The 115,343-nt window shown below is 56.3% G+C and carries 95 protein-coding genes, 5 tRNA genes, 5 rRNA genes and 2 riboswitches (2 of these 107 running past the window's edge); of the genes, 45 read left to right on the top strand and 60 right to left on the bottom strand.

From position 1 onward, the window contains the following. On the bottom strand, positions 1-2,279 hold the 5' portion of the coding sequence (gene bamA, locus OHJ17_RS23760) for an outer membrane protein assembly factor BamA (RefSeq protein WP_032433763.1). 145 nt of this gene lie to the left of the window's left edge; only the first 2,279 of its 2,424 coding nucleotides appear in the window; its start codon is at positions 2,277-2,279; its stop codon lies beyond the left edge, outside the window. A 21-nt stretch (positions 2,280-2,300) separates the two neighbouring features. On the opposite strand from bamA, the gene OHJ17_RS23765 reads away from it, so the two are divergent. From OHJ17_RS23765 to OHJ17_RS23775, 3 genes are all read left to right on the top strand, one after another. Then, positions 2,301-2,531 carry a potassium:proton antiporter gene (locus tag OHJ17_RS23765; RefSeq protein ID WP_032417717.1) on the top strand — a complete coding sequence of 77 codons (231 nt, stop codon included), beginning with the start codon at positions 2,301-2,303 and terminating at the stop codon, positions 2,529-2,531. 373 nt (positions 2,532-2,904) lie between these two features. After that, positions 2,905-4,665: a tannase/feruloyl esterase family alpha/beta hydrolase gene (locus tag OHJ17_RS23770; protein WP_032433762.1), complete on the top strand. Its 1,761-nt coding sequence runs from the start codon at positions 2,905-2,907 to the stop codon at positions 4,663-4,665. A gap of 33 nt (positions 4,666-4,698) precedes the next feature. Then, positions 4,699-5,067, top strand: a complete 369-nt coding sequence (locus OHJ17_RS23775) for a helix-turn-helix transcriptional regulator (protein WP_032433761.1) — start codon at positions 4,699-4,701, stop codon at positions 5,065-5,067. Positions 5,068-5,330: 263 nt separating this feature from the next. Here OHJ17_RS23775 and OHJ17_RS23780 read toward each other — a convergent pair whose 3' ends face one another. After that, the gene (locus OHJ17_RS23780) at positions 5,331-7,589 is read right to left on the bottom strand and encodes a TonB-dependent siderophore receptor (RefSeq protein ID WP_004177845.1); all 2,259 of its coding nucleotides are present in this window, start codon (positions 7,587-7,589) and stop codon (positions 5,331-5,333) included. A gap of 587 nt (positions 7,590-8,176) precedes the next feature. Between OHJ17_RS23780 and OHJ17_RS23785 the strand changes: the two genes are divergently transcribed. Beyond that, entirely contained in the window at positions 8,177-9,757 is a 1,581-nt protein-coding gene (locus OHJ17_RS23785; RefSeq protein ID WP_032433760.1) for an MltF family protein, read from the top strand. Between the two features lie 124 nt (positions 9,758-9,881). Here the strand turns inward: OHJ17_RS23785 and ssb1 are convergent, their stop codons facing one another. Continuing rightward, positions 9,882-10,406, bottom strand: coding sequence for a single-stranded DNA-binding protein SSB1 (ssb1, locus tag OHJ17_RS23790; RefSeq protein WP_004151744.1), 525 nt, complete (start codon positions 10,404-10,406; stop codon positions 9,882-9,884). Positions 10,407-10,657: 251 nt separating this feature from the next. Between ssb1 and uvrA the strand changes: the two genes are divergently transcribed. After that, the gene (gene uvrA / locus OHJ17_RS23795; protein WP_004146620.1) at positions 10,658-13,483 is read left to right on the top strand and encodes an excinuclease ABC subunit UvrA; all 2,826 of its coding nucleotides are present in this window, start codon (positions 10,658-10,660) and stop codon (positions 13,481-13,483) included. Here the strand turns inward: uvrA and OHJ17_RS23800 are convergent, their stop codons facing one another. The 6 genes from OHJ17_RS23800 to dnaB all read right to left on the bottom strand — a co-directional run bounded on the left by OHJ17_RS23800 (position 13,484) and on the right by dnaB (position 19,192). Then, the gene (locus OHJ17_RS23800; RefSeq protein WP_002884953.1) at positions 13,484-13,840 is read right to left on the bottom strand and encodes an MmcQ/YjbR family DNA-binding protein; all 357 of its coding nucleotides are present in this window, start codon (positions 13,838-13,840) and stop codon (positions 13,484-13,486) included. 3 nt (positions 13,841-13,843) lie between these two features. Next, on the bottom strand, positions 13,844-14,260 hold the full coding sequence (locus tag OHJ17_RS23805; protein ID WP_002884951.1) for a secondary thiamine-phosphate synthase enzyme YjbQ: 417 nt from the start codon (positions 14,258-14,260) through the stop codon (positions 13,844-13,846). Between the two features lie 130 nt (positions 14,261-14,390). After that, positions 14,391-15,104 carry an acid phosphatase AphA gene (gene aphA, locus OHJ17_RS23810; RefSeq protein ID WP_004151745.1) on the bottom strand — a complete coding sequence of 238 codons (714 nt, stop codon included), beginning with the start codon at positions 15,102-15,104 and terminating at the stop codon, positions 14,391-14,393. Between the two features lie 191 nt (positions 15,105-15,295). Then, entirely contained in the window at positions 15,296-16,489 is a 1,194-nt protein-coding gene (gene tyrB, locus OHJ17_RS23815; protein WP_002884946.1) for an aromatic amino acid transaminase, read from the bottom strand. A 176-nt stretch (positions 16,490-16,665) separates the two neighbouring features. Then, complete coding sequence (gene alr / locus OHJ17_RS23820) at positions 16,666-17,745, bottom strand: alanine racemase (RefSeq protein ID WP_002884943.1); 1,080 nt, start codon at positions 17,743-17,745, stop codon at positions 16,666-16,668. Between the two features lie 31 nt (positions 17,746-17,776). Further along, positions 17,777-19,192: a replicative DNA helicase gene (gene dnaB / locus OHJ17_RS23825; protein ID WP_002884942.1), complete on the bottom strand. Its 1,416-nt coding sequence runs from the start codon at positions 19,190-19,192 to the stop codon at positions 17,777-17,779. 169 nt (positions 19,193-19,361) lie between these two features. On the opposite strand from dnaB, the gene OHJ17_RS23830 reads away from it, so the two are divergent. Beyond that, the gene (locus OHJ17_RS23830; RefSeq protein WP_002884941.1) at positions 19,362-20,345 is read left to right on the top strand and encodes a quinone oxidoreductase; all 984 of its coding nucleotides are present in this window, start codon (positions 19,362-19,364) and stop codon (positions 20,343-20,345) included. A 182-nt stretch (positions 20,346-20,527) separates the two neighbouring features. Here OHJ17_RS23830 and pspG read toward each other — a convergent pair whose 3' ends face one another. The 3 genes from pspG to OHJ17_RS23845 all read right to left on the bottom strand — a co-directional run bounded on the left by pspG (position 20,528) and on the right by OHJ17_RS23845 (position 22,497). Beyond that, positions 20,528-20,770 (bottom strand): envelope stress response protein PspG, encoded by a 243-nt coding sequence (gene pspG, locus OHJ17_RS23835; protein ID WP_009484997.1) that lies wholly within the window; start codon positions 20,768-20,770, stop codon positions 20,528-20,530. Between the two features lie 139 nt (positions 20,771-20,909). Continuing rightward, positions 20,910-21,908, bottom strand: coding sequence for a tRNA dihydrouridine(20/20a) synthase DusA (gene dusA, locus OHJ17_RS23840; protein WP_025368550.1), 999 nt, complete (start codon positions 21,906-21,908; stop codon positions 20,910-20,912). Between the two features lie 100 nt (positions 21,909-22,008). Next, the gene (locus OHJ17_RS23845; RefSeq protein WP_002884935.1) at positions 22,009-22,497 is read right to left on the bottom strand and encodes a cupin domain-containing protein; all 489 of its coding nucleotides are present in this window, start codon (positions 22,495-22,497) and stop codon (positions 22,009-22,011) included. Between the two features lie 249 nt (positions 22,498-22,746). Between OHJ17_RS23845 and zur the strand changes: the two genes are divergently transcribed. After that, positions 22,747-23,262 (top strand): zinc uptake transcriptional repressor Zur, encoded by a 516-nt coding sequence (gene zur / locus OHJ17_RS23850; protein WP_002884931.1) that lies wholly within the window; start codon positions 22,747-22,749, stop codon positions 23,260-23,262. 95 nt (positions 23,263-23,357) lie between these two features. On the opposite strand, the gene OHJ17_RS23855 is transcribed toward zur, so the two are convergent. After that, the gene (locus tag OHJ17_RS23855; RefSeq protein WP_004151747.1) at positions 23,358-23,567 is read right to left on the bottom strand and encodes a CsbD family protein; all 210 of its coding nucleotides are present in this window, start codon (positions 23,565-23,567) and stop codon (positions 23,358-23,360) included. Positions 23,568-23,632: 65 nt separating this feature from the next. Between OHJ17_RS23855 and OHJ17_RS23860 the strand changes: the two genes are divergently transcribed. After that, positions 23,633-23,782, top strand: a complete 150-nt coding sequence (locus tag OHJ17_RS23860; protein ID WP_004219133.1) for a hypothetical protein — start codon at positions 23,633-23,635, stop codon at positions 23,780-23,782. A gap of 19 nt (positions 23,783-23,801) precedes the next feature. Here the strand turns inward: OHJ17_RS23860 and dinF are convergent, their stop codons facing one another. From dinF to OHJ17_RS23875, 3 genes are all read right to left on the bottom strand, one after another. Continuing rightward, positions 23,802-25,118: an MATE family efflux transporter DinF gene (gene dinF / locus OHJ17_RS23865; protein WP_004151748.1), complete on the bottom strand. Its 1,317-nt coding sequence runs from the start codon at positions 25,116-25,118 to the stop codon at positions 23,802-23,804. 69 nt (positions 25,119-25,187) lie between these two features. Beyond that, the gene (gene lexA, locus OHJ17_RS23870; RefSeq protein WP_002884822.1) at positions 25,188-25,796 is read right to left on the bottom strand and encodes a transcriptional repressor LexA; all 609 of its coding nucleotides are present in this window, start codon (positions 25,794-25,796) and stop codon (positions 25,188-25,190) included. A 122-nt stretch (positions 25,797-25,918) separates the two neighbouring features. Next, positions 25,919-26,287 (bottom strand): diacylglycerol kinase, encoded by a 369-nt coding sequence (locus OHJ17_RS23875; protein ID WP_002884819.1) that lies wholly within the window; start codon positions 26,285-26,287, stop codon positions 25,919-25,921. A 128-nt stretch (positions 26,288-26,415) separates the two neighbouring features. Here OHJ17_RS23875 and plsB point away from each other — a divergent pair, with 128 nt between their 5' ends. After that, positions 26,416-28,839: a glycerol-3-phosphate 1-O-acyltransferase PlsB gene (gene plsB / locus OHJ17_RS23880; protein ID WP_004178269.1), complete on the top strand. Its 2,424-nt coding sequence runs from the start codon at positions 26,416-26,418 to the stop codon at positions 28,837-28,839. Positions 28,840-28,887: 48 nt separating this feature from the next. Here plsB and ubiA read toward each other — a convergent pair whose 3' ends face one another. The 5 genes from ubiA to malK all read right to left on the bottom strand — a co-directional run bounded on the left by ubiA (position 28,888) and on the right by malK (position 33,972). Then, positions 28,888-29,754, bottom strand: coding sequence for a 4-hydroxybenzoate octaprenyltransferase (gene ubiA / locus OHJ17_RS23885; protein WP_032433759.1), 867 nt, complete (start codon positions 29,752-29,754; stop codon positions 28,888-28,890). Positions 29,755-29,766: 12 nt separating this feature from the next. After that, positions 29,767-30,264: a chorismate lyase gene (ubiC, locus tag OHJ17_RS23890; RefSeq protein ID WP_002884807.1), complete on the bottom strand. Its 498-nt coding sequence runs from the start codon at positions 30,262-30,264 to the stop codon at positions 29,767-29,769. A 187-nt stretch (positions 30,265-30,451) separates the two neighbouring features. Continuing rightward, entirely contained in the window at positions 30,452-31,375 is a 924-nt protein-coding gene (gene malM, locus OHJ17_RS23895) for a maltose operon protein MalM (protein WP_004151749.1), read from the bottom strand. Positions 31,376-31,489: 114 nt separating this feature from the next. Further along, positions 31,490-32,779: a maltoporin gene (locus OHJ17_RS23900; protein WP_002884747.1), complete on the bottom strand. Its 1,290-nt coding sequence runs from the start codon at positions 32,777-32,779 to the stop codon at positions 31,490-31,492. Positions 32,780-32,862: 83 nt separating this feature from the next. After that, positions 32,863-33,972, bottom strand: coding sequence for a maltose/maltodextrin ABC transporter ATP-binding protein MalK (gene malK / locus OHJ17_RS23905; RefSeq protein WP_002884743.1), 1,110 nt, complete (start codon positions 33,970-33,972; stop codon positions 32,863-32,865). A gap of 370 nt (positions 33,973-34,342) precedes the next feature. On the opposite strand from malK, the gene malE reads away from it, so the two are divergent. The 3 genes from malE to malG all read left to right on the top strand — a co-directional run bounded on the left by malE (position 34,343) and on the right by malG (position 38,100). Then, positions 34,343-35,533, top strand: a complete 1,191-nt coding sequence (gene malE, locus OHJ17_RS23910; RefSeq protein WP_002884740.1) for a maltose/maltodextrin ABC transporter substrate-binding protein MalE — start codon at positions 34,343-34,345, stop codon at positions 35,531-35,533. Positions 35,534-35,650: 117 nt separating this feature from the next. Then, complete coding sequence (malF, locus tag OHJ17_RS23915) at positions 35,651-37,195, top strand: maltose ABC transporter permease MalF (RefSeq protein ID WP_002884726.1); 1,545 nt, start codon at positions 35,651-35,653, stop codon at positions 37,193-37,195. 14 nt (positions 37,196-37,209) lie between these two features. Then, positions 37,210-38,100 carry a maltose ABC transporter permease MalG gene (gene malG / locus OHJ17_RS23920; RefSeq protein ID WP_002884725.1) on the top strand — a complete coding sequence of 297 codons (891 nt, stop codon included), beginning with the start codon at positions 37,210-37,212 and terminating at the stop codon, positions 38,098-38,100. 191 nt (positions 38,101-38,291) lie between these two features. Here the strand turns inward: malG and psiE are convergent, their stop codons facing one another. Next, positions 38,292-38,702, bottom strand: a complete 411-nt coding sequence (psiE, locus tag OHJ17_RS23925; RefSeq protein ID WP_002884721.1) for a phosphate-starvation-inducible protein PsiE — start codon at positions 38,700-38,702, stop codon at positions 38,292-38,294. A 373-nt stretch (positions 38,703-39,075) separates the two neighbouring features. Here psiE and OHJ17_RS23930 point away from each other — a divergent pair, with 373 nt between their 5' ends. From OHJ17_RS23930 to OHJ17_RS23955, 6 genes are all read left to right on the top strand, one after another. Next, entirely contained in the window at positions 39,076-40,353 is a 1,278-nt protein-coding gene (locus OHJ17_RS23930; RefSeq protein WP_032433758.1) for an L-cysteine desulfidase family protein, read from the top strand. Positions 40,354-40,436: 83 nt separating this feature from the next. Beyond that, complete coding sequence (locus OHJ17_RS23935; RefSeq protein ID WP_004177854.1) at positions 40,437-41,177, top strand: AzlC family ABC transporter permease; 741 nt, start codon at positions 40,437-40,439, stop codon at positions 41,175-41,177. Continuing rightward, positions 41,170-41,490: an AzlD domain-containing protein gene (locus OHJ17_RS23940; RefSeq protein WP_004177855.1), complete on the top strand. Its 321-nt coding sequence runs from the start codon at positions 41,170-41,172 to the stop codon at positions 41,488-41,490. Before OHJ17_RS23935 ends, OHJ17_RS23940 begins: the two co-directional genes overlap by 8 nt. A gap of 20 nt (positions 41,491-41,510) precedes the next feature. Next, positions 41,511-41,891, top strand: coding sequence for a Rid family detoxifying hydrolase (locus OHJ17_RS23945; protein ID WP_032433757.1), 381 nt, complete (start codon positions 41,511-41,513; stop codon positions 41,889-41,891). A gap of 107 nt (positions 41,892-41,998) precedes the next feature. Then, positions 41,999-42,508 (top strand): GNAT family N-acetyltransferase, encoded by a 510-nt coding sequence (locus OHJ17_RS23950; RefSeq protein ID WP_004177856.1) that lies wholly within the window; start codon positions 41,999-42,001, stop codon positions 42,506-42,508. Positions 42,509-42,516: 8 nt separating this feature from the next. Continuing rightward, complete coding sequence (locus OHJ17_RS23955; protein ID WP_004177857.1) at positions 42,517-42,972, top strand: acyltransferase; 456 nt, start codon at positions 42,517-42,519, stop codon at positions 42,970-42,972. Between the two features lie 50 nt (positions 42,973-43,022). Here OHJ17_RS23955 and pgi read toward each other — a convergent pair whose 3' ends face one another. Next, positions 43,023-44,672 (bottom strand): glucose-6-phosphate isomerase, encoded by a 1,650-nt coding sequence (pgi, locus tag OHJ17_RS23960; RefSeq protein WP_002884631.1) that lies wholly within the window; start codon positions 44,670-44,672, stop codon positions 43,023-43,025. 349 nt (positions 44,673-45,021) lie between these two features. Further along, positions 45,022-45,257, top strand: a riboswitch (Lysine riboswitch). A 179-nt stretch (positions 45,258-45,436) separates the two neighbouring features. Here pgi and lysC point away from each other — a divergent pair. From lysC to OHJ17_RS23975, 3 genes are all read left to right on the top strand, one after another. Further along, entirely contained in the window at positions 45,437-46,786 is a 1,350-nt protein-coding gene (gene lysC / locus OHJ17_RS23965; RefSeq protein ID WP_004146591.1) for a lysine-sensitive aspartokinase 3, read from the top strand. 138 nt (positions 46,787-46,924) lie between these two features. Then, entirely contained in the window at positions 46,925-47,854 is a 930-nt protein-coding gene (gene panS, locus OHJ17_RS23970) for a ketopantoate/pantoate/pantothenate transporter PanS (RefSeq protein WP_002884627.1), read from the top strand. A gap of 116 nt (positions 47,855-47,970) precedes the next feature. After that, positions 47,971-48,243 (top strand): YjbD family protein, encoded by a 273-nt coding sequence (locus tag OHJ17_RS23975; RefSeq protein WP_002884625.1) that lies wholly within the window; start codon positions 47,971-47,973, stop codon positions 48,241-48,243. Here OHJ17_RS23975 and rluF read toward each other — a convergent pair. Next, positions 48,240-49,115 carry a 23S rRNA pseudouridine(2604) synthase RluF gene (gene rluF / locus OHJ17_RS23980; RefSeq protein WP_002884619.1) on the bottom strand — a complete coding sequence of 292 codons (876 nt, stop codon included), beginning with the start codon at positions 49,113-49,115 and terminating at the stop codon, positions 48,240-48,242. The two genes, OHJ17_RS23975 and rluF, sit on opposite strands and share 4 nt — an antisense overlap. A gap of 349 nt (positions 49,116-49,464) precedes the next feature. Here rluF and OHJ17_RS23985 point away from each other — a divergent pair, with 349 nt between their 5' ends. The 8 genes from OHJ17_RS23985 (at position 49,465) to OHJ17_RS24020 (ending at position 56,006) form a co-directional block, all read left to right on the top strand. Then, on the top strand, positions 49,465-50,412 hold the full coding sequence (locus OHJ17_RS23985) for a sugar-binding transcriptional regulator (protein WP_002884616.1): 948 nt from the start codon (positions 49,465-49,467) through the stop codon (positions 50,410-50,412). A gap of 70 nt (positions 50,413-50,482) precedes the next feature. Next, positions 50,483-51,286: an SDR family oxidoreductase gene (locus OHJ17_RS23990; protein ID WP_032433756.1), complete on the top strand. Its 804-nt coding sequence runs from the start codon at positions 50,483-50,485 to the stop codon at positions 51,284-51,286. 9 nt (positions 51,287-51,295) lie between these two features. Then, positions 51,296-51,703 carry a PTS sugar transporter subunit IIA gene (locus OHJ17_RS23995; RefSeq protein ID WP_002884611.1) on the top strand — a complete coding sequence of 136 codons (408 nt, stop codon included), beginning with the start codon at positions 51,296-51,298 and terminating at the stop codon, positions 51,701-51,703. Continuing rightward, complete coding sequence (locus OHJ17_RS24000; protein ID WP_004151751.1) at positions 51,703-52,197, top strand: mannose/fructose/sorbose PTS transporter subunit IIB; 495 nt, start codon at positions 51,703-51,705, stop codon at positions 52,195-52,197. The genes OHJ17_RS23995 and OHJ17_RS24000 overlap by 1 nt, the downstream gene beginning before the upstream one ends. Before the next feature lie 65 nt (positions 52,198-52,262). Beyond that, positions 52,263-53,063: a PTS mannose/fructose/sorbose transporter subunit IIC gene (locus OHJ17_RS24005; protein WP_032433754.1), complete on the top strand. Its 801-nt coding sequence runs from the start codon at positions 52,263-52,265 to the stop codon at positions 53,061-53,063. 11 nt (positions 53,064-53,074) lie between these two features. Beyond that, the gene (locus tag OHJ17_RS24010; protein WP_002884590.1) at positions 53,075-53,899 is read left to right on the top strand and encodes a PTS system mannose/fructose/sorbose family transporter subunit IID; all 825 of its coding nucleotides are present in this window, start codon (positions 53,075-53,077) and stop codon (positions 53,897-53,899) included. Between the two features lie 72 nt (positions 53,900-53,971). Next, a complete protein-coding gene (gene sorE, locus OHJ17_RS24015; RefSeq protein WP_002884587.1) occupies positions 53,972-55,204 on the top strand; it encodes an L-sorbose 1-phosphate reductase in 1,233 nt (410 codons plus the stop codon). Then, positions 55,197-56,006: a shikimate 5-dehydrogenase gene (locus tag OHJ17_RS24020; protein ID WP_004221827.1), complete on the top strand. Its 810-nt coding sequence runs from the start codon at positions 55,197-55,199 to the stop codon at positions 56,004-56,006. Before sorE ends, OHJ17_RS24020 begins: the two co-directional genes overlap by 8 nt. 87 nt (positions 56,007-56,093) lie before the next feature. Here the strand turns inward: OHJ17_RS24020 and OHJ17_RS24025 are convergent, their stop codons facing one another. Together OHJ17_RS24025 and metH are read right to left on the bottom strand one after the other, a co-directional pair. Further along, positions 56,094-57,725 (bottom strand): Na/Pi cotransporter family protein, encoded by a 1,632-nt coding sequence (locus OHJ17_RS24025; protein ID WP_004177864.1) that lies wholly within the window; start codon positions 57,723-57,725, stop codon positions 56,094-56,096. 129 nt (positions 57,726-57,854) lie between these two features. Continuing rightward, positions 57,855-61,538: a methionine synthase gene (gene metH, locus OHJ17_RS24030; protein WP_004151753.1), complete on the bottom strand. Its 3,684-nt coding sequence runs from the start codon at positions 61,536-61,538 to the stop codon at positions 57,855-57,857. 194 nt (positions 61,539-61,732) lie between these two features. Here metH and iclR point away from each other — a divergent pair, with 194 nt between their 5' ends. Beyond that, positions 61,733-62,563 carry a glyoxylate bypass operon transcriptional repressor IclR gene (gene iclR / locus OHJ17_RS24035; RefSeq protein ID WP_002884578.1) on the top strand — a complete coding sequence of 277 codons (831 nt, stop codon included), beginning with the start codon at positions 61,733-61,735 and terminating at the stop codon, positions 62,561-62,563. A 50-nt stretch (positions 62,564-62,613) separates the two neighbouring features. Here iclR and aceK read toward each other — a convergent pair whose 3' ends face one another. From aceK to metA, 4 genes are all read right to left on the bottom strand, one after another. Then, positions 62,614-64,398 carry a bifunctional isocitrate dehydrogenase kinase/phosphatase gene (gene aceK, locus OHJ17_RS24040; protein WP_002884575.1) on the bottom strand — a complete coding sequence of 595 codons (1,785 nt, stop codon included), beginning with the start codon at positions 64,396-64,398 and terminating at the stop codon, positions 62,614-62,616. A gap of 102 nt (positions 64,399-64,500) precedes the next feature. Beyond that, on the bottom strand, positions 64,501-65,805 hold the full coding sequence (gene aceA / locus OHJ17_RS24045; RefSeq protein ID WP_032433902.1) for an isocitrate lyase: 1,305 nt from the start codon (positions 65,803-65,805) through the stop codon (positions 64,501-64,503). A gap of 79 nt (positions 65,806-65,884) precedes the next feature. Beyond that, on the bottom strand, positions 65,885-67,486 hold the full coding sequence (gene aceB / locus OHJ17_RS24050) for a malate synthase A (protein WP_002884559.1): 1,602 nt from the start codon (positions 67,484-67,486) through the stop codon (positions 65,885-65,887). A 260-nt stretch (positions 67,487-67,746) separates the two neighbouring features. Next, on the bottom strand, positions 67,747-68,676 hold the full coding sequence (gene metA / locus OHJ17_RS24055; RefSeq protein WP_004146576.1) for a homoserine O-acetyltransferase MetA: 930 nt from the start codon (positions 68,674-68,676) through the stop codon (positions 67,747-67,749). Between the two features lie 156 nt (positions 68,677-68,832). On the opposite strand from metA, the gene OHJ17_RS24060 reads away from it, so the two are divergent. Next, entirely contained in the window at positions 68,833-69,294 is a 462-nt protein-coding gene (locus OHJ17_RS24060; RefSeq protein ID WP_004178258.1) for an acetyltransferase, read from the top strand. A gap of 330 nt (positions 69,295-69,624) precedes the next feature. On the opposite strand, the gene rrf (OHJ17_RS24065) is transcribed toward OHJ17_RS24060, so the two are convergent. The 4 genes from rrf (OHJ17_RS24065) to OHJ17_RS24080 form a co-directional block, all read right to left on the bottom strand. Then, positions 69,625-69,740: ribosomal RNA gene (gene rrf / locus OHJ17_RS24065) — 5S ribosomal RNA — on the bottom strand. 96 nt (positions 69,741-69,836) lie between these two features. Then, positions 69,837-72,738 (bottom strand): 23S ribosomal RNA (locus OHJ17_RS24070). A gap of 190 nt (positions 72,739-72,928) precedes the next feature. Beyond that, positions 72,929-73,004, bottom strand: a tRNA-Glu gene (locus OHJ17_RS24075). Between the two features lie 85 nt (positions 73,005-73,089). Beyond that, positions 73,090-74,629: ribosomal RNA gene (locus OHJ17_RS24080) — 16S ribosomal RNA — on the bottom strand. Together the 16S, 23S and 5S rRNA genes with 1 tRNA gene alongside form the textbook arrangement of a ribosomal RNA operon. Before the next feature lie 628 nt (positions 74,630-75,257). Between OHJ17_RS24080 and purH the strand changes: the two genes are divergently transcribed. Beyond that, positions 75,258-76,847: a bifunctional phosphoribosylaminoimidazolecarboxamide formyltransferase/IMP cyclohydrolase gene (gene purH, locus OHJ17_RS24085; protein ID WP_032433752.1), complete on the top strand. Its 1,590-nt coding sequence runs from the start codon at positions 75,258-75,260 to the stop codon at positions 76,845-76,847. 15 nt (positions 76,848-76,862) lie between these two features. Further along, a complete protein-coding gene (gene purD, locus OHJ17_RS24090; protein ID WP_002884357.1) occupies positions 76,863-78,158 on the top strand; it encodes a phosphoribosylamine--glycine ligase in 1,296 nt (431 codons plus the stop codon). Here the strand turns inward: purD and zraR are convergent. Then, positions 78,148-79,479: a sigma-54-dependent response regulator transcription factor ZraR gene (gene zraR / locus OHJ17_RS24095; protein ID WP_032433750.1), complete on the bottom strand. Its 1,332-nt coding sequence runs from the start codon at positions 79,477-79,479 to the stop codon at positions 78,148-78,150. The two genes, purD and zraR, sit on opposite strands and share 11 nt — an antisense overlap. Further along, on the bottom strand, positions 79,466-80,860 hold the full coding sequence (zraS, locus tag OHJ17_RS24100) for a two-component system sensor histidine kinase ZraS (protein WP_002884349.1): 1,395 nt from the start codon (positions 80,858-80,860) through the stop codon (positions 79,466-79,468). Before zraS ends, zraR begins: the two co-directional genes overlap by 14 nt. A 259-nt stretch (positions 80,861-81,119) precedes the next feature. Between zraS and zraP the strand changes: the two genes are divergently transcribed. Then, positions 81,120-81,557, top strand: coding sequence for a zinc resistance sensor/chaperone ZraP (gene zraP / locus OHJ17_RS24105; protein ID WP_002884346.1), 438 nt, complete (start codon positions 81,120-81,122; stop codon positions 81,555-81,557). Between the two features lie 3 nt (positions 81,558-81,560). On the opposite strand, the gene OHJ17_RS24110 is transcribed toward zraP, so the two are convergent. The 6 genes from OHJ17_RS24110 to nudC form a co-directional block, all read right to left on the bottom strand. After that, positions 81,561-82,256 carry a DUF1481 domain-containing protein gene (locus OHJ17_RS24110; protein ID WP_002884344.1) on the bottom strand — a complete coding sequence of 232 codons (696 nt, stop codon included), beginning with the start codon at positions 82,254-82,256 and terminating at the stop codon, positions 81,561-81,563. 12 nt (positions 82,257-82,268) lie between these two features. Further along, positions 82,269-82,541: a nucleoid-associated protein HU-alpha gene (gene hupA, locus OHJ17_RS24115; protein WP_002884342.1), complete on the bottom strand. Its 273-nt coding sequence runs from the start codon at positions 82,539-82,541 to the stop codon at positions 82,269-82,271. Between the two features lie 186 nt (positions 82,542-82,727). After that, positions 82,728-83,318, bottom strand: a complete 591-nt coding sequence (locus OHJ17_RS24120; RefSeq protein WP_002884331.1) for a YjaG family protein — start codon at positions 83,316-83,318, stop codon at positions 82,728-82,730. A 42-nt stretch (positions 83,319-83,360) separates the two neighbouring features. Then, positions 83,361-84,032, bottom strand: coding sequence for a deoxyribonuclease V (gene nfi, locus OHJ17_RS24125; RefSeq protein WP_004152311.1), 672 nt, complete (start codon positions 84,030-84,032; stop codon positions 83,361-83,363). 12 nt (positions 84,033-84,044) lie between these two features. Then, entirely contained in the window at positions 84,045-85,109 is a 1,065-nt protein-coding gene (hemE, locus tag OHJ17_RS24130; protein ID WP_004178235.1) for a uroporphyrinogen decarboxylase, read from the bottom strand. A 40-nt stretch (positions 85,110-85,149) separates the two neighbouring features. Continuing rightward, positions 85,150-85,923, bottom strand: coding sequence for an NAD(+) diphosphatase (gene nudC, locus OHJ17_RS24135; protein WP_002884327.1), 774 nt, complete (start codon positions 85,921-85,923; stop codon positions 85,150-85,152). A 93-nt stretch (positions 85,924-86,016) separates the two neighbouring features. Here nudC and OHJ17_RS24140 point away from each other — a divergent pair, with 93 nt between their 5' ends. From OHJ17_RS24140 to OHJ17_RS24185, 10 genes are all read left to right on the top strand, one after another. Beyond that, positions 86,017-86,514 carry an Rsd/AlgQ family anti-sigma factor gene (locus OHJ17_RS24140; RefSeq protein ID WP_002884324.1) on the top strand — a complete coding sequence of 166 codons (498 nt, stop codon included), beginning with the start codon at positions 86,017-86,019 and terminating at the stop codon, positions 86,512-86,514. 52 nt (positions 86,515-86,566) lie between these two features. Then, a riboswitch (TPP riboswitch) is annotated at positions 86,567-86,691 on the top strand. Positions 86,692-86,776: 85 nt separating this feature from the next. Next, on the top strand, positions 86,777-88,672 hold the full coding sequence (gene thiC, locus OHJ17_RS24145) for a phosphomethylpyrimidine synthase ThiC (RefSeq protein ID WP_004178230.1): 1,896 nt from the start codon (positions 86,777-86,779) through the stop codon (positions 88,670-88,672). Then, the gene (gene thiE / locus OHJ17_RS24150) at positions 88,672-89,307 is read left to right on the top strand and encodes a thiamine phosphate synthase (RefSeq protein WP_004152310.1); all 636 of its coding nucleotides are present in this window, start codon (positions 88,672-88,674) and stop codon (positions 89,305-89,307) included. The genes thiC and thiE overlap by 1 nt, the downstream gene beginning before the upstream one ends. Beyond that, the gene (gene thiF, locus OHJ17_RS24155) at positions 89,300-90,055 is read left to right on the top strand and encodes a thiazole biosynthesis adenylyltransferase ThiF (RefSeq protein ID WP_004177871.1); all 756 of its coding nucleotides are present in this window, start codon (positions 89,300-89,302) and stop codon (positions 90,053-90,055) included. Before thiE ends, thiF begins: the two co-directional genes overlap by 8 nt. Beyond that, a complete protein-coding gene (gene thiS / locus OHJ17_RS24160) occupies positions 90,039-90,239 on the top strand; it encodes a sulfur carrier protein ThiS (protein WP_002884183.1) in 201 nt (66 codons plus the stop codon). The genes thiF and thiS overlap by 17 nt, the downstream gene beginning before the upstream one ends. Position 90,240: 1 nt before the next feature. Further along, a complete protein-coding gene (thiG, locus tag OHJ17_RS24165; protein WP_032424342.1) occupies positions 90,241-91,011 on the top strand; it encodes a thiazole synthase in 771 nt (256 codons plus the stop codon). Further along, a complete protein-coding gene (gene thiH, locus OHJ17_RS24170) occupies positions 91,008-92,141 on the top strand; it encodes a 2-iminoacetate synthase ThiH (protein ID WP_004177872.1) in 1,134 nt (377 codons plus the stop codon). The genes thiG and thiH overlap by 4 nt, the downstream gene beginning before the upstream one ends. Before the next feature lie 316 nt (positions 92,142-92,457). Beyond that, entirely contained in the window at positions 92,458-93,990 is a 1,533-nt protein-coding gene (locus OHJ17_RS24175) for a sensor domain-containing diguanylate cyclase (protein WP_004171439.1), read from the top strand. 217 nt (positions 93,991-94,207) lie between these two features. Continuing rightward, positions 94,208-94,468, top strand: a complete 261-nt coding sequence (locus OHJ17_RS24180; RefSeq protein WP_004198931.1) for a PTS sugar transporter subunit IIB — start codon at positions 94,208-94,210, stop codon at positions 94,466-94,468. Between the two features lie 3 nt (positions 94,469-94,471). Then, the gene (locus OHJ17_RS24185; RefSeq protein WP_004212847.1) at positions 94,472-94,789 is read left to right on the top strand and encodes a PTS lactose/cellobiose transporter subunit IIA; all 318 of its coding nucleotides are present in this window, start codon (positions 94,472-94,474) and stop codon (positions 94,787-94,789) included. Between the two features lie 42 nt (positions 94,790-94,831). On the opposite strand, the gene OHJ17_RS24190 is transcribed toward OHJ17_RS24185, so the two are convergent. From OHJ17_RS24190 to OHJ17_RS24255, 14 genes are all read right to left on the bottom strand, one after another. Beyond that, positions 94,832-96,172, bottom strand: coding sequence for an anaerobic C4-dicarboxylate transporter (locus tag OHJ17_RS24190; RefSeq protein WP_032433747.1), 1,341 nt, complete (start codon positions 96,170-96,172; stop codon positions 94,832-94,834). A 400-nt stretch (positions 96,173-96,572) separates the two neighbouring features. Further along, positions 96,573-100,796 (bottom strand): DNA-directed RNA polymerase subunit beta', encoded by a 4,224-nt coding sequence (gene rpoC, locus OHJ17_RS24195; protein ID WP_002884146.1) that lies wholly within the window; start codon positions 100,794-100,796, stop codon positions 96,573-96,575. Positions 100,797-100,872: 76 nt separating this feature from the next. Continuing rightward, on the bottom strand, positions 100,873-104,901 hold the full coding sequence (gene rpoB / locus OHJ17_RS24200; protein ID WP_004901914.1) for a DNA-directed RNA polymerase subunit beta: 4,029 nt from the start codon (positions 104,899-104,901) through the stop codon (positions 100,873-100,875). 324 nt (positions 104,902-105,225) lie between these two features. Next, entirely contained in the window at positions 105,226-105,591 is a 366-nt protein-coding gene (gene rplL / locus OHJ17_RS24205) for a 50S ribosomal protein L7/L12 (protein ID WP_002884142.1), read from the bottom strand. A gap of 66 nt (positions 105,592-105,657) precedes the next feature. Next, a complete protein-coding gene (rplJ, locus tag OHJ17_RS24210) occupies positions 105,658-106,155 on the bottom strand; it encodes a 50S ribosomal protein L10 (protein ID WP_001207203.1) in 498 nt (165 codons plus the stop codon). A 347-nt stretch (positions 106,156-106,502) separates the two neighbouring features. Next, positions 106,503-107,207, bottom strand: a complete 705-nt coding sequence (gene rplA, locus OHJ17_RS24215) for a 50S ribosomal protein L1 (RefSeq protein WP_002884036.1) — start codon at positions 107,205-107,207, stop codon at positions 106,503-106,505. Between the two features lie 3 nt (positions 107,208-107,210). Then, positions 107,211-107,639: a 50S ribosomal protein L11 gene (gene rplK / locus OHJ17_RS24220; protein ID WP_002884034.1), complete on the bottom strand. Its 429-nt coding sequence runs from the start codon at positions 107,637-107,639 to the stop codon at positions 107,211-107,213. 156 nt (positions 107,640-107,795) lie between these two features. Continuing rightward, complete coding sequence (gene nusG, locus OHJ17_RS24225) at positions 107,796-108,341, bottom strand: transcription termination/antitermination protein NusG (protein ID WP_001287521.1); 546 nt, start codon at positions 108,339-108,341, stop codon at positions 107,796-107,798. Position 108,342: 1 nt separating this feature from the next. Continuing rightward, positions 108,343-108,726: a preprotein translocase subunit SecE gene (gene secE, locus OHJ17_RS24230; protein ID WP_002883772.1), complete on the bottom strand. Its 384-nt coding sequence runs from the start codon at positions 108,724-108,726 to the stop codon at positions 108,343-108,345. Between the two features lie 336 nt (positions 108,727-109,062). Continuing rightward, positions 109,063-110,247 (bottom strand): elongation factor Tu, encoded by a 1,185-nt coding sequence (tuf, locus tag OHJ17_RS24235; protein ID WP_004174069.1) that lies wholly within the window; start codon positions 110,245-110,247, stop codon positions 109,063-109,065. Positions 110,248-110,362: 115 nt separating this feature from the next. Next, positions 110,363-110,438, bottom strand: a tRNA-Thr gene (locus tag OHJ17_RS24240). Between the two features lie 5 nt (positions 110,439-110,443). Continuing rightward, positions 110,444-110,518 (bottom strand) — tRNA-Gly (locus OHJ17_RS24245). 115 nt (positions 110,519-110,633) lie between these two features. After that, positions 110,634-110,718: transfer RNA gene (locus OHJ17_RS24250), tRNA-Tyr, on the bottom strand. Positions 110,719-110,728: 10 nt separating this feature from the next. After that, positions 110,729-110,804 (bottom strand) — tRNA-Thr (locus OHJ17_RS24255). Positions 110,805-111,232: 428 nt separating this feature from the next. Between OHJ17_RS24255 and coaA the strand changes: the two genes are divergently transcribed. Next, positions 111,233-112,183 (top strand): type I pantothenate kinase, encoded by a 951-nt coding sequence (coaA, locus tag OHJ17_RS24260; RefSeq protein WP_002883524.1) that lies wholly within the window; start codon positions 111,233-111,235, stop codon positions 112,181-112,183. 25 nt (positions 112,184-112,208) lie between these two features. On the opposite strand, the gene birA is transcribed toward coaA, so the two are convergent. From birA to OHJ17_RS24280, 4 genes are all read right to left on the bottom strand, one after another. Beyond that, positions 112,209-113,171 (bottom strand): bifunctional biotin--[acetyl-CoA-carboxylase] ligase/biotin operon repressor BirA, encoded by a 963-nt coding sequence (gene birA / locus OHJ17_RS24265; protein WP_032433745.1) that lies wholly within the window; start codon positions 113,169-113,171, stop codon positions 112,209-112,211. Beyond that, entirely contained in the window at positions 113,168-114,196 is a 1,029-nt protein-coding gene (murB, locus tag OHJ17_RS24270) for a UDP-N-acetylmuramate dehydrogenase (protein ID WP_004177874.1), read from the bottom strand. The genes birA and murB overlap by 4 nt, the downstream gene beginning before the upstream one ends. Positions 114,197-114,446: 250 nt before the next feature. Next, positions 114,447-114,562: ribosomal RNA gene (gene rrf / locus OHJ17_RS24275) — 5S ribosomal RNA — on the bottom strand. Positions 114,563-114,658: 96 nt separating this feature from the next. Further along, positions 114,659-115,343 (bottom strand): 23S ribosomal RNA (locus tag OHJ17_RS24280); it runs 2,217 nt beyond the window's last position.

The following is a 115,343-nucleotide window of genomic DNA, read 5'->3' on the forward strand; positions in this document are numbered from 1 at the left end:
GGATCGCCGTAGTCAGGGATCCCTGCCGCCAGCGTCTGCGCGGTGTTGTGCCAGGATGTACTCCAGACCGTCCCCGCGTCAACAAACAGCGAGGTTCGCAGACTATCGGCGTACTTATCATTCACAAAGGGGGTTGGAATGATAAATTCGCTGTTCAGCACCGCCATGGCATTCCCGCCGACCGCATCAGACGAGGCGTCCAGCGGGCAGGCGCTATAGCTGCTTTCGCTACCGTTACAGCGGTAATAGGCCGCTTTAGGCCCAATGGTGTTAGAAGAAAATCCGCGCACTGACGACGAACCGCCAGCGTAAAAGTTATCGTAGAACGGCACACTTTTGCCGTCTAACCCGCCGGCATAGCCTGCGCGCAGGCGTTCCATCCAGACCCAGCGCTTGTTCTCGCTCAGCGGCAGATACTGGGCGGTGTCAAAAGAGAGTTTGTAGTAGCTATTATCCGAACCGGGGAGCGTCACTTTACCGCTCAGGCTGCTCTTGTTTCCCGCACGCGGGAAGAAGCCGCGATCGAGATCGTTGTAGCCCCATCCAAGACTCACAAAATAATCGTTGGCGCTATATTTTGCGCCGCTGTCGCCATCTTTCGTCATCACGCTGGGCTCGATTCCCCGAGAGCTGAGGTAGCGCCAGGTCGTCAGCTCCGGATCCATATTGGTCAGGCGATTATGGACATAATCCAGTCCCAGGTTCAGGGAGTTATTTTCGCTAATGGGAAACCCTAGCGTACTACCTAAACCATAGCTCTGCTGGTTATAGCTCCCGGCATCCGCATCAGAAGCATCATAGCTGTTATAAAAAATCTTTCCGCCCAGGCTGATGCCATCTACGGTAAACCACGGGTTCGTCGCCCCCAGTTCAAGATAAGACTGGTAGCTGTTGCGCGTCCCATTGAAGCTAACGCTATTACCCGTTCCCAGCCAGTTATCCTGCGTCACGCCAAGCTGATAGCTCACGCCGCTGTCCGTACCAAATCCCAGGCCCACATTGAATGAGCCGGTGTTGCGCTCCTTCACCTTGTAGACCACATCGACCTGATCCGCCGTTCCATTGACCGGAACGATCTGCTGTTCAACGTTCTCAAAAAAACCCGTTCGATCAAGACGTACCTTCCCTTGATCGACTTTTTCGTTGTTGAGCCACGCCCCTTCCATTTGGCGCATTTCACGACGCAGCACCGCGTCCCGGGAGGTGTCGTTACCGGAAAAGCGGATCTGGCGTACCGAGTAGCGGCGGCCCGCGTTGACCTGAATATGCAGCACCACGCGGTGATGCGCATCATCGATTTCCGGCGTGGACGTCACCTGCGGCCAGGCATAACCATACTTACCAAAGTGCTTTTTGATCTCATTTTCAACCGTGGTGACTTGCGCCCCGCTATACCATGCCCCCGCCAGCGGCTGGGCAAGCGCCTCGATCTCCGGCCCATGCTGAGCCAGATCGCCTGTCACCTGAGTTCGGTCGACCCGATAACGTTCGCCTTCATTGAGGGCGATAGTGATATACAGGGATTTTTTATCTGGCGTCATACTGACCTGCGTGGACTCGATAGCAAAGCGCGCATAGCCGCGATCGAGATAAAAACTGCGCAGCGTTTCCAGATCGGCTTCCAGCTTCTGCTTCTGGTATTTTTTATCGGCTACCACGTTCCACCACGGCACATTATCACGTAGCTGAAGCTGGTCCAGGAGCGTCTCTTCCCGAAACGCCTGATTACCGATAATGTTTATTTGTGCGATTTTCGCCGAGATGCCTTCCTGAAAAACGAACGTTAAGTCAACGCGATTACGCGGTAACGGGGTCACCACCGCGTGAACCTGCGCACTGTATTTCCCCGCGCTGTAATAGAAATCCTGCAACCCCTTTTCTATTTCGCTAAGCGAATTTCGATCCAGTGCACTACCTGCAGAAATACCGGACGCGGTGAGATTTTCCTTTAGCGCATCATCCTTCACTGCCTTATTCCCGGAAAAACTGACGCTGGCAATAGTGGGCCGTTCCTTAACCTGCACCACCAGCGTTTTCCCATCGCGCAGGATCTGCACATTTTCGAAATTGCCGCTCGCATACAGCGCGCGCACTGCCTCGCTGACATCTTCTGGCGTCACCGCATCTCCCGCGTGCAATGGCATACTTAATAGCGCCGCCCCGACGGTCACGCGCTGTAGCCCTTCAAAACGGATATCATCAACTTGATATGATGTTGCGGCATATAACGTTAAAGGGGCGATCAATAGTCCGCTGATGATATGAGTCTTTTTTAACATGAATGTGTCGTCTACGAGATAATGAGCAATAGCAGTGTTCTGCTGGCGTTGAGCTTATTTGTTCAGGATGCATCTCTAAAATATGCGACAGAAAATAACCTGAGCGAGGCGCAGAATTACATGCAATTATGGCGACAAAATGGAGAAAAAATGGATGTTAAAGCATCTTTAAAAATATATTTAATGATGGAACTTTTTCTGAAGCGCATGGTTCTAATGGCCAACACCAGTACTATATTTAGATTTTCCTGAACGTTTTATTAATAAAAAGCCCCCTTTCTTATTAATGGAAAGGGGGAAGGATCTCGTTAGGAATGATGCTCTCTGGGATCACCAGGAACAGGGAGAAAAATAACCTGCAACCCAGCAGATTTAATGAAGAGAAATTGAATAAATTATGCAACTGATATCACAACATTCTACCCCGAATTCACCGCCAGACGCCGTTGGCAAACATCTCCATATTTTCCTCAAAATAGCAGAATACAGTAGGGTCGCCTTATCAAGGCATCAAGGAAAGTCTATCGTTATCTACAATAGCCAAGCAGTGGCGCCTCGCCAGGGAAGGTGAGGCATAGGTTTCGCCATCCTGCCGCCTCCCATCATCAGCCACAGGGAACTGCGTATGACACGCTTACTCAAGACAATCTTGCCCATCATCCTCTGCGCCCTCTTCGGGTTATCGTTCGCTTCACCCACACAGGCTGTCGCCAGTCTGCCGATCGTTCTTCCCGCGCTGACATGCGATGCGCTAAGCGCTACCGACTTCAGCGCGGCCGTTGGCGCAAAGGTCACTATCAATCACACTGAAATGCAGACCTCCGCGCAGGGAAGCTGGTGCAAGGTGAGCGCCACTATCGCCCCAGAGATTGGCGTGCAGATTGCCCTGCCGACTCAACGCTGGAGTCAACGTTTTTTGCAGGTCGGCTGTGGCGGACTGTGCGGGAGTATTAACCTGAGTCTGTCGAATGCCAGCGGCTGCCTGCCGGCAATGAACGGCGAGTTTGTGGTGGCAGCAACCGATATGGGGCACCATGGCAGTATGATGGATGCGTCATGGGCCGAAGATCCGCAAAAGCGCATCGATTTTGCCTGGCGCGCCAACCACCTGACCGCCGTGCTGGCCAAAGCGGTGATGCAGACGCTTTACCGCCAGCCGCCAAAGTATGCCTACTTTATGGGCTGCTCAGACGGCGGTCGCGAAGCATTGATGGAAGCGCAGCGCTTTCCGCAGGATTTTGACGGTATCAGCGCTGGCGCGCCAGCGGCCTTTTTCCAGTTTCAGAACTCCTTCTTCCACGGCTGGAATGTGGCCGCCAATCAGCGCCCGGACGGTACCGCTATCCTGCTGAAAAATCGCCTTCCTCTGATTCACCAGGCCGTGCTGGCTCACTGCCCGACGCTTTCCGGCGTGCAGGATGGTATCCTGCAAAATCCGTATGCCTGTCAGTTCTCTGAGTCATGGCTCCCCCGCTGTCCTGCCGATGCTTGGGATCGTTCTACCTGCCTGACGCAGGAAGAGATCGAGGTGGTGAAAAAGCTCTACCGCGGGGCTTACGACAGCCACGGCGCCCAGTTCGTCGCGGGCGGTCTGCCGCTGGGTTCCGAGCTACGCTGGCCGGTGCCCGAGACGCCGACCGGCCACTCAATGTCGGAAATGATGGTACTACCGGCTCTGCAATCCGTGCTCCTGCCAGGAGAAAAACAGAAGATCCAATCGATGCGGGATTTCCCGCTTAACCAGCAGAATTTTGACGCCGTCGCCCAACTGGCGCCGCTCTATAACGCGGCAAATACTAATCTTCATGCCTATCAACAGCGCGGCGGCAAGCTTATCCTCTGGCACGGTCTGGCCGATGACTCCGTCAGTCCGGCCTTTTCTATCGCCTATTATCGCGGCGTAGAAGCAGAGATGGGCCATGCCGCAACGGATACCTTCCTGCGGTTATTCCTGCTGCCTGGGGTAGCCCATTGCGGTAATGGCGAAGGTTACGATCAAATTGATCTCCTTACCCCGCTGATGCGCTGGACCGAGGAAGGCATCGCGCCGCAGGAGATCATGGCCGGCAAACGGGCAACAGCCGCTGCCGACCTGCCGCCGATGACAGAAAAACCAGATGCGCAAACGCAGTTTCACGGCGTGCAGAAAGTCAGTCAGCCTTACGCTGACGCCGCTCCAGCGGTTATCGCGACTCGTCCGGTGTATCCCTTCCCGGCCATTGCCCGTTATAACGGGCGCGGCGACGTGAATGACGGCGAAAATTATCATGCAGAGCAAACATCCGCCTTTGGTCATCTGCAGCTGGCAAAACCTGCCAGCGACTATATTGGCCCTGATAATCAAAAAAATTATCAGGTTCGCCACGGCACACTCACTGTTCAATAAACCCCAGGGCTCCTCATTGAGGAGCCCTGCGTTATGGGATTGGCCGCAATTATGCGTAGCAAAACGCTCCAGCAATCGGTATTAAGCGACCTGCTCTTGTGGATCGATAATAATCTGGATAAGAAACTGACCGTCGACGATCTGAGCGATATCTCTGGTTATTCCCCCTGGCATTTGTTTCGGCTCTTCCGTCATTATTTTGATCGTTCGCCAATGGAATATATCCGCCAGCAGCGCATGTCGCTGTGTTGCCGTTTATTACTGACAACGCCTAGTTACCGAATCGTCGATATTTGTATGATGGTCGGTTATGACGATCTCAGTGCGTTTAATCGTACCTTCAAAAAATATCATGCGCTCACGCCCACTCAGTATCGCTATCAGATCACGCGGCAAAAATAAGGAGGTCCCCCTCCTCCGCATCGCTGCGGTTGGGAATGGAAGGGGGACAGGGGATATTACAGAAGGGAAATAGCAGGATGCTATTATCGAACCCGGTCGGGATCAACGACCTTGCGCGACGGAAATCAGTATAAAAGGATATGTTGAGCTAATAATGTAGAGGGCGTGAAGATTTTGTCACGATTTATAACCGCCTCCTCCGCTCTCATCTGAAATAAAAAAACCGGGTCGCGTTGCACCCGGTTTACTCCTCATCAGGATCATCAGAAATGAGTATTAACGCTCATAAAGAAGGTCCGCCCCGATTCGTTATAGGTCTCGGCACCCGCGCCATACAGATAAGCTCCCGTCGTCGCGTTGCCGGTCGTTTGCGCATTCCCTGCCCGGTAGTGGCGGATATCAAACAGGTTATCTATCCCGCTGGTGAAGCTCAGATTTTTGTTCACATCCCAGGTCGCACTGAGGCCGACAATGCTGTATGGGCTGACTTCGTTTAGTTCGCTGCCGCTGACCGCCTCGCCCTTATAATTAAAGCGTTTTGGTTTCTGTCGACCATACCAGGTAAAGGTGCTCTGCAGGGAGAGATCTTCACGAACCTGCCAGCTCAAAGTCGAGTTCAGGGTAAACTGCGGGATCACTGACAGCCGGTCGCCGGTCGTCTTATTCTTGCTCTGCAGCATCCAGGTCAGGTTATTGCTCCAGTTAACCGCCTCCCCCACCGGCAGATTCAGCGTTCCTTCCAGGCCTTCCACTAACGCCTTTGGTACGTTTTCCCACTGATAGATATTGGTGGTGCCGTTGCTGGCGGTACCCACCGCCGCATACCCTGACTCAATCTTATTGTGATAGTCGTTACGGAACCAGGTGATCCCCGCCTGATAGCCATCATGCTTGTACTCAAGACCAATCTCTTTATTAACGCTGGTCTCCGCTTTCAGATCGCTATTCCCCATCAGGTAGCAGGCGGAACTACTGGCGTAACAGCCTTGACCGTTGCTGTAGAGAATATAGTTCGGGTTCAACTGGTAGAGGTTAGGCGCCTTGTAAGCGCGGGCAATGCCCAGCTTCAGCGTCCAGTCGTCCGTCAGCTCCTGAGACAGGTTCAGTGAGGGGCTCCAGTTATTGCCGACGATGCTGTGGTGATCGAAGCGCAGAGCGGGTGTCAGCATGGTGCTGTCCGTTAGCGCCATATTATCTTCGGTAAACAGCGAGAAGATCTCGGCGCTGGAGTACGGGCTACGACCGGTAGCCGATACGCCATCGATAGTGCCATAAGAGAGCGCCTGGGTTGTCGATACGCCATCTTTCATCCGCTGCTGATTCCATTCTGTCCCCAGCGTCAGATTCTGATCGACCCCCAGCGTAAACGGAATATTCACTTCACTATGTAGCAGGACATCGGCCAGATCGATATCTGAAAACTCGCTACTGGAGAAGATCCCTTCCGTACCGCCCGCCAGCCCTTCATCCATTCGCGAGTTACGGGTGTGTTCGTACTGGGCATAGCTGTTGCTGGTCACGCCATTATCCCAGCCGCCGGTCCATGTTACGCCGTAAGTTTGCCGGTAGAGACGGTTGGTCTCTTTCCCGTACATACTCTTCACCAGCGTACTGGTATTGGTGTTTTGCGTGTCGCCGGCATAGAGATTACCCTGGCGGCTGTAACCGGCCTCAAACTCCAGGGCCTGCATCGGGGCAAACTCCCAGCGCAGCTTACTGTGAATATCTTTGTTCACCACCCCTTCACGTCCGGCGGGATAAGAACCGGCGTAGGAACCGGTACGTTCCGCTTCATGCCCGGCGTTAATATCCTGTGCATCGGCCTGGGTTTTACTCAGATTACCCCAGAGATTGAAGCTGACACTGTCCGACAGCGGACCATTGAGGCTAAAGTTAGTACGTTTCGTCGCCCCTTCTTTACGGTGCTGCGGAGCATTCATATAGGTATTCCACGACCCGTGCCATTCTCGCGTGGTCGGTTTGGTCACGATGTTGACGACCCCGCCCATCGCGCCATTACCATAGCGCGCCGCCGCCGGGCCGCGGATCACATCGATATGATCGATCATCTCCGCTGGCACCCAACTGGTATCGCCGCGGGAGTCACGATCGCCGCGCCAGCCATACCGCACCGAGTTACGGCTGGTCACCGGTTTACCATCGACCAGCACCAGCGTATTCTCGGGCCCCATGCCACGGATATCAATTTGCCGGTTGTTGCCGCGCTGCCCGCTGGTAGAGTTGCCGGTCAGGTTTACCCCGGGCTGCGTACGAATTAACTCCGACACATCGCGGGCGGGGGGATGTTTGCGGATCTCTTCTGCGGTGATGGTCGACACGCCCGGCGCCTGCAGGTTCTGCCTGGCGGCGGTTATGACCATCGTCTCCTCGTGATTTTCGGCAGTGGCGGCGCTCTCGTCAGGCGTCGATTGTTCGGTCATGTTCTCTGCCGCCTGCAGCGGCACGCTACAGGCGAGCAGAGGAATGACGATCCCCAGCGGGAAGTGAGACGTGTATTTCATAGAATATGCCCTGTTTTCTGTTGCTGTCGGGCATAACGCCTTCCCCAATTGAAAAAACAATGGGATAAAATACTTGCCTCAGCGCGTCGCCAGATTTTGGCGCAGGTCAGCGCCTTCCCGGCATTAATGGGAATAAAAAAACAGCGTGAGGCATAATAAAATTAAGTGCCCTGTTTCATCATTAGAGAAAAAGCGCTGCGCGCTATTCTTTGATAGCGTAATCCAGACAGCGTGTCATTAGAGTAATGTGCCGTGTTACGGTAATAAAAATGAGATTCATTATCAAGATGATAATAATCAATATCGGATAAAAATAAAATAAACACTAACAATCAGAAGGTTACAACAAAACAGATGGGGAGAAATAAAATAAAAACATCATCATTATTTTCTATTTATCATTAAAAACACACATTTTCGCCATATTATCTCCATAGTTAAATTAAAGATAAAAACACATTAATAGTAAGCGATAAAATGGGAGAAAACTATTTGTCGGCATTGTTATGTTTTTTACGCCCTTGTCGTTCCCAGCTAACGGCGGCCGTTCTGCTAAAATAATCACATCCCCTGCGGAGTATTCCTCCATGAACGCCTACTCGCTATCACGTCTGTTTATCGCCTGGCTCACCTGCCTCGCGACACTGTTATTCGCTCCTCTGCTGCCGGCAGTAGAGGCGGAAAAAGCGCCGCCGGCAGCAGCCGAAGACAACACGCTATCGATTCATATCGACGATATGCTACGGCCATGGAGAGGCGATTTGCCTGGCATGATCGACCGTCGTACCATTCGGGTATTAACCACCTACAGCAAGACCTTCTTTTTTATTGATAAAGGCACCCAGCGCGGGGCGACGCACGACATTTTTATCGCGCTGGAAAACGAGCTGAATAAACAGCTAGCGAAGGATAAAAAGCTCAAACAGCGCCACCTGAAGCTGCATATCGTTTTTGTGCCGGTCAGTCGGGACAATCTCTTTATCGCGCTTAATGAAGGTAAAGGCGATATTGCGGCTGCCAATCTGACTATCACGCCCTCGCGGGAAGCACAGGTCGATTTCGCCCAGCCGCTCTACAGCAACGTGAAAGAATTACTGATCTCCGGCCCGGCTTCACCGAAGGTCGACAGCCTGGAGCAACTCTCTGGTCAAACCGTCTTTGTTCGCCGCTCCTCCAGCTATTACGACAGCCTGCAAGCGCTGAACGCCCGATTTGCCGGTGAGTCGCGCCCACCGGTGATACTGGAGGCGGCGCCGGAAGCGCTGGAGGATGAAGATCTGCTGGAAATGCTCAACGCCGGGCTGATTCCGCTGATCGTCGTCGATCAGCATAAAGCGTTGTTCTGGAAACAGGTGTTTCCAAAAATTCAGGTCCATGACAATGTGGTGCTGCGCGAGGGCGGCGACATTGCCTGGGCGGTACGCAAAGACAGCCCGCAGCTGCTGGCGGTACTGAACAACTTCGTCAAAAAGAATCGTCAGGGCACCACGCTGGGCAATACTCTCCTGCTGCGTTACCTGAAAAATGCTAAATATGTCAAAAATGCCGCGGCGAGTAAGGAACGACGCAAATTCCTCGCGATGGTAGATGTCTTCCGCAAGTACGGCGATCGTTATGACGTCGACTGGCTGCTGATGGCGGCCCAGGGATACCAGGAGTCGCGGCTGAATCAGTCGGTACGGAGCCACGTCGGCGCCATCGGCGTTATGCAGGTGATGCCCAGCACTGGAAAAGAGCTGAAGGTGGGCGATATTAAACAGCTGGATCCCAATATCCATGCCGGCGTGAAATACATGCGCTGGATGATGGATCGGTACTATGCCGATGAGCCCATGACCCGGCTCGATAAAGCGCTGTTTACCTTTGCCTCCTATAACGCGGGTCCGGCGCGTATCGCCCGCCTGCGCACCATGACTAAACAGCGAGGATTTGACCCGAACGTCTGGTTCGGTAACGTCGAAAATATGGCGGCAGAAAAAATTGGCGCCGAGACGGTAACCTACGTCAGCAATATCTATAAGTATTACATCGCCTATCGGCTGATCGTCGATGAAATGGCCCGCAAACAGAAAGCGACGGCCGTACCGCGGCAGGAGCCGGTGGCGCAGCCAGCCAAACCGCAGCCCAGCGTGGCGACAGCCGCCACCGCTCAGGTGCCCGTCATCTGAATCGCCCGTCACCGCGGGTCAAATCTCATCCTGAAATGACGGAGCAGGAATAACAAAGAAAAAGCCCCGGCGAAACCGGGGCTTTCTGTTTTCGACTGCGCAGACAGTGCGCCTAAGGCAAGCCTTAGAACGGGATGTCGTCGTCGAAGTCCATCGGCGGTTCGTTGGAAGGCGCTGCCGGGGCCTGCTGCTGCGGACGGGACTGCGCGCCGCCGCTGAACTGGTTGCCGCCCTGCGGCTGCTGCGGCTGACCCCAACCGCCCTGCTGCTGGCCGCCGCCTGCCGGTGCGCCGCCGCCCTGACGGCCGCCCAGCATCTGCATGGTGCCGCCCACGTTCACCACCACTTCGGTGGTGTATTTGTCCTGACCGGATTGATCGGTCCACTTGCGGGTACGCAGCTGGCCTTCAATGTACACCTGAGAGCCTTTACGCAGATACTCACCAGCGACTTCCGCCAGTTTGCCGAACAGCACAACGCGGTGCCACTCGGTCTGCTCTTTCATTTCGCCGGTCTGCTTGTCACGCCAGGATTCGGAAGTTGCCAGCGTGAAGTTGGCGACAGCGCCGCCACTTGGCATGTAGCGTACTTCCGGGTCCTGCCCCAGATTACCGACGAGAATCACCTTGTTTACGCCTCTGCTGGCCATGTTCGTGTCTCCTGAATACGTTTCTTAATAGTGTAAACGCGCGAGTGTACCATTTCCACGTAGCATTTTAATAGCTGCGAGGCTGATTCCAGAGATAGTACCCGGCTACGGCATTGTTGCACACTCGACCCGAATTTGCATTCCGATACTGTATATTCATTCAGGTTAAATTGTGTCATAATTAGCCGTTTCTGCCGTTTGTCCTTCAAGCAAACCAGGCAATCCGTGTATCTACCTACCGGGAAAGGTGAATGGATAAGATCGAAGTTCGGGGCGCCCGCACCCATAATCTCAAAAACATCAACCTCGTTATCCCGCGCGACAAACTCATTGTCGTCACCGGGCTTTCCGGGTCTGGCAAATCTTCACTCGCTTTCGACACCCTGTATGCCGAAGGCCAGCGTCGCTACGTCGAATCGCTCTCCGCCTATGCGCGACAGTTCCTGTCGCTGATGGAGAAGCCGGACGTCGACCATATCGAAGGGCTGTCGCCGGCGATTTCCATCGAACAGAAATCAACCTCTCACAACCCCCGCTCGACGGTGGGTACTATTACCGAAATTCACGACTATCTGCGTCTGCTGTACGCCCGCGTCGGCGAACCGCGCTGTCCGGATCACGACGTGCCGCTGGCGGCGCAAACCGTCAGTCAGATGGTCGATAATGTCCTCGCCCAGCCGGAAGGCCTGCGCCTGATGCTGCTGGCGCCCATTATTAAAGAGCGCAAAGGCGAGCACACTAAAACCCTGGAAAACCTCGCCAGTCAGGGCTACATCCGCGCGCGGATCGACGGCGAGGTCTGCGATCTGTCGGATCCGCCGAAGCTGGAGCTGCAGAAGAAGCACACCATTGAGGTAGTCATCGACCGCTTCAAGGTGCGCGACGATCTGGCGCAGCGCCTGGCCGAGTCGTTTGAAACCGCGCTGGAGCTCTCCGGCGGGACCGCCATTGTGGCTAATATGGATGATGAGAAAGCGGAAGAACTGCTGTTTTCCGCCAACTTCGCCTGCCCGATCTGCGGCTACAGCATGCGCGAGCTGGAGCCGCGTCTGTTCTCCTTTAACAACCCGGCGGGCGCCTGCCCGACCTGCGACGGCCTCGGCGTGCAGCAATATTTCGATCCCGATCGCGTGGTGCAAAATCCCGAGCTGTCGCTGGCGGGCGGCGCCATCCGCGGCTGGGATCGGCGTAACTTCTACTACTTCCAGATGCTGAAGTCGCTGGCGGAGCACTATAAATTCGACGTCGAAGCGCCATGGGGCACCCTCAGCGCCAACGTGCAGAAAGTGGTGCTGTACGGTTCAGGTAAAGAAAGTATTGAATTCAAATACATGAATGACCGCGGGGATACCTCGGTGCGCCGCCATCCGTTCGAAGGCGTGCTGCATAACATGGAGCGCCGTTACAAAGAGACGGAATCCAGCGCGGTGCGCGAAGAGCTGGCGAAGTTCATCAGCAACCGTCCGTGCGCCAGCTGCGACGGCACGCGTCTGCGTCGCGAGGCGCGCCACGTGTTTGTGGAAAACACCCCGCTGCCGACCATTTCCGATATGAGCATCGGCCATGCGATGGATTTCTTCAACAATCTGAAGCTCTCCGGACAGCGGGCGAAAATCGCCGAAAAAGTGCTGAAAGAGATTGGCGATCGTCTGAAATTCCTCGTCAACGTCGGCCTCAACTACCTGACGCTCTCCCGCTCGGCGGAAACGCTCTCCGGCGGCGAAGCCCAGCGTATCCGTCTGGCAAGCCAGATTGGCGCCGGGCTGGTTGGCGTGATGTACGTGCTGGATGAACCCTCTATCGGCCTGCACCAGCGCGATAACGAACGCCTGCTCGGCACCCTGATCCACCTGCGTAATTTAGGCAACACGGTGATCGTCGTTGAGCACGACGAAGACGCCATTCGCGCCGCCGACCATGTGATCGATATCGGTCCCGGCGCTGGCGTTCACGGCGGCCAGGTAGTAGCGGAAGGGCCGTTGGAGGCCATTATGGCGGTCCCGGAATCCCTGACCGGGCAGTTCATGAGCGGTAAACGCAAAATTGAAGTGCCGAAGCAGCGCGTGCCCGCCAACCCGGAGAAAGTCCTCAAGCTGACCGGCGCGCGCGGCAACAACCTGAAGGATGTAACGCTCACCCTGCCAGTGGGCCTGTTTACCTGCATCACCGGCGTCTCCGGCTCGGGTAAATCCACGCTGATCAACGATACCCTGTTCCCGATTGCCCAGCGCCAGCTCAACGGCGCGACCATCGCCGAACCAGCGCCGTATCGCGATATCCAGGGGCTGGAACATTTCGATAAAGTGATCGATATCGACCAGAGCCCGATCGGCCGGACGCCGCGCTCCAACCCGGCAACCTATACCGGGGTGTTTACCCCGGTGCGCGAGCTGTTCGCCGGCGTACCGGAGTCTCGCTCACGCGGCTATACGCCGGGGCGCTTTAGCTTTAACGTTCGCGGTGGGCGCTGCGAAGCCTGCCAGGGCGATGGAGTGATCAAGGTCGAAATGCACTTCCTGCCGGATATCTACGTGCCGTGCGACCAGTGCAAAGGCAAACGCTATAACCGCGAAACGCTGGAGATTAAGTACAAGGGTAAGACCATCCACGAAGTGCTGGATATGACCATTGAAGAGGCGCGTGAATTCTTTGATGCCGTACCGGCGCTGGCGCGTAAGCTGCAAACCCTGATGGACGTCGGCCTGACCTATATCCGCCTTGGCCAGTCGGCGACGACCCTGTCCGGCGGCGAGGCGCAGCGCGTGAAGCTGGCGCGCGAGCTGTCCAAGCGCGGTACCGGCCAGACGCTGTATATCCTCGATGAGCCGACCACCGGTCTGCACTTCGCCGATATCCAGCAGTTGCTGGAAGTGCTGCACCAGCTGCGCGATCAGGGCAATACCATCGTGGTGATTGAGCACAACCTCGATGTGATTAAAACTGCCGACTGGATTGTCGATCTCGGCCCGGAAGGCGGCAGCGGCGGCGGCGAAATCCTGGTCTCCGGTACGCCGGAAACCGTCGCCGAGTGCGAAGCCTCGCACACCGCGCGCTTCCTCAAGCCCATGCTGAAATAATTAGCGGGTAAGCTGCTGCCGGACCGGCTCCGGCAGCATTTTCACCGCCTGCTGATAAGACGCATCGACCAGATAGTAGATTTGCGAATCCGGCAGCGAGCCATCCAGATAGACGGTGCTCCAGTGCGCTTTATTGAGATGCTGGCTGGGCCGGACATCGCGATGCTGCTGACGCAGCAGCTCAGCCAGCTCCGGACTCGCCTTCAGCGCGACCGCCGGCCGCTGGTCCTCAACCTCCTTCACCATGGCAAACAGCACGTCTGAGACCTTAATCTGCGTGGCTTTCCAGTCGCTGTGGACGCTCTGCTCTGCTCCCGGTTTCGCCATGCAGTACTGTAATAACTCCGAAATTGTCATCTTTTATTCCCCCATGAGCGTCGCAACGATGCGCCGCGAACCGCCGTGTATCCGATGCTCCCCCAGCCAGATGCCCTGCCAGGTTCCCAGCCTGACGCGCCCGTCCTCGACCGGCAGCATTAGCGACACGCCAAGCATCGATGATTTGATGTGCGACGGCATATCGTCAGGGCCTTCATAGTCATGTTCATACGGCGCATTGTCCGGTACGGCGTTGAGAAAATACTGCTCCATGTCATAGCGGACGGTGGGATCGCAGTTTTCGTTGAGCGTCAGGGAAGCGGAAGTATGCTGGAGCAGGAGGTGCAGCAGGCCAACCTTCACCCCGGACAGCCCGCGGATCTGGCCAAGGATTTCGTCGGTGACCAGATGAAAACCGCGGGATTTTGGCCCAAGCGTCAGGGTTTGCTGATACCACATCATTGACTCCTTTTGCGAATGAATCCTTCTAAGTGTGCAGCAATACGTGAAAAGGTAAAACCTTCCACCCCTGATTTTGCATAAAAAAACGGCAGCGCCGTCGCTGCCGTTTATCGCGTTCAGGCGGTCATCAGTATTCGGAATTGACGATTACTTCCTCGCCCAGCGCGCCAGCCATCGGCAACGGCTTATAGGAGGAGTTGGCGGCCCGCAGCACGCGGATGCCACGGGCGCCCGCTTCGCGGGCGGCGGTGATATCGTTATCCGAATCGCCGTAGAAAACCTTTATCTGCTTCGCCTGCAGCCACTGGGTCTTGGTGTTTTGGCCAGGCTTATCGCCAGCGAAAATCACCGGATTCATATTGGCGGCCGGGATGAGAAAATCATCCTGCAGGGTTTTAGAAACGGTTTCGGTTTTGGTCTGGCTGCGGCCGGTGACGAACCAGATGCTGTCCCCGCGCTTCACATGCATCGCAATCAGCTGGCGCGCCACCTCTTTCGGCATGCTGAATTCATCCCAGCCATTGTTCATTTTTTCCCAGAACTGCGGGTTTTTCAGGTAATCTTCGCTGCCGGGAGAGAAGGTTTTTTGCCCGCGCCAGAAACCCGGACTGGAGAAGAGGACGGTGTCATCGATATCAAAGCCGACGGCCATCGGCGGCCGCCCCAGCAGACTGTTCTCAATTTGCGCCACCGAAACCCAGTGGATCGGCGCCTGCTCGGCCAGCTGGGCCACGTTGGTGCCGACCCACAGCGGCTGCGGCGTGGAGGCGCGCGCCACAACGGCGCTGTTCAGCGTGAACAGGAGAGAAGCCGCCGCAAGGGCGAGAGTAAGTTTGCGCATATTTATCCCTAAATCTATCAATCATTATTGTTTTCAATAATGTGCATGCTTATCAACGTCCCGACCTTACCCGCCGGCGGCATGGATGAAAAGCCTTTTTCGCGCAGATGTCATAGAAAAAGAGGATGATCACATCCGAGGGGGGTTGCCCCTGCCCGTTGACCGGCAGAGACAACCTGCTGGAGAGCGGCTTACATTACCGCGGCAAAAGCTTTCGCTACCTGCTGAACATTACGTGAGTTTAACCCCGCCACGCACATGCGTCCGCTGGCAATCAGGTAGACGCCAAACTCGTCGCGCAGACGATCCACCTGCGCCGCGCTAAATCCGGTATAGCTGAACATCCCGCGCTGCTTGAGCAGGTAATCCACTTTGCTACCCGGGGCAACCTGCTGCAGCGCGTCGACCAGCGCCTGGCGCATGGTCAGGATGTGCGCGCGCATGGCGTCCACTTCCGCCTGCCAGGTGGCTTTCAGAGCTGCATCGTTCAGCACCGTCGCCACCACCTGCGCGCCAAAGCTTGGCGGGCTGGAGTAGTTGCGGCGCACGGTGGCCTTCAGCTGCCCCAGCACGCGGCCCGCGGTTTCGCTGTCTTCACAGACCACGGACAGACCGCCGACGCGCTCCCCGTACAGCGAGAAAATTTTGGAGAACGAGTTGCTGACCAGCATCGGCATCCCGGCGCTGGCGATGGCGCGAATAGCGTAGGCATCCTCTTCCAGCCCCCCGCCAAAGCCCTGGTAGGCGATGTCGAGGAAGGGGATCAGCTGACGCGCTTTCAATACCTCAACCACGCGGTCCCACTGGGCTGGCGTCAGGTCGGCGCCGGTCGGGTTGTGGCAGCAAGGGTGCAGCAGCACAATATCGCGGGCCGGCAGCGTTTGCAGCGTCGCCAGCAGGTCCTCAAAGCGCACGCCGTTGGTGGCTTTATCAAACCAGGGGTAAGTACTTACTTCGAAGCCAGCCCCTTCAAAAATGGCGATGTGGTTTTCCCAGGTCGGATCGCTGACCCAGACATGAGACTCAGGAAAGTAACGTTTGAGGAAGTCGGCCCCGACCTTCAGCGCGCCCGAACCGCCGACCGTCTGAATAGAGGCAATGCGATTTTGCTTAAGCGCGGTATGCTCTGCGCCAAACAGCAGCGGCGCAATCGCCTGACGGTAGCCGCTCAACCCTTCCATTGGCAGATACAGCGAGGCGCCATGCGGCTCGGCGTTCAGGCGTGCTTCCGCTTCCGCCACCGCCTGCAGCTGCGGGATAATGCCGTCATCGTTGTAGTACAGCCCGATACTCAGGTTGACTTTGTCGCTTCGCGGGTCTTCTTTGAAGCGTTCCATCAGAGAAAGAATAGGGTCGCCGGCGTAGGCGTCAACTTTTTGAAACACGCGATGTATCTCCAGGTTTACATGGGGCAGGTTCTTACACAATAAACCGGATATGACGGCAGGTCGAGAGGATGTTGAGGGGAAAGTGACCGCGCAGCGGTATAAACCGCTTTTTTGAGCGCCGCAGGCCTGGTGCGTACCGGATCAGCCTCTGTGCTATCCGGTACGCCAGAGGCTTAGTCGAGGTATTTCATGGCGACGCGGGAGGTCAGTCGCGTAATAAGTTCGTAAGCACTCACTTTCGTTATCTCGGCGATGCGCTCTACCGGGAGCCCCTCTCCCCACAGCACTACCGCGTCGCCGGCCTTATCCTGGGCCTGCGGTCCGAGATCAACGCAGATCATATCCATCGCCACCCGGCCGACAATCGGTACTTCCCGGCCATTGACCAGCACCGGCGTGCCCGACGGCGCGGCGCGCGGATAACCGTCGCCATAGCCCATCGCCACCACGCCGAGACGGGTATCGCGTTCGCTGATCCAGGTGCCGCCGTAGCCGACGGGCTCCCCTGCTTTATGCTCGCGCACCGCAATCAGGCTGGACGTCAGGGTCATCACCGGCTGGCAGCCGAAATCTTTCCCGGTGGAGCGATCGTCCAGCGGCGACACGCCATACAGGATAATTCCGGGGCGCACCCAGTCGTAATGCGATTGCGGCCACAGCAGAATACCGCCCGAGGCGGCGATAGAGCGCAAGCCCGGCTTGCCTTCGGTAAAGGTGGTGAAGATGTCCAGCTGGCGTTCGGTGGCGCCGCAGGTCGGCTCATCGGCGCGCGCGAAGTGGCTCACCACGTTCACCGGCTGGCGGACGTTTTTACACTGGCTCAGACGCTGATAAAACGCCTCGGCTTCCTCCGGGCGCACCCCTAAGCGATGCATGCCGGTATCCAGCTTCATCCACACGGTCACCGGCTCGGGGAGATCGGCTTGCTCCAGCGCCGCCAGCTGTTCGGGGCTATGCACCGCCGTATGCAGGCGCTGGGCGGCGATCACCGCCAGGTCTTCCGCAGCAAAAAAGCCTTCCAGCAGGAGGATCGGCTGGGCGATGCCCCCCGCTCGCAGGCGCAGCGCCTCTTCCAGGCGGGCGACGCCAAAGGCGTCGGCGTCGGTCAGCGTTCGCGCGGTCTCGAGAAGACCGTGTCCGTAGGCGTTCGCTTTCACTACCGCAACCAGTTTGCTGGCGGGCGCCAGTTCACGCAGACGTTGCAGGTTGTGTCGCAGAGCGCGGCGGTTGATAACTACAGTTGCCGCTTGCATTTGAATTCCTTAATAAAAGAAGGCGGAAGGATTACTCATCATCATACTGAGGACCGGCATAATTATCGAAACGCGACCACTGGCCGTTAAAGGTCAGTCGCACGGTGCCGATCGGGCCGTTACGTTGTTTACCAATGATAATTTCCGCGATGCCTTTAAGATCGCTGTTCTCGTGATAGACCTCATCACGGTAAATGAACATGATTAAGTCGGCATCCTGTTCGATAGAGCCGGACTCACGCAGGTCGGAGTTGACCGGGCGCTTATCGGCGCGCTGCTCCAGCGAGCGGTTAAGCTGCGACAGCGCCACTACCGGCACCTGCAGCTCTTTCGCCAGCGCCTTCAGCGAGCGGGAGATTTCGGCAATCTCAAGGGTACGGTTGTCGGAGAGCGACGGCACGCGCATCAGCTGCAGGTAGTCGATCATAATCAGTCCGATGCCGCCGTGCTCGCGGGCGATACGCCGCGCGCGGGAGCGCACCTCCGTCGGCGTCAGGCCGGAGGAGTCATCGATATAGATATTGCGCTTTTCCAGCAGGATGCCCATGGTGCCGGAGATCCGCGCCCAGTCTTCGTCGTCCAGTTGACCGGTACGAATGCGGGTCTGATCGACGCGCGACAGCGAGGCCAGAGAACGCATCATGATCTGTTCCGAGGGCATCTCGAGACTGAAGATTAATACCGGTTTGTCCTGCAGCATCGCCGCGTTTTCCACGAGGTTCATCGCGAAGGTCGTTTTACCCATCGATGGACGGGCGGCGACGATAATCAGATCCGACGGCTGCAGGCCGGCGGTCTTTTTGTTGAGGTCGTCGTAGCCGGTATTGACCCCGGTGACGCCGTCATGGGGCTGCTGGAACAGCTGTTCGATACGGGCGACAGTGGCATCGAGGACATCGGCGATGTTCTTCGGCCCTTCGTCTTTGTTGGCCCGACTTTCGGCGATTTTGAAAACCCGGGATTCGGCGAGGTCGAGCAGATCTTCGCTGGTTCGCCCCTGTGGGTCGAAGCCGGCTTCGGCGATCTCGTTGGCCACCGAAATCATTTCGCGCACCACCGCGCGTTCGCGCACGATGTCGGCATAGGCGCTGATGTTAGCCGCGCTGGGCGTATTTTTGGACAGTTCGGCCAGATAGGCGAAGCCGCCCACGCTGTCCAGCTGCCCCTGACGCTCCAGCGACTCGGCGAGCGTAATCAGGTCAATCGGGCTGCCGGACTCCTGCAGGCGCGCCATCTCGGTAAAAATATGACGGTGCGGACGGGTATAAAAGTCGTCGGCAACGACGCGTTCGGCGACGTCGTCCCAGCGCTCGTTATCCAGCATTAAACCGCCCAACACCGACTGCTCCGCTTCAATCGAGTGCGGCGGGACTTTCAGCCCGGCGAGCTGCGGATCGCGTTCGCGGGTTTCTGTCTGTGGTTTGTTGAAGGGTTTATTTCCTGCCATAGCCTAACATTTCACCGATCCGGAAAAGAGCGTGACAGTATAGCGAGAAAGCCATTGCCGCTAAAGAACCCATTAAGCGTGGCAGGCCTGAGGCGGGTAAGAAAATCCGTCGCCGCCGGCGCAGGCTGTTAAGCTTACTGAATAATCTCGGAACAACACAGGAGCGAACATGGCAACACGCATCGAATTTTCGAAACACGGGGGACCGGAGGTGCTTCAGGCGGTTGAGTTCACGCCACGCGATCCCGCAGAACATGAGATTCAGGTCGAAAACAAAGCCATCGGCATCAACTATATCGACACCTATGTTCGCAGCGGCCTCTATCCGCCGCCGTCGCTGCCGAGCGGCCTGGGCACCGAGGCGGCCGGCATCGTCAGTAAAGTTGGCCATGGGGTCACGCATATTAAGGTAGGCGATCGGGTGGTGTACGCCCAGTCGGCGCTCGGCGCCTACAGCACGGTACACAATGTGCTGGCCGACAAAGCGGCGGTCCTGCCGGACGCTATCTCTTTCGAACAGGCCGCCGCGTCGTTCCTCAAAGGATTAACGGTCTGGTATCTGCTGCGCAAAACCTATGAAATTAAGCCTGATGAGATGTTCCTGTTTCACGCGGCCGCTGGCGGTGTGGGGCTGATAGCCTGTCAGTGGGCGAAAGCGCTGGGGGCGAAACTTATCGGTACCGTCGGCAGCGCGCAGAAAGCGCAGCGCGCCAAAGAGGCGGGCGCCTGGCAGGTGATTAACTATCGCGAGGAGTCTATCGTGGAGCGGCTCAAGGCGCTCACCGACGGTAAGAAAGTGGCCGTCGTCTACGACTCGGTGGGGAAAGATACCTGGGAGGCCTCTCTGGACTGCCTGCAGCGCCGCGGCCTGATGGTCAGCTTTGGTAACTCCTCCGGTCCGGTGACCGGCGTTAATCTGGGGATCCTGAATCAAAAAGGCTCCCTGTACGTCACTCGCCCATCGCTGCAGGGCTATATCACCAACCGGGAAGAACTGGAGGAAGCCTGCAGTGAACTGTTTTCGCTGATCGCCAGCGGGGTGATTAAAGTGGACGTGGCTGAAAGTCAGATCTATCCGCTGAGCGAAGCGCGGCGGGCGCATGAAGTTCTGGAGAGCCGGGTGACGCAGGGTTCGAGTTTGCTGCTGCCATAAGTTGGCAGAAGGGGCAAAAGTTTAGGGCTTCCACCTGGGAAGCCCTTACTTTTTTTTAGTTCGGCTGTATGTAGGGTACAGCGCGATGAATTCGTTAACGCGCTAATAGTGACAGATTTGCGCAGCAATGCCTACGCGGTTGTCTGCAAAATTGTTCAGGTTGTGACGCACCCCTCAATACCTTAGTAACGCCAACGGTTATTGTCGCGAAAAGCATTTCCGTTCGGGGATTTCAGCGCCCGAATAACCCACACCGCCGCCACCGCCAGCAGCAGCCACGGCAGTAATTTGATCATCAAGGCGAACAACCCGCCGACGAACATCAGCGCCGTCGCCACCACGATTGCCGCGATAATCCCCAGCAGCGATACGCCGGTGACCAGCAGCATGACAAAAAATCCAATGACAAATAGCAGTTCCAGCATGGTTCTCTCCCCAAAAAATGAATACTTCACTCTGCAGGTATTACAAAAAGCATGCCAACCATAAGCTTTTGACTTTAAAACAAAACGCCCCGCGACGGTGCGCGAGGCGTGGTCAATTTCACCAGGTTTTGGTCAGAAATTAACGTTTATCTGCCACCAGCTTCAGGGCATGCTCCAGCACTGCAATATCGGCGCCGGCTTTATGCGCATTTTCGCTCAGGTAGCGACGCCACTGGCGAGCGCCGGGGATCCCCTGAAACAGCCCCAGCATATGGCGGGTAATATGGCCCAGATAGGTGCCCTTGCTGAGCTCGCGCTCAATATAGGGGTACATGGCTCGCACCACCGCTACCGGATCGGCATCCGCGCCGGCGACGCCGAAAATTTCACGGTCGACCGAGGCCAGAATGCCCGGGTTCTGATAGGCCTCACGCCCGACCATCACCCCATCCATATGCTCAAGCTGTGCTCTGGCTTCGTCCAGCGATTTGATGCCGCCGTTGATCGCCATCGTAAGGTGGGGGAAATCGCGCTTCAGCTGCCAGACGCGGGGGTAATCCAGCGGCGGGATCTCGCGGTTCTCTTTTGGACTCAGGCCGGAGAGCCAGGCTTTGCGGGCGTGAATAATAAACATCTCACACTCGCCCTTGCCGGAGACCGTCTCAATGAAATCGCACAGAAACTCATAGCTATCCTGGTCGTCAATGCCGATACGGGTTTTCACCGTGACCGGAATCGACACCACATCGCGCATCGCTTTGATGCAGTCGGCCACCAGTGGCGCATTGCCCATCAGGCAAGCACCAAACATCCCGTTCTGTACGCGGTCGGAGGGGCAGCCGACGTTGAGGTTGATCTCATCATAGCCGCGCGCCTCGGCCAGCTTCGCGCACTGCGCCAGGGCCTGGGGATCGCTGCCGCCGAGCTGCAGAGCAACCGGGTGCTCTTCTTCGCTATAGGCCAGATAGTCCCCTTTGCCGTGAATAATCGCCCCGGTGGTCACCATTTCGGTATACAGCAGCGTATGCCGCGACAGCAGCCGCAGGAAGTAGCGGCAGTGTCGGTCGGTCCAGTCGAGCATCGGCGCGATGGAGAAGCGGTGAGCAGGGAAAACAGGTGACGTTGATTCAGGCATCATGGCGAATAAATAAGCATCCGGGTAAAAAGGGGCGCTACTATAGCATAAAGATACACCACAGGCGCATAGTGCGCCGCGCTTCGCCCCTCACCTGAAATGATTACTTTTTCCGCGGCTTGCCGTCGTGTGGACCGAAGAACTGCGGCGGATGGTCAACCCAACGATCCTGGCGCGTCGCGGCATAGCCGGGATTGAGCGGGTAATAAATGCGGTTGTACTTCTTGTTGGCCTCGCCCACCACCAGCAGACGAACTTCCTGCTCGGTGTTATTGAGAAAGGTGTGGCAGATGCCGGTACCAGCGGGAAAACCCACGCTGTCGCCGGGCTCCAGCTTCCAGAGATAGCCGTTTATCCACACTTCCGGATAGCCCTCCAGCACGTAGATGAACTCTTCCTCATCGCTCTCCGCGTGTGGATAAGAGGTGCGCCGCCCGGGCGGCAGCCGCTCGTGGTGGATCCCCAGCCGGTTGAGACGTAAACCTCGCCCCAGCGGCGCGCCGATTGAAAAACGCTCCGGGCTGTCGGGATAAGTAGCATCGTCGGGCCCTTCCAGTTCGCGCCAGTGGCGAATGCAATCAGGTCGTTTCATCGTTTTCTCCCGAAAATGAGACACTTCAGATATAGCATACCCAGGGTCGGGCGTGTTGTGATTAAATCGGACATGGTGGTTTTAGCGAGCGGCTAAGGCGTAGTCTGCTCGAGAATAAGCGGCCAGCGCTCGGGACGGGCGCCGGTGCCGACAACCTGAAGTATGACCCGTATCACCTGCCGGCTCTCGGTGTTTTCTGAGGAACGTGATAAAGTAACAGATTCAAATTCACGCAATCCGAGGATGCTCATGGATAAGACCCCTTCGCAAGAGATGTTAGCGCATGCTGAAAAGCTTTGCGCACAGCGCGGCGTACGCCTGACTCCACAGCGTCTGGAAGTGTTGCGCCTGATGAGCCTGCAGCAAGGGGCAATCAGCGCCTACGATCTGCTGGACTTGCTACGTGAAAAAGAGCCGCAGGCGAAGCCGCCGACGGTTTACCGTGCGCTGGAGTTTTTACTCGAGCAGGGTTTTGTCCATAAGGTAGAGTCAACCAATAGCTATGTGCTGTGCCATCTGTTCGACCAGCCGACCCATAGCTCGGCCATGTTTATCTGCGACCGCTGCGGCGTGGTAAAAGAAGAAGCGGCGGAAGGGGTGGAAGATATCATGCATACGCTGGCGGCCCGCATGGGGTTTGCCCTGCGCCACAATGTGATAGAAGCTCACGGGCTTTGCGCGGGCTGCGTGGAAGTCGAAGCCTGCAGCACCCCGGGACACTGCCAGCACGATCATACTATTCAGCTCAAAAAGAAAGCCCGCTGAGCGGCTGCCGCAGCGGGAAAAAGGGTTAACGGCGCGTCCCTGCGCCATTCAGACAGGCACTAACACAAATGCTTCATTCTTCGGATCAAGGAACGCTACCAGCGATAGTCGTTCTTATGCTCCCAGTCTGAGACTTCTTTCTCAGCCTGATCTTTCTCATAGCCGTAACGCTCCTGAATTTTGCCGACCAGCTGGTCGCGCTTCCCTTCGATTACGGTCATATCATCATCGGTAAGTTTGCCCCACTGTTCCTTGGCTTTACCTTTAAACTGTTTCCAGTTACCGCCGATTTCGTCTTTATTCATAATAACGTCCTCATCATTCGGTGGGTTTACAGCCCGTTTTGTGCCGGACATGGTATTAACTATAGATGAGAATGCTGGCGTCGATTCGTTATTCGGAATTTTTAACCATCGCACCGCGGGATAACGCGAAGAGGATGTTCCCGGCTTGCGCCACGCTGAGCCGGGCTATTGAATCGCCCTGTAAGCGTAGCGCGACCGGGGAAGGTCACGGCTAGCGGCAATGACGGGAGATAACTAACTAAACCATGTGCCGCGTCGCCAGTGACGACGCCAGATCAGCGCCAGCGACAGGCCGCGCAGGGCGAGGAACACCGCCAGCGCCAGCCACAGACCATGGTTGCCAAGCACCGGTAGCGTAAGCAGCGTCACGGCAAACCCCGCCGCGGCGACCGCCATACTGTTCCTCATCTCAGCGCCGCGCGTCGCGCCGATAAACATGCCGTCCAGCAGATAACACCAGACGCCGACCACCGGCAGGATCGTCTGCCAGATCAGATAGCGATCGGCCAGCTGCTGCAGGGAAGGCAGTGAGGTTAACAACGCGATAATGTACTGCCCCGCCAGGCTGTAAATCAGGGCAAACGCCAGCGCCACCATGCCGGACTGCCGGCAGGCCGCCCGCCACACCTCCAGCAACTGGCTACCGTCGCGCGCGCCGTAGGCCTGGCCGGAGTGAGCCTCCACGGCATAGGCAAAGCCATCCAGCGCGTAGGCGGTAAAGGTCAGCATGGTCATCAGTACGGCGTTCACCGCCACGATGTCGCTGCCCAGACGGGCGCCGAACACGGTCAGTGCGCCAAAGCACAGCTGCAGCAGCAGAGAGCGCAGCATGATGTCCCGATTCAACGCCAATAAACGGCGCAGATCCCCGCGCCAGGCGTTTTTCAGCATCGCCAGCGACACGCCGCGCAGCGTCAGCACCCGCTTCGCCATCAGCAGGCCAATAATGAGGGTGGCGTACTCCGCGGTGACCGTGGCCAGCGCCGCTCCCTGGACGTTCATCCGCAGGCCCATCACCAGCCACAGATCGAGCACAATATTCAGCAGATTACCCACCACCAGCAGAATAACCGGCGCCCGGGCGTACTGGACGCCCAGCAGCCAGCCGAGCAGCACCAGGTTGGCCAGCGAGGCGGGGGCGCTGAGCCAGCGAATTTCGAGAAACCGTCTCGCCTGCTCAAGCACCGCCTCGCTGCCGCCGACAATATGCAGAGCGAGGTCAATTAGCGGCAGGCGAAGCAGGATAATAAGCACCCCGGCGCCCAGCGCCAGGGCCAGCGGCTGCACCAGCGCCCGCGCCAGGCGCTGCGGATCTTTGGCGCCCCAGGCCTGAGCGGTGAGCCCGGTGGTGCTCATGCGCAGGAACAACAGCAGCATGAAGAGGAAACTGGTGGCCGTCGCCCCGACCGCTACGCCGCCGAGGTATACCGGGCTGTCCAGGTGGCCGATCACCGCCGTATCCACCAGCCCCAGCAGCGGGACGGTGATGTTGGAGAAAATCATAGGGAGGGCAAGACGCCACAGCGCTTTATCGGCAGCGTTGAGCAGCATGTTTGAGGACCTGATTGAGGAAAAACGTCGCAGCGTCACGCAACAGATGACGCTGCGCAGAGGCAGGCGCTACAGCCATTCTCCATTACGGATCACGCCAACGGCCAGACCCTCAATGGTAAAACTCTGCTGGCGCAGATCGACGACGATCGGGGAAAACTCGCTGTTTTCCGGCAACAGTTCAACGACATTGCCCTGCTTTTTCAGACGCTTCACCGTCACTTCTTCATCGATACGCGCGACAACCACCTGGCCGTTACGCACATCCTGGGTTTTGTGGACCGCCAGCAAATCGCCATCCAGAATACCGATGTCTTTCATCGACATCCCACTGACGCGCAGCAGGAAATCGGCGTTGGGCTTAAACATCGACGGGTCGACCTGATAGTGGCCTTCAATATGCTGCTGCGCCAGCAGCGGCTCACCGGCGGCGACGCGGCCGATCAGCGGCAGGCCTTGCTCTTCTTCCGTCAGCAGGCGAATACCGCGAGAAGCGCCGGAGACGATCTCGATCGCGCCTTTACGCGCCAGCGCTTTCAGGTGTTCTTCCGCCGCGTTTGGGGAACGGAACCCCAAGCGCTGAGCAATTTCCGCACGCGTCGGCGGCATGCCCGTCTGGCTGATATGATCCCTAATGAGATCAAACACCTCTTGCTGCCTGGTCGTTAACGCTTTCATTCCGCCCCCTGGGTGTATATACAGTTATGCTGTGAGTATATACAGCTAACGGTGATTTTGGAACCACATGGCACACAAAAATCGGCGGATTGTTCATATTTTGCGAGGGTTAGCGAAGAACGTTAGTGATAATGACTCCACAGCAGCGTTCCCCAGGTGATCAGCGCGATGATAATCGCCAGCAGAACCGCCGCCGACCCCATATCTTTGGCGCGCCCTGAAAGCTCGTGAAAATCCGAGCCGATACGGTCCACAACCGCTTCAATCGCGCTGTTGAGAATTTCGACTATCATCACTAGCAGGACCGAGCCAATCAGCAATACGCGGGTGATGGCGTCGACGTCCAGCCAGCAGGCTACCGCGACGGCCACGATAGCGGCGACGCCTTCCTGACGAAACGCAGCCTCGTTGATCCACGCCGCGCGAAATCCTTTCCAGGAGTAACCTGCCGCCTTAATGATCCGGGTTAACCCGGTGGTATTATTGGCCATCACAAAACCTTTTTACGTAAATGACGTCGATGAGTGTGCGCGTTTGCCGCGTGGTAACGGAAATTTTGCCCACTTTCTGTTATTCTTGCCGCGCATTTGCATGATTAACCAGAGGCTTCACATCGTTTATGTCCGGCTGGCAACGAATTTACTATAAATTACTGAATTTACCATTACAGGTGCTGGTAAAAAGCAAGTCTATTCCGGCAGAGCCTGCCCAGGAATTAGGACTCGATACCTCGCGTCCGGTCATGTACGTCCTGCCCTATAATTCGAAGGCGGACCTGCTGACGCTGCGCGCCCAATGCCTGGCGCATGATTTACCTGACCCGCTTGAACCGCTGGAAATCGACGGCGCCCTGCTGCCGCGTTACGTATTCATCCACGGTGGGCCGCGCGTATTTACTTATTACACGCCAAAAGAAGAGTCCATCAAGCTGTTCCACGATTACCTCGATCTGCACCGCAACCATCCGGACCTCGATGTGCAAATGGTGCCGGTTTCGGTCATGTTCGGCCGTTCGCCGGGTCGCGAGAAAGGAGAAGTCAATCCGCCGCTGCGGATGCTGAACGGCATTCAGAAATTTTTCGCCGTCTCCTGGCTCGGCCGCGACAGCTTCGTGCGCTTCTCGCCGTCCGTTTCGCTGCGCCGCATGGCGGATGAGCACGGTACCGATAAGATCATCGCCCAGAAGCTGGCTCGCGTCGCTCGCATGCATTTTGCCCGCCAGCGGCTGGCCGCCGTCGGCCCACGTCTGCCGGCCCGCCAGGATCTGTTTAATAAACTGCTGGCCTCGAAAGCGATTGCCCGCGCGGTGGAAGACGAAGCGCGCAGCAAGAAAATTTCGCACGAGAAGGCACAGCAGAACGCTATCGCGCTGATGGAAGAGATTGCGGCGAACTTCTCATACGAGATGATCCGCCTGACCGACCGCATTCTCGGCTTCACCTGGAACCGCCTGTACCAGGGCATCAACGTGCATAACGCCGAGCGCGTACGCCAGCTGGCGCACGACGGCCATGAAATTGTCTATGTCCCCTGCCACCGCAGCCACATGGACTATCTGCTGCTCTCCTACGTCCTGTACCATCAGGGGCTGGTCCCTCCGCATATCGCGGCGGGCATCAACCTCAACTTCTGGCCGGCCGGGCCGATCTTCCGCCGCCTCGGCGCCTTCTTTATTCGCCGCACCTTTAAGGGCAACAAACTCTATTCCACCGTGTTCCGCGAATACCTTGGCGAACTGTTCAGCCGCGGCTATTCCGTGGAGTATTTCGTCGAAGGCGGCCGCTCCCGTACCGGCCGCCTGCTCGATCCGAAGACCGGTACGCTGTCGATGACCATCCAGGCGATGCTGCGCGGCGGAACCCGACCGATCACCCTGGTGCCGATTTACATCGGCTATGAGCACGTGATGGAGGTAGGAACCTACGCCAAAGAGCTGCGCGGCGCCACTAAAGAGAAAGAGAGTCTGCCGCAGATGGTGCGTGGCTTGAGCAAGCTGCGCAACCTGGGCCAGGGTTACGTTAACTTCGGCGAACCGCTGCCGCTGATGACCTATCTTAACCAGCATGTGCCGGATTGGCGGGAAGCGATCGACCCGATCGAAGCGGTTCGCCCCTCCTGGCTGACGCCGACGGTGAATAGCATCGCCGCTGACCTGATGGTGCGCATCAATAACGCCGGCGCGGCCAACGCCATGAACCTGTGCTGTACGGCGCTACTGGCCTCCCGCCAGCGTTCGCTGACCCGTGAGCAGCTCACCCAGCAGTTAGAGTGCTACCTCGCGCTGCTGCGCAATGTGCCCTATTCTCCGGATGCGACCGCCCCATCCGCTTCGGCCAGCGAGCTCATCGATCATGCACTGCAGATGAACAAGTTCGAAGTGGAGAAGGACACCATTGGCGACATCATCATCCTGCCGCGCGAGCAGGCGGTGCTGATGACCTACTATCGCAACAATATCGCCCATATGCTGGTGATGCCGTCGCTGTTAGCCGCTCTGGTGACTCAGCATCGTCATCTCAGCCGCGCCGAAGTGCTGCGTCATGTGGAAACACTCTATCCGTTCCTCAAGGCCGAGCTGTTCCTGCGCTGGGAAAAAGCGGAGCTGGCCGGAGTGGTGGATGCGCTGATTGCCGAGATGCTGCGTCAGGAGCTGATCGTCGTCGATGGCGATGTCATGAGCCTCAACCCGTCGCACTCTCGCTCCCTGCAGCTGCTGGCCGCTGGCGCCCGCGAGACGCTGCAGCGCTATGCCATCACCTTCTGGCTGCTGAGCGCTAACCCGGCGATCAACCGCAGCTCGCTGGAAAAAGAGAGTCGCACCGTGGCCCAGCGTCTGTCGGTGCTACACGGCATCAATGCGCCGGAGTTCTTCGACAAAGCGGTGTTCAGCACCCTGGTGTTGACCCTGCGCGATGAAGGCTATATCAGCGACACCGGCGACGCCGAGCCGGAAGAGACCCTGAAGGTTTATCGGATGCTGGCGGATTTGATTACGTCGGATGTCCGACTGACCATTGAGAGCGTCACGCAGGACGACGCGTAACGCGGCGTTTGCTGCCCCCCGGAATGCCGGGGGGCAGCGGACAGGAGGTTACAGATAGCTCATCGCCAGGCCAAGGAACAGCACCAGCCCGACGTAGTTATTGTTCATAAACGCTTTGAAGCAGTTATCGCGGTCGCGATTGAAGATAAGCTTCTGCTGCCAGCCAAACAGACCCGCCGCCACGAACAGCGACCAGTAATATTCCCAGCCCAGCCCATTCAGCCAACCCACCGCGCCCATCAGCGCCAGTACGGCTACCTGCAGAATACCGATAATCAGTCGATCGTTTTCACCGAACAGGATCGCCGTCGATTTAATGCCGATCTTGAGGTCGTCATCGCGATCCACCATCGCATACTGGGTATCGTAGGCTACCGCCCACAGAATATTGGCGAGGAACATCAGCCAGCAGCTCAGCGGTAGCGATTCGCTGACGGCCGAGAAGGCCATCGGGATCGACCAGCCAAAGGCCGCGCCCAGCACCACCTGCGGCAGATGAGTGTAGCGCTTCATAAACGGATAGACCCACGCCAGCGCCAGCGCCGCCACCGACAGCAGAATGGTCATGGTGTTGAGGGTGAGCACCAACAGGAAAGAGAGCAGCACCAGCACGATAAACAGCGTTCGCGCCTCTTTCTCGGTAACATCGCCGCTCGGCAGCGGACGGCGGGCGGTACGCTTTACGTGACCATCAAATTTTCGGTCGGCATAGTCATTCACCACGCAGCCGGCGGCGCGCATCAGCCAGACGCCGGCGACGAATACCGCCAGGATCCACAACGGCGGGACGCCCAGCGAGGCCACCCATAGCGCCCACAGCGTCGGCCACAGCAGCAGCAAAGCGCCGATCGGTTTGTCAGTGCGCATCAGGCGATGAAACGCCAACAGCTTATTCTGCGACAGACTCCACTCCATTTTTTCTTCCTCTTAGTACAACGGCGACGCAGGCAAAAAAAGCTCGGTCAGCAGCAGGGGTTTGCCGCTCAGCCGCAGGCGGGAACGACGCCCCCACAGCGCTGCATCGCGACCAATTTCAATAAAATCGCGGGTTAATGTCGACGACGTAAACAGGTATCGGCCCAACGGAGTTTGCCCGAGCTGCTGTAGCGCCAGCTCCGGACCACACAGCGTCGACTCCGGCGCCACCGTGCGCCCGGCCAGCCAGGGCTCGCCATCGGCATTGAGTATAATCTCCCGCAGCCAGTAGCGCGGCTCGTCGGGCAGCAGCGCCGCTTCGTCAGTCAGCGCGTCACGGCCGATATACCCTTCGTTAACCAGGGTCACGGTGACCTGCTTTCCTTGTTGTTCAAAGCGCTGGGTCATTGAGTCCTCCAGCAGCAGCCAGTCACTTAGCGGCGGCGGCAGGGATGGCATAACGGCAAAATAGCGCAGCGCACGCAGTCGCGTAAGCGCAGGATGGGACATGCCTGATTCTCCGGTACATAACGTGAAAGCATTGTATCGCAGAATAGGCGGTTGGTGGCGGGCAAACGTCAATATACGATCATTCACGCAACAGCCATGCAACAGGCTGCCGCGCGTGCAAAAAAAGGTGCATCCCGGAGGATGCACCTAAAGGCTGTGCCTAAACATCAGCATTGTGGGGAGACGATTACCCCTTGCCTTTTACACTGCTGATAAAGGTGGAACGAGCGGATTTCGAGCCGAGGCGCTCAGCTTCGTTCATCAATTTCAGGGCTTTGTCGATGTCACCTTGTTTCACCGCCTGCTTAATACCATTGTTGAAGTAGGTTTCGGTATCGCTGAGCATCGGTTCGCTTTTGGCGGCCGGCGCCGCGGCGGCGGCTGGCGCGGCTACCGGCGCCGCGGTGTTGCCGACGGTTACCGGACCCGGGCCGGAGGAGCCGAACAGCGGCCCCACCAGCACGCTGGAAGTGCTATTAGTTTTCACTTTCAGCTTCAGCACGCCATCGGTGGTATGTTTAGCGATCGGATCCGGGATATCCGGGGCCGCATTGCCAGCGCCTTTGGCATAGGCTTTCGCCGGATCCAGCAGGGTCGTGGTCTGCTGGAGATCTTTTTCAGTGGTAAACACCAGCACATAGAGCTTTTGCTGGCCCAGCGCCGGGGTCAGGCGCATCACGCCGCCCAGGCGGTCAGCGGTCATCACGCCCGGCTGCTGATAGGTAAAGTAATTGCTGGGGAAGAACGCCGCGGGCGTCATGTTCTGGTCGAGAATCAGCACGTTCGGCGCAAAAATCTGCTTATGTTTGTTCAGTTCGCTGTCGAGCGTCAGGGTCAGCTCACCGATATTGGCCGGCACGCTCCAGGCGGCGACCGGTCCGACGATCCCCGGGACATCCAGGCGTTGACCGCCGGTGGTTAAATCAACGCTCTGCGTCTTTGATTGATCGGCAGGCGTCCAGATCAGCTGCTGCAGCGCGCTGGCTGGAATAGCCGGCGCGGCGCTGGTGTTCTGCGGTACAAAGTTAACATCGGCAAGGCTCATCCCCGGCACGCATGCCAACATCCCTGCGGATAAACACAGAGCGACGAGAGTTTTCTTCATTTTCATTCTTCTCACCTTGGATAGCATCGGTTTAGCGGTAGCCAGGCAATAGCGCGCTAACCCTGAATAATCAGGAGGGGCTGACGCCCCTCCCAGGTTACACCCGTCCTGCGGACGGTATTACCACCACACTTCCATCTGGGCACCGAAGGTAACTTCGCTGTCGTCACCGCGGCTGGAGGTGAAAGCGCCGCTTCCGCTGCTGTCTTTCGTCTGCAGACCGGAGGTGTTGCTGTAGCCCCAGTTTTCATCCCACTTCGCGTAGGTTGCGAAGATACGGATAGCCGGACGAGACCAGACGCTGTTGCCTGCCTGCCACTGTTGAGCCAGAGTAATTTTGTACTGGTTGTTGTTTTCGCTGGTACGCTGGGATTTCACGTTGTCGTAACCGATTTCCAGCTGGGTGCTCATGATCGGCGTCCATTTGTACATCGGACGGACACCCACGGTGTACCAGGTAGAACCGTTCTTGCTGTCCAGATCCACGTCCTGGTACATTGCCACGTACATCAGGCCCCAGTCATCGTTGAAGTCCATCGCGCCGTGATCCAGAACGCGGATCATGCTGCCGTTGTTATCGATGCTGGTCCCCTGAGAGTGGCCGCTGTTCCAGGAGGTCATTGCGTCAGTGGCGTACTGAACCACAAACTTGTTGAAGCCGCCCCAGATAGACTGAGTATGTTCACCGGTCCACATCCAGCCGTCTTTCGACGCGCCGTCTTCCAGGCGATAGTCATCCTGCGGGTTAGCACGGCCGTAATCGACCCCTAACTCCAGCACGCCGCCCGGGTTGGTTTCCAGACCCGCCAGACGGATATCAAAGACGTCGTTGGCAGTTTTCGCAGCATATTTTTTGGTGTCATCGCTGGAGAAAGTATAAGAGCCGCCGCTTTCTGAGTTACGGGTAGCGGCCAGAGAGAGCTTACCGAAGCCAAGGTCAACGTTTTCCAGACCTGCACCCGGGCCGGAGATATCCCAGTAGTAGAAGTCGATCATGTGAACGTCATGACGCTGATAGAAGCGTTTACCCGCCCACAGCGTGGAGCCCGGCAGCCAGTCGATCAGGTTTTTACCCTGGATGTTGGCTTCACGGAACGCCGGAGAGGTGCTTTCCCAGTCATCTTCCTGATTCACGGAATAGGCAACGTTAGTATCGAAATAAAAACTCTTATCCCCTTCCTTCCACAGCTCCTGGCCCAGCTTCAGTTCCGCATAGGTTTCACATTCGTTACCAAGACGGTATTTACTTTGAGCGCCGGTTGCTTTGAAGCACTGTTGCTCGCCGCCGCTGCCGGTCCAGCCAATGCCGGAACGCGCGTAGCCATGGAAATCGACAGCCAGCGCCTGAGCAGACATCACGCCTGCTGCGACGGCGACCGCCAGAGGAAGTTTGCGCAGAGTAATCATCATTCTATCTCCTGAGATCATTGCTTTTCTTTGCACGCTTCGCCGGTATATCGCCAGCCGGGTTCGCGCTTTTTTAATGGGAAGCCTTACACGCCCGGCTCTTTATGCAGCCGACGACAAGCGGTGCCATCCTCACGGAATAAATGGCAACGTTCTGGCGGCAAACCGATAGCGAATGTGGCTCCCTCTTCTACCAACACCACGTCGTTCTGGCGGTAAACCAGGTTCTGACGGATGGCGGGGATCTGGATATGAATTTGCGTTTCGTGACCGAGCTGTTCGACGACCTGGACCTCGCCTTCAAGGGTTACATCGGCGATATCGCTGGGCAATAAATGCTCCGGTCGAATACCTAAGGACATATTGGCGCCCGCCTGCACGTTGGCGCTGTCCACCGGTAGCCAGATTTGCTGACGGTTCGGCAGTTCAACCTGCACCTGATCGATAGCCGTCGCGGTGACTTTGACCGGCAGGAAGTTCATCTTCGGTGAACCAATGAAGCCGGCAACGAAGCGGTCAGCCGGATAGTGATAGAGCTCCAGCGGTTTCCCAACCTGCGCCACACGGCCGGCGTCGAGGACCACGATCTTGTCGGCGAGGGTCATCGCTTCCACCTGATCGTGGGTGACATAGATCATGGTGCGGCCCAGTCGCTTATGCAGACGGGAGATTTCGATACGCATCTGGACGCGCAGGGCGGCATCGAGGTTGGAAAGCGGCTCATCCAGCAGGAAAACGCTTGGCTCTGCCACCAGCGTACGACCAATCGCCACGCGCTGGCGCTGACCGCCGGAGAGGGCTTTCGGTTTACGCTCCAGCAGATGGGCCAGCTGCAGCACTTCCGCAACCTGAGTCACCCGCTGGTTAATCAGATCTTTTTTCGCGCCGGCCAGCTTCAGGCCAAACGACATATTTTCCGCAACGGAAAGGTGGGGATAGAGTGCATAAGACTGGAATACCATCCCAACGCCGCGTTCTGCCGGTGGGATCTCGTTCATGCGGGTGTCACCGATAAACAGGTCCCCGCTGGTAATAGTTTCTAACCCGGCAATCATACGCAGCAGGGTAGATTTGCCGCAGCCCGATGGCCCGACAAACACGACGAATTCCCCTTCGTGGATATCGAGATTGATATCTTTCGATACCACCACGTCACCCCAGGCTTTCGTTACATTTCGCAGCTGTACGCTCGCCATGCCCTTCTCCCTTCGTTACAACCTGTCACTAACAGTCACATTCAAGATGGGTCGACTATGCGGCATTCATTACGCAGGCAAATCCTCCACCCCCCGGCTTTTTTATGGGGGAGGAGATGGGAGGATGAGAGATTGGCTCTCGCCGCGGGGGATGGCGGGCGGAGCGTGATTTCGTGATGGAGGCGACAAAATTGGGCGCTTTTTTCTGTGCTCCAGGACGCAATACGGCCGTTTTTGCAATGGAGATCACACAACCAGCGGGTGGGGCGTAGACCTGGGGAGGATGGAAAGGGGTTGTTAAAAAAGGAAACTCATCATCGTTAAGCCACCGAAGTGTATCCACGAGTACAACACCAAAAAGGACGGGTATATGAAAATCAAAACTGGCGCTCGCATCCTCGCGCTGTCGGCACTGACCACGATGATGTTTTCCGCCTCTGCCCTCGCAAAAATTGAAGAAGGTAAGCTGGTTATCTGGATTAACGGCGACAAAGGCTACAACGGCCTCGCTGAAGTGGGTAAAAAGTTTGAAAAAGACACCGGCATTAAAGTTTCCGTAGAACACCCGGACAAGCTGGAAGAGAAATTCCCGCAGGTTGCGGCGACCGGCGACGGCCCGGACATCATCTTCTGGGCGCATGACCGTTTCGGCGGCTACGCGCAGTCGGGCCTGCTGGCGGAAATCACCCCGGACAAAGCGTTCCAGGACAAACTCTATCCGTTCACCTGGGATGCGGTTCGCTATAACGGCAAACTGATCGCCTACCCGATCGCGGTCGAAGCCCTGTCCCTGATTTACAACAAAGACCTGGTGCCGAACCCGCCGAAGACCTGGGAAGAGATCCCGGCGCTGGATAAAGAACTGAAAGCGAAAGGTAAGAGCGCGCTGATGTTCAACCTGCAGGAACCGTACTTCACCTGGCCGCTGATCGCTGCCGACGGCGGATACGCGTTCAAGTTTGAAAACGGCAAGTACGATGTGAAAGACGTCGGCGTGGACAGCGCAGGCGCGAAAGCGGGCCTGACCTTCCTGGTTGACCTGATCAAGAACAAGCACATGAATGCCGATACCGATTACTCCATCGCGGAAGCGGCCTTCAACAAAGGCGAAACCGCGATGACCATCAACGGTCCGTGGGCGTGGTCTAACATCGATAAGAGCAAGGTTAACTACGGCGTGACCCTGCTGCCAACCTTTAAAGGCAAACCATCGAAACCGTTCGTTGGCGTGCTGAGCGCGGGGATCAACGCCGCCAGCCCGAACAAAGAGCTGGCCAAAGAGTTCCTCGAAAACTACCTGATGACCGATCAGGGTCTGGAAGCCGTTAACAACGACAAACCGCTGGGTGCCGTGGCGCTGAAATCCTTCCAGGAAAAACTGGAAAAAGATCCGCGCATCGCTGCCACCATGGCGAACGCCCAGAAAGGCGAAATCATGCCTAACATCCCGCAGATGTCTGCCTTCTGGTATGCCGTTCGTACCGCGGTTATCAACGCCGCCAGCGGTCGCCAGACTGTCGATGCTGCGCTGAAAGATGCACAGAGCCGTATCACTAAGTAAGAAAACGGCGGGTGGCGCGTGCGCCTACCCGCCCTACCACTACGGCTCGGACCGTAGGTCAGGTAAGCGAAGCGCCACCTGACAAATAAGTTTTCACCGCTGTAGAGGATGATCCCCATGGATGCCGTTAAAAAGAGACACTGGTGGCAAAGCCCGCAACTCACATGGTCTGTGATTGGCTTACTGTGCCTGCTGGTGGGTTACCTTGTTGTTTTGATGTACGCCCAGGGGGAGTACCTGTTCGCCATCATGACGCTGATTTTAAGCTCAGTTGGCCTGTATATTTTCGCTAATCGCAAGGCTTATGCCTGGCGCTATGTTTATCCCGGCCTCGCCGGCATGGGCCTGTTTGTCCTGTTTCCGCTGATCTGCACTATCGCTATCGCGTTTACCAACTACAGCAGCACCAACCAGCTGACCTTTGAGCGTGCGCAGCAGGTGCTGATGGATCGTTCCTTCCAGGCCGGCAAAGCCTATAATTTCACGCTGATCCCGGCGGGTGACGAGTGGAAGCTGGCGCTGACCGACGGCGAAAGCGGTAAAAACTACCTTTCTGACGCCTTTAAATTTGGCGGCGAGCAGAAGCTGGCGTTAAAAGAAACCGACGCCCTGCCGGAAGGCGAGCGCGCCAACCTGCGCGTGATTACCCAGAATCGCACCGCGCTGAACCAGCTGACCGCTGTGCTGCCGGATGACAGCAAAGTCATCATGAGCTCCCTGCGCCAGTTCTCCGGTACCCAGCCTCTGTATACCCTCGGCGAAGACGGGGTACTGACCAACAATCAGACCCACGTTAAATACCGCCCGAACAACGACGTCGGCTTCTACCAGTCAATTAACGCCGACGGCAGCTGGGGCAATGAGAAGCTGAGCCCGGGCTACACTGTGACTATCGGCTGGGACAACTTTACCCGCGTCTTCCACGATGAAGGCATTCAGAAACCGTTCTTCGCGATCTTCGTCTGGACGGTGGTGTTCTCGGTGCTGACCGTGGTGCTGACCGTCGCGGTGGGGATGATCCTCGCCTGCCTGGTGCAGTGGGAAGCGCTGAAAGGCAAAGCGATTTATCGCGTCCTGCTGATTCTGCCGTACGCCGTACCGTCGTTTATTTCGATTCTGATTTTCAAAGGGCTGTTCAACCAGAGCTTTGGTGAAATCAACATGATGCTCAGCACGCTGTTCGGCATTAAGCCGGCATGGTTTAGCGACCCGACCACCGCGCGCACCATGATCATCATCGTCAACACCTGGCTGGGCTACCCGTACATGATGATCCTGTGCATGGGGCTGCTGAAGGCGATTCCGGACGATCTGTACGAAGCGTCGGCAATGGATGGCGCCGGCCCGTTCCAGAACTTCTTTAAAATTACCTTCCCGCTGCTGATTAAGCCGCTAACGCCGCTGATGATCGCCAGCTTCGCCTTTAACTTTAACAACTTCGTCCTGATTCAATTGTTGACCAACGGCGGTCCGGACCGTCTCGGCACCACCACCCCGGCCGGTTATACCGACCTGCTGGTGAGCTACACCTATCGCATCGCCTTTGAAGGCGGCGGCGGTCAGGACTTCGGCCTGGCGGCGGCTATCGCAACGCTTATCTTCCTGCTGGTTGGCGCGTTAGCGATTGTGAATCTGAAAGCCACGCGCATGAAGTTTGATTAAGGGAGATAACGATAATGGCTATGGTCCAACCCAAATCGCAGAAGCTACGTTTATTTACCACGCATCTCCTGCTACTGATTTTTATCGCCGCGATTATGTTTCCGCTGCTGATGGTTATCGCTATCTCGCTGCGCGAAGGCAACTTCGCCACCGGCAGCCTGATCCCGGATACCATCTCCTGGGAACACTGGCGTCTGGCGTTAGGCTTCAGCGTCGAACACGCCGATGGCCGCGTCACGCCGCCGCCGTTCCCGGTCCTGCTGTGGCTGTGGAACTCGATTAAGGTCGCCGGGATCACCGCGATCGGCATCGTCGCCCTCTCCACCACCTGCGCTTACGCTTTCGCCCGTATGCGCTTCCCGGGGAAAGCGACCCTGCTGAAAGGGATGCTGATTTTCCAGATGTTCCCGGCGGTGCTGTCGCTGGTTGCCCTGTACGCGTTGTTTGACCGCCTGGGCCAGTACATCCCGTTCGTCGGCCTCAACACCCACGGCGGCGTCATCTTTGCCTACATGGGCGGTATCGCGCTGCACGTCTGGACGATTAAAGGCTACTTCGAAACCATCGATGGCTCGCTGGAAGAAGCGGCGGCGCTGGATGGCGCGACCCCATGGCAGGCTTTCCGCCTCGTGCTGCTGCCGCTGTCGGTGCCGATTCTGGCAGTCGTGTTTATTCTGTCGTTCATCGCGGCCATCACCGAAGTGCCGGTCGCCTCGCTGCTGCTGCGCGATGTGAACAGCTATACCCTGGCGGTAGGTATGCAACAGTATCTCAACCCGCAGAACTATCTGTGGGGCGACTTTGCCGCCGCGGCGGTGCTCTCCGCCATTCCGATCACGGTTGTCTTCCTGCTGGCGCAGCGCTGGCTGGTTAATGGCCTGACGGCGGGTGGAGTGAAAGGTTAATTTTTTTGTAACACCGGCCCCAAATTTCAGAGGAGGGCCGACGGTCTAGCCGCAATACACGACCCCAACCGGGTATTGTCGCCGTCGCCCTCAGCTGAAAAAGTAAGGTCAATGCCACTGCTATCCTCAACTGGACCCTACATAAATTCTATTTGTGACTGTTGGTCAGCGGCCCTGGAGGCCGCTTTTTTTTATTCGCGTTTCAGGCGATTGGAGTTACACAGCCAGAGCGTAATCACCAGGATCAGGATCGCCGCGGAGTAAATGAGCACCGCCAGCGGCGACTCATGATCGACGATAATAAGCCGCACAATTGCGGTAATACCGATATAGACGAAATAGCGCAGTGGAAAGTGAAAACCGGATTCAAAATATTTAACAATCAGCGCGATAAACTCAAAGTAGAGAAAATAGACCACCAGCCCTTCGACCAGCTTGTACTTACTCACCGGCTCCGGCGTAAACAGTACGTGCGCCAGATGCAGGGTCTCCTTTCCCAGGAACACCACCAGAATAATTCCCAGGCACAGCAGTGCCAGATTCAGCACGGCCTGCATGGCCTTCGCAACGAAATTAACCAGCGGACGATATACCGACGGCATAGTGACACCTCAAATGCATGAACGTTGTCGATCTGTATAGCGCAAAAGTGTGATCCAGATCTACCTATGATTCCTTCGTCTTACGCTATCTCCGGGCTATTGATTCGAAAAGTACGAACAAGAGAAAATTGTCCTTCCAGCAACGCTGTGAGCAGATTAACAAAATCATCCATTACGCTTAGAACGAATCAGCCCAACTAACTGAAATATAAAAAGTTTACTTTTTGAAACAGGTATATCTTAAAACCTCCCGTAAGATAAAATTTTTCTCCAAACCACAGTCTTTTTATGGTTATTAGGGTAAGTTTTTTCTTATCTTTTGTCTTAGCATTATCGCAGCTGAATAAAATTTAATTTTGGACATTAAATCATTATGAACACCGATAACGCTTCCCTGTACGTAAAATGGCTCAAACAAGAGGTCGCCCCGGCTTTAGGTTGTACTGAACCCGTCGCTATTTCCTTCGCGGCCGCCTACGCCGCACAATATCTGGATCAGCCTTGCACTAAAATTAGCGGTTTTATTTCCGCCAATCTTTATAAAAACGCGATGGGTGTCACCATACCCGGCACCACCGTTTGCGGTGTACCGCTGGCAGCCGCAATTGGCGCATTTGGCGGCGACCCGCAAAAGGGATTAAAAACGCTGGAAGATATCACTCCGCGACACGTTGAAATGGCGCAGAAGCTGATCGCCAATAACGCCGTTGATATTGCCGTCGAAGAGACTCCGGATTTTATCCATCTCGATTTAACCCTCTCTGCTGGCGAGAATTGCTGTCGTGTCGTGGTCAAAGGAACCCACACCAACGTGGTCGAACTTTATATTAATGGCCAGCCGCAGCCATTAAGCGAAAAACAGAATACGCGCACCCAGCGCGAAACGCTGCCCACTTTCTCGCTACAACAGGCTTACGAATTTATTAATAGCGTCGACTTTAATGATATTCGCTTTATTCTCGACGCCGCGCGCTTAAACTCCGCGCTGGCGGCAGAAGGCAAAACAAAAAAATATGGCCTGAACATTAACGGTACCTTTTCTGACGCAGTGAAAAACGGCCTGATGAGCAACGATCTGTTAAGCAAGGTGATCATCAACACCGTCGCCGCTTCAGATGCCCGCATGGGCGGCGCGCCGGTGGTAGCGATGTCTAACTTCGGCTCAGGCAATCAGGGCATTACAGCAACCATGCCGGTAGTGGTGGTTGCAGAGCATCTCGGCGTCGATGAAGAGACCCTGGCTCGCGCTTTGTCTCTATCTCATCTCACCGCCATCTCAATTCATTCTCGTTATACGCGCTTATCTGCGCTATGCGCAGCCTCAACCGCCGCTATGGGCGCCGCCGCCGGTATGGCATGGCTGTTTACCCGCGACATCAACACCATTAATACCGCAATTATTAATATGGTCAGCGATATTACCGGCATGATTTGTGATGGCGCTTCCAACAGCTGCGCGATGAAAGTCTCGTCAGTGGTATCCAGCGCCTTTAAGGCGGTACTAATGGCAATGCAAAATAGCTGCGCTGGCGCCAATGACGGTATTGTCTGCGCCGATGTCGAGCAGACTATTAATAACCTGTGCCGTCTGGTGATTAAACCAATGACTCTCACCGATAAAGAAATTATCAGCATTATGGTCGCTAAATAATACCATTTCACGGGCCTGAAAGAGCAGGCCCCGATTAACGTACTCTACCCACACTATTATTTATAAATTAGCAGGTATAGCAGATGAATAAAAAAGTCATCTTCCGCGGCGCCAGCGCTATTATGCCCCTATGCATCGGCGACTTTCCATTTTCATTTATTGTCGGCGCATTAAGCGTTAGCGCGGGCATGAGCGTCTGGCAGAGTACGGCGTGGTCGGCGATCGTCATTGCCGGCTCGGCGCAAATGCTGGCACTGAATATGTTAAAAACCGGCGCCACGCTCGGCGTGATTATTTTCACCACATTAATTATCAATCTTCGCCACGTGCTGTATAGCGCCTCTATTTCCGGCACCGTGCGCGAAGCTTCATTCTTTAAAAAATGCTTTATGTCCTATGCGCTCACCGACGAGGTGTATGCCACCACCGTCAAAGAGATGGAAGGAAATAAAAAGGAAAAATATCTCTTTTATGGTTCGGCGATGATTACCTTCTGGGCGATTTGGGTGCTAGCTGATTTTCTTGGCGCGCTGGTCGGCGCCTCGTTTCCCCACATTGAGAAATACGGTCTCGATTTCGCCATGGTCGCCGCCTTTATCGCCATCGTGGTGCCGCAAATTAAAAGCCAGGCCTGCACCGTCGCCGCGGTTGTAGCCGCCGTTTCCGGCGTGCTGTTAGTGGTCCTACCCTATTCGCTGGGTATCGTCGTCGCCTCAGTGCTTGGCGTCCTCGCCGGCCTGTGCGTCGACCTGGCGGAAGAGCGCAAGCAGATGGCAAAAACCGAATCCGATATGCCGTTAGTGGAGGCGATGGAAAATGAGTAATAGCTATTTTATCGCCCTGACGCTGGGCATGGCCGCGGTGACTTTTCTCATCCGTTTCTCGTTTATCGGCCTGGCCGGCAAGATCCAGATGTCCGAGCGGGTGACCAAAACGCTACGCTTCGTGCCGGTCACCGTTCTGCCGGCCATCATCACCATTCAGATCCTGAGCGTGAATTCCAGCATGGAGTTCGACTTAAAAAATCCGAAGGTGATCGCCGCCATCATCTGCACGCTCGCCAGCTTCCGTTTAGGCCTGGTGTGGGTGGTAGTGAGCGGCGTCGGCTCGCTGGTGTTGTTAAATTATTTTATGTAACCGTTTGAAGGATAAACCGTATGATTATTACCACCGCTGACGCGCCTGCCGCTATCGGCCCGTACGTGCAGGGCGTCAATCTCGGCGCGATGACCATCACCTCCGGTCAGCTGCCGATTAATCCGCTGGACGGCACCATGCCCGAGGACATTGCCGAACAGGCGCGCCAGTCGCTGGAGAACGTGAAAGCCATCGTTGAAGCCGCCGGACTCACGGTCGGGCAGATCGTTAAAACTACGGTGTTTGTCAAAGACCTGGCGGATTTTGCCGCCATCAATGCCGCCTACGAGGCCTTCTTTACCGAACACCAGGCGGCCTTTCCGGCGCGCTCCTGTGTGGAGGTAGCAAGGTTACCGAAAGATGCCGGCGTCGAAATCGAAGCGATCGCTTTCGCCCGCTAACCCCCAGGCTGGAGGGAGCGCCTCCAGCCTTCTCCCACCGATTTTTGTCGTTCCACATTGTTCACTTTACAGGCAATATAGCCGCAGAACGACGCGAGGAACGCAGCATGTTAACTATTCGACAGGCATGTCCCGAGGACGCGCCCCAGCTTAGCGCGATGGGCTATGCCAGCTATCATCACCACTTTGCTCATCTCTGGCGCGATGCCGATGAACTGGCGTTATTTCTTAAGCAAGAATATGCCGAAGATGCGCTACGTCGGAGTCTTGCGGATGCGACCCAACACTGGCTCATCGCCGAAGCCCCCTCTCCTGTTGGTTTCGCTAAATATAGCTATCAGCAGCGAATGGCTGACGACGGCAAGATTGGTACGCTGCTGCATAAGCTCTACCTGATGCCGGGGAAGACTGGCCACCGCTACGGCGAGCATATTTTTCACGCCGTCGAGACGCGAGCAAAAACGGCCGGTGAAAGTTGGCTGTGGCTGGAAGTACTCGCCGCGAATCCCGCCGCGCGCCGTTTTTACGAACGCCAGGGGATGCAGCACATCAGAGACACGACTTTCCACTCCGCCAGCCAGCAAAGCACCTTACATATTCTGGCCAAACCGATTTGAGAGGAACTATGCCTGAGCTTCGTGATACCGGCGTACGTAACGTCGTTTGTGGGGAAAATGTCGTTATTTACCAGCCCGCCAACCTCTATGATTGCCAGCTCGGCGATAACGTCTTCGTCGGGCCGTTCGTTGAGATCCAGGGGAATACCCGCATCGGCGCGAACAGTAAAATTCAATCCCATACCTTTATCTGCGAGTACGTCACCATCGGCCAGCGCTGCTTTATCGGTCACGGCGTGATGTTTGCCAACGACCTGTTTCGCGAGGGTAAACCAAACGCCGACCGCGCCAGCTGGGGGCGGATCGAGATTGGCGATGACGTGTCGATCGGCAGCGGCGCCACGATTCTGGCCGTCAGCATCTGCGATGGGGTGGTGATAGGCGCGGGCAGCGTGGTAACGAAGTCCATTACCGAGAAAGGCGTGTGGGCGGGGAATCCAGCGAGGCTGCTGCGGCGGCTATAAATAAAAAATGCCGACCAAAGGGTCGGCATTCCGTCTTAGCTGCGCAAGCGTTATGCGCGCCAGGCTTTATAACGGTTAATCAGGCCGTTAGTAGAGCTGTCGTGGCTGCTAACTTCGCTGCCGTCTTTCAGCTCCGGCAGGATGCGGTTAGCCAGCTGTTTGCCCAGCTCAACGCCCCACTGGTCAAAGGTGAAGATGTTGAGGATCGCGCCCTGGGTGAAGATTTTGTGCTCGTACAGGGCAATCAGCGCCCCGAGGCTGAACGGGGTGATCTCACGCAGCAGGATGGAGTTAGTCGGGCGGTTACCTTCGAACACTTTGAACGGCACCACGTGCTCCAGGGTCGCCGGGTCTTTACCCTGATCGCGATATTCCTGCTCAACCACTTCGCGGGATTTACCAAAGGCCAGGGCCTCGGTCTGGGCGAAGAAGTTAGACAGCAGTTTCTGATGGTGGTCAGACAGCGGGTTGTGGGTGATAGCCGGAGCGATGAAATCGCACGGTACCATTTTGGTGCCCTGGTGGATCAGCTGGTAGAACGCGTGCTGACCGTTGGTGCCCGGCTCACCCCAGATGATTGGGCCAGTCTGGTAGTCTACCGCGTGGCCGTTACGGTCAACATACTTACCGTTGGACTCCATGTTGCCCTGCTGGAAGTAAGCGGCAAAGCGGTGCATGTACTGGTCGTACGGCAGAATCGCTTCGGTTTCCGCACCGAAGAAGTTGTTGTACCAGATGCCGATCAGCGCCAGCAGCACCGGCAGGTTTTTCTCCGCCGGAGTGGTGGAGAAGTGCTTATCCATCGCATGCGCGCCGGACAGCAGCTCAACGAAGTTGTCGAAGCCCACGGAGAGAATGATGGACAGACCAATCGCCGACCACAGGGAGTAACGGCCGCCAACCCAGTCCCAGAATTCGAACATGTTGGCGGTGTCGATGCCGAACTCGCCAACCGCTTTCGCGTTGGTGGAAAGCGCGGCGAAGTGTTTCGCCACGTGCTTGTCGTCGCCCGCGGTTGCCAGGAACCAGTCGCGCGCGCTGTGGGCGTTGGTCATGGTTTCCTGGGTAGTGAAAGTCTTGGACGCCACCAGGAACAGAGTCGTTTCCGGATTCACGTTCTTCAGCACTTCGGCGATATGGGTGCCATCGACGTTAGAGACAAAGTGCATGTTGAGGTGGTTTTTATACGGACGCAGCGCCTCGGTCACCATGAAAGGACCGAGGTCGGAGCCGCCGATACCGATGTTAACCACGTCGGTGATCGGTTTGCCGGTGTAGCCTTTCCAGCTACCGGAGATAATCGCTTCGGAGAAGGTTTTCATCTTCTCCAGCACAGCGTTCACTTCCGGCATCACATCTTTGCCATCAACCACAATCGGCGTATTGCTGCGGTTACGCAGCGCGACGTGCAGTACCGCGCGGTCTTCGGTGCGGTTGATCTTCTCACCTGAGAACATCGACTTGATAGCGCCCGCCAGGTCAGTCTCTTTCGCCAGATCCTGCAGTTTAGCCAGCGTCTCTTCAGTGATGCGGTTTTTGGAGAAGTCCACCAGCATCAGATCGTCGAACGTCGCGGAAAATTTAGAAAAACGGTCGCTATCTTTGGCGAAAAGCTCGCTGATAGTGACATCTTTCATTTCGTCGAAGTGTTTCTGTAATGCCTGCCAGGCAGAGGTCTGCGTTGGGTTGATGTTTTTCATTAGCAATACTCTTCTGATTTGAGATTGTGACTTCGGTCGATTGTAGCGCCGGTGACGGAAAATTGTGATGATTTTTGTGACTTGACCCTGACGCCGGTCAGGAATCGGGTCAAAACGGAGTAAAAAGCCCCATTAGTATAGCTATCATAAGGCTTTTTTCTGTTAGCCGCAGAGGCATGAAAAATCCGCATAACCGCAGCGTTGACATAGCTGGCGTTAAGCCTTTATATATCCGCAGTGCTTACGTATTGGTAGGTATCTATTGCTCGCGCATTTCACGCTACAGCGAAAGGGTATTCGCGGGGGATATAATGTCCCTGTTCCCCCGGCCAGGTGAAAGACGTCAGTAATTGCCAGAAGAGGTGCGTTGCCCAGGTAACCGTATTGGAGGAACCAGTCCGGGGAAGATACGTGAGGGGGAGCAACGCCGAGGTGAAAGAGCGTCTGGTCACGCTCCTCGCCGGCCACAGGGGCTGAATCCCCTGGGTTGTCACCAGAAACGTTCGCAGTCGGGCGTTTCATACCCGAACACCTCAGCGCCCAAAGCGGTGAGTCGGGTCTACAAGGTGGAGCACTTCTGGGTGACATCGTAGTTGTTTATCACTCTGCGCCACCCTGTTTATCGCTCTTCCCTTGTGCCATGGCTGAATAATTTGGCCTGGCTTATTAAGACATTTTGTTGCGATCCGGCGGCGTCCAGCCCCTGCCAGGATCGGTGCTCAGGAATCGTTTTAATAAGTCAGGCCCCCTGACACGAGGTTGTTATGACAGATCTAGTCGTCGCCAAATTTGGCGGCACCAGCGTTGCTGATTTTGACGCAATGAACCGCAGCATCGATGTGGCGCTGCTCGATGCCAATACCCGTATTGTTGTGCTCTCCGCCTCTGCCGGCGTGACCAACATTCTGGTGGCCTTAGCGGGAGGGCTGGAACCCACCGAACGTTTTTCCCAGCTGGACGCTCTGCGTCAGATCCAGTTCAATATTCTGGAGCGTTTGCGTTATCCCAACGTGATCCGCGAAGAGATTGAGCGCTTGCTGGAAAATATCACGACGCTGGCGGAAGCCGCCGCGCTCGCCTCCTCAACCGCCCTGACTGACGAACTGGTCAGCCATGGCGAACTGATGTCTACCCTGCTGTTTGTGGAAATTCTGCGTGAACGCGGTATTCAGGCGCAGTGGTTTGACGCCCGTAAAGTGCTGCGCACTAACGATCGCTTTGGCCGCGCCGAACCGGACATCGCCGCCGTCGCCGAACTGACCCAGCAGCAGCTGGCGCCGCGCCTGGCGGAAGGCCTGGTGGTGACCCAGGGCTTTATCGGCAGCGAAGCGAAAGGCCGCACCACCACCCTCGGCCGCGGCGGCAGCGATTATACCGCCGCTCTGCTCGGCGAAGCGCTGAATGCCACCCGCGTCGATATCTGGACCGATGTCCCGGGGATCTATACTACCGACCCGCGCGTCGCGCCGGCGGCGAAACGCATCGACGTCATCGCCTTTGAAGAGGCTGCGGAAATGGCCACCTTTGGCGCCAAAGTGCTGCATCCGGCAACCCTGCTGCCTGCAGTGCGCAGCGATATCCCGGTGTTTGTCGGTTCCAGTAAAGAGCCTAAAGCGGGCGGTACGTTGGTGTGTAAAACCACCGAGAACCCGCCGCTGTTCCGCGCGCTGGCGCTGCGTCGCCGGCAAACGCTGCTGACGCTGCACAGCCTGAATATGCTGCACTCCCGCGGTTTCCTCGCCGAAGTGTTCGGTATTCTGGCGCGCCATAACATCTCAGTTGATTTGATCACCACCTCCGAAGTGAGCGTGGCCCTGACCATGGACACCACCGGCTCGACCTCTGCGGGCGATACCCTGCTGACCCAGGCGCTGCTGACCGAGCTCTCTTCGCTGTGCCGCGTGGAAGTGGAAGAAAATCTGGCGCTGGTCGCCCTGATTGGCAATGAGCTGTCGAAAGCCTGCGGCGTCGGCAAAGAGGTCTTTGGCGTCCTCGAGCCGTTTAACATCCGCATGATCTGCTATGGCGCCTCCAGCCACAACCTGTGCTTCCTGGTGCCGGGCGACGATGCGGAGAAGGTTGTGCAGAAGCTGCATCATAATTTGTTTGAATAAAATTCCTTAGCACGATAAACAATACCTATAGCCGGGCTCGAACCCGGCTTTTTTATAACAACATCAACACAACCAGCTGACCTGCTCGCCGCCCATCGGGATGGCGCGGCCCGGTTCGCGTATCGCAAGGAACACAACATGCTCGCAACTCTGACGCGGCTGTTCCCGTTATGGGCACTGCTGCTCTCCGTTCTGGCCTATTACACTCCCACCACCTTCACCCCAATTGGCCCATGGGTCACCACCCTGCTGATGCTGATCATGTTCGGTATGGGCGTGCATCTGAAGCTGGAGGATTTCAAACGCGTCCTGTCGCGTCCGGCGCCGGTCGCTGCGGGGATATTTCTGCACTATCTGGTGATGCCGCTCGCCGCCTGGCTGCTGGCGCTGCTGTTTCATATGCCGCCGGAGCTTTCCGCCGGGATGGTGCTGGTCGGCAGCGTCGCCAGCGGGACCGCCTCCAACGTGATGATCTTTCTTGCCAAAGGGGATGTGGCGCTGTCGGTGACCATCTCCTCGGTCTCCACCCTCGTCGGCGTCGTGGCGACACCGCTGCTCACCCGTCTGTACGTCGACGCGCATATTCAGGTCGACGTCATGGGCATGTTGCTCAGCATTCTGCAGATTGTGGTCATTCCTATCGCGCTGGGACTGATTGTCCATCATCTGCTGCCGAAGGTGGTGAAAGCGGTAGAGCCGTTCCTGCCCGCCTTCTCGATGGTGTGCATTCTGGCGATCATCAGCGCGGTGGTGGCGGGTTCCGCCGCCCATATCGCCTCCGTCGGCCTGGTGGTGATTATCGCGGTGATCCTGCATAACACTATTGGTCTGCTTGGCGGGTACTGGGGCGGACGTCTGTTTGGTTTTGATGAATCCACCTGCCGTACGCTGGCGATCGAGGTGGGGATGCAGAACTCCGGCCTGGCGGCCGCGCTGGGTAAAATTTACTTCGGCCCGCTGGCGGCGCTGCCGGGCGCGCTGTTCTCCGTCTGGCATAACCTGTCCGGTTCGCTGCTGGCCGGGTACTGGTCAGGAAAGCCCATCGCCAAAAAAGCCGACAAGCGCTGAGCGTGATACGTCCGGGCGCAGGCCCGGGCGTGTGCCTGCTTTAGTTGCCATACAGGCTATCAGTAAAATATTCATTGCCGTACACTGGGTGCTCTGGTCTGACTGAGGGCACCACCATGGCACTCCCCCGTATTACACAAAAAGAGATGACCGAGCGCGAACAGCGCGAATTGAAAACGCTGCTTGACCGCGCGCGTATTGCGCATGGCCGCCCGCTGAGCAATGCGGAAACGAACAGCGTGAAAAAGGAATATATCGATAAGCTGATGGCGCAGCGTGAAGCGGAAGCGAAGAAAGCCCGCCAGGTGAGAAAACAGCAGGCTTATAAAACGGATAAGGAAGCGACCTTTTCCTGGTCGGCGAATACGCCGACCCGCGGCAGGCGTTAACGCCCTTTCTTTTTACGTCCCGGCTGGGTGAAACGTTTCCCGTTACCAGCCGGGCGGCCCTTATCGTTGCTATTTTCCATCTTCACCACCGGGCGCTTGATGCCGGGAGTCGCCGCTTTGGCCTTCGGCCTGGCTTTCGGCTTCGCTTCGGAAGAGGAGTTTTCAATCAGCTTGAACAGGTCGATCAGCTCGTCATCGGTTAGATCACGCCATTCACCCAAGGGGATCCCCGTCAGGCTCACGTTCATGATCCGCGTACGCTCAAGCTTCGTCACTTCATAGCCAAAGTGCTCGCACATACGACGGATCTGGCGATTCAGCCCCTGCACCAGAGTGATGCGGAAAACGAACGGCGCTTCTTTCTTTACCTTACATTTTTTGGTCACGGTCCCGAGAATCGGTACCCCCGCGCCCATGCCGCGAATGAACTCATCGGTCACCGGCTTATCGACCGTCACCAGATACTCTTTTTCATGGTCGTTGCCGGCGCGCAGGATCTTGTTCACCAGATCGCCGTGGTTGGTGAGGAAGATCAGCCCCTGGGAGTCTTTATCCAGACGGCCAATAGGGAAGATACGCTTGCTGTGGTTGACGAAATCGACAATGTTGTCGCGCTCGCCGTCTTCCGTGGTGCTCACAATGCCGACCGGCTTATTCAGCGCAATCAGCACCAGATCATCCGCTTCGCGCGGCTCAATCAACCGTCCGTTCACTTTGACTAAATCGCCAGGCTTCACCTGATCGCCAATGGTGGCGCGCTTGCCATTGATAAAGACGTTGCCTTGTTCAATAAAGCGGTCCGCTTCGCGACGCGAGCAGATGCCGCTTTCGCTGATGTATTTGTTTAATCGGGTTGATGAGTCGGGCAGCATAGATTCTCCTGTAAAAGCGAAATATACCCTACCTTGTGGGCGAGAAAAAAGATGTGCCTTTGCGCCCTCCGGCGCAAGGTGTGATCGACTACGCCTTTTTTCACAAAAGTGTCCCGCTCAACGCCTGGCAACTTTTCATGATGAAATATCACAGAATCAGCGATTTAGCGTGCAATGCACAAAGGTGCCAACAACCCGCTATTGATAACGCAAATGTGCAAGATTATTCGCCAGATTAGGGTGATGAAATAAAAGAAAATCGCTTTAAACGGTGGCTCTAATAGGGTTATATCAGATCAACAGCACAAACCCGCGATTTGCACAAATGTGCAGGAGCCTGCAGATGACCATGGAAAACAGTGACGATATCCGGTTGATTGTCAAAATCGCCCAGCTCTATTACGAGCAGGATATGACCCAGGCGCAAATCGCTCGCGAGCTGGGGATCTATCGCACCACCATTAGTCGCCTGCTGAAGCGCGGCCGTGAGCAGGGCATTGTCACCATCGCCATCAACTATGACTACAACGAGAACCTGTGGCTCGAACAACAGCTCAAGCAAAAATTTGGTCTGAAAGAGGCGGTGGTTGCCAGTAGCGATGGGCTGCTGGAAGAAGAACAGCTGAGTGCGATGGGCCAGCATGGCGCCCTGCTTGTCGATCGGTTGCTGGAGCCAGGCGATATCATCGGTTTTTCATGGGGCCGCGCCGTGCGTTCGCTGGTGGAGAACCTGCCGCAGGCCAGCCAGTCACGCCAGGTGATCTGCGTCCCCATCATCGGTGGACCTTCCGGTAAACTGGAGAGCCGCTACCATGTGAACACCTTAACCTACGGCGCGGCAGCCAGACTGAAAGCGGAATCCCACCTTGCCGATTTTCCAGCCCTGCTGGATAACCCGCTGATCCGCAACGGCATCATGCAGTCCCAGCACTTTAAAACCATCTCATCCTACTGGGACAGCCTGGATGTGGCGCTGGTGGGTATTGGTTCACCGGCCATTCGCGACGGCGCAAACTGGCACGCCTTCTACGGCAGCGAAGAGAGCGACGATCTCAACGCCCGCCACGTCGCCGGGGATATCTGTTCGCGTTTCTACGATATTAACGGCGGGTTAGTCGATACCAATATGAGCGAAAAAACCCTGTCGATCGAAATGGCGAAGCTGCGCCAGGCTCGCTATTCCATCGGCATCGCCATGGGGGAAGAGAAATACTCTGGCATTCTTGGCGCATTGCACGGACGCTATATTAATTGTCTGGTGACAAACAGAGAAACGGCTGAGTTATTACTGAAATAACACACAGGATATGATTTCACGCAGCACCCGCTGCGGGGGATCCCTTTATCTAAAGAAATGGGAGTGAATAATGAATACCTGGTTAAATTTAAAAGATAACGTCATTATCGTGACCGGCGGCGCCTCGGGAATTGGGCTGGCCATTGTCGATGAATTATTATCACAAGGTGCTCATGTCCAGATGATTGATATTCATGGCAGCGATCGTCATCACAATGGCGATAATTATCACTTCTGGCCGACGGATATTTCCAGCGCGACAGAGGTGCAACAGACTATCGATGCCATTATTCAGCGCTGGTCGCGTATTGATGGTTTGGTCAATAACGCTGGCGTGAATTTCCCGCGTTTATTAGTCGACGAAAAAGCACCGGCCGGCCGCTATGAATTAAACGAAGCCGCTTTTGAAAAAATGGTCAATATCAACCAGAAAGGGGTGTTTTTCATGTCGCAGGCGGTGGCGCGTCAAATGGTCAAACAGCGCGCCGGTGTGATTGTCAATGTCTCTTCGGAGAGCGGCCTGGAAGGTTCTGAAGGTCAAAGCTGCTACGCCGCGACCAAGGCCGCGCTCAACAGCTTTACCCGCTCCTGGTCCAAAGAATTGGGTAAATATGGGATCCGCGTGGTCGGCGTTGCGCCGGGGATCCTCGAAAAAACCGGTCTGCGGACACCGGAATATGAAGAGGCGCTGGCCTGGACGCGCAATATCACCGTCGAGCAACTTCGCGAGGGATATACCAAAAACGCCATTCCCATCGGGCGGGCAGGAAAGCTCTCGGAAGTGGCTGATTTTGTTTGCTATCTCTTGTCAGCGCGCGCCAGCTACATCACCGGAGTCACCACTAACATTGCCGGCGGAAAAACGCGCGGTTAAGGAGGCAGTATGGTTCACGCTATCTTCTGCGCCCACGGCCAGCTGGCCGGGGCCATGCTTGATTCGGTATGCATGGTCTACGGCGAGGTTAACGTCAGCGCCGTCGCGTTTGTCCCCGGCGAAAACGCGGCGGATATCGCCATTAACCTGGAAAAGTTAGTAAGCGCCCACACCGATGAGGAGTGGGTAATCGCGGTAGATTTGCAGTGCGGAAGCCCATGGAATGCCGCAGCCGGGCTGGCAATGCGTCACCCGCAGATCCGGGTGATTAGCGGCCTGTCGCTGCCGCTGGCGCTCGAGCTGGTGGATAACCAGCATACCCTGAGCGCCGATGACTTATGCCAGCATCTGCAGGCCATCGCCAGTCAGTGCTGTGTGGTCTGGCAGCAGCCAGAAACCGTTGAGGAGGAGTTCTGATGCAAATTACCCTCGCCCGTATTGATGACCGACTGATTCATGGCCAGGTCACCACCGTGTGGTCAAAAGTCGCCAACGCCCAGCGGATAATTATCTGCAATGACGATGTATTTAACGATGAGGTTCGCCGGACCCTGTTGCGCCAGGCGGCTCCGCCAGGCATGAAGGTAAACGTTGTCAGTCTGGAAAAAGCGGTTGCGGTCTATCATAACCCGCAATATCAGGACGAGACCGTCTTTTATTTATTTACCAATCCACACGATGTTTTAACGATGGTGCGCCAGGGCGTGCAGATCGCCACGTTAAATATTGGTGGCATGGCCTGGCGACCCGGTAAAAAACAGCTAACCAAAGCCGTTTCTTTGGATCCGCAGGATATTCAGGCATTCCGTGAACTCGATAAACTGGGCGTAAAACTCGATTTACGCGTGGTCGCATCAGATCCGTCAGTCAATATTCTCGACAAAATTAACGAAACAGCTTTCTGCGAATAAAAAATAGCGCCTGTTGTGATATGCCGTAGCAGGCAGGATGACTCACACCTTAAAGGTCATAAATTATGGAAATTAGTACCCTACAGATAATAGCCATATTTATTTTTTCCTGTATTGCCGGAATGGGCAGCGTGCTGGATGAATTTCAGACCCATCGGCCCCTTATCGCCTGTACCGTGATTGGCCTCATCCTGGGCGATTTAAAAACCGGGGTTATGCTCGGCGGTACGCTGGAGCTGATCGCCCTCGGCTGGATGAACGTGGGGGCAGCGCAGTCGCCAGATTCGGCGCTGGCCAGCATTATCTCCGCCATTCTGGTGATTGTGGGCCACCAGAGCATTGCCACCGGTATCGCCATTGCTCTGCCGGTGGCCGCCGCCGGGCAGGTGCTGACCGTTTTCGCCCGTACCATTACCGTGGTGTTCCAGCACGCCGCGGACAAAGCGGCCGAGGAGGCGCGCTTTCGCACCATCGACCTGCTGCATGTCTCCGCACTGGGGGTGCAGGCACTGCGCGTGGCAATCCCGGCGCTGGTGGTCTCGCTGTTCGTTAGCGCGGATATGGTCAGCAGTATGCTCAGCGCGATCCCGGAATTCGTCACCCGCGGCCTGCAGATTGCCGGTGGTTTCATTGTCGTCGTGGGCTACGCGATGGTGCTGCGAATGATGGGCGTGAAATACCTGATGCCCTTCTTTTTCCTCGGTTTTCTCGCCGGGGGTTATCTCGACTTCAGCCTGCTGGCCTTCGGCGGCGTGGGCGTCATCATCGCGCTGATCTACATCCAGCTCAATCCACAGTGGGGTAAGGCTGAACCCGCCGCCTCCACTGCCCCCTCTGCCCCCGCCCTTGACCAGCTTGACGACTAATGGAGCCGAAAATGGAACAGAAAAAAATCACGCAAGGCGACCTGGTGAGCATGTTTCTCCGCTCCAACCTCCAGCAGGCCTCCTTTAACTTCGAACGTATTCATGGCCTGGGGTTTTGCTACGACATGATCCCGGCGATCAAACGCCTGTATCCGCTCAAAGCCGATCAGGTCGCGGCGCTGAAGCGTCATCTGGTGTTCTTTAATACCACGCCGGCGGTGTGTGGCCCGGTGATCGGCGTCACCGCCGCCATGGAGGAGGCCCGAGCTAACGGCGCGGCCATTGACGATGGCGCTATCAACGGCATCAAAGTGGGTCTGATGGGCCCGCTGGCCGGCGTCGGCGACCCGCTGGTCTGGGGCACGCTGCGGCCGATTACCGCGGCCCTTGGCGCCTCGCTGGCCCTCTCCGGCAACATTCTGGGACCTTTGTTATTTTTCTTTATTTTCAATGCAGTGCGGCTGGCAATGAAGTGGTACGGCCTGCAACTGGGCTTCCGTAAAGGGGTCAATATCGTCAGCGATATGGGCGGTAACCTGCTGCAGAAGCTGACCGAAGGCGCCTCCATTCTCGGCCTGTTTGTCATGGGGGTGCTGGTGACCAAATGGACCACCATCAATGTGCCGCTGGTGGTTTCCCAAACGCCCGGTGCAGACGGCGCCACCGTCACGATGACCGTCCAGAACATCCTCGATCAGCTCTGCCCCGGCCTGCTGGCGCTGGGCCTGACGCTACTGATGGTGCGTCTGCTGAACAAGAAAGTGAATCCGGTCTGGCTGATTTTCGCCCTTTTCGGCTTAGGCATTATCGGCAACGCCCTCGGCTTTCTGTCCTGATTATTCCGCACCGGCGATGCCGGGGTGACGTCAACAACATAGCCCCGAAAGATGAAGGGGATGAGGTGGTTTATGCAAACAACAACGGCCCTGCGCCTGTATGGCAAACGAGACCTGCGCCTGGAAACCTTTACCCTCCCGGCGATGCAGGACGATGAGATCCTCGCCCGGGTGGTCACGGACAGCCTGTGTCTTTCCTCATGGAAAGAGGCCAATCAGGGTGCCGATCATAAAAAGGTGCCAGATGATGTGGCCACCAGGCCCATTATTATCGGTCATGAATTCTGCGGCGAAATCCTTGCCGTCGGTAAAAAGTGGCAGCATAAGTTTCAGCCAGGGCAGCGCTACGTGATCCAGGCCAACCTGCAGTTGCCCGACCGACCCGACTGCCCCGGCTACTCATTCCCATGGATCGGTGGCGAAGCCACCCATGTGGTGATCCCCAATGAGGTGATGGCGCAGGATTGCCTGCTCACCTGGGAGGGGGATACCTGGTTTGAAGGATCGCTGGTGGAGCCGCTCTCCTGCGTCATTGGCGCTTTCAACGCCAATTATCATCTGCAGGAGGGGAGTTACAACCACGTGATGGGGATCCGTCCTCAGGGACACACTCTGATCCTGGGCGGGACGGGGCCGATGGGGCTGCTGGCTATCGACTATGCGCTGCACGGCCCCATCAATCCTTCACTACTGGTAGTGACCGATACCAATAAGCCGAAGCTCAGCTACGCCCGCCGTCATTACCCCTCTGAGCCGCAGACGCTGATCCACTACCTCGACGGCCATGAGGCCAGTCGCGATACGCTGCTAGCGCTCAGCGGCGGCCATGGCTTCGACGATATCTTCGTGTTTGTGCCAAACGAACAGCTGATCACCCTGGCCTCCTCGTTGCTGGCTCCGGACGGCTGCCTGAATTTCTTTGCTGGCCCCCAGGATAAGCAATTCAGCGCCCCGATCAACTTCTACGACGTGCACTACGCCTTTACCCACTACGTCGGCACCTCCGGCGGTAATACTGACGATATGCGCGCCGCGGTGGCGCTGATGCAGGCGAAAAAGGTCCAGACGGCGAAAGTGGTCACCCATATTCTCGGCCTGAACGCCGCGGGCGAAACCACCCTCGATCTGCCTGCCGTCGGCGGGGGAAAAAAGCTGGTGTATACCGGAAAAGCCTTCCCGCTCACGCCGCTGGGCGAGATCGCCGATCCCGAACTGGCAGCGATTGTGGCACGTCACCATGGGATCTGGTCCCAGGAGGCTGAAGCGTATCTGCTGGCCCACGCGGAGGATATTACGCATGATTAACCGCGATACGCTGCTGTGCATCTCCCTGGCGGGTCGCCCCGGCAACTTCGGCACCCGCTTTCATAACTATCTGTATGACAAGCTGGGATTGAACTACCTCTACAAAGCCTTTACGACTAAGGATATTGAGGCGGCGGTAAAAGGGGTTCGCGCATTGGGTATCCGCGGCTGTGCGGTCTCCATGCCGTTTAAAGAGAGCTGCATACCGTTTCTTGACGCGATCGATCCGTCAGCAAAAGTCATCGACTCCGTCAACACCATCGTCAACGACGACGGGAAGTTAACCGGGCTAAACACCGATTACATCGCGGTCAAAAGCCTGATCGCCAGCCATCGGCTCGATACCAACGCCAGAGTGATGATTCAGGGTAGCGGCGGCATGGGGAAAGCCGTCATTGCCGCCTTCCGTGATGCCGGTTTCCGCGACGTGATCATTGCGGCCCGCAATCGCCAGCGCGGCCTGGCGCTGGCAAAACAGTATGGCTTTCAGTGGCAGCCCCTGCCCGAAGGGATCGCAGCCGAGATTCTGGTCAATGTCACACCGCTGGGCATGGCGGGGGGAGCGGAAAGCAACACGCTGGCGTTCAGCGAGGCCATGGTGGCCCAGGCCAGCGTCGTGTTTGACGTGGTCGCGTTGCCGGCGGAAACTCCGCTGATCCGCCTGGCGCAACAACGGGGTAAGCAAACCATCAGCGGTGCGGAAGTTATTGCCCTGCAAGCCGTCGAGCAGTTTACCCTTTATACCGGCGTACGGCCGGATAGCGCGCTGGTGGCAGAGGCCTCGGCGTTTGCCAGAAGCTAGGATGTCCCTCCCGGGAAGGCGTCAGCCACGTCCCGGGAGGGCTACCTCGCCAGAAAAGAAGCGACATAAACGGAAAAATAATCCGTCTCAGTAGTCATCCCGTTCGTCGTCTTCATCCGGCTGCTCCATCACGCTGTAAGCCACCGAGCAGAACAGGCTGTTCAGACGCTTCATATCCCCCAGCAGCGCCAGGTGCAACGTACTGGTTTCGATGCTCTGCACGTTCTGCTGATGCAGACGGTCAACGTGCGCATGCGAGTAGCGGCGGTTAAGAATGCGGAACCGGTGTTTGCTGCGCCGCAGGCGGCGGGCGCTGGGCACATCGCTGGAGAAGAAGACCGACATCGCCAGCTGCAGGTTGCTGAGCAGCAGATCGTACAGGGCGTCCAGCTCCTTTAACCCTTCTACCGAGAAGGCGCGCCGCGCCGCCAGCGATTTATCGGCGATCTCGCTGCCCATTCGCTCGACGATATCGGACGCCTGTTCGAGGTTTAACGACATCTCAATAATTTCCGCCCAGCGCCGGGATTCCTCTTCCGCCAGCTCATCCTTTGGCATTCGCGCCAGATAGAGCTTAATAGCGGTGTAAAGTACGTTGATATCATCCGCCATACGGCGCAGCTCTTTCTCCTGACGCGGTTCGCCATGCATCACCTTGTGCAGGCTCTCCAGCATCTGCTCCATCGCGTCACCAATGCGCAGCGTCTCACGCGCGGCATTGGCCAGCGCCAGCGCCGGGGTGTCCAGCGCCGACGGGTCGAGATGCTTGGGTTTGAGATGGTTATCCAGCTCGGGCTCATCGCGGATCAGACGCTGGCACAGCTTCGCCATCGGTCCGGCAAAGGGCACCATCGCGATGCAGCGCAGCAGGTTGTAAAATACGTGGAAGTAGATAACCAGCTCGGACTCGGCCAACGGCAGCTTGTGCATCGCCGCGGCCAGCGGATGGACGAACGGCAGAATAATCAGGCTCCCCACCAGCTTAAACAGCAGGCTGCCCAGCGCCACCCGGCGCGCCGCCGCGTTCGCCGCGCTGTTGTTAAGCATCGCCAGCAGCCCCGATCCCAGGTTGGCGCCAATCACCAGACACAGCGCCACCGGGAAAGAGATCGCTCCCGCCGCGGTCAGCGTCGCCGTTAACAGCACCGCCGCCAGGCTGGAGTAGCTAATGATTGCAAATACGGCGCCAATCAAAGCATCCAGCATGATATCGCCGGTCAGCGAGGCGAAAATCACCTGCACGCCGTTCGCCTGGGTTATGGGGTGTACGGCCTGGACAATCAGCTCGAGGGCCAACAGGATCAGCCCCAGACCAATCCCCACCCGTCCAAGCTGCCCGGCGCGGGTCTGCTTGCGGCCGAGGAAGAAAATCACCCCGATAAATATCAACAACGGCGACAGCCACGACAGGTCGAAGGTCAACACCCTCGCCATCAGCGCCGTCCCGACGTCGGCCCCCAGCACCATCACCAGCGCTGGCATCAGACCCACTAAATCCTGGGCGACAAATGAGGTCACCAGCATGGTGGTGGCGTTACTGCTTTGCACCAGCGCAGTCACGCCAAGACCCGCGCAGAAGGCGAGCGGCTTTTTCTCTACGCTGCTACTGAGAACGGTACGCAGGCGAGCGCCATAGACGCGCATCACCCCGGTACGCACGATATGCGTGCCCCACACCAGCAGAGCAACCGCGGACAACAGGTGTAGCAGAGTTAACACGGAATCAGCTTCTCCTTATCGTTATAGGTTTTCCGAAGTTCAGGAACTTATCTCAGTATAAGGGGTTAACCTCAATAAAGAGACAAGGCGCTCACAGAGCGCCTTGTTTGTTGTAAGGAAAGATGACGACTAGTCCGCATCATAGCCCAGATTAGGCGCTAACCAGCGCTCGACCTCCGCCGGCGTCATTCCTTTACGCAGCGCGTAATCTTCGACCTGATCGCGCTGGATCTGCGCCACGGCGAAGTACTTGCTATCCGGATGGCTGAAGTACCAGCCGGAAACCGATGCGCCCGGCCACATGGCGAACGATTCGGTGAGCTTCATGCCGGTATGGGCTTCGACGTCCAGTAGCTGCCAGATGGTCCCCTTTTCGGTATGCTCCGGACAGGCCGGATATCCCGGCGCCGGTCGGATCCCCTGGTAGTTCTCGCGAATAAGCTCCTCATTGCTGAGGTTCTCATTGGCCGCATATCCCCAGTAAACCTTGCGCACTTTCTCATGCAGATACTCGGCAAAGGCCTCCGCCAGGCGATCGGCGATGGCCTTGATCATGATCTTGTTATAGTCATCATGCTGCGCTTCATAGGCGTCCGCCAGCGCGTCCTCTTCCAGGCCGCCGGTCACGGCGAAGGCGCCGATGTAGTCCGCCTTGCCGCTCAGCTTCGGCGCGACAAAATCGGCGAGGCAGTAGTTGGCGAAGCCAACCTTCTCCGTCTGCTGGCGCAGATGATGGCTCACCGTCAGCACGTGGGTGCGGGTTTCATCGCGATAGATTTCAATATCGTCGCCCACGCGGTTGGCCGGGAACAGACCCACCACGCCCCGCGGGTTCAGGGTTTTCTCTGCGCTCAGCTTATCCAGCAGCTCGTTAGCATCTTTGAACAGGCGCTGCGCCTCTTCCCCTACCACTTCATCTTCCAGAATGCGCGGATATTTACCCGCCAGCGACCAGGTCATGAAGAACGGCGTCCAGTCGATGTAGTTGCGCAGAGTCTCGATACTGGCTTCCACCGTCTGTACTCCCAGACGATGAGCCACCGGCGGCGTGTAGCTTTCCCAGTCAAAGGCCAGATCGTTTTCCCGCGCGGCGGCAAGGGTCACCGGCGGCGTACGCGGTTTTTTACGCCCATGCTGGATACGCACCGTTTCATACTCTTTGCGCGTGCGGGCGACAAACTCGTCGCGCTGCGTGTCCGAGAGCAGCGCAGACACCACGCCGACGGTGCGCGAGGCGTTCTGTACGTAAACGGTCGGGCCGCTGTAGTTCTGCTCGATTTTCACCGCCGTATGCGCTTTCGAGGTGGTCGCGCCGCCTATCAGCAGCGGGATGGTAAAGCCCTGGCGCTCCATCTCTTTCGCCACATTAACCATCTCGTCCAGCGATGGGGTAATCAGCCCGGAAAGACCAATTAGATCCGCGTTTACCTCTTTGGCCGTTTTGAGAATTTTATCCGCCGGGACCATCACGCCAAGATCGATGATTTCGTAGTTATTGCACTGCAGCACCACGCCGACGATGTTTTTGCCAATGTCATGAACGTCGCCTTTTACCGTGGCAATCACCATTTTGCCGTTACTGGAGCCCTGCTCTTTACTGGCTTCAATAAACGGCTCAAGGTAGGCCACCGCCTGTTTCATTACACGGGCGGATTTCACCACCTGCGGCAGGAACATTTTGCCTTCGCCGAACAGATCGCCGACCACGTTCATGCCGTCCATCAGCGGCCCTTCAATGACCTCAATCGGGCGGGCGGCCTGCTGACGCGCTTCTTCGGTGTCCTGTTCGATAAATTCGGTAATGCCCTTCACCAGCGAATATTCGAGGCGTTTTTTCACTTCCCAGGTGCGCCACTCCGCCTGCTGGGCATTCGCGCCGTCGTCCGCTTTGCTGCCGCGATATTTTTCCGCCAGCTCAAGTAACCGTTCGGTACTGTCATCGCGGCGGTTGAGGATCACGTCTTCGACCGCGTCGCGCAGCTCGCCCGGGAGGTCATCATAGATGGCCAGCTGACCGGCGTTGACGATCCCCATGTCCATGCCGTTGCGGATCGCGTAGTAGAGGAATACGGCGTGGATCGCCTCACGTACCGGGTCATTACCGCGGAAGGAGAAGGAGACGTTGGAGACCCCGCCGGAGATTAGCGCATGCGGCAGCTCGCGTTTGATGTCTTCGCAGGCGCCGATAAAGTCCTGTGCGTAGTTGTTATGCTCTTCGATACCGGTGGCGACGGCAAAGATATTGGGGTCGAAGATAATATCTTCCGGCGGGAAGCCGACCTCTTCGGTGAGGATTTTGTAGGCGCGACGGCAAATCTCAATTTTACGTTCGCGGGTGTCGGCCTGACCAACCTCGTCGAAAGCCATCACCACCACCGCGGCGCCGTAGCGGCGAACCAGTTTCGCATGGTGGATAAAGGATTCGACGCCCTCTTTCATCGAAATCGAGTTAACGATGCCTTTGCCCTGAATACATTTCAGGCCCTTTTCAATGACTTCCCACTTGGAGGAGTCGATCATGATCGGCACGCGGGCAATGTCCGGCTCGCCGGCAATCAGGTTAAGGAAACGCACCATCGCCGCTTCCGCGTCGAGCATCCCCTCGTCCATGTTGATATCGATAATCTGCGCGCCGCTTTCCACCTGCTGACGCGCAACGTCCAGCGCTTCGCTGTACTTCTCTTCTTTAATCAGCCGCTTAAATTTCGCCGAGCCGGTGACGTTAGTTCGTTCACCGACGTTAACGAACAGGCTATCGTCGCCGATATTCAACGGCTCCAGGCCGGCGAGGCGGCAGGCCACCGCAATTTCCGGCAACTGACGCGGCGGCAGGCCCGCTACCGCCCGGCTCATGGCGGCGATATGCTCCGGGGTGGTACCGCAGCAGCCGCCAACGATATTGAGGAAACCGGCTTCCGCCCATTCGCGAATTTGCGTCGCCATGGTGTCGGCGTCCAGATCGTATTCGCCGAAGGCGTTGGGCAGGCCGGCGTTCGGGTGCGCAGTGACGTAGCATTCGGCAATGCGCGACAGCTCCTGGACGTACTGCCGCAGCTCGTCCGGCCCGAGGGCGCAGTTCAGACCAAACGATAAGGCTTCGGCGTGACGCAGCGAGTTATAAAAGGCTTCGGTGGTCTGTCCGGAAAGCGTGCGGCCAGAGGCATCGGTAATGGTCCCGGAGATCATCAGCGGCAGGTCAACGCCTAACGCCTCCAGCTCCTCTTTCACCGCATAGATAGCCGCTTTAGCGTTCAGGGTGTCAAACACCGTTTCAATCAGGATCAGATCCACGCCACCTTCCACCAGCGCCCGGGTGGATTCGCGATAGGCGGCCACCAGCTGGTCAAAGGTAATATTACGGAACGCCGGATCGTTCACATCAGGCGAAATAGAAGCGGTGCGGTTGGTCGGGCCAAGCACGCCCGCGACATAGCGCGGTTTTTCCGGCGTGCGGGCCGTCCAGGCGTCGGCGCTGGCGCGGGCCAGCTTCGCCGCGGCAAAGTTGATCTCGGCCGACAGGGATTCCATCTGGTAATCCGCCATCGCGATGGTCGTCGAGTTAAAGGTGTTGGTCTCAATGATATCCGCGCCGGCCTCGAAATAGGCGTCGTGGATCTCGCGGATCACTTCGGGTTTGCTGAGCACCAGCAGGTCGTTGTTGCCTTTCAGGTCGCACGGCCAGTCAGCAAAGCGCTCACCGCGAAAGTCCTGCTCACTCAGACGATAGCCCTGGATCATGGTGCCCATGCCCCCATCCAGAACCAGAATACGTTCTTTTAACTGCTGATGCAGTTGCTCAACTTTGCTGCTCACACTTGCTCCCGACAACGCTCGACTCAGGCCAAATAGCCAACAAACCATACTGGCATAAACCACCGGAGCGGAAAAGACAACAACGGGCAATATGAGACATGTTCAGCTTCACTCCTCCGATGAGTCCGGTTGTGATTGCATTATTGCCAAATAAAACGAAAATTATTTCCACGATACAGAAAAAGGAGTTCGCGATGGCCACAACCCCCATTCCCGCGAAACGCGGCAGAAAACCCGCGGCTGCCACTGCCCAGCAGGCTGGCGGTCAGGTTCAGTCGCTGACCCGCGGCCTGAAATTACTCGAATGGATTGCCGAGTCCCACAGCAGCGTCGCGCTGACCGAACTGGCGCAGCAGGCGGGTCTGCCCAACTCCACGACTCACCGTCTGCTGACCACCATGCAACAGCTGGGCTTCGTCCGCCAGGTTGGCGAGCTGGGTCACTGGGCCGTCGGGGCGCATGCTTTCGTGGTCGGCAGCAGCTTTCTACAAAGCCGCAATCTGCTGGCCATTGTCCACCCGATCCTGCGCCAGCTGATGGAAGATTCCGGTGAAACGGTGAATCTGGCGGTGCTCGACCAGAGCGACCACCAGGCGATCATTATCGATCAGGTGCAGTGCACCCAGCTGATGCGGATGTCGGCGCCAATCGGCGGTAAACTGCCGATGCACGCTTCCGGCGCCGGGAAGGCGTTTCTCGCGCAGCTGAGCGAAGAGCAGGTTACCAGTCTGCTGCACCGTAAAGGGCTGCATGCCTATACGCATGCCACGCTGGTCTCCCCGCTGCATCTGAAGGAAGATTTAGCCCAGACCCGCAAGCGGGGCTACTCTTTCGATGATGAGGAGCACGCGCTCGGCCTGCGCTGCGTCGCCGCCTGCATTTACGATGAACATCGCGAACCGTTCGCGGCAATCTCCATCTCAGGCCCCATCTCGCGTATGACCGATGATCGGGTGACTGAGCTGGGCGCGCTGGTGATCAAGGCGGCGAAGGAAGTGACGCTGGCGTATGGCGGGGTTAAATAAAAAAATGCCCCAGAGGGGCATTTTAAGTAGGCCTGATAAGCGTAGCGCCATCAGGCAGATCGGCGCACCTTGCCGGATGGCGGCGTAAACGCCTTATCCGGCCTACTGTCGGCGCCATAGCGCACGCTAAAACGCTGCTTGCGCCGGTAGGCGTAGACATCTTCCACATGGCCGTTTTTAATCCGCATCTGCAGTGCGCGCCAGTAGTCGGCGCGCAGCAGGTCGGCATGCATCTCTTCAAACAGTGGCCCAATGCGCGGGTCGGCGCACAGCCAGTGGCGGAACTCCTCCGGAAACACATCGCCAGGCGAAACGCTGTACCACGGCTCGCTGGCCAGCTCATCCTCCGGATAGCGCGGCGGCGGGATCTCGCGAAAATTCACTTCCGTCATATAGCAGATTTCATCATAGTCGTAGAACACCACCCGGCCATGGCGGGTGACGCCGAAGTTTTTAAATAACATATCGCCGGGAAAGATGTTGGCGGCGGCCAGCTGGCGGATAGCATTGCCATACTCTTCTACCGCATCACGCAATGCCTGGCCGTTAACCTGCTCCAGCCACAGGTTGAGCGGCACCATTCGCCGTTCAATATAGAGATGGCTGATGACGATGCGGTCGCCGAGATCGGTGAGTTTGTTCCCCGCTTCCGCCTGCAGCAGCGCCAGCAGCGCCGGCGCGATTTGCCGTTTATCCAGCACGAAATTTTCAAACTCCTGGGTGTCCGCCATCCGCCCGACGCGGTCATGCTCCTTTACCAGCTGATAGCAAGCCCGCACATGGGCGGCGGTCATCTCTTTCTGCGGCGCGAAGCGGTCCTTGATCACCTTAAACACCCGGTCAAAGCCCGGCAGGGTAAACACCAGCATCACCATCCCGCGAATACCCGGCGCTTCAATAAACTGCTCATCGCAGCGAGTAATGTAGTGTAGATATTCGCGATAGCTTTCGGTTTTGGCATGCTTCTGACAGCCAATCGCCATGTACAGCTCGGCCGTCGTTTTACCCGGCAAGATCTCGCGCAGCCATTCCACCAGGGCGCCGGGCAACGGCGCATAAACCATAAAATAGGAACGCGCGAAGCCAAAAACGATACTCGCTTCGGCATGGGTTGTGAGGCAGGTGTCAACAAACAGCTCACCCTCTTCGCTGCGGTGGATCGGCAGCAAAAAAGGCAGCGTCGCCATCGGCATGACCAGTTTGCCCACCAGCCAGGCGGCTTTATTGCGGTAGAACAGCTCATTGGCGACCTGCAGATGACAGGTGGCGAGCAGTTCCTCCCCCAGCGCCTCCTGCAGACTGGCAATGATATAGCCGATATCCCGCGCTTTGTTTTGCCACGGTAGCCGCAGCGGCAGATCGGACAGTACTTTACCCAGCAGGTGCGACCAACCGCGTTCCGGAAAGAAATCTTTCGCCAGCGGTCGCGGGAGGGTACGAAAGGGTCGCTCGGGCTGCGAGCTGAAAATAAAGAGCCGCTCGGGGGTCAGCGAGCGGTGGTCAAACAGGCGGCAGTAGACCGAATTGAAAAAGCTCTCAGCAATTTCAAAGCGAGGGTAATCCGGTAAAAGTTGGGTGTACTGCTGTTTCACCCGCAGAAGAAAATCGACGTCGGTGCTTTTCCCTTCGGTGATGCAGCGCAGCTGCTCTACTACCAGGCCCACGTGGTGATCGTAGAGATGGATCCGCTGCTTCATCGCCTGCTGCACGGCGTGCCAGTCAGCCTGTTCAAAGCGCTGCTGCGCGCCGGAAGTGACTTCAAGAAAACGCCCATACTGCGCGTCAAATCCCTGCAATATCGTTTGGGCAATCAGTAATTCCAGACCACGCGTCATCGCTTTCCCCCATCCGGCGCCACGTCATGCCGGATGGCGCGCTCGCTTATCCGGCCTGCGTCCTCTTGCAGGCCCGGTCAGCGTCGCGCCACCGGGCATGGCTTAAAACTGATCTTCTTCGGTCGAGCCGGTCAGCGCCGTTACCGACGAGGTGCCACCCTGGATAATGGTGGTGACCTTGTCGAAGTAGCCGGTGCCCACCTCCTGCTGATGCGAGACGAAGGTGTAGCCTTCCGGCCCGGCGGCGAATTCCGGCTGCTGCACTTTCTCAACATAGTGGCGCATCCCCTCACCCTGAGCGTAGGCATGGGCGAGGTCGAACATGTTGAACCACATGCTGTGGATCCCCGCGAGGGTAATAAACTGGTATTTGTATCCCATGTCCGACAGCTGCTGCTGGAAGCTGGCGATGGTTTTATCATCGAGATTTTTCTTCCAGTTAAACGACGGCGAGCAGTTATAGGCCAGCAGTTTGCCCGGGAAACGCGCATGGATAGCCTCGGCAAAGCGGCGCGCCTGCTCGAGATCCGGTTTCGACGTTTCACACCACACCAGATCCGCATACGGCGCGTAGGCCAGCCCGCGGCTGATCGCCTGCTCGATCCCGGCGTGGGTGCGGAAGAACCCTTCGCTGGTGCGATCCCCGGTAATAAACTCACGATCGTACGGATCGCAGTCTGAGGTAATTAAATCCGCGGCGTCGGCATCGGTGCGGGCGATAAGCAGCGTCGGCACGCCCATCACATCCGCCGCCAGACGCGCCGCCACCAGCTTCTGAATCGCCTCCTGAGTCGGAACTAGCACTTTACCGCCCATATGGCCGCACTTCTTCACCGATGCCAGCTGATCTTCGAAGTGAACAGCCGCTGCACCGGCTTCAATCATCGATTTCATCAGCTCAAAGGCGTTCAGGACGCCGCCAAAACCGGCCTCCGCATCCGCCACGATCGGCAGGAAGTAGTCGATAAAGCGCGGATCGTTCGGTTCAATTCCCGCTGACCACTGGATCTGATCGGCGCGGCGGAAGGTGTTGTTGATCCGATCCACCACCGCCGGTACCGAGTTGGCCGGATACAGCGATTGATCCGGATACATGCTGGACGCCAGGTTAGCATCCGCCGCCACCTGCCAGCCGGAGAGATAAATGGCTTCGATACCCGCCTTCGCCTGCTGCAAGGCCTGGCCGCCGGTCAGCGCGCCGAGACTGTTGACGTACCCTTTTTTCGCCTCCCCGTGCAGCAGACGCCACAGTTTCGCCGCGCCAAGCTGCGCCAGCGTGCATTCCGGATTCACCGAGCCGCGTAACTTCACCACCTCTTCCGCGCTGTAGGGACGGGTAATGCCTTCCCAGCGCGGGTTCGTCCATTCTTTGTTTAATTCTTCGATTTGTTGGGTACGGGTTTTCATGTGCAGATGCTCCATATAATTTCCTGGCTCCCCAGGCTCATAGGTGAAGGACTAAATGGCGAACAACACCATCTGGCGATTAGGCCAGCAGGCGGTAGCCCGGCAATGTCAGAAAATCAATTAGCTCGTCGGAGGTGGTGATCTGCTCCATCAGTCGCGCCGCATCGTCAAAGCGGCCGTGGCTGAAGCGGTGCTCTCCCAGCTCCTCCTGAATCACCATCAGCTCTTCCGCCAGCCACTGGCGGAACAGCGCCTTAGTGACTGGGGTACCGTCGTTCAGGGTTTTCTGATGATGGATCCACTGCCAGATAGAGGTGCGCGAGATCTCGGCCGTTGCGGCGTCTTCCATCAGGCCATAAATCGGTACGCAGCCGTTGCCGGAGATCCACGCTTCGATGTACTGCACCGCCACGCGAATGTTGGCGCGCATTCCGGCTTCCGTGCGTTCGCCCTCGCAGGGAGCCAGCAGTTGTTCAGCGGTAATTGGCGCATCCTCGCTCCGGGTGACCGAGAGCTGATTCGGCTTATCGCCCAGCACGCGGTCAAACACCGCCATGGCGGTATCCGCCAGGCCCGGGTGGGCGATCCAGGTCCCATCGTGACCGTTGTTGGCCTCCAGCTCTTTATCGGCGGTGACTTTACTCAGCACCTGGCGGTTACGTTCGGTATCTTTGCTCGGGATAAACGCCGCCATACCGCCCATCGCAAACGCGCCGCGTTTGTGGCAGGTCTTAATCAACAAGCGTGAGTAGGCGCTGAGGAAGGGTTTATCCATCGTCACCACCTGCCGGTCCGGCAGTACGCGATCCGGATGGTTTTTCAGCGTCTTGATATAGCTGAAGATGTAATCCCAGCGGCCGCAGTTCAGGCCAACAATATGGTCGCGCAGCGCATGCAGGATCTCATCCATCTGGAACACCGCTGGCAGCGTCTCAATCAGCAGCGTGGCCTTGATGGTGCCGCGCGGCAGGTCAAAGCGATCTTCCGTAAAACTGAAGACATCGTTCCACCATGCCGCCTCCTGCCAGGCCTGTGTTTTTGGCAGATAGAAGTAGGGACCACTTCCTTTCGCCAGCAGCGCCTGGTAGTTATGAAAGAAATAGAGCGCAAAATCGAACAGGCTGCCGGGGATGGCCTCATTACGCCAGGTCACATGCTTTTCCGGCAGATGCAGGCCGCGCACACGGCATACCAGCACAGCGGGATTGGGCTGCAACTGATAGATTTTGCCGGCCTCGTTGGTGTAGCTGATGGTTCCGTTCACGGCATCGCGCAGGTTGATTTGACCATCAATGACTTTGCGCCAGTCAGGCGCCAGCGAATCCTCAAAGTCCGCCATAAAGACTTTGACGTTGGCATTCAGCGCGTTAATGACCATCTTGCGCTCGACGGGGCCGGTGATTTCCACGCGGCGATCCTGCAAATCAGCCGGGATACCGCGAATAGTCCAGTCGCCATTTCTAATGGAAGCAGTTTCCGAAATAAAATCCGGAAGCTGCCCGTCGTCAATAGCCTGCTGTTGCTGCAAACGCGCGGCCAGCAGCTTATTGCGCGCCGGCGTAAAGCGGCTCACCAGTTCCGTCAGAAATTCTACCGCCTCAGGCGTTAAGATCTGCTTCTCCTGCTCGCCATAGGGCTGACTAAAGGCCAGTTCATCGGTGATTGTCGCCTGCTGCGTCATTGTGCTGCTCCTCTTGGTTGATCCGCTGGAAGCGAGCGAAAGATCGTTGTGCAGTTTTCGCTCAGCACAATTAAGACTACTCAATTAATTTCCAAAATCAAAAACAATTTCCATTTTAATTTTAAATTATCATTAACACATTGATAACAATGAAATTAAAGTTATCATCGTGTATGAAGTGAATTTCGGAAATAAAAAAGGCACCCGAAGGTGCCAGAGGCAAAATGCTGAAACGCTTTAGGATCGTCTCACATAGAGTATTATTCCAGCGTCGGATTCATATGACGCAGATCGTATGGCGTAATCTGGTAGACGTAATAGTTAAGCCAGTTAGCGAACAGCAGATTGCCGTGGCTGCGCCAGGTGGCGCGCGGTTTGTTCTGCGGGTCGTTTTGTGGGAAATAGTTATGAGGTATCTCAGGGTTCAAACCGGCTTCCACATCGCGGAAATATTCACTTGCCAGGGTATTGGCATCGTACTCCGGGTGGCCGGTGACAAAGGCGATGCGCTTATCTTTACTGGCGAACAAATACGCATCGCCCTCTTCCGTCTCCGCGAGGATCTCAAGATCGGTATAGTCGCGAATAAGTCCGGCCGGAAAATCAGCATAGCGTGAGTGCGGGGCCAGGAAAGAGTCGTCGAAACCGCGGGTCAGTAAGGCGTGCGGATGAAGAATATGGTGTTCATAGACGCCGGAAATCTTTTCGGCGCGGGTCTGCTTGGGAATGCCGTACAGAATGTTCAGCGCGGCCTGAACCGCCCAACAGACGAACAGCGTCGAAGTGACGTGATCCTTGGCCCACTCCAGCACCTGTTTGATCTGCGGCCAGTAAGCAACATCGTTAAACTCAACCAGGCCTAAAGGAGCGCCGGTAACAATCAGGCCGTCAAAGTTCTGATCGCAGATCTCATCGAAATTACAGTAAAAGTTATTCAGATGCTCCGCAGGGGTATTACGCGACTCGCGCGCATCGATACGTAATAACTGGATATCCACCTGCAGCGGAGAGTTTGATAGCAGACGCAGGAACTGGTTTTCCGTCTCGATTTTCTTCGGCATCAGGTTGAGGATTAACACCTTCAGGGGGCGGATTTCCTGAGTCGTTGCACGTGTTGTCGTCATTACGAAGACGTTTTCATTGCGCAAGAAATTGACGGCTGGCAGCTCGTCCTGCACCCGAATTGGCATAACTGTATTACCTCATAGCATACGTATAAACGTTTAGACATCCAGATAGCTGAAGATAACCAGGAATCGGGTGAATGTCGAGTCTGCATGTACACGGTGAGAAAATTTCACGGCGCTTGTTGAGTTAGAATATAAGAATGTAGAAAAGGAGAAAGTATGGTTATTAACATCCGCCGTTCCCGGCCTGATGAAGGGGATAAACTGACTGCGATCTGGTGTCGGTCGGTCGACGCCACGCATGATTTTCTGACAAAAGCGTATCGAAAGGAGTTGGAGGAGATGGTACGCGCATTTTTACCGGAGGCTCCGCTGTGGGTGGCGGTTAATACGGAAGACCAGCCGATCGCCTTTATGCTGCTGACCGGAGATCATATGGATGCGCTGTTCGTCGATCCGGATGTCCGCGGCTGTGGCGTGGGGAAGTTGCTGATTGAGCATGCGCTGTCGTTAACGCCGAAGCTGACGACCAATGTAAATGAGCAGAATGAACAAGCGGTCGGGTTTTATCAGAAGATGGGTTTTAGGGTGACAGGGCGCTCTGAAACGGACGATCTGGGGCAACCGTATCCGTTATTGAATTTGATGTATGAGCAGCAGGCTGAAGCAGACTACGATTGACGTCGGTAACTTTGCGGCATTGATGTCCCCTCGGCCAGCAGGTGGCCGAGGATCCGTGGCCCCGGTAAGCGCAGCGCCACCGGGGGGACATGCCGGCACGCTGGCCGGACGACAGAAACGCAAAAAGCCCATCCGGCAGGATGGGCTCTTCACTTGTTTGATGCCTGGCAGTTTATGGCGGGCGTCCTGCCCGCCACCCTCCGGGCCGTTGCTGCGCAACGTTCAAATCCGCTCCCGGCGGATTTGTCCTACTCTGGAGAGCGCTCACCGACAAACAACAGATAAAACAAAAAGCCCGGTCGAAAGACCGGGCTTTTTGTTTTATTTGATGCCTGGCAGTTCCCTACTCTCACATGGGGAGACCCCACACTACCATCGGCGCTACGGCGTTTCACTTCTGAGTTCGGCATGGGGTCAGGTGGGACCACCGCGCTAGTGCCGCCAGGCAAATTCTGTTTTATCAACACGTCTTACCAACGTATCGATTAATCTGTATCAGAGCTGAAAATTCTCTCAATCCGCCAAAACATCTTCGGCGTTGTAAGGTTAAGCCTCACGGTTCATTAGTACCGGTTAGCTCAACGCATCGCTGCGCTTACACACCCGGCCTATCAACGTCGTCGTCTTCAACGTTCCTTCAGGAGACTTAAAGTCTCAGGGAGAACTCATCTCGGGGCAAGTTTCGTGCTTAGATGCTTTCAGCACTTATCTCTTCCGCATTTAGCTACCGGGCAGTGCCATTGGCATGACAACCCGAACACCAGTGATGCGTCCACTCCGGTCCTCTCGTACTAGGAGCAGCCCCCCTCAATTCTCCAGCGCCCACGGCAGATAGGGACCGAACTGTCTCACGACGTTCTAAACCCAGCTCGCGTACCACTTTAAATGGCGAACAGCCATACCCTTGGGACCTACTTCAGCCCCAGGATGTGATGAGCCGACATCGAGGTGCCAAACACCGCCGTCGATATGAACTCTTGGGCGGTATCAGCCTGTTATCCCCGGAGTACCTTTTATCCGTTGAGCGATGGCCCTTCCATTCAGAACCACCGGATCACTATGACCTGCTTTCGCACCTGCTCGCGCCGTCACGCTCGCAGTCAAGCTAGCTTATGCCATTGCACTAACCTCCTGATGTCCGACCAGGATTAGCTAACCTTCGTGCTCCTCCGTTACGCTTTGGGAGGAGACCGCCCCAGTCAAACTACCCACCAGACACTGTCCGCAACCCCGGTAAGGGGCCAACGTTAGAACATCAAACATTAAAGGGTGGTATTTCAAGGTTGGCTCCACGCAGACTGGCGTCCACGCTTCAAAGCCTCCCACCTATCCTACACATCAAGGCTCAATGTTCAGTGTCAAGCTATAGTAAAGGTTCACGGGGTCTTTCCGTCTTGCCGCGGGTACACTGCATCTTCACAGCGAGTTCAATTTCACTGAGTCTCGGGTGGAGACAGCCTGGCCATCATTACGCCATTCGTGCAGGTCGGAACTTACCCGACAAGGAATTTCGCTACCTTAGGACCGTTATAGTTACGGCCGCCGTTTACCGGGGCTTCGATCAAGAGCTTCTCCTTACGGATAACCCCATCAATTAACCTTCCGGCACCGGGCAGGCGTCACACCGTATACGTCCACTTTCGTGTTTGCACAGTGCTGTGTTTTTAATAAACAGTTGCAGCCAGCTGGTATCTTCGACTGGTCTCAGCTCCATCCGCAGGGACTTCACCTACACACCAGCGTGCCTTCTCCCGAAGTTACGGCACCATTTTGCCTAGTTCCTTCACCCGAGTTCTCTCAAGCGCCTTGGTATTCTCTACCTGACCACCTGTGTCGGTTTGGGGTACGATTTGATGTTACCTGATGCTTAGAGGCTTTTCCTGGAAGCAGGGCATTTGTTACTTCAGCACCGTAGTGCCTCGTCATCACACCTCAGCCTTGATTATCCGGATTTGCCTGGATAACCAGCCTACATGCTTAAACCGGGACAACCGTCGCCCGGCTAACATAGCCTTCTCCGTCCCCCCTTCGCAGTAACACCAAGTACAGGAATATTAACCTGTTTCCCATCGACTACGCCTTTCGGCCTCGCCTTAGGGGTCGACTCACCCTGCCCCGATTAACGTTGGACAGGAACCCTTGGTCTTCCGGCGAGCGGGCTTTTCACCCGCTTTATCGTTACTTATGTCAGCATTCGCACTTCTGATACCTCCAGCAACCCTCACAGGTCACCTTCGCAGGCTTACAGAACGCTCCCCTACCCAACAACACATAGTGTCGCTGCCGCAGCTTCGGTGCATGGTTTAGCCCCGTTACATCTTCCGCGCAGGCCGACTCGACCAGTGAGCTATTACGCTTTCTTTAAATGATGGCTGCTTCTAAGCCAACATCCTGGCTGTCTGTGCCTTCCCACATCGTTTCCCACTTAACCATGACTTTGGGACCTTAGCTGGCGGTCTGGGTTGTTTCCCTCTTCACGACGGACGTTAGCACCCGCCGTGTGTCTCCCGTGATAACATTCTTCGGTATTCGTAGTTTGCATCGGGTTGGTAAGTCGGGATGACCCCCTAGCCGAAACAGTGCTCTACCCCCGAAGATGAATTCACGAGGCGCTACCTAAATAGCTTTCGGGGAGAACCAGCTATCTCCCGGTTTGATTGGCCTTTCACCCCCAGCCACAAGTCATCCGCTAATTTTTCAACATTAGTCGGTTCGGTCCTCCAGTTAGTGTTACCCAACCTTCAACCTGCCCATGGCTAGATCACCGGGTTTCGGGTCTATACCCTGCAACTTAACGCCCAGTTAAGACTCGGTTTCCCTGCGGCTCCCCTATACGGTTAACCTTGCTACAGAATATAAGTCGCTGACCCATTATACAAAAGGTACGCAGTCACACCCGAAGGTGCTCCCACTGCTTGTACGTACACGGTTTCAGGTTCTTTTTCACTCCCCTCGCCGGGGTTCTTTTCGCCTTTCCCTCACGGTACTGGTTCACTATCGGTCAGTCAGGAGTATTTAGCCTTGGAGGATGGTCCCCCCATATTCAGACAGGATACCACGTGTCCCGCCCTACTCTTCGAGTTCACAGCCTGTGCATTTTGGTGTACGGGACTATCACCCTGTACCGTCGGACTTTCCAGACCGTTCCACTAACACACAAGCTGATTCAGACTCTGGGCTGCTCCCCGTTCGCTCGCCGCTACTGGGGGAATCTCGGTTGATTTCTTTTCCTCGGGGTACTTAGATGTTTCAGTTCCCCCGGTTCGCCTCGTTAACCTATGTATTCAGTTAACGATAGTGCAACGAATTGCACTGGGTTTCCCCATTCGGACATCGCCGGCTGTAACGGTTCATATCACCTTACCGACGCTTTTCGCAGATTAGCACGTCCTTCATCGCCTCTGACTGCCAGGGCATCCACCGTGTACGCTTAGTCGCTTAACCTCACAACCCGAAGATGTTTCGTAAAACATCATCGTGTCGCGAAAATTTGAGAGACTCGAACACACATTAACTGTGTGTCGTTTCAATTTTCAGCTTGATCCAGATTTTTAAAGAGCAAATATCTCAAACGTCACCCGAAGATGAGTTTTGAGATAGTTCGGCACGCGTCTTTCACTCACGAACCAGCAAGTGGCGTCCCCTAGGGGATTCGAACCCCTGTTACCGCCGTGAAAGGGCGGTGTCCTGGGCCTCTAGACGAAGGGGACACTGAAGTCTCAATCGCAAGACGCCTTGCTTCTTTACGTTCATCAGACAATCTGTGTGGACACTACAAAGGCAGGTTCTTTAAGGTAAGGAGGTGATCCAACCGCAGGTTCCCCTACGGTTACCTTGTTACGACTTCACCCCAGTCATGAATCACAAAGTGGTAAGCGCCCTCCCGAAGGTTAAGCTACCTACTTCTTTTGCAACCCACTCCCATGGTGTGACGGGCGGTGTGTACAAGGCCCGGGAACGTATTCACCGTAGCATTCTGATCTACGATTACTAGCGATTCCGACTTCATGGAGTCGAGTTGCAGACTCCAATCCGGACTACGACATACTTTATGAGGTCCGCTTGCTCTCGCGAGGTCGCTTCTCTTTGTATATGCCATTGTAGCACGTGTGTAGCCCTGGTCGTAAGGGCCATGATGACTTGACGTCATCCCCACCTTCCTCCAGTTTATCACTGGCAGTCTCCTTTGAGTTCCCGGCCGAACCGCTGGCAACAAAGGATAAGGGTTGCGCTCGTTGCGGGACTTAACCCAACATTTCACAACACGAGCTGACGACAGCCATGCAGCACCTGTCTCACAGTTCCCGAAGGCACCAATCCATCTCTGGAAAGTTCTGTGGATGTCAAGACCAGGTAAGGTTCTTCGCGTTGCATCGAATTAAACCACATGCTCCACCGCTTGTGCGGGCCCCCGTCAATTCATTTGAGTTTTAACCTTGCGGCCGTACTCCCCAGGCGGTCGATTTAACGCGTTAGCTCCGGAAGCCACGCCTCAAGGGCACAACCTCCAAATCGACATCGTTTACGGCGTGGACTACCAGGGTATCTAATCCTGTTTGCTCCCCACGCTTTCGCACCTGAGCGTCAGTCTTTGTCCAGGGGGCCGCCTTCGCCACCGGTATTCCTCCAGATCTCTACGCATTTCACCGCTACACCTGGAATTCTACCCCCCTCTACAAGACTCTAGCCTGCCAGTTTCGAATGCAGTTCCCAGGTTGAGCCCGGGGATTTCACATCCGACTTGACAGACCGCCTGCGTGCGCTTTACGCCCAGTAATTCCGATTAACGCTTGCACCCTCCGTATTACCGCGGCTGCTGGCACGGAGTTAGCCGGTGCTTCTTCTGCGGGTAACGTCAATCGCCAAGGTTATTAACCTTAACGCCTTCCTCCCCGCTGAAAGTGCTTTACAACCCGAAGGCCTTCTTCACACACGCGGCATGGCTGCATCAGGCTTGCGCCCATTGTGCAATATTCCCCACTGCTGCCTCCCGTAGGAGTCTGGACCGTGTCTCAGTTCCAGTGTGGCTGGTCATCCTCTCAGACCAGCTAGGGATCGTCGCCTAGGTGAGCCGTTACCCCACCTACTAGCTAATCCCATCTGGGCACATCTGATGGCATGAGGCCCGAAGGTCCCCCACTTTGGTCTTGCGACATTATGCGGTATTAGCTACCGTTTCCAGTAGTTATCCCCCTCCATCAGGCAGTTTCCCAGACATTACTCACCCGTCCGCCGCTCGTCACCCGAGAGCAAGCTCTCTGTGCTACCGCTCGACTTGCATGTGTTAGGCCTGCCGCCAGCGTTCAATCTGAGCCATGATCAAACTCTTCAATTTAAGTTTGATGCTCAAAGAATTAAACTTCGTAATGAATTACGTGTTCACTCTTGAGACTTGGTATTCATTTTTCGTCCGAGGACGTTAAGAATCCATGTCACTTTGAGTGCCCACACAGATTGTCTGATAAATTGTTAAAGAGCAGTTGCGACGCGCTTTAGCGCTCTGTCGCGAGGTGGCGTATATTACGCTTTCCTCTTTCAGAGTCAACCCGTTTTTCAGGATTTTTCTCTTGCAACCGAACCGGCTGTTTGTGTGAAGTGATTCACATCCGCCGTGTCGATGGAGGCGCATTATAGGGAGTTCTCGAGCGTCCGCAATAGAAAAATGGCAGAAAAATGACTGACTGCTGCATTCCCCAGCAAAACCCCGCTTTATACCTCGTTACACACAGAATTATCCACAGGAGAGCGTAAAAACATGACCGTTAGCCCCGTGGATCGCCAGCTATATAGAAGAAGGATCACCGGCCTGGAGAGAAACATAAAAATTCGCGAGCGTTGCGCAAACGTTTTCGTTACAATGCCGCGCTATGACACGGATGCCCGGTTGGGTGCGTTAGGTGAGTTTTTAGGCAAAAACTCACCTAACGCTCTCTGTAATGTTCAAATCCTGGGGATTTAATACCATGCAACAACGTCGTCCAGTCCGCCGCGCTCTGCTCAGTGTTTCTGACAAGGCCGGTATCGTCGAATTCGCGCAGGCGCTTTCCGCTCGTGGTGTCGAGCTGCTGTCCACCGGCGGCACCGCTCGCCTGCTGGCAGATAAAGGCCTGCCGGTTACCGAAGTCTCTGACTACACCGGTTTCCCGGAAATGATGGATGGACGCGTGAAGACCCTGCATCCGAAAGTACACGGCGGCATCCTCGGTCGTCGCGGTCAGGATGACGGTATCATGCAGCAACACGGTATCGCGCCTATCGATATGGTTGTCGTGAACCTTTACCCGTTCGCCCAGACCGTCGCTCGTGAAGGGTGCTCGCTGGAAGACGCGGTGGAAAACATCGATATCGGCGGCCCGACCATGGTGCGCTCTGCGGCGAAGAACCATAAAGATGTCGCCATCGTGGTTAAGAGCAGCGACTACGACGCCATTATTAATGAGATGGACGCCAACGAAGGTTCTCTCACGCTGGCCACCCGCTTCGACCTCGCCATTAAAGCCTTCGAACACACCGCCGCTTACGACAGCATGATCGCCAACTACTTCGGCAGCATGGTTCCGGCCTATCACGGCGAAAGCAAAGAAGCCGCTGGCCGCTTCCCGCGTACCCTGAATCTGAACTTCATTAAGAAGCAGGATATGCGCTACGGCGAAAACAGCCACCAGCAGGCGGCTTTCTATATAGAAGAGAATGTAAAAGAGGCCTCCGTGGCGACCGCCACTCAGCTGCAGGGCAAAGCGCTCTCCTATAACAACATTGCCGATACCGATGCGGCGCTGGAGTGTGTAAAAGAGTTCAACGAGCCGGCCTGCGTTATCGTTAAGCACGCCAACCCGTGCGGCGTTGCCGTCAGCAACTCGATTCTTGACGCCTACGATCGCGCTTACAAAACCGACCCAACCTCCGCGTTCGGCGGCATCATCGCCTTTAACCGCGAGCTGGATGCTGAAACCGCGCAGGCGATCATCTCTCGCCAGTTCGTCGAAGTGATCATCGCGCCGTCCGCCAGCGAAGAAGCGCTGAAAATCACCGCCGCGAAGCAGAACGTCCGCGTACTGACCTGCGGCCAGTGGGATACTCGCGTTGCCGGCCTCGATTTCAAACGCGTTAACGGTGGTCTGCTGGTTCAGGACCACGATCTCGGCATGGTCACCGCAGGTGAACTGCGCGTGGTCAGCAAACGTCAGCCAACCGAGCAGGAACTGCGCGATGCGCTGTTCTGCTGGAAAGTGGCGAAATTCGTCAAATCCAACGCCATTGTGTATGCCAAAGATAATATGACCATCGGCATAGGCGCCGGTCAGATGAGCCGCGTCTACTCGGCGAAAATCGCCGGAATTAAAGCCGGTGATGAAGGTCTGGAAGTGAAAGGTTCCGCCATGGCCTCTGACGCTTTCTTCCCGTTCCGCGACGGCATCGATGCCGCAGCCGCGGTAGGCATCACCTGCGTTATTCAGCCGGGCGGCTCTATCCGTGACGACGAAGTGATTGCCGCCGCTGACGAACACGGCATCGCCATGATCTTCACCGACATGCGCCACTTCCGCCATTAATTCATGGAGCAGCAGATGAAAGTATTAGTAATCGGCAACGGCGGGCGTGAGCACGCGCTGGCCTGGAAAGCGGCTCAGTCGCCGCTGGTTGATACCGTCTACGTCGCGCCGGGCAACGCCGGTACCGCCCTGGAGCCGTCGCTGCAAAACGTCGCCATCGGCGTCACCGATATTCCGGCGCTGCTTCGCTTCGCGCAGGATGAGAACATCGATCTGACCATCGTTGGCCCGGAAGCGCCGTTGGTCATTGGCGTGGTCGACGCGTTCCGTGCCGCCGGGCTGAACATCTTCGGGCCAACCGAAGGCGCCGCGCAGCTGGAAGGCTCAAAAGCCTTCACCAAAGATTTTCTCGCCCGTCATCATATTCCGACGGCGGAATACCAGAACTTCACCGAAGTGGAGCCTGCGCTGGCTTATCTGCGCGAGAAAGGCGCGCCGATCGTCATCAAAGCCGACGGTCTGGCGGCGGGTAAAGGCGTTATCGTGGCGATGACCCTCGAGGAAGCCGAAGCGGCGGTCAAAGATATGTTGGCCGGCAACGCCTTTGGCGACGCGGGCCACCGCATCGTGATTGAAGAGTTCCTCGATGGCGAAGAGGCTAGCTTTATTGTGATGGTCGACGGCGAGCACGTCCTGCCGATGGCCACCAGCCAGGATCACAAGCGCGTCGGCAACGGCGATACCGGCCCGAACACCGGCGGGATGGGGGCGTACTCCCCGGCGCCGGTGGTTACTGACGAAGTCCACCAGCGCACCATGGAGCGGATTATCTGGCCAACCGTGAAAGGCATGGCCGCTGAAGGCAACACCTATACCGGTTTCCTCTACGCCGGTCTGATGATCGACAAGCAGGGCAACCCGAAGGTGATTGAGTTCAACTGCCGCTTTGGCGACCCGGAAACCCAACCGATCATGCTGCGCATGAAGTCCGACCTGGTCGAGCTGTGCCTCGCCGCCTGCGCGGGCAAGCTGGACGAGAAAACCTCCGAGTGGGATGACCGCGCGTCGCTGGGCGTGGTGGTTGCCGCCGGCGGCTATCCGGGCAGCTACAATACGGGCGATGAGATCTACGGCCTGCCGCAGCAGGAAGTCGCAGACGGTAAGGTCTTCCACGCCGGCACCAAACTGTCTGACGACCAGCGCGTGGTCACCAACGGCGGGCGCGTGCTGTGCGTCACCGCGCTGGGTGACTCCGTGGCGCAGGCGCAGCAGCGCGCCTATCAGCTGCTGACCGACATTCGCTGGGACGGTAGCTTTAGCCGTAGCGATATCGGCTGGCGCGCCATCGAACGTGAAAAGGCTAACGGCTAAGTTTCGCCAGCAGCGTTTTGCGCGTAATGCCTAACTGACGGGCGGCTTCGGTTTTGTTGCCGCCCGTTTTTTCCAGCGCCGCCAGAATCACCTCTTTCTCCACTTCCACTAACGGCTGAATTCCCCCCTCCTCGCTCCCGCCTGATGGCAGCGGCGTACCGGCGATCGCCAGGGGCAGTTCTCGCTCAGAGATATAGTTTCCGGTCAGTAGCACCACCGCCCGCTCCACCGCGTTTTCCAGCTCGCGAATATTGCCCGGCCAGGGGTAGTGGATCAGCAGGTCCATCGCCTGTGGCGTGAACCCCTTTACCGTCTTACGATTGCGTTCGGTATAGCGTTTGAAAAAATGCTGCGCCAGCTGCGGAATATCTTCCCGTCGCCGGCGCAGCGGCGGCATATCAATAGTTACGACATTCAGGCGGTAATAGAGATCCTGGCGAAAACGCCCGGCGCTCACCTCCTCCGCCAGATTACGATGGGTGGCGGCGATTAGCCGCACATCGACAGAAAGCGTCTGATTACTGCCCACGCGCTGCACTTCGCGTTCCTGAATCGCCCGCAGCAGACGCACCTGCATCAGCGGCGAGATATCGCCAATTTCATCAAGGAACAGCGTGCCGCCATCCGCCTCGACAAAGCGTCCTTCCCGTCGCCGATCCGCCCCGGTAAACGCCCCTTTTTCATGGCCGAAGAGTTCCGACTCCAGCAGTGACTCATTCAGCGCCGCGCAGTTGAGCGTGACCAACGGCTTGTCACGACGCTCGCTGCAGGCGTGGATGGCGTGCGCCACCAGCTCCTTACCGGTTCCCGACTCCCCATAAATCAGCACCGTCGCGTCCGAAGGGGCCACCAGCGTAATATCGTTAAGAAGCGCCTGCATCGCCGGGCTGTCGCCAATCATGCCCCACCGTGAATCCGTCGCAACGCTGGGGTCGCTCTCGCTCTGCCGGGTGTGCGCCAATGCCTGAACCAGCGTCTGCTGCAGGGTGTCAAAATCCAGCGGTTTAACCAGATAATCCAGCGCCCCGGACTTAATAGCTTCTACCGCCGTACCGACGCTGGAAAACGCCGTCATGATCAGCACCGGTATCGCCGGGTTATAGGCCTTAATCTCTTTTAACGTTGCGATACCGTCCATCTCCGCCATACGGATATCGCACAGCACCAGGTCGAAGACCTGCTGATGGATCTGCTCCAGCGCCTGCAGGCCGTTGTGAGCCAACCCCACCTGATAGCCCCAGCCGCGCAGCAGCGCCTGCAGGATCGTGCAGTGGCTGATGTCATCATCAACGACCAGAATCTGTACTTTATCGCTGCTCATCTTCCCTCCGTTGAGCATCCACCGGTAACCAAAGCGTAAATATCGCTCCAGCTCCCGGCTGACTTTCGGCGCGGATCGTCCCGCCATGTTGTTCGATAATATTCTGCACTACGGCCAGCCCCAGCCCGGTGCCGTCCGCCTTGGTGGTGAAATACGGCGTGAAGATAGCCTGTAACTCTTCATCGCTCATCCCCTTACCGCTATCCGTGACGACGATTTTCACCCGCTGACGATCGGCTTCGCTTGCTGTTACGCGAATGACGCCGTCACGGCCAATCGCCTGCATTGCATTCAGGTACAGATTCAACAGCACCTGATTCAGGCGATCGGGGTCGGCGCTGATCGTGGTTAACTCAGGTCGCGGAGTAAATTGCAGCGCGATCCCGCGGCTCTGCGCATCCTGGCTTACCAACTGCAATGAGTGGCGGATAAGCGCGTTGATATCGACTGTCTGGTAGTTTAGATGGGCGGGCCGGACCAGCTCCAGCAGCTCGCTGACCACCCGGTTCAGGCGATCAGCCTCTTTGGCCATCACCTGGGCTAACTGATGCGACTCGCCGCCAGGCGACGTGCGCTCGGCAAAATATTTCGCCAGCCCTTTAATCGACGAGAGCGGGTTGCGGATCTCGTGCGCGACCCCCGCCGCCAGATGGCCAAGCGCCACCAGCTTTTCCTTGCGGGCCATCGCCTCCAGCAGCTGTTTCCGCGAGCGACGATAGCGGCGGAACCAGAACTGAGCGAGGATCGTCGCCGCTATCACCAGCGCGGCGGCACCCAGCATGATGGCCATATTCCGCTGCCCGCGGGCCTGCGCGGCATCCAGCTCGCGGCTATCAAAGGCGATAAAAATTACCTGCGGGACGGTGGCCTGAGCCAGGGCGCTATTGCCGCGGTTCATCATTCCCATATGGTGGCCGCGGGCCGGATTAAGCGGGCGAAAATGGCGATAGATCTCCAGCGCCGGCTGCGGTTCGCTAAGCCGGCGCCAGCGGGCCTGTTCGCCAACCGCTAACGCACGCATCTGCGCCGGGCTATACAGCGTTTTACCCACCTGCTGCGGATCGCTATGGGCGATAATTTTACCGTTTTCATCGGTCACCGCGAACCACAGGACGCCCGGTTGCCAGGCCATCTCTTCCAGCAGGGCCTGCAGCTGCGCATGATGCATACGCATCCCCATCCCGACGCGCGTGCCGGACTCCAGCGCGCGGATCAGCACGCTCCCTTTCTCTTCAATGGTTTGTCGGGCAGCGGTCGTCTCGCGACCGTAGTCGCGGACGATCATCGCGGAGAACAGCATGACCAGCAGCACAACCGTGCCGGTCAGCAGCCAGCTCAGCGCGCCAGCGGCGGCGTCCCGGGAGAGAGATTTGATCTTCATCGGCGAGTCCTTGTCATCTCTTTTTCACTATCTGCAGGCTCCTTCAGCAGAAATCATGCCATGTTTCCGCGCGGCCAATCCTGCTCTCAAACATATCGCCTGCGCTTAAGCGAGTAAAAATGACTCGCCTGACCCTGGCGGAACGGGTCATTTTTACTCGCTCTCCTCGGCAAAGGCTTCGGCAGGCCGACACAGACGGGCTTTTTCAGACTGGCATGGAAGATGCAATACCGAGGGAAACCACACAGGAGAAAATGCCATGAAACGGAACCGTACCTTACCTCTCGCCCTCGTTACCTTTGCCGCGCTGACCTTCGCCAGCAACGCGGCCTGGGCCAACCACCACTGGGGCAACAATAACGGGATGGGCAACCAGGGCTACAGTCAGCTGACCCAGGAGCAGCAGGCTACCGTGCAAAAGCTGCATAACGATTACTATGCGCAAACCAGCGCCCTGCGCCAGCAGCTGCAGTCCAAACGCTATGAGTACAATGCGCTGCTCACGGCGCAAAAGCCGGACAGCGGGAAGATTGAAGCTGTCGCTCAGGAGATGGAAGGCTTACGCCAGAAGCTGGATCAGCAGCGGGTGAAGTTTGATATCGCCCTGGCTGAGGCAGGCGTTCCCCGCGGCGCAGGAATGGGATATGGCGGCTGTCGCGGTAGCGCCGGCGGTCATATGGGCATGAACCACTGGTAAAGGTTAGAAGCTTTTTTCCGTCGGCTGCCAGGTGCAGAAGTTTTCATTGGCGACCAGCAGCAGTTGAGAGCCTTCCGGCGCCTCCAGCCAGGCAATGCTCACTGCGGCGGAAGCGTGGCTCTGGCGGCGTTCAATGTGCGCCAGGGCCCGGCTATCGAGGTCGGGCGTAACCGTCTGCCCTTCGCAGGTCAGCACGGTATGCGCGGCAGCGTTCCAGCGCCCCTGCCGCAGGACGACCCGCCCCTGGCGGAGGGCGTCGCTGGTCTGGCGGATCTGTTCGGCGCGATAACGATATAGCGCGACCTGGTCGCTGGAGAGCTGCTGCTTCTGCCCGTCCACTTCCCGTTGCATAAAGCTCAGATCGCCCTGCGCGTCGAAACGGGCGCGAATATGTTCCGGCGGTTTGCCATAGACATTGAGTTCGATAAGCGCCAGTTGATCGCCCTGCCAGCGATATTCGCTGGTCGAAGTGTCCCCGTGACGCCACGGGCTGAAGGCGGCGAGAAGATGGACTTCATCGCCAGAATCTTTACGCCAGATGCGCATCGCTCCCTGATTGTCCGCATATCCGCTGGCGGTAAACGGCGGTAGCGACGTGTCGTGGCTGCAGGCAGTCAGCAACAGGATGCCCGCCAGCGCCAGAGGCCGGCGCCAGACAGACAAAAGGGGCTTAATAGCCCCTTCGATAAAACTGTTCACTGCCACGCGGTCTTACTTAACTGCGTCTTTCAGTGCTTTGCCAGAAACAAATGCCGGCACGTTAGCTGCAGCGATTTTGATCTCTTTACCGGTCTGCGGGTTGCGGCCAGTACGCTCAGCGCGGTGGTTCACTTTGAAGGTACCGAAACCAACCAGTTGAACAGCATCACCTTCTTTCAGAGACTCAGTAATTGCAGCCAGGGTAGATTCCAGGGCAGCTTTAGCCTGTGCTTTGGACAGGTCAGCTTTGTCCGCAATTACATCAATCAGTTGAGTCTTGTTCATAAGTTATCCTTACAATGTGTTTATCGCTTGCTAAGCATCGAGTGCGACGGAAATGCCAAAAAAGCACCCTCCTGCATACACGCACCGATAGCCACTTTTTTTCGCCCTCCAAATGTAGACCAGACGGGGGGCGGAATGGAAGCCTTCAGACGCTACAATTCAGGCGGTAAATCACGTTTTCTGGTCTCACTGCTGAAAATTTATACCAATATTGCTCTCGCCAGCCTCGCGCAGGTCCGCGCGCAGACCTTTTATCAGCTCAAGATCACGCTCTTCACAGTCGGCCAGCAGGCGGAAAATTTCCCACTGAATATCCCATTCCTGCTCTACCGCCGGATTCGCTTTCAACTCTTCGTCGGTCATTTCGCGACCTTCCTGGGTCATTTCCAGCATCGCCACGGTGGTGATGGAGGTCTTGCTCACCTCGATCGCGTGCTCGAGCGTTTCGCCGCTCAGACGAGAATGAATCAGTTCACTCAACGCCACGCAAGCGTCTATGGCCGGATAGACACCGTACATGTCGAAATCATCTGCCGCCGGGATCGCCTCTTCCAGCTTCTCCAGCTGGCTGTCGAAATTCACCTTCGCATCTTTAACCGTCAGCGTTTCCCAGATCAGGTCCAGGATACGACGATAAAGCAGGCCGTCGCCAAACTCGGTTTGCTTGCAGAACATCGCGTAGTTGGGATACATACGTTCGCACAGGCAGGCCATAAAAGTGACATGCTGCCAGCTTTCCAGCTTCTCCAGGCGCAGGTGAATCGGGTTTTGTAACATGATGAATTCTCGAAGTCAGAAATTAGGCGCAGTGTACCTGAATCAGCTGTGATTTGCTTGCCAACGCACAAACGACGGACGACGGGACGCCACCGCATCGGCCCAGCGCGTCGGCTCGGGCAGACGGTAGCCTCGCATGCAACGCTCAACCCACATTAAAGCGCTGTCCATGCCTACCCTGTGGCCGGTGCTAATAAACAGCGGGTTGCAGCGCACTTTGCTGCGCCAGACCCAGGCCAGTTGCTCATTTTTATCCATCAGCGGGGCCAGCGCGCCAGGCTCATCACCCAGGTCGCCGATTTTGCCGCACAGGCGTTTTTTCGCCACTCCGATAGTCGGCACATCAATCATCAGGCCAAAATGGCTGGCGACGCCCAATCTCCGGGGATGAGAAATGCCGTGTCCGTCAACGAAGAGCAGGTCCGGTTTTTGCGAAAGCTGCTCCCACGCCGCCAGCAGCGCAGGCGTTTCGCGAAACGAGAGAAAGCCGGGAATATAGGGCATAGAGGTGGCGACCCGCGCCACCTGATACTCCACCAGCTCAAGCTCAGGCCAGGTCAGCAGCACCATCGCAGCCCGGGTGATCTCCCCTTCCTGCTCAAACCCGACGTCCGCGCCGCCGATCAACGCCGGCGGGTCGCGATCCAGTCGATCCGCACGCTCTACCGACGCGGCTAACTGTTGCTGTTGGGTACGTAGTGCGGCTAAATCCATAGGGCTTATCTCCTACTGGTGATAGGGTGCGGACAGACGGTGCACAGCCTCAACAAAGACGCCCGCATGCTCGGGGTCAACGTCCTGATGAATACCGTGTCCAAGGTTAAAGACGTGGCCTTCCCCCTGGCCAAAGCCGGCAAGAATGGTCGCCACTTCTTCTTCAATACGCGGGGCGGGCGCATAGAGCATCGACGGATCCATATTGCCCTGCAGCGCTACTTTGTTACCCACGCGACGGCGAGCATCGGCAATATCGGTGGTCCAGTCGAGACCCAACGCATCGCAGCCGGTCTCCGCCATCGCTTCCAGCCACTGACCACCGCCTTTGGTGAACAGAGTCACCGGCACGCGGCGGCCTTCGTTTTCCCGCAGCAGGCCATCGACGATCTTATGCATGTAGTAGAGGGAGAACTGCTGATAGTCGCGGCCGGTCAGCACCCCGCCCCAGGTGTCAAAAATCATCACCGACTGCGCGCCGGCTTTGATCTGCGCGTTGAGATACAGGGTAACGCTCTTCGCCAGCTTATCCAGCAGCGCATGCAGCGCCTGCGGCTCGGCGTACATCATCTTTTTAATCACGGTGAAGGCCTTGCTGCTGCCGCCCTCCACCATGTACGTAGCCAGCGTCCATGGACTACCGGAAAAACCGATCAGCGGCACTTCGCCTTTCAGTTCGCGGCGAATGGTGCGCACGGCGTTCATTACATAGCCCAGCTCCTGCTCCGGATCCGGGATCGGCAGCTTGTCGACGTCGGCTTTACTTTTTACCGGCGAGGTGAAGCGCGGACCTTCGCCAGCTTCAAAGTACAGCCCCAGCCCCATGGCGTCCGGGATGGTCAGGATGTCCGAAAAGAGGATCGCCGCGTCCAGCGGGTAACGGCGCAGCGGCTGGAGCGTCACTTCGCAGGCCAGCTCGGCATTTTTACACAGCGACATAAAGTCGCCCGCTTGCGCACGGGTGGCTTTGTACTCCGGTAAATAGCGGCCCGCCTGGCGCATCATCCACACCGGGGTGACATCAACCGGCTGACGCAGCAGCGCGCGCAGGTAACGATCGTTCTTCAGTTCGGTCATTTTTACATTCCTTTAGCGTTGATACGCCCAGTGTAACATGTCACTCGAACTCTGCCCGACACATCGCGACGGTATCTTCGATAAGCCGCCGCGCCACTGTCCCCGGCGGCGGCAGAAGCGGCAGGTCGTCATAGCGATACCAGTCCGCGGTCAGTAACTCTTTTTTGTCGACCACGATCTCGCCATCTGCGTAATCCGCCATAAAGGCGGTCATCAGCGACTGCGGGAACGGCCATGGCTGAGAGGTCACGTAACGCAGATTTTTTACCCGAATACCGCTCTCCTCCATCACCTCGCGAGCCACCGCCTGCTCAAGGGTTTCGCCGACCTCGACAAAGCCGGCCAGCACGGTGTGCACGCCGTTGCGATGGCGCGTATGTTGCGCCAGCAGGATCGCATCGTCGCGACGGATTGCCACGATAATGCAGGGGGCAATTTGCGGGTAGTAACGTTCGCGGCAGTGGCTGCACAGCATCGCCCATTCGCTTTTGCTGGCATGCATCGGGTGGCCGCAGTAACCGCAAAATTTATGCGAGCGATAAAATTCGGCGAGCTGGATCCCCCGCCCAGCCAGCTGGAAGAGTCCCGGATCCTGATCCAGCACCTGGCGCAACGATCCCATGTCATGGCGACGATCCTGGCGCACCATCCACACGGACTCGCCCTGCCACTCGCCAATATGCAGCGCATGCTGGCCGACAAGATCGAAATTAACCGCTTCGCCATGTGGTAATTCTCCACCAGGCAACCATAATTTTTGTTCGTGACTGACAACCCACCAGCCGCGATCTAATTTTTCAATAATACGATCCATATCTATTGCACTACCTTTGCTTCACTGGCATGTTGTTAACATTATATTTACATTTTGGTGAGCAGATTTAAATCAAAACTAGCGGAGTCAATCATGCTAAACCAGCTGGAAAATCTGACGGAGCGCGTTGGCGGTAGTAATGAACTGGTCGATCGCTGGCTACAAGTGCGTAAGCATCTGCTCGTGGCTTACTACAACCTGGTTGGCCTGAAACCGGGCAAAGAGTCGTTTATGCGGCTAAACGAAAAGGCGCTGGATGACTTTTGCCAAAGTCTGGTGGATTACCTCTCATCCGGTCATTTTAGTATTTATGAACGCATTATTGGCGAAATGGAAGGCGATACCCCTCTTTTAGCCGCCACCCGGCTTTACCCGCAGCTGGAAGCCAATACCCAGCAGATGATGGACTACTACGATACCTGCCTCGAAAACGCCATCGATCACGATAACTATCTTGAATTTCAGCAGGCGCTGTCGGATATCGGCGAGTCGCTGGAGGCGCGTTTCGCGCTGGAAGATAAACTGATCGCCCTGGCTGTCGCCCATAACCTGAGCAATGACGTGCGCGATAATATTGCGCCGACCGCTTGAGTTGTGAACCGTTAACGCGTAATTTACGTACATTATCCCTCTGCGGAGGGATTTCATCTTGTCGGAGTGCCTATTTTCCATGCGCAGGCTAACGTGGAAAAGGCTGAGACCGTTAATTCGGGATCCGCGGAACCTGATCAGGCTAATACCTGCGAAGGGAACAAGAGTAAACTGCTGTTCGCGTCAGTCCGTCAGGGCCGATCGCATCTGTTACTCCATCCGTCGTCTGACAAGCCATGTCCTTTTTTAACTGGAATGCGCTATGTCTACTACCAAACTAACCCGTCGGGAACAACGCGAGCACGCGCAGCGATTCATTGATACGCTGGCGGGTACCGCTTTTCCTAATTCACGCCGCATCTATGTTCACGGCTCACAAGCGGATATCCGCGTCCCGATGCGTGAAATTCAGCTCAGCCCAACTCTCGTCGGCGGCGATAAAGATAACCCCCGGTACGAAACCAACGAACCGATCCCGGTGTATGACACCTCCGGGCCGTATGGCGACCCGGATATTAGCATTGATGTCCGCCAGGGGCTGGCAAAGCTGCGCCAGCCGTGGATCGACGCGCGTAACGACTGCGCGCCGCTCAGCGAACGCAGCTCGGCCTATACCAAAGCGCGGCTGGCCGACGACGGTCTCGATGAGCTGCGCTTCAGCGGCCTGCTGACGCCCAAACGCGCCGTCGCTGGCAAATGCGTTACCCAGCTGCACTACGCCCGCCAGGGGATAGTCACCCCGGAGATGGAGTTCATCGCCATTCGCGAAAACATGGGTCGCGAACGTATCCGCAGCGAGGTTCTGCGCCAGCAGCACGCAGGTGAAGGCTTCGGCGCCCACCTTCCGGAAAACATCACCCCCGAGTTTGTTCGCGATGAAGTGGCCGCCGGACGCGCCATCATCCCCGCCAACATCAACCACCCGGAGTCTGAACCGATGATTATCGGCCGCAACTTCCTGGTGAAAGTGAATGCCAATATCGGCAACTCGGCGGTGACCTCTTCCATCGAAGAAGAGGTCGAGAAACTGGTCTGGTCAACCCGCTGGGGCGCCGACACGGTGATGGACCTCTCCACCGGCCGCTATATCCACGAAACCCGCGAGTGGATCCTGCGCAACAGCCCGGTGCCGATTGGTACCGTGCCGATTTACCAGGCGCTGGAGAAGGTCAACGGCATCGCCGAGAATCTCACCTGGCAAGTCTTCCGCGATACCCTGCTGGAACAGGCCGAGCAAGGCGTCGACTACTTCACGATTCACGCCGGCGTACTGTTGCGCTACGTCCCGATGACGGCGAAGCGCCTGACCGGTATCGTCTCGCGCGGCGGCTCAATCATGGCTAAGTGGTGCCTGTCGCATCATCAGGAAAACTTCCTCTACCAGCATTTCCGCGAAATCTGCGAAATCTGCGCCGCCTATGACGTGTCGCTGTCGCTGGGCGATGGCCTGCGCCCCGGCTCCATTCAGGATGCCAACGACGAGGCGCAGTTTTCCGAGCTGCGCACCCTCGGCGAACTGACGAAAATCGCCTGGGAATATGACGTGCAGGTGATGATTGAAGGCCCTGGCCACGTGCCGATGCAGATGATCCGCCGCAATATGACCGAACAGCTGGAGCACTGCCACGAAGCGCCGTTCTACACCCTGGGGCCGCTCACCACTGACATCGCGCCGGGCTACGACCATTTCACCTCCGGTATCGGCGCGGCAATGATCGGCTGGTTCGGCTGCGCCATGCTGTGCTATGTCACGCCGAAAGAGCATCTCGGCCTGCCCAACAAAGAGGATGTCAAACAGGGGCTGATTACCTACAAAATCGCCGCCCACGCCGCCGACCTCGCGAAAGGCCATCCCGGGGCGCAGATCCGCGACAACGCGATGTCAAAAGCGCGTTTTGAATTCCGCTGGGAAGACCAGTTCAACCTCGCGCTCGACCCGTTCACCGCGCGGGCCTATCACGATGAAACCCTGCCGCAGGAGTCCGGCAAAGTCGCCCACTTCTGCTCCATGTGCGGGCCGAAATTCTGTTCGATGAAAATCACTCAGGAGGTCCGCGACTACGCCGCGAAGCAAAGTATCGAAGCCGGCATGGCCGATATGTCGAATAACTTCCGCGCCCGCGGCGGCGAAATCTACCTGAAACAGGAGGAAGCCTGATGTATCAACCTGATTTTCCACCCGTCCCGTTTCGTCTCGGACTCTACCCGGTGGTGGACAGCGTGGCGTGGATTGAGCGCCTGCTCGAAGCTGGGGTACGTACCCTTCAGTTACGCATCAAAGACCGGCGCGACAGCGAAGTGGAGGATGACGTGATCGCCGCCATCGCCCTTGGTCGCCGCTATCACGCCCGACTGTTCATTAACGATTACTGGCAGCTGGCGATTAAGCATCAGGCCTATGGCGTGCATCTCGGACAAGAAGATCTGGAAACCACCGATCTGAGCGCTATCCGCCAGGCCGGGCTGCGTCTTGGCGTCTCTACTCACGATGATATGGAAATTGATGTCGCCCTTGCGGCGCGCCCCTCTTACATAGCGCTAGGTCACGTCTTCCCGACGCAAACCAAACAGATGCCTTCCGCGCCGCAGGGCCTCGAGCAGCTTGCCAGACATATTCAACGCCTGGCGGATTACCCCACCGTGGCGATCGGCGGAATTAGCCTGGAAAAGGCGCCGGGGGTACTGGCGACCGGCGTCGGCAGCATCGCGGTGGTCAGCGCCATCACCCAGGCGGCGGACTGGCGGGCAGCGACCGACCAACTGCTGGCGCTGGCGGGAGCGGGCGATGAATGATCACGACTTTATGCGCTATAGCCGCCAGCTGCTGCTGGAGGATATTGCCATCGAAGGGCAGCAGAAGCTGTTAGCCAGTCGAGTGCTGATTATCGGCCTTGGCGGGCTGGGCTCCCCGGCGGCGCTCTATCTGGCCGGGGCTGGCGTCGGGACGCTCACCCTGGCCGATGACGACGCGGTGCATCTCAGCAACCTGCAACGGCAGATCTTGTTCACCAGCGCGGATATCGATCGGCCAAAAGCCGCAGCGGCACAGACCCGGCTCAGCCAGCTAAACCCGCAGATCAAACTGGTGGCGCTCCAGCAGCGCTTAAGCGGCGAGGCGCTCCGCGCCGAAGTGGCGAAAGCGGACGTGGTGCTGGACTGTACCGATAATATGGTCACCCGCCAGGCGATCAATGCCGCCTGTGTGGCCCTCGATACCCCGTTAGTGACCGCCAGCGCCGTGGGCTTCGGCGGTCAGCTGATGGTGCTCACCCCGCCCTGGACGCAGGGCTGCTATCGCTGCCTGTGGCCGGAAAGCGATGAACCGCAGCGCAACTGCCGCACCGCGGGGATCGTCGGCCCGGTGGTCGGCATGATGGGCACCCTGCAGGCGCTGGAGACGATTAAGCTGCTCAGCGGCATGGCGACGCCGCGCAACACCCTGCGGCTGTTCGACGCCCGCACCAGCAACTGGCGCGCCCTTGCGCTACAGCGTTCCCGGAGCTGCCCGGTGTGCGGAGGGCGGCATGCAGATCTGGTTTAACGACGAGCCGCTGGCGTGCGCCGACAATCTCAGCGTCAGCGCCCTGCTGACCCAGCTCGAACAGCAGCAGCCTGGCGTTGCGCTGGCGCTCAATCAACACATCCTGCCGCGCGACCGGTGGGAAGATCATCTCTTGCAGGAAGGCGATCGGGTCCTGCTTTTTCAGGTTATCGCTGGAGGCTGACATGTTACGTATTGCAGACAAAACGTTTGAATCCCATCTTTTCACCGGTACCGGCAAATTCGCCGCCCCGGAGGTGATGGTCGAGGCGATTCGCGCCTCGGGCAGCCAGCTGGTAACCCTGGCGATGAAGCGCGTCGATTTACGCCAGCGCAATGACGCCATCCTCGCCCCGCTGCTGGCGGCGGGAGTCAGCCTGCTGCCGAATACCTCGGGCGCCAAGACGGCGGAAGAGGCGGTGTTTGCCGCCCGTCTGGCGCGGGAAGCCCTGGGTACCCACTGGCTGAAGCTGGAGATCCACCCGGACGCCCGCTGGCTGCTGCCCGACCCGATTGAAACCCTGAAAGCGGCGGAGCTGCTGGTCCGCGAAGGGTTCGTGGTGCTGCCCTACTGCGGCGCCGATCCGGTGCTGTGTAAACGACTGGAAGAGGTGGGCTGCGCGGCGGTGATGCCGCTGGGTGCGCCGATCGGCTCCAATCAGGGGCTGGAAACCAAAGCCATGCTGGAGATTATTATCGAGCAGGCGACGGTCCCGGTGGTGGTCGACGCCGGGATCGGCGTCCCGAGCCATGCGGCGCAGGCGCTGGAGATGGGCGCGGACGCGGTGCTGGTCAATACCGCCATTGCCGTCGCCGACAACCCCGTGGCCATGGCCCGCGCCTTCCGTATGGCGATCGATGCCGGATTACTGGCGCGTCAGGCCGGACCGGGGGCACGCAGTACGCAGGCGCAGGCCACCAGCCCGCTCACCGGATTCCTGGAGGCGCTGGCATGAAAACCTTTAGCGATCGCTGGCGGCAGCTGGAGTGGGACGATATCCGCCTGCGCATCAACAGCAAAACCGCCGCCGACGTCGAACGGGCGCTGGCGGCTAAACAGCTCACCCGCGACGATATGATGGCCCTGCTCTCGCCTGCCGCGGCCAATTACCTTGAACCGCTGGCCCAGCGCGCGCAGCGCCTCACCCGGCAGCGCTTCGGCAATACCGTCAGCTTCTACGTGCCGCTGTATCTCTCCAACCTGTGCGCTAACGACTGCACCTACTGCGGCTTCTCGATGAGCAACCGCATTAAGCGCAAGACGCTGGATGCCGCCGAGATTGCCCGCGAGTGCGCCGCAATCCGCAACCTGGGCTTTGAGCATCTGCTGCTGGTGACCGGCGAACATCAGGGTAAGGTGGGAATGGATTATTTCCGTCAGCACCTACCGGCTATCCGCAGCCAGTTTGCCTCGCTGCATATGGAGGTGCAGCCGCTGGCGACTGAAGAGTATGCCGAGCTGAAAACCCTGGGGCTCGACGGGGTGATGGTCTATCAGGAGACCTATCATGAAAGCATGTACGCCCAACACCATCTGAAAGGAAAAAAGCAGGATTTCTTCTGGCGGCTGGATACGCCGGATCGCTTAGGCGCGGCGGGGATCGATAAGATCGGCCTTGGCGCGCTCATCGGCCTTTCCGACAGCTGGCGAGTGGACTGCTTTATAGTCGCTGAGCACCTGCTGTGGCTGCAGCAGCGCTACTGGCGCAGCCGCTATTCGGTCTCCTTCCCGCGCCTGCGTCCCTGCGCCGGCGGTATTGAACCGGCTTCGCTGATGGATGAGCGCCAACTGGTGCAAACTATCTGCGCCTTCCGCCTGCTGGCGCCAGAGGTTGAGCTGTCGCTATCCACCCGCGAATCACCCTGGTTCCGCGACCGGGTGATCCCGCTGGCGATCAATAACGTCAGCGCCTTCTCTAAAACCCAGCCCGGCGGCTACGCCGACGATCATCCGGAGCTCGAGCAATTTGCCCCGCACGACGATCGCCGCCCTGAAGAGGTCGCCAGCGCGCTGGCCGCCCGCGGCCTGCAGCCGGTATGGAAAGACTGGGATAGCTGGCTGGGACGCGCTTCGCAAACCTCATGATGTACAGTGTAAACGCCTGATAATTTTGCGCGCCTGCACGAGAGATGAAAAACGGAGGCTGGCCCGCCCGACGCCGTTTTTCTATTCTGCCCTGGTCAGCAGCGGACGCTGACCAGGGCGAACCTTTTCTTCCTCATTTTCGCCCTGCCTCTCCGCGCTGAGCAGAGGCCTGCACATTATCGCCGAATATAAATCACGATACATGAAGGCCTCAGAGTTATAATTGAGCAATAGTGAACTGATTCGATCGGCAGGCGTCCCAGACGCAACCTGCGTTCGGACCCATGGTTTATACATCCGGGACGATTAACGATTCATGGCTCTACACAACAGAAAGCTCTCTTTTACGACGCCGATCGTCGTGGGGTTTGCCGGTATTTTGCTCAGTTTTATGCTGATCGCTATTTTTGTGACTCTGGCGCAACAGAAAGATTTTCTCGAAGATTATCACGATATTAACCGCAATTTTACCCATAACCTCGCGATCAACTATACGGAAACCCTGCTGCGGGAAAATGATTTTATCCTCGGGCGCGCAGCCGCCTTCTTTGCCCGCAATGACGAACTGAATCGCGCAGTCAATGTGGAGCCGGAGAAAGGGTTAACCACGCTGATGCAGTTACAGAACATGATGCCAAGCGTCTCATCCATCTCGCTGGCGGATACCGAGGGCCACTATCTGCGCGCCCCGGAGGTGCTGGAAAACGAAGACAGCCGGGCTTTCGATCCCAAAACGCGGCCCTGGTTTATCAAACAGGCGGAAGCCAGCACCTTCAGCCACTACACCAGTCCGTATATGGATTATTTCACCCACCATCCGACGATTACCATTTTCAAACCCATCATTACCCCGGAAGGGAAACTCAAGGGCAGCCTGGCCTTTCATCTCGATCTCACCTCCATGGGGTTCGCGCTGCGCCAGATGGTGGCGCCCGTACAGGGGGAATTTTTTGTGGTGCAACGGGATGGCAAAGTGGTCCTGCACTCCGACCCGGGCGCGCTGTTTAAACCCTTCGTCAGGGACGAGCTGATGGATAAAATGACCAGCGGAGAGGGGCAGCTTTACGATCCCGGGAGCGACACCTGGTATTACTATTACTCCTTTACCAATCCCGACTGGTTTGTGATTTTCCGTGTCGATAACGCCACCCTGGTCAATCTGACACGTCATGAGACCAATTTAGTGATCGGCGGTTTCACTCTCGCAGCGATCATTATTATCCTGTTCGGTCTTTATCTGCGTCATGCTTCCCGTACCGTGCTGATGAATATCATCAATGCGATTAAAACCGGTGACGTCAAACGCGCCCCGCGCCTTGAGGCGATGCTGAGTAAAGCGATTGAAACCAATAAACAGCGCGAACTGTCCTACGTCCGCCAGGCGACCATCGACGCTCTCACCGGCTGCAAAAACCGCCGCGCCTTCGACAGCGATATTGCCGCCCTGATGAACGATCACCAGCCATTCGCCCTCGCGCTGGTCGATATCGATAACTTTAAATCGATCAACGACACCTGGGGCCATCTCAATGGCGATATCGTCCTGCGTAACGTCGCTCGCGAAGGGCTACAGGTCCTCCAGCCGCTGGAGATATCCCTCTATCGCTACGGCGGCGAAGAGTTCGCGGTGGTCTTTCCTGCCGAACATATCGATAACGCCCGCACGCTGCTGGAAACATGGCGGGTAAACGTCGAACGACGCACCTGGCGCGAAGATGGCCTGACGGTCACCTTCAGCGCCGGCCTCGGGGAATGGAATATGGAGCCACTGGATAAGCTGGTGGTGAGCGTCGATGAAGCGCTGTACAAAGCCAAACAGCAGGGTAAAAACCGTATCCTGCGCGCGTAAGACTTCAGCGCCGCCACCGCCCACTTCGGTGGGCTTTTTTATTTTTTCCGGAAAAAATGAAACCGGTTTCAATTATTGTGTGATGCCTTACACACAATCACGGTAAAGCGGTTGTCGCATCGCCAGGGCCGCGATAAAGATAAGACATCACGGAACACAAGGGCCACTGACTATGAAGAATATCGTTTTGTGCTGTGCCGCCGGTATGTCTACCAGCATGCTGGTTCAGCGTATGCAAGATGCCGCGCAGAAGAAGGGTGTTGAGGTCTCTATCAAGGCCGTACCGGTCGCTGAGTTTAAAGATAATCTGGCCGCCGCCGACATTATTTTGCTCGGCCCGCAGGTGAAATATGAGCAGGCGAAGCTGCAGGCGCTGGCCGACCCGTTCGGCAAGAAGGTCGCCGTGATCGATATGATGGACTACGGCATGATGAAAGGTGATGCCGTTCTGGATAAAGCCCTTAAGATGCTGGAGTAATCGATGGAAGATTTAGAAACGATCATCATGGAGCTGCTGGTTAACGCGGGTTCCGCACGTAGCGCGGCGCTGACGGCGCTACAGCTGGCGCGAAAAGGCGATTTTGCCGCCGCGGAGCAGGCCATGGCTGAATCCCATGAGTTCGTCAAACATGCGCATAAAATTCAGACCCAGCTTATCGGCATGGATGAAGGCAGCGGTAAATTGCCGGTCAACCTGATCACCGTGCATTCCCAGGACCATCTGATGAACGCTATGGTCATTCAGGATCTGGCGACCGACATGATTGAACTCTATCGTCGTCTGCCCCTCGCGCAATAATCTCACGGATTTAACGGGCGTCGCTGCCGGCGCCCGTCCTTCTTACAGAAAGCCGTACATCGCCGCGAATACCCAGCCAAACACGCAGGAGACGCCGACGCCGATGAGCCCGGGCAGGATAAAGCTGTGGTTAATCACAAAGCGGCCGATATGGGTGGTCCCTGAGCGATCAAACTGGATCGCCGCCAGATCGCTTGGGTAGGTCGGCAGAATATAGTAGCCATAGCAGGCCGGCGCAGAAGCCACGATATAGGCCGGGTCGACGCCGATGGCCAGGGCTACTGGCACAATCGCCGCCAGCGCTGCCGCCTGGGAGTTCACAAATTTCGAAACCAGTAGCAGCACGATGGCATAAGCCCACGGATACTCTTTTACCATTTCACCAAGCACGCCTTTAATCTCGGTCATGTGCGCGCCAAACATGGTCTCCGCCATCCACGCGATGCCGTACACCGCGACGATAGCGATCATTCCCGAACGAAAGACCTCATTTTTGGAAATCGATGCCGGGTTAGTTTTTGTAATGATGATGATCAGCGCTCCGGAGAGCAGCATAAACATCTGGATAACCAGCACCATCGACAGTGGTTTACCGTCAAAGGCCGGGCGCAGTTCAGAAAAAGCGCCAAGCAGCGCCACCACGGCGATAGAGGCCAGAAAAATCCACATTGCTATCCAGTTGCTGGTCGGCAGCTTTTTGTCCAGCAGGGTCGCCGTATCGCCATAGACGTAATGGCTGTTCTCCGGTAGCGCAATAAACGCCTGGAAGGCTTCGTCCTGATCCAGGTCTTTGCCGCGGAACCAGCTGAAGATACCGATGGCTAAAATACCCAGCAGCGTGGACGGAATGGTTATCGCCAGCAGATCGAGAAACTCCAGGTGTTTCCCGTTAAAGGTAAAATTTCCCAGCATCGCCACCAGCGATACCACCGCCACCGAGACCGGGCTGGCGATGATCCCCATCTGAGCGCCAATGGAGCTGGCGGCCATCGGACGCTCCGGACGAATGTTATTCTTAATCGCCACATCGTAGATAATCGGCAGGATGGTATACACCACGTGGCCGGTACCGCAGAGGATGGTCAGCGTGCAGGTGACGAAAGGCGCCACGATAGAAACATATTTCGGGTTACGCCGCAGCAGCTTCTCGGCAATCTGCAGCATCACGTCTAACCCGCCGGACGCCTGCAGAGTCGCCGAGGCGGCTACCACTGCAATAATCACCAGCATCACATCAACCGGCGGTTTGCCCGGCTGGAGATGAAAAACAAAGACGAGGATCACCAAACCGATGCCGCCCAGCAGCCCCAGCGCAATACCCCCTTTTCGGGCACCATAAAACAGACAAATTAATATAGTAATGAGTTGTATCGCGAATTCCATGCAGCCCCCAGAGCCTGTCCACTCAGATCTAAAAATGATCCCTACCTGCCTGTCGGGATTATTTCTGCGCCTTACCGGGAGAAGCATGAGATGCGGCGATCCCTCTCCAGCGCCGTCGCGCCGAAGATACAGCAACAGAAGTAATCCCATGATTCATCAGGTATTTTGAATATATACCCTTTGAATTGATTATTTTTTGATATGAGTAGAAGTTTTACCCATACATAAAGAAAGGTTTTAGAAAAAGGCTTCTAATAGATATTTTGCATGAATTAATTGCTAAGAAAATGAAGATTTAATATGTCGTAAATGTAATTAAGGGCCGGGAAAGCGGCGGAAAATAGACAATAAAAAAAGCCGGTCAGGAAACCTGACCGGCTTTTTAGCAGTGCATCAACGATTAATCGTTGTCAGAACCGCCCAGACCTGCGTTCAGCAGCTCTGCCAGGTTGGCAGACGCTTCTTCCACGCTCACCTGCGGTGCCGCCGGCAGCTCGCCAGCAGCGCGACGGCGCATACGATCCTGGTGATACGCATAACCGGTACCGGCCGGGATCAGACGACCCACGATGACGTTCTCTTTCAGACCGCGCAGTTCGTCGCGTTTGCCCGCAACGGCTGCTTCGGTCAGCACGCGAGTGGTCTCCTGGAACGATGCCGCGGAGATGAAGGACTCGGTGGCCAGAGACGCTTTGGTGATACCCAGCAGATCGCGGGAGAACGTTGCGCCCACTTTGCCGTTCGCTTCCAGTTCGCGGTTCGCGATCTTGACGCGGGAGTATTCCACCTGCTCGCCTTCGAGGAAGTCGGAGCTGCCTGCGCTTTCGATGGTGGCTTTACGCAGCATCTGACGAACGATAACTTCGATGTGCTTATCGTTAATCTTAACGCCCTGCAGACGGTATACGTCCTGGACTTCGTTAACAATGTAACGGGTCACAGCATGTACGCCACGCAGACGCAGAATGTCGTGCGGTGCTTCCGGACCGTCGGAAACCACATCACCACGTTCCACACGTTCACCTTCGAACACGTTGAGCTGACGCCATTTCGGGATCATCTCTTCGTACGGCTCGCTACCGTCTACCGGGGTGATAACCAGGCGACGTTTCCCTTTGGTTTCTTTACCGAAGGAAATGATACCGCTGATTTCAGCCAGGATAGCCGGCTCTTTCGGACGACGTGCTTCGAACAGGTCCGCAACGCGCGGCAGACCACCGGTGATATCCTTGGTACCGCCGGATTCCTGCGGAATACGCGCCAGGGTGTCACCCGAGCTGATCTGTACGCCATCTTCCAGCTGAACAATCGCTTTACCCGGCAGGAAGTACTGAGCAGGCATATCAGTGCCTGGGATCAGAACGTCGTTGCCCTGAGCATCAACAATTTTCAGTGCTGGACGCAGATCTTTACCACCTGCGGTACGTTCTGCAGAGTCCAGAACCACCAGCGAAGACAGACCGGTCAGCTCGTCAGTCTGACGAGTAATGGTCTGGCCGTCGATCATGTCAGTGAAACGGATGAAACCGCTAACTTCGGTGATAACAGGCATGGTGTGCGGATCCCAGTTTGCGACGGTTTCACCGCCGGCAACCTGCTCACCGTCGCCTTTCGCCATAACCGCACCGTAAGGTACTTTATAGCTCTCTTTGGTACGACCGAATTCGTCGATCAGCTTCAGCTCGGTATTACGGGAAGTGATAACCAGCTTACCACTGGAGTTCACAACCGACTTCGCGTTGCTGAGCTTGATGCTACCTTTGTTTTTCACCTGGATGCTGGATTCAGCAGCCGCACGAGATGCCGCACCACCGATGTGGAACGTACGCATCGTCAGCTGTGTACCCGGCTCACCGATGGACTGTGCCGCGATAACGCCGATAGCCTCACCTTTGTTGATGAGGTGGCCACGCGCCAGGTCACGACCATAGCAGTGCGCGCAGACGCCAAAGTCGGTGTCACAGGATACAACGGAACGCACTTTGACGGAGTCAACGGAGTTCGCTTCCAGCAGGTCACACCAGTGCTCATGCAGCAGCGTGTTGCGTGGAACCAGAATATCCGCGGTACCCGGCTTCAGAACATCTTCCGCAGTCACACGACCCAGTACGCGATCGCGCAGCGGCTCTTTAACGTCGCCACCTTCGATAACCGGCGTCATGGTGATGCCTTCCAGGGTGCCGCAGTCGTCTTCAGTGACGACCAGGTCCTGTGCAACGTCAACCAGACGACGAGTCAGGTAACCGGAGTTCGCTGTTTTCAGTGCGGTATCCGCCAGACCTTTACGAGCACCGTGGGTAGAGATGAAGTACTGGAGTACGTTCAGACCTTCACGGAAGTTCGCGGTGATCGGCGTTTCGATGATGGAGCCATCCGGCTTCGCCATCAGACCACGCATACCAGCCAGCTGACGAATCTGTGCCGCAGAACCACGCGCACCGGAGTCGGCCATCATGTAGATGCTGTTGAAGGAAACCTGCTGCTCTTCCTGACCGTCACGGTTAATCACGGTTTCGGTTTGCAGGTTATCCATCATCGCTTTGGATACACGATCGTTCGCCGCAGCCCAGATATCGATAACTTTGTTGTAGCGTTCGCCCGCGGTCACCAGACCGGACTGGAACTGTTCCTGAATCTCAGCAACTTCCGCTTCCGCTTCGCTGATGATTTCGTATTTTTTCTCCGGGATGACCATGTCATCGATACCAACGGATGCACCTGAACGCGCTGCGTAAGCAAAGCCGGTGTACATCGTCTGGTCCGCAAAAATAACGGTCGGTTTCAGACCCAGAATACGGTAACAGGTGTTCAGCATCTTGGAGATCGCTTTCTTACCAAGCGCCTGGTTCACGATAGAGAACGGCAGACCTTTCGGTACGATCATCCACAGAATGGCACGGCCAACGGTCGTGTCTTTCAGGCTGGTTTTCGCGACAAACTCACCATTGTCGTCTTTTTCGTATTCAGTGATACGCACTTTAACGCGCGCATGCAGAGAGGCCAGGCCGGCGCGATAAATACGCTCAGCTTCTTTCGGGCCAGTCAGCACCATGCCTTCGCCTTTGGCGTTAACACTGTCACGGGTCATGTAGTACAGACCCAGTACGACGTCCTGAGACGGAACGATGATTGGTTCGCCGTTCGCCGGGGACAGGATGTTGTTGGTAGACATCATCAGCGCACGCGCTTCCAGCTGGGCTTCCAGCGTCAGCGGTACGTGAACAGCCATCTGGTCACCATCGAAGTCGGCGTTGTATGCCGCACAAACCAGCGGGTGCAGCTGGATGGCTTTACCTTCGATCAGAACCGGTTCGAATGCCTGAATACCCAGACGGTGCAGGGTTGGCGCACGGTTCAGCAGGACCGGGTGTTCGCGGATAACTTCGTCCAGGATATCCCAAACGACAGCTTCTTCGCGCTCAACCATCTTCTTAGCGGCTTTGATGGTGGTGGCCAGGCCACGCAGTTCCAGCTTGCCGTAGATGAACGGTTTGAACAGCTCCAGCGCCATTTTCTTCGGCAGACCGCACTGATGCAGACGCAGGTATGGACCTACGGTGATAACAGAACGACCGGAGTAGTCAACGCGTTTACCGAGCAGGTTCTGACGGAAACGACCCTGTTTACCTTTGATCATATCGGCCAAAGATTTCAGAGGACGTTTGTTAGAACCGGTGATCGCACGACCGCGACGACCGTTATCCAGCAGGGCGTCAACCGCTTCCTGCAGCATACGTTTTTCGTTGCGTACGATGATATCCGGCGCAGCCAGATCCAGCAGACGTTTCAGACGGTTGTTACGGTTGATCACGCGACGATACAGATCGTTGAGGTCAGACGTCGCGAAACGACCACCGTCCAGCGGAACCAGCGGACGCAGATCTGGCGGCAGTACCGGCAGAACGGTCAGGATCATCCACTCCGGCTTGTTGCCAGACTGAACGAAAGCTTCCAGCAGCTTAATGCGCTTGGTCAGCTTTTTACGCTTGGTTTCGGAGTTGGTTTCGTTCAGCTCTTCACGCAGCTGCTCGCATTCCTGCTCCAGATCCATATTGCGCAGCAGCGCCTGGATCGCTTCCGCGCCCATTTTCGCGTCGAATTCGTCACCGAACTCTTCCAGCGCGTCCAGGTACTGTTCTTCCGTCAGAATCTGGTTGCGTTCGAGGTTGGTCATGCCACCTTCGATAACCACATAGGATTCAAAGTACAGTACACGTTCGATATCGCGCAGCGGCATATCCAGCAGCAGACCGATACGGGACGGCAGGGATTTCAGGAACCAGATGTGCGCAGTCGGACATGCCAGCTCGATGTGGCCCATGCGCTCACGACGCACTTTAGTCTGGGTCACTTCAACGCCGCACTTCTCACAGATCACACCGCGGTGTTTCAGGCGCTTGTACTTACCGCACAGGCACTCATAATCTTTTACCGGCCCAAAGATACGGGCGCAGAAAAGGCCGTCACGCTCAGGTTTGAACGTACGGTAGTTAATGGTTTCCGGCTTTTTAACTTCACCGAAAGACCATGAACGGATCATGTCTGGCGAAGCCAGAGCAATTTTGATCGCATCAAACTCTTCGGTTTTAGTTTGCGCTTTCAGAAACTTTAATAAGTCTTTCACGGATTTGCTCCCGTCGGAGTTAGCACATTCCGCTGCCGGGCGTTAACCCGGCAGCAGTGACCTGTTTGAGCGAGAATTACTCGTCTTCCAGTTCGATGTTGATGCCCAGCGAGCGAATTTCTTTCAACAGTACGTTGAAGGATTCCGGCATGCCTGGTTCCATCTGGTGATTGCCGTCCACGATGTTTTTATACATCTTGGTACGACCGTTCACGTCATCAGACTTAACGGTGAGCATTTCCTGCAGGGTGTAGGCCGCGCCGTATGCTTCCAGCGCCCACACTTCCATCTCACCGAAGCGCTGACCACCGAACTGTGCCTTACCACCCAGCGGCTGCTGAGTAACCAGGCTGTAAGAACCGGTGGAACGAGCGTGCATTTTGTCGTCGACCAGGTGGTTCAGTTTCAGCATGTACATGTAACCCACGGTTACCGGACGTTCGAACTGTTCACCGGTGCGGCCATCAAACAGGGTGATCTGACCGGAAGTCGGCAGGTCGCCCAGCTGCAGCAGCTCTTTGATTTCAGCTTCTTTCGCACCGTCGAATACCGGCGTTGCGATCGGCATGCCTTTACGCAGGTTTTCAGCCAGACGCAGAACTTCTTCATCGCTGAAGGTATTCAGGTCAACTTTCTGGCGAACGTCAGCGCCCAGATCGTAAGCACGCTGGATGAATTCGCGCAGTTTCGCGACTTCCTGCTGCTGTTTCAGCATGGCGTTGATCTTATCGCCGATGCCTTTTGCAGCCATACCCAGGTGAGTTTCAAGGATCTGACCGATGTTCATACGAGACGGTACGCCCAGCGGGTTCAGTACGATATCTACCGGCGTACCGTTAGCATCGTGCGGCATATCTTCGATCGGGTTGATCTTAGAGATAACACCCTTGTTACCGTGACGACCCGCCATCTTATCACCAGGCTGGATACGGCGTTTAACGGCCAGATATACCTTAACAATCTTCAGCACGCCCGGTGCCAGATCGTCGCCTTGGGTGATTTTACGGCGTTTCGCTTCGAGTTTTTTCTCGAACTCGTGTTTCAGTTCGTCATACTGCTCAGCCAGCTGTTCCAGCTGATTTTGTTTCTCTTCGTCGGTCAGGCCCAGTTCCAGCCAGCGATCGCGAGGCAGCTTGTCGAGCTTCTCAGCTTCAACGCCACCGGAGACCAGCACCGCGTAGATACGACTGAACAGACCGGCTTCGAGGATCTGCAGTTCTTCAGACAGGTCTTTTTTGGCCTGCTTCAGCTGCATCTCTTCGATTTCCAGAGCACGTTTGTCTTTTTCTACGCCGTCACGGGTAAAGACCTGAACGTCGATAACGGTACCAGAGACACCGTTCGGTACGCGCAGAGAAGAGTCTTTAACGTCAGACGCTTTCTCACCGAAGATCGCGCGCAGCAGTTTCTCTTCCGGCGTCAGCTGGGTTTCACCTTTCGGCGTTACCTTACCAACCAGAATGTCGCCGCCGGTCACTTCCGCACCGATATAAACGATACCGGATTCATCCAGTTTGGAGAGCGCAGCTTCACCCACGTTCGGGATGTCAGCGGTGATCTCTTCCGGCCCCAGCTTGGTGTCACGGGACACGCACGCCAGTTCCTGAATGTGGATAGTGGTGAAACGGTCTTCCTGGACAACACGCTCGGAAACGAGGATGGAGTCTTCGAAGTTGTAACCGTTCCACGGCATGAACGCTACACGCATGTTCTGACCCAGCGCCAGCTCACCGAGGTCGGTGGACGGGCCGTCTGCCAGCACGTCGCCGCGCTCAATAGGTTCGCCCAGGGACACGCAAGGCATCTGGTTGATGCAGGTGTTCTGGTTAGAACGGGTGTACTTGGTCAGGTTATAGATGTCGATACCTGCTTCGCCCGGGTACATCTCGTCTTCGTTAACTTTGATAACGATACGGGAAGCATCCACGTACTGAACGGTACCGCCACGTTTAGCCACGGCAGTAACACCGGAGTCAACGGCAACAGCACGTTCCATACCGGTACCAACCAGCGGCTTATCAGCGCGCAGAGTCGGAACCGCCTGACGTTGCATGTTCGCACCCATCAATGCACGGTTGGCGTCATCGTGTTCCAGGAACGGGATCAGGGACGCACCGACGGATACCACCTGCTGGGTGGATACGTCCATGTAGTCAACCTGGTCGCGGCTGAACAAGCTGGATTCGCCTTTGCTACGGCAGGTAACCAGATCTTCTACGAAGTGGCCGTTTTCATCCAGGTTGGAGTTCGCCTGAGCGATAACGTAGTTGCCTTCTTCGATAGCAGACAGGTAGTGAATTTCGTCAGTAACCACACCGTCGGTCACTTTACGATACGGCGTCTCAAGGAAGCCATATTCGTTGGTCTGCGCGTACACGGACAGGGAGTTAATCAGACCGATGTTCGGACCTTCAGGCGTTTCGATCGGACATACGCGACCGTAGTGGGTCGGGTGTACGTCTCGAACTTCGAAGCCTGCGCGCTCACGGGTCAGACCGCCTGGGCCGAGTGCGGAGATACGACGTTTGTGCGTAATCTCAGACAGCGGGTTGTTCTGGTCCATAAACTGAGACAGCTGGCTGGAACCAAAGAACTCTTTCACTGCTGCGGAAATCGGCTTGGCGTTGATCATATCCTGAGGCATCAGGGTATCCAGATCGCCAAGAGACAGACGCTCTTTCACCGCACGCTCTACACGTACCAGGCCAACGCGGAACTGGTTTTCCGCCATTTCGCCAACGGAACGGATACGACGGTTACCGAGGTGGTCGATATCGTCCACTTCGCCTTTACCGTTACGGATATCGATGAGCTTCTTCATCACTTCGATGATGTCGTCTTTGCTCAGGATACCGGAACCTTCAATTTCGTCGCGCAGCAGAGAACGGTTGAACTTCATACGACCAACCGCGGACAGATCGTAGCGGTCTTCTGAGAAGAACAGGTTCTCAAACAGACTTTCAGCGGCTTCACGAGTCGGCGGCTCGCCAGGGCGCATCATGCGGTAGATTTCTACCAGCGCGCTCAGACGATCGTTAGTCGGGTCGACGCGTACCGTTTCAGAGATGTACGGGCCGTGGTCCAGATCGTTGGTGAACAGCGTTTCGATACGCTTGTGGCCAGACTGGCTCAGCTTAGCCAGCAGATCCAGGCTCAGCTCCATGTTCGCCGGGCAGATCAGTTCGCCAGTCGCTTCATCGATATAGTCTTTAGCCGCCACTTTGCCCGCGATATATTCAACCGGCACTTCGATATGCTTGATATCGTCTTTTTCCAGCTGACGGATATGACGAGCCGTGATGCGACGGCCTTTCTCAACGTACACTTTGCCGTTGGCTTCGATATCGAAGGAGGCAGTTTCACCGCGCAGACGCTCCGGAATCAGCTCCATCTGCAGCTTGTTGTCGCGAATTTCAAAGACCACTTTTTCGAAGAACAGGTCAAGGATCTGCTCAGTGGTGTAATTCAGCGCGCGCAGGATGATGGTAGCCGGCAGCTTACGACGACGGTCGATACGAACGAACAGGTTGTCTTTCGGGTCGAATTCGAAGTCCAGCCAGGAACCGCGGTAAGGGATGATACGTGCGTTATACAGAACCTTACCGGAGGAGTGGGTCTTACCTTTGTCACTGTCAAAGAAGACGCCCGGGCTACGGTGCAGCTGAGAAACGATAACACGCTCGGTACCGTTGATAACAAAGGTACCGTTGTCGGTCATGAGCGGAATTTCGCCCATGTAGACTTCTTGTTCTTTAATGTCTTTGACGGTGCCTTCTGGCGCTTCGCGCTCGTAGATCACCAGACGCAGTTTTACGCGCAGCGGTGCAGAATAAGTCACGCCACGGATCTGACATTCTTTAACGTCAAAAACCGGTTCGCCCAGACGGTAGCTGACGTATTGCAGCTCGGAATTACCGCTGTAGCTCTGAATCGGGAATACGGAACGGAAAGCAGCTTCCAGACCATACTGCCCTTCAGGATCTTGCTCGATAAACTTCTGGAACGAGTCAAGCTGGATAGAAAGGAGATATGGCACATCCAGAACTTGTGGACGTTTACCAAAATCCTTACGAATACGTTTTTTCTCGGTATAGGAGTAAACCATAGGGTTCCTCAGCTCGCTGACAAGTCGACCCATCTGCCCGCAGAGGGCAGTTTTTTATGCAACACTATTTTGTTGACCGGAAAATGGAACACTTTCCGCAATGCCTGTTGCTATCACGCTTAAACCATTTCATTGCGATTTACACAGCCCAGGAACCCTAACCTGTCGCAGTATATTAAGTCGTCGATAGAAACAAGCATTGAGAGGCAAACCAGTAGTCAAACAGCGTGAAACGCTACTGGCGCCTTACAGCGCAAAAAGGCTGGTGACCAAAAAGTCACCAGCCTCAGCCTGATTTCTCAGGCTGCAACCGGAAGGGTTGGCTTATTTAACTTCAACTTCAGCGCCAGCTTCTTCCAGAGATTTTTTCAGAGCTTCAGCGTCGTCTTTGCTGATGCCTTCTTTCAGTGCAGCCGGAGCAGATTCTACCAGGTCTTTAGCTTCTTTCAGACCCAGGCCAGTTGCGCCACGTACTGCTTTGATAACAGCAACTTTGTTAGCGCCAGCAGCTTTCAGAATTACGTCGAATTCAGTTTTTTCTTCAGCAGCTTCAACCGGGCCAGCAGCTACAGCTACAGCAGCAGCAGCGGAAACACCGAATTTTTCTTCCATTGCAGAGATCAGCTCAACAACGTCCATTACGGACATAGCGGATACTGCTTCAATGATTTGATCTTTAGTGATAGACATTTAAATTGTTCCTGAATATCAGAATAAGTTTATACGTAAGCGAATGCTTTACAAAGATAACTGCGATTAAGCAGCTTCTTTCGCATCGCGTACAGCAGCCAGAGTACGAACCAGTTTGCCAGCCGAAGCTTCTTTCATGGTTGCCATCAGGCGTGCAATTGCTTCTTCGTAGGTCGGCAGAGTTGCCAGGCGGTCGATCTGCGACGCCGGGATCAGCTCACCTTCAAAGGCAGCGGCTTTGACCTCAAATTTTGCATTCGCTTTCGCGAACTCTTTGAACAGACGAGCAGCAGCGCCCGGGTGTTCCATAGAGTATGCAATCAGGGTCGGACCAACAAACGTGTCTTTCAGGCACTCGAACTGAGTACCTTCAACGACGCGGCGCAGCAGGGTGTTACGAACAACACGCATGTATACGCCAGCTTCACGACCTGCTTTACGCAGTTCAGTCATTTTATCTACAGTTACGCCACGGGAATCCGCAACTACTGCAGACAGCGCGCCTTTGGCTACTTCGCTGACTTCAGCAACAATCGCTTGTTTGTCTTGAAGATTTAAAGCCATTAGCTTTGCTCCTGGATGTTTGCCAGAGCCTATGCTCTGGAACTCACTTCACTCAATTCAACGAAAAGAGCGTCTAAATACGGTGAGCAGAAACAAGCCAGAATATCCAAAAATAATCTTAGCGTTCTGTCACCGTCTACGCAGGGGATTAAGTTTCTTGCGAAACACCTGCGGTCTTCGACGGAGGCCTGGATAGGCCAGGCTCCAACGAACAAATTCTTCCTATGACTTCGTCCTTCGAACCGCAGCGGCGTTAGCTGCAATTCAAATGACTCGCATAGCGTCTGTCTTATTGACAGAATCGTGGGGGTAAGATTGTAGACAAAATCACCGCCCACGTAAAGGCATTAGTTTGCAGAAGCGTTCAGGCCAGCCTGATCTACTGCAACACCTGCACCCATAGTGGTGGAGATGCTAACTTTCTTGATGTACACGCCTTTCGCCTGAGTCGGTTTTGCTTTTTTCAGCGCAACCAGCAGAGCTTCCAGGTTTTCTTTCAGTTTGTCAGCGTCAAAGTCCACTTTACCGATGGTGGTGTGGATGATGCCGTTTTTGTCGTTACGGTAACGAACCTGGCCTGCTTTCGCGTTTTTAACCGCTTCAGCAACGTTCGGAGTTACGGTACCTACTTTCGGGTTCGGCATCAGGCCACGCGGACCCAGAACCTGGCCCAGCTGGCCAACAACGCGCATTGCATCCGGGGAAGCAATAACAACGTCAAAGTTCATTTCGCCTTTTTTGATCTGCTCAGCCAGATCTTCCATACCTACCAGCTCAGCGCCTGCAGCTTTAGCAGCTTCAGCGTTTGCGCCCTGGGTAAATACGGCTACGCGAACGGAACGGCCAGTACCGTGCGGCAGTACAGTTGCGCCACGGACGTTCTGGTCAGATTTACGAGCGTCGATGCCGAGGTTAACGGCAACGTCTACGCTTTCGGTAAATTTAGCGGTGGCCAGCTCTTTCAGCAGAGCAATGGCTTCGTTGATGTCGTACTGTTTAGTTGCATCAACTTTCTCACGGATCACGCGCATGCGCTTGGTCAGTTTAGCCATTTCTTAGTCCTCCACTACCAGGCCCATGGAACGTGCAGTACCTTCGATGGAGCGAGTCATCGCTTCAATGTCGGCACCAGTCATGTCGGCAGCTTTGGTCTGCGCGATTTCCTGCAGCTGAGCGCGGGAGATTTTACCCACTTTATCTTTGTTCGGCTTACCGGAACCAGACTTGATGCCTGCAGCTTTCTTCAGCAGAACAGCAGCCGGCGGAGTCTTGGTAACAAAGGTAAAGGAACGGTCAGCGTAAACGGTGATAACAACCGGGATCGGCAGACCTTTCTCCAGGGAATCAGTTTTGGCGTTGAACGCTTTGCAGAATTCCATGATGTTCACGCCCTGCTGACCCAGTGCTGGGCCGACCGGCGGGCTCGGGTTCGCCATACCAGCTGCAACCTGCAGCTTGACGTAGGCTTGGACTTTCTTAGCCATTCTTAAATCCTCAAATTGGGTATTAACGCTTCAGAGAAGCTCCCCGTGATTAAACATCGTTTTACGGGCCAGGCCCATAAAAACAAAAGGCGCGAAATTGTATGCCAATTTCGCGCCCTATGCAACGATTAAATCGCTGCTTTTTTGATCGCCGGCTTACGCCTTCTCAACCTGGCTGAAGTCCAGTTCTACCGGGGTCGCACGACCGAAGATAGAAACGGAAACTTTCAGGCGGGACTTCTCATAGTCCACTTCTTCCACCACGCCGTTAAAGTCAGCGAACGGACCGTCGTTAACGCGAACCATTTCACCCGGTTCAAACAGCGTTTTCGGACGCGGCTTATCGCCAACCTGCTGCAGACGATTCATGATGGCATCGACTTCTTTGTCGCTGATCGGCGCCGGACGGTCAGAGGTGCCGCCGATGAAGCCCATCACGCGCGGTACGCTGCGCACCAGGTGCCAGCTTGCGTCGTTCATGACCATCTGAACCAGGACATAGCCCGGGAAGAATTTACGTTCGCTTTTGCGACGCTGGCCGCCACGGATCTCAACCACTTCTTCGGTCGGGACCATGACTTCGCCAAATAACTCTTCCATGTTGTGTAATTTGATATGTTCACGCAGCGACGTGGCTACGCGACCTTCAAAACCGGAAAACGCCTGAACGACGTACCAGCGCTTTTTAGGAGCTTCAGACATCTCAGAACCTCAGGCCAGTGATAAAGGAGACCAGGCGAACCAGAATACCATCCAGTCCCCACAGGATCAGTGACATTACTGCAGTCACGGCAGCAACAATCAGCGTAGTATGCAGCGTTTCCTGGCGAGTCGGCCAAATCACTTTACGAACTTCGGTTCTCGCTTCGCGAGCAAAAGCAACGGTCGCCTTACCTTTCGTCGTCAACAGCGCGACGCCACCGGCAGCAGCAATAAGAATAACCACGGCCAGCGCACGCACCGCCAGCATAATGTCACGATAAAGGAAGTTGCCCACGATCGCCACGATCAGCAGCACGGCAACGATAATCCACTTCATCGCTTCCAGGCCGCGCCCGCTCCCTTGAGCTTCGGTATTCGCACTCATAAACCAACCTGTCAGAAGTATTCTACAAACAATTTCACCCCGCGGGGGCGAGGCGATCCAAACCGAAATTAAGTTTCGGATTATACACTTAACTATTCAAATTGCTTCAATGTTGACGGTGGTGTCACCCCTGCCCTGCTGTTGCAAAGAAGGAGTTGATTAGCCGTCGCCCTGAGGCTCGAATGGTTTGGTGTATAAACGCCCTCTTCAGAGCCTGTCTCAGCAATGATTATGACAAATAAAATCACTGATGAGCCAGGTTCTGGTGTGAAAGCGTGCAAAAAGGGCATCAAATGATGCCCTTTTATTGCGCATTGCGTCAAATGTTATCAGCGATTAGCCGAGAACTTTAGCAACCACGCCCGCGCCAACGGTACGACCGCCTTCACGGATTGCGAAACGCAGACCGTCGTCCATCGCGATCGGGTGGATCAGGGTAACAACCATTTTGATGTTGTCGCCCGGCATTACCATCTCTACGCCTTCCGGCAGTTCGATGGTGCCAGTCACGTCAGTAGTACGGAAGTAGAACTGCGGACGGTAGCCTTTGAAGAACGGAGTATGACGGCCGCCTTCGTCTTTGGACAGGATGTACACTTCAGATTCGAACTTGGTGTGCGGGTTGATGGTGCCCGGCTTAGCCAGTACCTGACCACGTTCGATTTCTTCACGTTTGATACCACGCAGCAGAACACCTACGTTCTCACCAGCACGGCCTTCGTCCAGCAGTTTGCGGAACATTTCAACGCCAGTACAGGTGGTTTTCGCGGTTTCTTTGATACCAACGATTTCAACTTCTTCACCTACTTTGATGATACCGCGCTCTACACGACCGGTAACAACGGTACCACGACCGGAGATGGAGAATACGTCTTCGATCGGCAGCAGGAACGGCTTGTCAATCGCACGCTCTGGTTCCGGGATATAGGTATCCAGGTGGCCAGCCAGTTCGATGATTTTCGCTTCCCACTCTGCGTCGCCTTCCAGCGCTTTCAGAGCAGAACCACGAACGATCGGAGTGTCGTCGCCCGGGAAATCGTACTGAGACAGCAGTTCACGAACTTCCATCTCAACCAGTTCCAGCAGCTCTTCGTCATCAACCATGTCGCATTTGTTCAGGAACACGATGATGTACGGAACGCCTACCTGACGACCCAGCAGGATGTGCTCACGAGTCTGCGGCATCGGGCCGTCAGTCGCAGCAACAACCAGGATCGCGCCGTCCATCTGCGCAGCACCGGTGATCATGTTTTTAACATAGTCGGCGTGGCCCGGGCAGTCTACGTGCGCGTAGTGGCGAGTCGGGGTGTCATATTCAACGTGAGAGGTGTTGATGGTGATACCACGAGCTTTTTCTTCCGGCGCGTTATCGATCTGGTCGAATGCGCGAGCGGAACCACCGTAGGTTTTAGCCAGTACGGTAGTGATGGCAGCGGTCAGCGTTGTTTTACCATGGTCAACGTGGCCGATAGTACCGACGTTAACGTGCGGTTTTGTACGTTCAAACTTTTCTTTAGACATCGATTGTCCCTCTAAGACACGGATAAATCGGTGATATCACCACATCAACCAGGCAACATGCCCGACTTGTTGAATGAACATAACAGAAGAGAAACAGGGAAGGAGAGAAAAGAAGTGGTGCTGATACCCAGAGTCGAACTGGGGACCTCACCCTTACCAAGGGTGCGCTCTACCAACTGAGCCATATCAGCACGTCTGGAGCGGGCAGCGGGAATCGAACCCGCATCATCAGCTTGGAAGGCTGAGGTAATAGCCATTATACGATGCCCGCATCCTGAAACTCGGCTACCCAGTTCTTTCTGTAATACTAAAGAGACTGCTCTCTTTAATATTGAGCTGATTAGTTTACCCAACCAACTCCGGCTCCGCAAAGCGTCGCCAGAAAGTGGTGGTGGGGGAAGGATTCGAACCTTCGAAGTCGATGACGGCAGATTTACAGTCTGCTCCCTTTGGCCGCTCGGGAACCCCACCCAAATTGTTATGGTGCCGACTACCGGAATCGAACTGGTGACCTACTGATTACAAGTCAGTTGCTCTACCTACTGAGCTAAGTCGGCATCAAGTAGCGCGCATTCTAGGGAGAGGAGCGAGTTCATGCAACTAAAAATTTGCATAAAACGTTCTCTTGCTCACATTTTGTGCTCTCACGCGAAAAAACGGTGTAATTTCAAGCAGCGGAGTGCAAATATTCGCCAATAATTCGGCGCTTCAGGCGCTGTCCGATCATCTCCGGTTACCTCTATCGCATGCTGACCGCTGACGGAAAAGATTCAGGCCGCTAACCTAGCCTGTTAGCAAAGGCCATGCTTTGCAAAGAATAAGAAACTTATTCTTCTCTTGTGATGCTGGCGCGAGAAAGCAGCATTCAATGAGTTTTTTTCTTATTATTCCCGGCAATCTGGTGTTACCCTCCTGCCCATTGTCCTGATTAACTCGTGTGAAGCATCACCGTTTCAAGGTATTCGGTGATAGTAAGAACATGCTTATGAGCCAAAAAGAGCAGACGTTAATGACACCGTACCTACAATTTAACCGCCACCAATGGGCTGCACTTCGTGATTCTGTCCCGATGACGTTAACCGAGGAAGAAATCACGCGGTTAAAAGGCATCAACGAAGATCTCTCTCTGGAAGAGGTTGCCGAGATCTATTTGCCGCTGTCGCGTTTGCTCAACTTCTATATCAGTTCTAACCTGCGTCGCCAGGCTGTTCTCGAACAATTTCTTGGCACCAATGGTCAGCGAATTCCCTATATTATCAGTATCGCTGGCAGCGTTGCGGTAGGAAAAAGCACCACCGCCCGCGTTCTGCAAGCTTTGCTTAGTCGTTGGCCGGAGCATCGCCATGTCGAACTCATTACCACTGACGGTTTTTTGCACCCTAACTCGGTTTTAAAAGAACGTGGGTTAATGAAGAAGAAAGGCTTTCCGCAGTCCTATGATATGCATCGCCTGGTGAAGTTTGTCTCCGATCTCAAATCAGGGGTACCGCAGGCAACCGCGCCGGTTTATTCCCATCTGATTTATGATGTTATTCCCAACGGTGACAAAACCGTCGCGCAACCGGATATTTTAATTCTTGAAGGGCTGAATGTTCTGCAAAGTGGAATGGATTATCCGCACGATCCCCATCATGTATTCGTGTCCGATTTTGTCGACTTTTCTATTTATGTCGATGCTCCGGAAGAATTATTGAAAAGCTGGTATATCAACCGCTTTCTTAAATTCCGGGAAGGGGCGTTTACCGATCCGGATTCCTATTTCCATAATTACGCTAAGCTCTCGAAGGAAGAAGCGGTAGATATTGCCACTTCGCTATGGAATGAAATCAACCTAATGAATCTTAAAGAAAATATCCTTCCAACTCGCGAGCGCGCCAGCCTGATCATGACTAAGAGCGCCAATCACTCAGTGAATCAGGTACGCTTACGTAAATAAAAAAAGGGAGCCGAAGCTCCCTTTTTTATTCTGCACTGCGCAATGATATTTCACCACCCACCCAGCCTTTTATTACACCATCCTGCTCCAGCAATAGTGCGCCCTGGGCGTCAATGCCACGCGAAATGCCGTAAATTTCTTTATCACCGATAATCAGTTTCACTGGGCGATGAATAAAGTTATCCAGTTTTTCCCAGCGCGGTAGATAGGGAGCCAATCCTTCCTGCTCGAACAGCTCCAGTCCCAGGCGCAGCTCTTTAATCAGGCGCGCGGCGAGGAGGTTACGGTCGATGACCACCCCCGCTTCCTGAAGGCTGATCCACCCCTGATTGACGACATCAGACTCCACGCGACGCATCACAAGGTTGATACCCGCGCCGCTGACGATTTGTGCGGCATCGCCCGTTTTCCCCGTCAGTTCCACGAGGATCCCTGACAGCTTACGATCCTGCAGGTAAATATCGTTTGGCCATTTCACGCGAACCTGTTCGGCCCCGAGCTGCTGCAGAACTTCAGCGATCACAATACCGATCACCAGGCTTAGGCCAATAGCCGCTGCCGGGCCCTGCTCCAGACGCCAGTACATCGAGAGATAGAGATTCGCGCCAAAGGGCGAAAACCATTTTCTGCCTCGCCGGCCTCGCCCTGCTTGCTGATATTCAGCCACACAGGCATCTCCGGACGTCAGCTCATCAAGCCTGTCCAGCAAATACTGGTTAGTAGAGTCGATGACGGGAAGGACCGTCACTCGGCCATGGTCTATCTCTTGAGAAATCTTTTTCTCATCTAATAGATGAATAGGCTCCGGCAGGCTGTAACCCTTGCCCGGCACAGTAAACACATCGACGCCCCAGTCACGTAAGGTCTGGATGTGCTTATTAATCGCCGCCCGGCTCATGCCTAACTGCTCACCAAGCTGTTCGCCAGAGTGAAACTCGCCATCAGCAAGGATAGAAATTAGCGTTAAAGGGATAGTATGGTCTTTCACGCAATGCTCTCCTCTGCGTTGACTTCACCATGCGTGCCAATGAAGCGCACCTCGGGCTGAAGCCATACATCGAATTTCGCACCCACCCGCTGGCGAACATAATGAGCAAGTTTTACCACATCCTCGCTGGTCGCTCGATCTTCATTAATCAGTACCAGCGCCTGCTGTCGATGGACGGCCGCGCCGCCGATGCGTTGTCCTTTGAGCTCACATTGATCGATTAGCCAGCCAGCGGCCAGCTTGACGCTGCCATTTGCCTGCGGATAGTGCGGTGCATGAGGGAACTGCGCCAGCAGCGCTTTCGCAACCTGAGCGCTGACGATCGGGTTCTTAAAAAAGCTGCCGGCATTACCGTTAATCTTTGGATCCGGCAATTTAGTCATTCGCATATGACAGACCGCATCAAATACCTGCTGCGGCGTGACGGTCTGCGGATCGAGACGCGTTAAATCACCGTAACTCAGTACAGGCTGCCATGTTTTCGCTAACGATAAGCCAATCGCGACGATGGCATAGCGGTCCTGATATTCATGTTTGAAGATACTGTCGCGATAGCCAAAACGGCATTCCGCGGCTGAAAGACGTTGCTTACGCCCGGTTTCCAGCTCAATGCAGTCAACATATTCGCAAACCCGCTGTAGCTCAACGCCGTAGGCGCCAATATTCTGGATCGGCGAAGATCCTGCACAGCCAGGGATTAACGCCAGATTTTCCAGACCTGGCATCGCATGCTGTAGCGTGAACTGCACCAACTGATGCCAGTTTTCGCCGGCGCCGACGTGCAAGCGCCAGGCTTCCGGCGTTTCGCTCACCTCGATCCCCATAATCCGGTTGAGGATCACCGTACCGGCATAGTCGTTCAGAAACAGGACATTACTGCCTTCCCCAAGGATCAGCGTGGGTTCGCCTGCCGCGGCAGCGGTTTGCCAGGCGCTTAGCAACTGTTGCTCAGTTTCGGCGCGTACTATCGTCTTGGCGAAGCGTTCAATGCCAAAGGTATTCCAAGGTTTGAGGGAGTGGTTCATAGTGGCTTCCTGATGCAAAATCGGCGTTAGTTTATCGTATCTGGCGGGGGAAGGCTTGTCTGATTACAGGGGCAATGATATTGCGGGGCGTTACCGGTGGTGATGTGGTGTACCGGTGCGGGCTACAGAACGCGACAGGCCTGTAGCCCCGGTAAGCGCAGCGCCACCGGGGGAGACATACCGGCACGCTGGCCGGACGACAGAAACGCAAAAAGCCCATCCGGCAGGATGGGCTCTTCACTTGTTTGATGCCTGGCAGTTCCCTACTCTCACATGGGGAGACCCCACACTACCATCGGCGCTACGGCGTTTCACTTCTGAGTTCGGCATGGGGTCAGGTGGGACCACCGCGCTAGTGCCGCCAGGCAAATTCTGTTTTATCAACACGTTTCACCAACGTATCGATTAATCTGTATCAGAGCTGAAAATTCTCTCAATCCGCCAAAACATCTTCGGCGTTGTAAGGTTAAGCCTCACGGTTCATTAGTACCGGTTAGCTCAACGCATCGCTGCGCTTACACACCCGGCCTATCAACGTCGTCGTCTTCAACGTTCCTTCAGGAGACTTAAAGTCTCAGGGAGAACTCATCTCGGGGCAAGTTTCGTGCTTAGATGCTTTCAGCACTTATCTCTTCCGCATTTAGCTACCGGGCAGTGCCATTGGCATGACAACCCGAACACCAGTGATGCGTCCACTCCGGTCCTCTCGTACTAGGAGCAGCCCCCCTCAATTCTCCAGCGCCCACGGCAGATAGGGACCGAACTGTCTCACGACGTTCTAAACCCAGCTCGCGTACCACTTTAAATGGCGAACAGCCATACCCTTGGGACCTACTTCAGCCCCAGGATGTGATGAGCCGACATCGAGGTGCCAAACACCGCCGTCGATATGAACTCTTGGGCGGTATCAGCCTGTTATCCCCGGAGTACCTTTTATCCGTTGAGCGATGGCCCTTCCATTCAGAACCACCGGATCACTATGACCTGCTTTCGCACCTGCTCGCGCCGTCACGCTCGCAGTCAAGCTAGCTTATGCCATTGCACTAACCTCCTGATGTCCGACCAGGATTAGCTAACCTTCGTGCTCCTCCGTTACGCTTTGGGAGGAGACCGCCCCAGTCAAACTACCCACCAGACACTGTCCGCA

Origin of the sequence: Klebsiella sp. KP20-425-1, assembly GCF_025813515.1 — a bacterium.
Lineage (GTDB): Bacteria > Pseudomonadota > Gammaproteobacteria > Enterobacterales > Enterobacteriaceae > Klebsiella > Klebsiella pneumoniae.

Excerpts from the sequence above, each read along its gene's own strand:
- OHJ17_RS23805 (WP_002884951.1), bottom strand. The coding sequence starts at position 14,260 with ATGTGGTATCAGCAAACCCTGACGCTTGGGCCAAAATCCCGCGGTTTT.
- hupA (WP_002884342.1), bottom strand. The coding sequence starts at position 82,541 with ATGAACAAGACTCAACTGATTGATGTAATTGCGGACAAAGCTGACCTG.
- ssb1 (WP_004151744.1), bottom strand. The coding sequence starts at position 10,406 with ATGGCCAGCAGAGGCGTAAACAAGGTGATTCTCGTCGGTAATCTGGGG.
- malG (WP_002884725.1), top strand. The coding sequence starts at position 37,210 with ATGGCTATGGTCCAACCCAAATCGCAGAAGCTACGTTTATTTACCACG.
- OHJ17_RS24185 (WP_004212847.1), top strand. The coding sequence starts at position 94,472 with ATGGAAGATTTAGAAACGATCATCATGGAGCTGCTGGTTAACGCGGGT.
- OHJ17_RS23855 (WP_004151747.1), bottom strand. The coding sequence starts at position 23,567 with ATGAATAAAGACGAAATCGGCGGTAACTGGAAACAGTTTAAAGGTAAA.
- OHJ17_RS23975 (WP_002884625.1), top strand. The coding sequence starts at position 47,971 with ATGGCACTCCCCCGTATTACACAAAAAGAGATGACCGAGCGCGAACAG.
- aceA (WP_032433902.1), bottom strand. The coding sequence starts at position 65,805 with ATGAAAACCCGTACCCAACAAATCGAAGAATTAAACAAAGAATGGACG.
- OHJ17_RS23800 (WP_002884953.1), bottom strand. The coding sequence starts at position 13,840 with ATGACAATTTCGGAGTTATTACAGTACTGCATGGCGAAACCGGGAGCA.
- iclR (WP_002884578.1), top strand. The coding sequence starts at position 61,733 with ATGGCCACAACCCCCATTCCCGCGAAACGCGGCAGAAAACCCGCGGCT.
- OHJ17_RS23985 (WP_002884616.1), top strand. The coding sequence starts at position 49,465 with ATGGAAAACAGTGACGATATCCGGTTGATTGTCAAAATCGCCCAGCTC.
- OHJ17_RS23765 (WP_032417717.1), top strand. The coding sequence starts at position 2,301 with ATGAGCAATAGCAGTGTTCTGCTGGCGTTGAGCTTATTTGTTCAGGAT.
- OHJ17_RS24140 (WP_002884324.1), top strand. The coding sequence starts at position 86,017 with ATGCTAAACCAGCTGGAAAATCTGACGGAGCGCGTTGGCGGTAGTAAT.
- OHJ17_RS24060 (WP_004178258.1), top strand. The coding sequence starts at position 68,833 with ATGGTTATTAACATCCGCCGTTCCCGGCCTGATGAAGGGGATAAACTG.
- pgi (WP_002884631.1), bottom strand. The coding sequence starts at position 44,672 with ATGAAAAACATCAACCCAACGCAGACCTCTGCCTGGCAGGCATTACAG.
- lexA (WP_002884822.1), bottom strand. The coding sequence starts at position 25,796 with ATGAAAGCGTTAACGACCAGGCAGCAAGAGGTGTTTGATCTCATTAGG.
- rpoB (WP_004901914.1), bottom strand. The coding sequence starts at position 104,901 with ATGGTTTACTCCTATACCGAGAAAAAACGTATTCGTAAGGATTTTGGT.
- zraS (WP_002884349.1), bottom strand. The coding sequence starts at position 80,860 with ATGAAGATCAAATCTCTCTCCCGGGACGCCGCCGCTGGCGCGCTGAGC.
- OHJ17_RS23780 (WP_004177845.1), bottom strand. The coding sequence starts at position 7,589 with ATGAAATACACGTCTCACTTCCCGCTGGGGATCGTCATTCCTCTGCTC.
- plsB (WP_004178269.1), top strand. The coding sequence starts at position 26,416 with ATGTCCGGCTGGCAACGAATTTACTATAAATTACTGAATTTACCATTA.
- zur (WP_002884931.1), top strand. The coding sequence starts at position 22,747 with ATGGATAAGACCCCTTCGCAAGAGATGTTAGCGCATGCTGAAAAGCTT.
- metA (WP_004146576.1), bottom strand. The coding sequence starts at position 68,676 with ATGCCAATTCGGGTGCAGGACGAGCTGCCAGCCGTCAATTTCTTGCGC.
- aceB (WP_002884559.1), bottom strand. The coding sequence starts at position 67,486 with ATGACGCAGCAGGCGACAATCACCGATGAACTGGCCTTTAGTCAGCCC.
- OHJ17_RS24190 (WP_032433747.1), bottom strand. The coding sequence starts at position 96,172 with ATGGAATTCGCGATACAACTCATTACTATATTAATTTGTCTGTTTTAT.
- panS (WP_002884627.1), top strand. The coding sequence starts at position 46,925 with ATGCTCGCAACTCTGACGCGGCTGTTCCCGTTATGGGCACTGCTGCTC.
- alr (WP_002884943.1), bottom strand. The coding sequence starts at position 17,745 with ATGCAAGCGGCAACTGTAGTTATCAACCGCCGCGCTCTGCGACACAAC.
- purH (WP_032433752.1), top strand. The coding sequence starts at position 75,258 with ATGCAACAACGTCGTCCAGTCCGCCGCGCTCTGCTCAGTGTTTCTGAC.
- OHJ17_RS23860 (WP_004219133.1), top strand. The coding sequence starts at position 23,633 with ATGAGAATGCTGGCGTCGATTCGTTATTCGGAATTTTTAACCATCGCA.
- malE (WP_002884740.1), top strand. The coding sequence starts at position 34,343 with ATGAAAATCAAAACTGGCGCTCGCATCCTCGCGCTGTCGGCACTGACC.
- zraR (WP_032433750.1), bottom strand. The coding sequence starts at position 79,479 with ATGAGCAGCGATAAAGTACAGATTCTGGTCGTTGATGATGACATCAGC.
- coaA (WP_002883524.1), top strand. The coding sequence starts at position 111,233 with ATGAGCCAAAAAGAGCAGACGTTAATGACACCGTACCTACAATTTAAC.
- dnaB (WP_002884942.1), bottom strand. The coding sequence starts at position 19,192 with ATGGCAGGAAATAAACCCTTCAACAAACCACAGACAGAAACCCGCGAA.
- malK (WP_002884743.1), bottom strand. The coding sequence starts at position 33,972 with ATGGCGAGCGTACAGCTGCGAAATGTAACGAAAGCCTGGGGTGACGTG.
- psiE (WP_002884721.1), bottom strand. The coding sequence starts at position 38,702 with ATGCCGTCGGTATATCGTCCGCTGGTTAATTTCGTTGCGAAGGCCATG.
- OHJ17_RS23770 (WP_032433762.1), top strand. The coding sequence starts at position 2,905 with ATGACACGCTTACTCAAGACAATCTTGCCCATCATCCTCTGCGCCCTC.
- thiS (WP_002884183.1), top strand. The coding sequence starts at position 90,039 with ATGCAGATCTGGTTTAACGACGAGCCGCTGGCGTGCGCCGACAATCTC.
- lysC (WP_004146591.1), top strand. The coding sequence starts at position 45,437 with ATGACAGATCTAGTCGTCGCCAAATTTGGCGGCACCAGCGTTGCTGAT.
- malM (WP_004151749.1), bottom strand. The coding sequence starts at position 31,375 with ATGAAAATGAAGAAAACTCTCGTCGCTCTGTGTTTATCCGCAGGGATG.
- zraP (WP_002884346.1), top strand. The coding sequence starts at position 81,120 with ATGAAACGGAACCGTACCTTACCTCTCGCCCTCGTTACCTTTGCCGCG.
- aphA (WP_004151745.1), bottom strand. The coding sequence starts at position 15,104 with ATGCGCAAACTTACTCTCGCCCTTGCGGCGGCTTCTCTCCTGTTCACG.
- OHJ17_RS24120 (WP_002884331.1), bottom strand. The coding sequence starts at position 83,318 with ATGTTACAAAACCCGATTCACCTGCGCCTGGAGAAGCTGGAAAGCTGG.
- ubiC (WP_002884807.1), bottom strand. The coding sequence starts at position 30,264 with ATGTCCCATCCTGCGCTTACGCGACTGCGTGCGCTGCGCTATTTTGCC.
- OHJ17_RS23950 (WP_004177856.1), top strand. The coding sequence starts at position 41,999 with ATGTTAACTATTCGACAGGCATGTCCCGAGGACGCGCCCCAGCTTAGC.
- OHJ17_RS24175 (WP_004171439.1), top strand. The coding sequence starts at position 92,458 with ATGGCTCTACACAACAGAAAGCTCTCTTTTACGACGCCGATCGTCGTG.
- uvrA (WP_004146620.1), top strand. The coding sequence starts at position 10,658 with ATGGATAAGATCGAAGTTCGGGGCGCCCGCACCCATAATCTCAAAAAC.
- sorE (WP_002884587.1), top strand. The coding sequence starts at position 53,972 with ATGCAAACAACAACGGCCCTGCGCCTGTATGGCAAACGAGACCTGCGC.
- malF (WP_002884726.1), top strand. The coding sequence starts at position 35,651 with ATGGATGCCGTTAAAAAGAGACACTGGTGGCAAAGCCCGCAACTCACA.
- thiF (WP_004177871.1), top strand. The coding sequence starts at position 89,300 with ATGAATGATCACGACTTTATGCGCTATAGCCGCCAGCTGCTGCTGGAG.
- nusG (WP_001287521.1), bottom strand. The coding sequence starts at position 108,341 with ATGTCTGAAGCTCCTAAAAAGCGCTGGTACGTCGTTCAGGCGTTTTCC.
- OHJ17_RS23935 (WP_004177854.1), top strand. The coding sequence starts at position 40,437 with ATGAATAAAAAAGTCATCTTCCGCGGCGCCAGCGCTATTATGCCCCTA.
- dusA (WP_025368550.1), bottom strand. The coding sequence starts at position 21,908 with ATGATGCCTGAATCAACGTCACCTGTTTTCCCTGCTCACCGCTTCTCC.
- aceK (WP_002884575.1), bottom strand. The coding sequence starts at position 64,398 with ATGACGCGTGGTCTGGAATTACTGATTGCCCAAACGATATTGCAGGGA.
- OHJ17_RS23845 (WP_002884935.1), bottom strand. The coding sequence starts at position 22,497 with ATGAAACGACCTGATTGCATTCGCCACTGGCGCGAACTGGAAGGGCCC.
- OHJ17_RS23830 (WP_002884941.1), top strand. The coding sequence starts at position 19,362 with ATGGCAACACGCATCGAATTTTCGAAACACGGGGGACCGGAGGTGCTT.
- thiC (WP_004178230.1), top strand. The coding sequence starts at position 86,777 with ATGTCTACTACCAAACTAACCCGTCGGGAACAACGCGAGCACGCGCAG.
- dinF (WP_004151748.1), bottom strand. The coding sequence starts at position 25,118 with ATGCTGCTCAACGCTGCCGATAAAGCGCTGTGGCGTCTTGCCCTCCCT.
- OHJ17_RS24020 (WP_004221827.1), top strand. The coding sequence starts at position 55,197 with ATGATTAACCGCGATACGCTGCTGTGCATCTCCCTGGCGGGTCGCCCC.
- hemE (WP_004178235.1), bottom strand. The coding sequence starts at position 85,109 with ATGACCGAACTGAAGAACGATCGTTACCTGCGCGCGCTGCTGCGTCAG.
- tuf (WP_004174069.1), bottom strand. The coding sequence starts at position 110,247 with ATGTCTAAAGAAAAGTTTGAACGTACAAAACCGCACGTTAACGTCGGT.
- thiH (WP_004177872.1), top strand. The coding sequence starts at position 91,008 with ATGAAAACCTTTAGCGATCGCTGGCGGCAGCTGGAGTGGGACGATATC.
- thiE (WP_004152310.1), top strand. The coding sequence starts at position 88,672 with ATGTATCAACCTGATTTTCCACCCGTCCCGTTTCGTCTCGGACTCTAC.
- OHJ17_RS23875 (WP_002884819.1), bottom strand. The coding sequence starts at position 26,287 with ATGGCCAATAATACCACCGGGTTAACCCGGATCATTAAGGCGGCAGGT.
- OHJ17_RS23930 (WP_032433758.1), top strand. The coding sequence starts at position 39,076 with ATGAACACCGATAACGCTTCCCTGTACGTAAAATGGCTCAAACAAGAG.
- OHJ17_RS23990 (WP_032433756.1), top strand. The coding sequence starts at position 50,483 with ATGAATACCTGGTTAAATTTAAAAGATAACGTCATTATCGTGACCGGC.
- nfi (WP_004152311.1), bottom strand. The coding sequence starts at position 84,032 with ATGGATTTAGCCGCACTACGTACCCAACAGCAACAGTTAGCCGCGTCG.
- pspG (WP_009484997.1), bottom strand. The coding sequence starts at position 20,770 with ATGCTGGAACTGCTATTTGTCATTGGATTTTTTGTCATGCTGCTGGTC.
- purD (WP_002884357.1), top strand. The coding sequence starts at position 76,863 with ATGAAAGTATTAGTAATCGGCAACGGCGGGCGTGAGCACGCGCTGGCC.
- rplK (WP_002884034.1), bottom strand. The coding sequence starts at position 107,639 with ATGGCTAAGAAAGTCCAAGCCTACGTCAAGCTGCAGGTTGCAGCTGGT.
- murB (WP_004177874.1), bottom strand. The coding sequence starts at position 114,196 with ATGAACCACTCCCTCAAACCTTGGAATACCTTTGGCATTGAACGCTTC.
- rplL (WP_002884142.1), bottom strand. The coding sequence starts at position 105,591 with ATGTCTATCACTAAAGATCAAATCATTGAAGCAGTATCCGCTATGTCC.
- OHJ17_RS23785 (WP_032433760.1), top strand. The coding sequence starts at position 8,177 with ATGAACGCCTACTCGCTATCACGTCTGTTTATCGCCTGGCTCACCTGC.
- OHJ17_RS23775 (WP_032433761.1), top strand. The coding sequence starts at position 4,699 with ATGGGATTGGCCGCAATTATGCGTAGCAAAACGCTCCAGCAATCGGTA.
- OHJ17_RS24005 (WP_032433754.1), top strand. The coding sequence starts at position 52,263 with ATGGAAATTAGTACCCTACAGATAATAGCCATATTTATTTTTTCCTGT.
- OHJ17_RS23955 (WP_004177857.1), top strand. The coding sequence starts at position 42,517 with ATGCCTGAGCTTCGTGATACCGGCGTACGTAACGTCGTTTGTGGGGAA.
- ubiA (WP_032433759.1), bottom strand. The coding sequence starts at position 29,754 with ATGGAGTGGAGTCTGTCGCAGAATAAGCTGTTGGCGTTTCATCGCCTG.
- OHJ17_RS24000 (WP_004151751.1), top strand. The coding sequence starts at position 51,703 with ATGCAAATTACCCTCGCCCGTATTGATGACCGACTGATTCATGGCCAG.
- nudC (WP_002884327.1), bottom strand. The coding sequence starts at position 85,923 with ATGGATCGTATTATTGAAAAATTAGATCGCGGCTGGTGGGTTGTCAGT.
- thiG (WP_032424342.1), top strand. The coding sequence starts at position 90,241 with ATGTTACGTATTGCAGACAAAACGTTTGAATCCCATCTTTTCACCGGT.
- rplJ (WP_001207203.1), bottom strand. The coding sequence starts at position 106,155 with ATGGCTTTAAATCTTCAAGACAAACAAGCGATTGTTGCTGAAGTCAGC.
- rluF (WP_002884619.1), bottom strand. The coding sequence starts at position 49,115 with ATGCTGCCCGACTCATCAACCCGATTAAACAAATACATCAGCGAAAGC.
- OHJ17_RS23940 (WP_004177855.1), top strand. The coding sequence starts at position 41,170 with ATGAGTAATAGCTATTTTATCGCCCTGACGCTGGGCATGGCCGCGGTG.
- OHJ17_RS23900 (WP_002884747.1), bottom strand. The coding sequence starts at position 32,779 with ATGATGATTACTCTGCGCAAACTTCCTCTGGCGGTCGCCGTCGCAGCA.
- rplA (WP_002884036.1), bottom strand. The coding sequence starts at position 107,207 with ATGGCTAAACTGACCAAGCGCATGCGCGTGATCCGTGAGAAAGTTGAT.
- OHJ17_RS23995 (WP_002884611.1), top strand. The coding sequence starts at position 51,296 with ATGGTTCACGCTATCTTCTGCGCCCACGGCCAGCTGGCCGGGGCCATG.
- OHJ17_RS23945 (WP_032433757.1), top strand. The coding sequence starts at position 41,511 with ATGATTATTACCACCGCTGACGCGCCTGCCGCTATCGGCCCGTACGTG.
- secE (WP_002883772.1), bottom strand. The coding sequence starts at position 108,726 with ATGAGTGCGAATACCGAAGCTCAAGGGAGCGGGCGCGGCCTGGAAGCG.
- OHJ17_RS24010 (WP_002884590.1), top strand. The coding sequence starts at position 53,075 with ATGGAACAGAAAAAAATCACGCAAGGCGACCTGGTGAGCATGTTTCTC.
- OHJ17_RS24180 (WP_004198931.1), top strand. The coding sequence starts at position 94,208 with ATGCTGGTTCAGCGTATGCAAGATGCCGCGCAGAAGAAGGGTGTTGAG.